General features: G+C 45.4%; 105 protein-coding genes, 10 tRNA genes and 1 other RNA gene (2 of these 116 running past the window's edge). 38 read left to right on the forward strand and 78 right to left on the reverse strand.

Annotated features, from left to right (window positions below; genetic code table 11):
• A protein-coding gene (gene hrpB / locus J8Z23_RS13015; RefSeq protein WP_434633840.1) for an ATP-dependent helicase HrpB crosses the window boundary here: on the reverse strand, positions 1-1,546 show its 5' portion. It extends 923 nt beyond the left edge of the window; only the first 1,546 of its 2,469 coding nucleotides appear in the window; it begins with the start codon at positions 1,544-1,546; its stop codon lies beyond the left edge, outside the window.
• Between the two features lie 66 nt (positions 1,547-1,612).
• Between hrpB and sfsA the strand changes: the two genes are divergently transcribed.
• The 7 genes from sfsA to panC all read left to right on the forward strand — a co-directional run bounded on the left by sfsA (position 1,613) and on the right by panC (position 7,559).
• Positions 1,613-2,329, forward strand: coding sequence for a DNA/RNA nuclease SfsA (gene sfsA, locus J8Z23_RS13020; RefSeq protein WP_006743318.1), 717 nt, complete (start codon positions 1,613-1,615; stop codon positions 2,327-2,329).
• Positions 2,330-2,465: 136 nt separating this feature from the next.
• Entirely contained in the window at positions 2,466-2,912 is a 447-nt protein-coding gene (gene dksA / locus J8Z23_RS13025) for an RNA polymerase-binding protein DksA (protein ID WP_005386584.1), read from the forward strand.
• Positions 2,913-3,008: 96 nt separating this feature from the next.
• Complete coding sequence (gluQRS, locus tag J8Z23_RS13030; protein WP_434633844.1) at positions 3,009-3,872, forward strand: tRNA glutamyl-Q(34) synthetase GluQRS; 864 nt, start codon at positions 3,009-3,011, stop codon at positions 3,870-3,872.
• 101 nt (positions 3,873-3,973) lie between these two features.
• On the forward strand, positions 3,974-5,341 hold the full coding sequence (gene pcnB, locus J8Z23_RS13035) for a polynucleotide adenylyltransferase PcnB (protein ID WP_046875073.1): 1,368 nt from the start codon (positions 3,974-3,976) through the stop codon (positions 5,339-5,341).
• Entirely contained in the window at positions 5,338-5,823 is a 486-nt protein-coding gene (gene folK / locus J8Z23_RS13040) for a 2-amino-4-hydroxy-6-hydroxymethyldihydropteridine diphosphokinase (RefSeq protein ID WP_434633847.1), read from the forward strand. Before pcnB ends, folK begins: the two co-directional genes overlap by 4 nt.
• 24 nt (positions 5,824-5,847) lie before the next feature.
• Positions 5,848-6,642: a 3-methyl-2-oxobutanoate hydroxymethyltransferase gene (gene panB / locus J8Z23_RS13045; protein WP_005396718.1), complete on the forward strand. Its 795-nt coding sequence runs from the start codon at positions 5,848-5,850 to the stop codon at positions 6,640-6,642.
• A gap of 11 nt (positions 6,643-6,653) precedes the next feature.
• On the forward strand, positions 6,654-7,559 hold the full coding sequence (gene panC, locus J8Z23_RS13050) for a pantoate--beta-alanine ligase (protein ID WP_005396717.1): 906 nt from the start codon (positions 6,654-6,656) through the stop codon (positions 7,557-7,559).
• A 55-nt stretch (positions 7,560-7,614) separates the two neighbouring features.
• Here the strand turns inward: panC and J8Z23_RS13055 are convergent, their stop codons facing one another.
• The 4 genes from J8Z23_RS13055 to J8Z23_RS13070 all read right to left on the reverse strand — a co-directional run bounded on the left by J8Z23_RS13055 (position 7,615) and on the right by J8Z23_RS13070 (position 12,282).
• Positions 7,615-8,544: a Kdo(2)-lipid IV(A) acyltransferase gene (locus J8Z23_RS13055; protein ID WP_258586490.1), complete on the reverse strand. Its 930-nt coding sequence runs from the start codon at positions 8,542-8,544 to the stop codon at positions 7,615-7,617.
• Between the two features lie 127 nt (positions 8,545-8,671).
• A complete protein-coding gene (locus J8Z23_RS13060) occupies positions 8,672-9,442 on the reverse strand; it encodes an ABC transporter permease (RefSeq protein ID WP_005396714.1) in 771 nt (256 codons plus the stop codon).
• On the reverse strand, positions 9,443-10,360 hold the full coding sequence (locus J8Z23_RS13065) for an ABC transporter ATP-binding protein (protein ID WP_005396713.1): 918 nt from the start codon (positions 10,358-10,360) through the stop codon (positions 9,443-9,445).
• Positions 10,361-10,611: 251 nt separating this feature from the next.
• Complete coding sequence (locus J8Z23_RS13070) at positions 10,612-12,282, reverse strand: SulP family inorganic anion transporter (RefSeq protein ID WP_145532543.1); 1,671 nt, start codon at positions 12,280-12,282, stop codon at positions 10,612-10,614.
• A 277-nt stretch (positions 12,283-12,559) separates the two neighbouring features.
• Here J8Z23_RS13070 and can point away from each other — a divergent pair, with 277 nt between their 5' ends.
• Positions 12,560-13,228: a carbonate dehydratase gene (can, locus tag J8Z23_RS13075; protein ID WP_005379996.1), complete on the forward strand. Its 669-nt coding sequence runs from the start codon at positions 12,560-12,562 to the stop codon at positions 13,226-13,228.
• A 78-nt stretch (positions 13,229-13,306) separates the two neighbouring features.
• Here the strand turns inward: can and hpt are convergent, their stop codons facing one another.
• Positions 13,307-13,837 carry a hypoxanthine phosphoribosyltransferase gene (gene hpt / locus J8Z23_RS13080; RefSeq protein WP_005379995.1) on the reverse strand — a complete coding sequence of 177 codons (531 nt, stop codon included), beginning with the start codon at positions 13,835-13,837 and terminating at the stop codon, positions 13,307-13,309.
• A gap of 318 nt (positions 13,838-14,155) precedes the next feature.
• Between hpt and opaR the strand changes: the two genes are divergently transcribed.
• Positions 14,156-14,770 carry a transcriptional regulator OpaR gene (gene opaR / locus J8Z23_RS13085; RefSeq protein WP_031780576.1) on the forward strand — a complete coding sequence of 205 codons (615 nt, stop codon included), beginning with the start codon at positions 14,156-14,158 and terminating at the stop codon, positions 14,768-14,770.
• A 145-nt stretch (positions 14,771-14,915) separates the two neighbouring features.
• Here the strand turns inward: opaR and lpdA are convergent, their stop codons facing one another.
• The 5 genes from lpdA to ampD all read right to left on the reverse strand — a co-directional run bounded on the left by lpdA (position 14,916) and on the right by ampD (position 22,953).
• Positions 14,916-16,343, reverse strand: coding sequence for a dihydrolipoyl dehydrogenase (gene lpdA / locus J8Z23_RS13090; RefSeq protein WP_005379993.1), 1,428 nt, complete (start codon positions 16,341-16,343; stop codon positions 14,916-14,918).
• A gap of 267 nt (positions 16,344-16,610) precedes the next feature.
• Complete coding sequence (gene aceF, locus J8Z23_RS13095; protein WP_434633857.1) at positions 16,611-18,497, reverse strand: pyruvate dehydrogenase complex dihydrolipoyllysine-residue acetyltransferase; 1,887 nt, start codon at positions 18,495-18,497, stop codon at positions 16,611-16,613.
• Between the two features lie 19 nt (positions 18,498-18,516).
• Positions 18,517-21,180, reverse strand: coding sequence for a pyruvate dehydrogenase (acetyl-transferring), homodimeric type (gene aceE / locus J8Z23_RS13100; protein WP_005396679.1), 2,664 nt, complete (start codon positions 21,178-21,180; stop codon positions 18,517-18,519).
• Between the two features lie 48 nt (positions 21,181-21,228).
• The gene (pdhR, locus tag J8Z23_RS13105; RefSeq protein WP_005396680.1) at positions 21,229-21,996 is read right to left on the reverse strand and encodes a pyruvate dehydrogenase complex transcriptional repressor PdhR; all 768 of its coding nucleotides are present in this window, start codon (positions 21,994-21,996) and stop codon (positions 21,229-21,231) included.
• A gap of 405 nt (positions 21,997-22,401) precedes the next feature.
• A complete protein-coding gene (gene ampD / locus J8Z23_RS13110; protein WP_104970938.1) occupies positions 22,402-22,953 on the reverse strand; it encodes a 1,6-anhydro-N-acetylmuramyl-L-alanine amidase AmpD in 552 nt (183 codons plus the stop codon).
• Between the two features lie 92 nt (positions 22,954-23,045).
• On the opposite strand from ampD, the gene nadC reads away from it, so the two are divergent.
• The 8 genes from nadC (at position 23,046) to yacG (ending at position 30,192) form a co-directional block, all read left to right on the forward strand.
• Positions 23,046-23,933: a carboxylating nicotinate-nucleotide diphosphorylase gene (gene nadC, locus J8Z23_RS13115; protein WP_053809204.1), complete on the forward strand. Its 888-nt coding sequence runs from the start codon at positions 23,046-23,048 to the stop codon at positions 23,931-23,933.
• 262 nt (positions 23,934-24,195) lie between these two features.
• Positions 24,196-24,588 carry a pilin gene (locus J8Z23_RS13120; RefSeq protein WP_301659778.1) on the forward strand — a complete coding sequence of 131 codons (393 nt, stop codon included), beginning with the start codon at positions 24,196-24,198 and terminating at the stop codon, positions 24,586-24,588.
• Positions 24,589-24,591: 3 nt separating this feature from the next.
• Complete coding sequence (pilB, locus tag J8Z23_RS13125) at positions 24,592-26,277, forward strand: type IV-A pilus assembly ATPase PilB (protein ID WP_301659779.1); 1,686 nt, start codon at positions 24,592-24,594, stop codon at positions 26,275-26,277.
• 23 nt (positions 26,278-26,300) lie between these two features.
• Positions 26,301-27,524: a type II secretion system F family protein gene (locus J8Z23_RS13130; RefSeq protein ID WP_074191781.1), complete on the forward strand. Its 1,224-nt coding sequence runs from the start codon at positions 26,301-26,303 to the stop codon at positions 27,522-27,524.
• Between the two features lie 64 nt (positions 27,525-27,588).
• Positions 27,589-28,458, forward strand: a complete 870-nt coding sequence (locus J8Z23_RS13135; protein ID WP_434633862.1) for a prepilin peptidase — start codon at positions 27,589-27,591, stop codon at positions 28,456-28,458.
• Positions 28,459-29,073, forward strand: a complete 615-nt coding sequence (gene coaE, locus J8Z23_RS13140; protein ID WP_047008979.1) for a dephospho-CoA kinase — start codon at positions 28,459-28,461, stop codon at positions 29,071-29,073. It abuts the gene before it with no gap.
• A gap of 27 nt (positions 29,074-29,100) precedes the next feature.
• Entirely contained in the window at positions 29,101-29,841 is a 741-nt protein-coding gene (zapD, locus tag J8Z23_RS13145; RefSeq protein WP_005396691.1) for a cell division protein ZapD, read from the forward strand.
• A 156-nt stretch (positions 29,842-29,997) separates the two neighbouring features.
• The gene (yacG, locus tag J8Z23_RS13150) at positions 29,998-30,192 is read left to right on the forward strand and encodes a DNA gyrase inhibitor YacG (protein WP_264904458.1); all 195 of its coding nucleotides are present in this window, start codon (positions 29,998-30,000) and stop codon (positions 30,190-30,192) included.
• A 494-nt stretch (positions 30,193-30,686) separates the two neighbouring features.
• Here the strand turns inward: yacG and rplS are convergent, their stop codons facing one another.
• The 5 genes from rplS to ffh all read right to left on the reverse strand — a co-directional run bounded on the left by rplS (position 30,687) and on the right by ffh (position 34,271).
• Complete coding sequence (gene rplS / locus J8Z23_RS13155) at positions 30,687-31,040, reverse strand: 50S ribosomal protein L19 (protein ID WP_005379971.1); 354 nt, start codon at positions 31,038-31,040, stop codon at positions 30,687-30,689.
• A gap of 41 nt (positions 31,041-31,081) precedes the next feature.
• A complete protein-coding gene (gene trmD / locus J8Z23_RS13160) occupies positions 31,082-31,825 on the reverse strand; it encodes a tRNA (guanosine(37)-N1)-methyltransferase TrmD (protein ID WP_005425529.1) in 744 nt (247 codons plus the stop codon).
• Between the two features lie 27 nt (positions 31,826-31,852).
• Complete coding sequence (gene rimM / locus J8Z23_RS13165; RefSeq protein WP_005379964.1) at positions 31,853-32,401, reverse strand: ribosome maturation factor RimM; 549 nt, start codon at positions 32,399-32,401, stop codon at positions 31,853-31,855.
• Positions 32,402-32,430: 29 nt separating this feature from the next.
• The gene (gene rpsP, locus J8Z23_RS13170; RefSeq protein ID WP_005379962.1) at positions 32,431-32,679 is read right to left on the reverse strand and encodes a 30S ribosomal protein S16; all 249 of its coding nucleotides are present in this window, start codon (positions 32,677-32,679) and stop codon (positions 32,431-32,433) included.
• A gap of 209 nt (positions 32,680-32,888) precedes the next feature.
• Complete coding sequence (ffh, locus tag J8Z23_RS13175) at positions 32,889-34,271, reverse strand: signal recognition particle protein (protein WP_005385423.1); 1,383 nt, start codon at positions 34,269-34,271, stop codon at positions 32,889-32,891.
• Between the two features lie 224 nt (positions 34,272-34,495).
• Here ffh and J8Z23_RS13180 point away from each other — a divergent pair, with 224 nt between their 5' ends.
• Positions 34,496-35,290, forward strand: a complete 795-nt coding sequence (locus J8Z23_RS13180) for a cytochrome C assembly family protein (RefSeq protein ID WP_005396694.1) — start codon at positions 34,496-34,498, stop codon at positions 35,288-35,290.
• Between the two features lie 124 nt (positions 35,291-35,414).
• A complete protein-coding gene (locus tag J8Z23_RS13185) occupies positions 35,415-36,683 on the forward strand; it encodes an HlyC/CorC family transporter (protein ID WP_005396696.1) in 1,269 nt (422 codons plus the stop codon).
• 103 nt (positions 36,684-36,786) lie between these two features.
• Here the strand turns inward: J8Z23_RS13185 and luxS are convergent, their stop codons facing one another.
• From luxS to pncC, 25 genes are all read right to left on the reverse strand, one after another.
• On the reverse strand, positions 36,787-37,305 hold the full coding sequence (luxS, locus tag J8Z23_RS13190) for an S-ribosylhomocysteine lyase (RefSeq protein WP_005396698.1): 519 nt from the start codon (positions 37,303-37,305) through the stop codon (positions 36,787-36,789).
• A gap of 84 nt (positions 37,306-37,389) precedes the next feature.
• The gene (locus J8Z23_RS13195) at positions 37,390-37,956 is read right to left on the reverse strand and encodes a hypothetical protein (RefSeq protein ID WP_434635297.1); all 567 of its coding nucleotides are present in this window, start codon (positions 37,954-37,956) and stop codon (positions 37,390-37,392) included.
• Positions 37,957-38,019: 63 nt separating this feature from the next.
• Positions 38,020-39,588, reverse strand: coding sequence for a glutamate--cysteine ligase (gene gshA / locus J8Z23_RS13200; protein ID WP_046875082.1), 1,569 nt, complete (start codon positions 39,586-39,588; stop codon positions 38,020-38,022).
• A 156-nt stretch (positions 39,589-39,744) separates the two neighbouring features.
• A complete protein-coding gene (locus J8Z23_RS13205) occupies positions 39,745-42,588 on the reverse strand; it encodes a M16 family metallopeptidase (RefSeq protein ID WP_256894564.1) in 2,844 nt (947 codons plus the stop codon).
• Positions 42,589-42,597: 9 nt separating this feature from the next.
• Positions 42,598-43,059, reverse strand: a complete 462-nt coding sequence (locus J8Z23_RS13210) for a YqaA family protein (RefSeq protein ID WP_005396704.1) — start codon at positions 43,057-43,059, stop codon at positions 42,598-42,600.
• Positions 43,053-44,003: an NADP-dependent oxidoreductase gene (locus J8Z23_RS13215; protein ID WP_237312421.1), complete on the reverse strand. Its 951-nt coding sequence runs from the start codon at positions 44,001-44,003 to the stop codon at positions 43,053-43,055. The genes J8Z23_RS13210 and J8Z23_RS13215 overlap by 7 nt, the downstream gene beginning before the upstream one ends.
• A gap of 123 nt (positions 44,004-44,126) precedes the next feature.
• On the reverse strand, positions 44,127-45,257 hold the full coding sequence (locus J8Z23_RS13220) for a sodium ion-translocating decarboxylase subunit beta (protein ID WP_005396706.1): 1,131 nt from the start codon (positions 45,255-45,257) through the stop codon (positions 44,127-44,129).
• 9 nt (positions 45,258-45,266) lie between these two features.
• On the reverse strand, positions 45,267-47,051 hold the full coding sequence (gene oadA / locus J8Z23_RS13225; protein WP_395197850.1) for a sodium-extruding oxaloacetate decarboxylase subunit alpha: 1,785 nt from the start codon (positions 47,049-47,051) through the stop codon (positions 45,267-45,269).
• Between the two features lie 31 nt (positions 47,052-47,082).
• Positions 47,083-47,340: an oxaloacetate decarboxylase subunit gamma gene (locus J8Z23_RS13230; RefSeq protein ID WP_005379932.1), complete on the reverse strand. Its 258-nt coding sequence runs from the start codon at positions 47,338-47,340 to the stop codon at positions 47,083-47,085.
• Positions 47,341-47,896: 556 nt separating this feature from the next.
• Positions 47,897-47,973 (reverse strand) — tRNA-Arg (locus tag J8Z23_RS13235).
• Between the two features lie 52 nt (positions 47,974-48,025).
• A tRNA-Arg gene (locus tag J8Z23_RS13240) sits at positions 48,026-48,102 on the reverse strand.
• A 52-nt stretch (positions 48,103-48,154) separates the two neighbouring features.
• Positions 48,155-48,231, reverse strand: a tRNA-Arg gene (locus J8Z23_RS13245).
• A 52-nt stretch (positions 48,232-48,283) separates the two neighbouring features.
• Positions 48,284-48,360 (reverse strand) — tRNA-Arg (locus J8Z23_RS13250).
• 52 nt (positions 48,361-48,412) lie between these two features.
• A tRNA-Arg gene (locus J8Z23_RS13255) sits at positions 48,413-48,489 on the reverse strand.
• A 52-nt stretch (positions 48,490-48,541) separates the two neighbouring features.
• Positions 48,542-48,618, reverse strand: a tRNA-Arg gene (locus J8Z23_RS13260).
• A 55-nt stretch (positions 48,619-48,673) separates the two neighbouring features.
• Positions 48,674-48,750 (reverse strand) — tRNA-Arg (locus tag J8Z23_RS13265).
• 85 nt (positions 48,751-48,835) lie between these two features.
• Positions 48,836-48,927, reverse strand: a tRNA-Ser gene (locus J8Z23_RS13270).
• A 29-nt stretch (positions 48,928-48,956) separates the two neighbouring features.
• Positions 48,957-49,033: transfer RNA gene (locus J8Z23_RS13275), tRNA-Arg, on the reverse strand.
• Between the two features lie 32 nt (positions 49,034-49,065).
• A tRNA-Ser gene (locus J8Z23_RS13280) sits at positions 49,066-49,157 on the reverse strand.
• A 334-nt stretch (positions 49,158-49,491) separates the two neighbouring features.
• The gene (csrA, locus tag J8Z23_RS13285) at positions 49,492-49,689 is read right to left on the reverse strand and encodes a carbon storage regulator CsrA (RefSeq protein WP_004415691.1); all 198 of its coding nucleotides are present in this window, start codon (positions 49,687-49,689) and stop codon (positions 49,492-49,494) included.
• A gap of 92 nt (positions 49,690-49,781) precedes the next feature.
• Positions 49,782-50,969, reverse strand: a complete 1,188-nt coding sequence (locus J8Z23_RS13290; protein ID WP_005393869.1) for an aspartate kinase — start codon at positions 50,967-50,969, stop codon at positions 49,782-49,784.
• Positions 50,970-51,181: 212 nt separating this feature from the next.
• Positions 51,182-53,764: an alanine--tRNA ligase gene (gene alaS / locus J8Z23_RS13295; RefSeq protein WP_005393870.1), complete on the reverse strand. Its 2,583-nt coding sequence runs from the start codon at positions 53,762-53,764 to the stop codon at positions 51,182-51,184.
• Positions 53,765-53,906: 142 nt separating this feature from the next.
• Entirely contained in the window at positions 53,907-54,374 is a 468-nt protein-coding gene (gene recX, locus J8Z23_RS13300; RefSeq protein ID WP_005393871.1) for a recombination regulator RecX, read from the reverse strand.
• Between the two features lie 128 nt (positions 54,375-54,502).
• Positions 54,503-55,546, reverse strand: coding sequence for a recombinase RecA (recA, locus tag J8Z23_RS13305; protein ID WP_005393872.1), 1,044 nt, complete (start codon positions 55,544-55,546; stop codon positions 54,503-54,505).
• 200 nt (positions 55,547-55,746) lie between these two features.
• Positions 55,747-56,229, reverse strand: a complete 483-nt coding sequence (gene pncC, locus J8Z23_RS13310; protein ID WP_053809176.1) for a nicotinamide-nucleotide amidase — start codon at positions 56,227-56,229, stop codon at positions 55,747-55,749.
• Positions 56,230-56,313: 84 nt separating this feature from the next.
• Here pncC and mutS point away from each other — a divergent pair, with 84 nt between their 5' ends.
• Positions 56,314-58,875 carry a DNA mismatch repair protein MutS gene (gene mutS / locus J8Z23_RS13315; RefSeq protein WP_006743294.1) on the forward strand — a complete coding sequence of 854 codons (2,562 nt, stop codon included), beginning with the start codon at positions 56,314-56,316 and terminating at the stop codon, positions 58,873-58,875.
• 81 nt (positions 58,876-58,956) lie between these two features.
• Here mutS and rpoS read toward each other — a convergent pair whose 3' ends face one another.
• From rpoS to rlmD, 13 genes are all read right to left on the reverse strand, one after another.
• Positions 58,957-59,943 (reverse strand): RNA polymerase sigma factor RpoS, encoded by a 987-nt coding sequence (rpoS, locus tag J8Z23_RS13320; protein ID WP_005393877.1) that lies wholly within the window; start codon positions 59,941-59,943, stop codon positions 58,957-58,959.
• A gap of 80 nt (positions 59,944-60,023) precedes the next feature.
• Complete coding sequence (locus J8Z23_RS13325; RefSeq protein ID WP_114323632.1) at positions 60,024-60,947, reverse strand: peptidoglycan DD-metalloendopeptidase family protein; 924 nt, start codon at positions 60,945-60,947, stop codon at positions 60,024-60,026.
• A gap of 13 nt (positions 60,948-60,960) precedes the next feature.
• Complete coding sequence (locus tag J8Z23_RS13330; protein ID WP_046875091.1) at positions 60,961-61,587, reverse strand: protein-L-isoaspartate(D-aspartate) O-methyltransferase; 627 nt, start codon at positions 61,585-61,587, stop codon at positions 60,961-60,963.
• Entirely contained in the window at positions 61,587-62,363 is a 777-nt protein-coding gene (gene surE, locus J8Z23_RS13335; protein WP_046875092.1) for a 5'/3'-nucleotidase SurE, read from the reverse strand. Before surE ends, J8Z23_RS13330 begins: the two co-directional genes overlap by 1 nt.
• A complete protein-coding gene (gene truD, locus J8Z23_RS13340; protein WP_301659967.1) occupies positions 62,363-63,406 on the reverse strand; it encodes a tRNA pseudouridine(13) synthase TruD in 1,044 nt (347 codons plus the stop codon). Before truD ends, surE begins: the two co-directional genes overlap by 1 nt.
• Positions 63,407-63,452: 46 nt before the next feature.
• Positions 63,453-63,929 (reverse strand): 2-C-methyl-D-erythritol 2,4-cyclodiphosphate synthase, encoded by a 477-nt coding sequence (gene ispF / locus J8Z23_RS13345; RefSeq protein WP_005393886.1) that lies wholly within the window; start codon positions 63,927-63,929, stop codon positions 63,453-63,455.
• A gap of 17 nt (positions 63,930-63,946) precedes the next feature.
• The gene (gene ispD, locus J8Z23_RS13350) at positions 63,947-64,651 is read right to left on the reverse strand and encodes a 2-C-methyl-D-erythritol 4-phosphate cytidylyltransferase (RefSeq protein ID WP_104974803.1); all 705 of its coding nucleotides are present in this window, start codon (positions 64,649-64,651) and stop codon (positions 63,947-63,949) included.
• 1 nt (position 64,652) lies between these two features.
• On the reverse strand, positions 64,653-64,934 hold the full coding sequence (gene ftsB, locus J8Z23_RS13355) for a cell division protein FtsB (RefSeq protein ID WP_005380907.1): 282 nt from the start codon (positions 64,932-64,934) through the stop codon (positions 64,653-64,655).
• Positions 64,935-65,401: 467 nt separating this feature from the next.
• Positions 65,402-66,703 carry a phosphopyruvate hydratase gene (gene eno, locus J8Z23_RS13360; protein ID WP_005383785.1) on the reverse strand — a complete coding sequence of 434 codons (1,302 nt, stop codon included), beginning with the start codon at positions 66,701-66,703 and terminating at the stop codon, positions 65,402-65,404.
• Positions 66,704-66,781: 78 nt separating this feature from the next.
• Positions 66,782-68,422: a CTP synthase gene (locus tag J8Z23_RS13365; RefSeq protein WP_301659966.1), complete on the reverse strand. Its 1,641-nt coding sequence runs from the start codon at positions 68,420-68,422 to the stop codon at positions 66,782-66,784.
• Positions 68,423-68,633: 211 nt separating this feature from the next.
• On the reverse strand, positions 68,634-69,431 hold the full coding sequence (mazG, locus tag J8Z23_RS13370; RefSeq protein ID WP_237308326.1) for a nucleoside triphosphate pyrophosphohydrolase: 798 nt from the start codon (positions 69,429-69,431) through the stop codon (positions 68,634-68,636).
• A gap of 209 nt (positions 69,432-69,640) precedes the next feature.
• Positions 69,641-71,860: a GTP diphosphokinase gene (relA, locus tag J8Z23_RS13375; RefSeq protein ID WP_005393896.1), complete on the reverse strand. Its 2,220-nt coding sequence runs from the start codon at positions 71,858-71,860 to the stop codon at positions 69,641-69,643.
• 123 nt (positions 71,861-71,983) lie between these two features.
• On the reverse strand, positions 71,984-73,303 hold the full coding sequence (gene rlmD / locus J8Z23_RS13380; RefSeq protein ID WP_434633894.1) for a 23S rRNA (uracil(1939)-C(5))-methyltransferase RlmD: 1,320 nt from the start codon (positions 73,301-73,303) through the stop codon (positions 71,984-71,986).
• A 192-nt stretch (positions 73,304-73,495) separates the two neighbouring features.
• Here rlmD and barA point away from each other — a divergent pair, with 192 nt between their 5' ends.
• Positions 73,496-76,294 (forward strand): two-component sensor histidine kinase BarA, encoded by a 2,799-nt coding sequence (barA, locus tag J8Z23_RS13385; protein WP_434633897.1) that lies wholly within the window; start codon positions 73,496-73,498, stop codon positions 76,292-76,294.
• Positions 76,295-76,363: 69 nt separating this feature from the next.
• On the opposite strand, the gene acpS is transcribed toward barA, so the two are convergent.
• The 11 genes from acpS to rpoE form a co-directional block, all read right to left on the reverse strand.
• The gene (gene acpS, locus J8Z23_RS13390) at positions 76,364-76,744 is read right to left on the reverse strand and encodes a holo-ACP synthase (protein WP_012841407.1); all 381 of its coding nucleotides are present in this window, start codon (positions 76,742-76,744) and stop codon (positions 76,364-76,366) included.
• A 10-nt stretch (positions 76,745-76,754) separates the two neighbouring features.
• A complete protein-coding gene (pdxJ, locus tag J8Z23_RS13395) occupies positions 76,755-77,489 on the reverse strand; it encodes a pyridoxine 5'-phosphate synthase (protein WP_005384579.1) in 735 nt (244 codons plus the stop codon).
• Positions 77,486-78,217 carry a DNA repair protein RecO gene (recO, locus tag J8Z23_RS13400; RefSeq protein WP_005384578.1) on the reverse strand — a complete coding sequence of 244 codons (732 nt, stop codon included), beginning with the start codon at positions 78,215-78,217 and terminating at the stop codon, positions 77,486-77,488. The genes pdxJ and recO overlap by 4 nt, the downstream gene beginning before the upstream one ends.
• Before the next feature lie 115 nt (positions 78,218-78,332).
• A complete protein-coding gene (gene era, locus J8Z23_RS13405) occupies positions 78,333-79,295 on the reverse strand; it encodes a GTPase Era (RefSeq protein WP_006743309.1) in 963 nt (320 codons plus the stop codon).
• Positions 79,288-79,965 carry a ribonuclease III gene (rnc, locus tag J8Z23_RS13410; protein WP_005393907.1) on the reverse strand — a complete coding sequence of 226 codons (678 nt, stop codon included), beginning with the start codon at positions 79,963-79,965 and terminating at the stop codon, positions 79,288-79,290. Before rnc ends, era begins: the two co-directional genes overlap by 8 nt.
• Before the next feature lie 20 nt (positions 79,966-79,985).
• The gene (gene lepB, locus J8Z23_RS13415; protein WP_005380933.1) at positions 79,986-80,885 is read right to left on the reverse strand and encodes a signal peptidase I; all 900 of its coding nucleotides are present in this window, start codon (positions 80,883-80,885) and stop codon (positions 79,986-79,988) included.
• Positions 80,886-80,989: 104 nt separating this feature from the next.
• Entirely contained in the window at positions 80,990-82,783 is a 1,794-nt protein-coding gene (gene lepA / locus J8Z23_RS13420; RefSeq protein WP_005393909.1) for a translation elongation factor 4, read from the reverse strand.
• Between the two features lie 159 nt (positions 82,784-82,942).
• Entirely contained in the window at positions 82,943-83,413 is a 471-nt protein-coding gene (locus J8Z23_RS13425; protein ID WP_005384575.1) for a SoxR reducing system RseC family protein, read from the reverse strand.
• Complete coding sequence (gene rseB, locus J8Z23_RS13430; RefSeq protein WP_005393918.1) at positions 83,410-84,375, reverse strand: sigma-E factor regulatory protein RseB; 966 nt, start codon at positions 84,373-84,375, stop codon at positions 83,410-83,412. The genes J8Z23_RS13425 and rseB overlap by 4 nt, the downstream gene beginning before the upstream one ends.
• Positions 84,372-84,998 (reverse strand): sigma-E factor negative regulatory protein, encoded by a 627-nt coding sequence (locus J8Z23_RS13435; RefSeq protein WP_046875100.1) that lies wholly within the window; start codon positions 84,996-84,998, stop codon positions 84,372-84,374. The genes rseB and J8Z23_RS13435 overlap by 4 nt, the downstream gene beginning before the upstream one ends.
• Positions 84,999-85,024: 26 nt before the next feature.
• Positions 85,025-85,603: an RNA polymerase sigma factor RpoE gene (gene rpoE / locus J8Z23_RS13440; RefSeq protein WP_005380946.1), complete on the reverse strand. Its 579-nt coding sequence runs from the start codon at positions 85,601-85,603 to the stop codon at positions 85,025-85,027.
• A gap of 554 nt (positions 85,604-86,157) precedes the next feature.
• On the opposite strand from rpoE, the gene nadB reads away from it, so the two are divergent.
• Positions 86,158-87,771, forward strand: coding sequence for an L-aspartate oxidase (gene nadB, locus J8Z23_RS13445; RefSeq protein WP_434633905.1), 1,614 nt, complete (start codon positions 86,158-86,160; stop codon positions 87,769-87,771).
• A gap of 22 nt (positions 87,772-87,793) precedes the next feature.
• On the opposite strand, the gene J8Z23_RS13450 is transcribed toward nadB, so the two are convergent.
• Both J8Z23_RS13450 and J8Z23_RS13455 read right to left on the reverse strand, forming a co-directional pair.
• Complete coding sequence (locus J8Z23_RS13450) at positions 87,794-88,276, reverse strand: protein YgfX (protein ID WP_308322822.1); 483 nt, start codon at positions 88,274-88,276, stop codon at positions 87,794-87,796.
• On the reverse strand, positions 88,224-88,484 hold the full coding sequence (locus J8Z23_RS13455; RefSeq protein ID WP_005393925.1) for a succinate dehydrogenase assembly factor 2: 261 nt from the start codon (positions 88,482-88,484) through the stop codon (positions 88,224-88,226). Before J8Z23_RS13455 ends, J8Z23_RS13450 begins: the two co-directional genes overlap by 53 nt.
• Positions 88,485-88,673: 189 nt before the next feature.
• Between J8Z23_RS13455 and ygfZ the strand changes: the two genes are divergently transcribed.
• The 3 genes from ygfZ to J8Z23_RS13470 all read left to right on the forward strand — a co-directional run bounded on the left by ygfZ (position 88,674) and on the right by J8Z23_RS13470 (position 90,954).
• On the forward strand, positions 88,674-89,642 hold the full coding sequence (ygfZ, locus tag J8Z23_RS13460) for a tRNA-modifying protein YgfZ (RefSeq protein ID WP_434633909.1): 969 nt from the start codon (positions 88,674-88,676) through the stop codon (positions 89,640-89,642).
• Entirely contained in the window at positions 89,635-90,108 is a 474-nt protein-coding gene (locus tag J8Z23_RS13465; RefSeq protein ID WP_031780369.1) for an aminoacyl-tRNA deacylase, read from the forward strand. The genes ygfZ and J8Z23_RS13465 overlap by 8 nt, the downstream gene beginning before the upstream one ends.
• A gap of 639 nt (positions 90,109-90,747) precedes the next feature.
• A complete protein-coding gene (locus J8Z23_RS13470; RefSeq protein ID WP_005380970.1) occupies positions 90,748-90,954 on the forward strand; it encodes a DUF1107 domain-containing protein in 207 nt (68 codons plus the stop codon).
• Between the two features lie 65 nt (positions 90,955-91,019).
• Here the strand turns inward: J8Z23_RS13470 and J8Z23_RS13475 are convergent, their stop codons facing one another.
• Genes J8Z23_RS13475 through J8Z23_RS13485 form a run of 3 tightly spaced genes read right to left on the reverse strand, consistent with a single transcriptional unit; the run spans position 91,020 to position 94,040 of the window.
• On the reverse strand, positions 91,020-92,228 hold the full coding sequence (locus J8Z23_RS13475) for an FAD-dependent 2-octaprenylphenol hydroxylase (RefSeq protein WP_005393929.1): 1,209 nt from the start codon (positions 92,226-92,228) through the stop codon (positions 91,020-91,022).
• 31 nt (positions 92,229-92,259) lie between these two features.
• Positions 92,260-93,438: a 2-octaprenyl-6-methoxyphenyl hydroxylase gene (ubiH, locus tag J8Z23_RS13480; protein WP_109169432.1), complete on the reverse strand. Its 1,179-nt coding sequence runs from the start codon at positions 93,436-93,438 to the stop codon at positions 92,260-92,262.
• Positions 93,439-93,461: 23 nt separating this feature from the next.
• On the reverse strand, positions 93,462-94,040 hold the full coding sequence (locus J8Z23_RS13485; RefSeq protein WP_033907447.1) for a YecA family protein: 579 nt from the start codon (positions 94,038-94,040) through the stop codon (positions 93,462-93,464).
• A gap of 249 nt (positions 94,041-94,289) precedes the next feature.
• On the opposite strand from J8Z23_RS13485, the gene J8Z23_RS13490 reads away from it, so the two are divergent.
• From J8Z23_RS13490 to serA, 5 genes are all read left to right on the forward strand, one after another.
• Positions 94,290-94,598 (forward strand): cell division protein ZapA, encoded by a 309-nt coding sequence (locus J8Z23_RS13490; protein ID WP_005393932.1) that lies wholly within the window; start codon positions 94,290-94,292, stop codon positions 94,596-94,598.
• Between the two features lie 8 nt (positions 94,599-94,606).
• Positions 94,607-94,791: non-coding RNA, 6S RNA (gene ssrS, locus J8Z23_RS13495), on the forward strand.
• Positions 94,792-94,796: 5 nt separating this feature from the next.
• The gene (locus J8Z23_RS13500; RefSeq protein WP_074191801.1) at positions 94,797-95,396 is read left to right on the forward strand and encodes a 5-formyltetrahydrofolate cyclo-ligase; all 600 of its coding nucleotides are present in this window, start codon (positions 94,797-94,799) and stop codon (positions 95,394-95,396) included.
• Between the two features lie 53 nt (positions 95,397-95,449).
• Positions 95,450-96,106, forward strand: coding sequence for a ribose-5-phosphate isomerase RpiA (gene rpiA, locus J8Z23_RS13505; protein WP_005380982.1), 657 nt, complete (start codon positions 95,450-95,452; stop codon positions 96,104-96,106).
• A gap of 272 nt (positions 96,107-96,378) precedes the next feature.
• Entirely contained in the window at positions 96,379-97,611 is a 1,233-nt protein-coding gene (gene serA, locus J8Z23_RS13510) for a phosphoglycerate dehydrogenase (RefSeq protein ID WP_005393937.1), read from the forward strand.
• Between the two features lie 60 nt (positions 97,612-97,671).
• Here the strand turns inward: serA and J8Z23_RS13515 are convergent, their stop codons facing one another.
• Positions 97,672-98,364: an oxidative stress defense protein gene (locus tag J8Z23_RS13515; RefSeq protein ID WP_005393939.1), complete on the reverse strand. Its 693-nt coding sequence runs from the start codon at positions 98,362-98,364 to the stop codon at positions 97,672-97,674.
• Between the two features lie 227 nt (positions 98,365-98,591).
• Positions 98,592-99,488 (reverse strand): LysR family transcriptional regulator ArgP, encoded by an 897-nt coding sequence (locus J8Z23_RS13520; RefSeq protein WP_330944254.1) that lies wholly within the window; start codon positions 99,486-99,488, stop codon positions 98,592-98,594.
• A 146-nt stretch (positions 99,489-99,634) separates the two neighbouring features.
• Between J8Z23_RS13520 and J8Z23_RS13525 the strand changes: the two genes are divergently transcribed.
• A complete protein-coding gene (locus J8Z23_RS13525) occupies positions 99,635-100,264 on the forward strand; it encodes a LysE/ArgO family amino acid transporter (RefSeq protein WP_074191802.1) in 630 nt (209 codons plus the stop codon).
• A gap of 19 nt (positions 100,265-100,283) precedes the next feature.
• On the forward strand, positions 100,284-100,766 hold the full coding sequence (locus J8Z23_RS13530; RefSeq protein WP_161444047.1) for a YbaK/EbsC family protein: 483 nt from the start codon (positions 100,284-100,286) through the stop codon (positions 100,764-100,766).
• A 46-nt stretch (positions 100,767-100,812) separates the two neighbouring features.
• Here the strand turns inward: J8Z23_RS13530 and mscS are convergent, their stop codons facing one another.
• The 5 genes from mscS to J8Z23_RS13555 form a co-directional block, all read right to left on the reverse strand.
• Positions 100,813-101,679: a small-conductance mechanosensitive channel MscS gene (mscS, locus tag J8Z23_RS13535; protein ID WP_005393946.1), complete on the reverse strand. Its 867-nt coding sequence runs from the start codon at positions 101,677-101,679 to the stop codon at positions 100,813-100,815.
• A 434-nt stretch (positions 101,680-102,113) separates the two neighbouring features.
• Positions 102,114-103,190, reverse strand: coding sequence for a class II fructose-bisphosphate aldolase (gene fbaA, locus J8Z23_RS13540; protein WP_005393947.1), 1,077 nt, complete (start codon positions 103,188-103,190; stop codon positions 102,114-102,116).
• A gap of 154 nt (positions 103,191-103,344) precedes the next feature.
• Complete coding sequence (locus tag J8Z23_RS13545; RefSeq protein ID WP_005393948.1) at positions 103,345-104,505, reverse strand: phosphoglycerate kinase; 1,161 nt, start codon at positions 104,503-104,505, stop codon at positions 103,345-103,347.
• Positions 104,506-104,658: 153 nt separating this feature from the next.
• Positions 104,659-105,696 carry an erythrose-4-phosphate dehydrogenase gene (gene epd, locus J8Z23_RS13550; protein WP_006743084.1) on the reverse strand — a complete coding sequence of 346 codons (1,038 nt, stop codon included), beginning with the start codon at positions 105,694-105,696 and terminating at the stop codon, positions 104,659-104,661.
• A 131-nt stretch (positions 105,697-105,827) separates the two neighbouring features.
• Positions 105,828-107,786, reverse strand: coding sequence for a ligand-gated channel protein (locus J8Z23_RS13555; protein ID WP_005393952.1), 1,959 nt, complete (start codon positions 107,784-107,786; stop codon positions 105,828-105,830).
• Between the two features lie 140 nt (positions 107,787-107,926).
• On the opposite strand from J8Z23_RS13555, the gene J8Z23_RS13560 reads away from it, so the two are divergent.
• Positions 107,927-108,820 (forward strand): LysR family transcriptional regulator, encoded by an 894-nt coding sequence (locus J8Z23_RS13560; RefSeq protein WP_006743086.1) that lies wholly within the window; start codon positions 107,927-107,929, stop codon positions 108,818-108,820.
• Positions 108,821-108,914: 94 nt separating this feature from the next.
• Here J8Z23_RS13560 and tkt read toward each other — a convergent pair whose 3' ends face one another.
• Positions 108,915-110,909, reverse strand: coding sequence for a transketolase (gene tkt, locus J8Z23_RS13565; protein WP_005393956.1), 1,995 nt, complete (start codon positions 110,907-110,909; stop codon positions 108,915-108,917).
• 315 nt (positions 110,910-111,224) lie between these two features.
• On the opposite strand from tkt, the gene metK reads away from it, so the two are divergent.
• The 5 genes from metK to rsmE form a co-directional block, all read left to right on the forward strand.
• Positions 111,225-112,379 (forward strand): methionine adenosyltransferase, encoded by a 1,155-nt coding sequence (gene metK / locus J8Z23_RS13570; RefSeq protein ID WP_005381027.1) that lies wholly within the window; start codon positions 111,225-111,227, stop codon positions 112,377-112,379.
• Positions 112,380-112,780: 401 nt separating this feature from the next.
• Complete coding sequence (locus tag J8Z23_RS13575; RefSeq protein ID WP_005393959.1) at positions 112,781-113,578, forward strand: DUF2189 domain-containing protein; 798 nt, start codon at positions 112,781-112,783, stop codon at positions 113,576-113,578.
• A 68-nt stretch (positions 113,579-113,646) separates the two neighbouring features.
• The gene (locus tag J8Z23_RS13580) at positions 113,647-114,144 is read left to right on the forward strand and encodes a SprT family zinc-dependent metalloprotease (RefSeq protein ID WP_434633927.1); all 498 of its coding nucleotides are present in this window, start codon (positions 113,647-113,649) and stop codon (positions 114,142-114,144) included.
• A 150-nt stretch (positions 114,145-114,294) separates the two neighbouring features.
• A complete protein-coding gene (endA, locus tag J8Z23_RS13585; protein ID WP_047008832.1) occupies positions 114,295-114,990 on the forward strand; it encodes a deoxyribonuclease I in 696 nt (231 codons plus the stop codon).
• Positions 114,991-115,106: 116 nt separating this feature from the next.
• A protein-coding gene (rsmE, locus tag J8Z23_RS13590) for a 16S rRNA (uracil(1498)-N(3))-methyltransferase (RefSeq protein WP_005393970.1) crosses the window boundary here: on the forward strand, positions 115,107-115,343 show its 5' end (the start). Its footprint extends 495 nt past the window's final position; only the first 237 of its 732 coding nucleotides appear in the window; it begins with the start codon at positions 115,107-115,109; its stop codon lies off the right edge, out of view.

Here is a 115,343-nt window from a genome sequence, read left to right on the forward strand (position 1 = left end):
TTGTGCGCTGCTGCGCAATGCGATCTGGAAATGCCAAACTTAACACCAGCGGTAATGCATCTTCATCCACGCCTTTCAGGTCAAATACCGTATCCAATTTGTACGCTAGAGATTGAGCACGCTTGAACAACAGCGACTTTTTTGGATGAGTACCAACAAGCCAACGATGCAAGCTATGAGCGATATTGGTAACGTTTCTCTCTGGCTCTTCAATCAGTGCGACCGCCGCCAAAGCAGCATTTAACATCTTATCACTGTAAGATTGCGCTTTAATTAGCATCGCAGCCGCACGAGGCTCGACGCCTAGTTCATGCGCCTGTTTTCCTTCGGACGTTAATTGCCCTTTTTCCGTCAGTAGTCCCAATGACACCAATAGCTGCTTCGCTTGTTCCAATGACGGATTAGCGGGAACATCAAGCCACTTTAGATCGTGGATATCACTCGCTCCCCAAAATGCGAGCTCCATAACTAAACTCGCCAAATCGGAATGCAAAATTTCGGGTTGAGAAACCTGCGGCTGTTGCTTGAACTGGCTTTCAGAATAGAGGCGAACGCAAATGCCCTCTTCTATTCGTCCCGCTCGTCCTGCACGCTGAATCGCTGAAGACTGTGCAATGCGTGTTTGCTCTAAGCGTGTTAAACCGTTTTTCAAATCAAACCGGGCAATACGCTCTAGCCCAGAATCAACCACAAGGCGAATGCCTTCAATCGTCAGTGAAGTTTCTGCGATGTTGGTCGCGAGTACGACTTTACGCTTGCCGTGTTCTGCCGGCGTGATGGCTTTTTGTTGCTCAGTAAAGCTCAGTTGCCCATAAAGCGGACACACTTCAATATCATCCGCCAAATGAGATAAACGTTCTTCGACTTGTTTAATTGCCCCAACGCCCGGTAGGAAAGCCAACAAAGAGCCGGACTCTTTGTTCATAAGACTTTCTATTGTTTTTGCCATACTCGTAGGTAAATGATCATTCACACCTAACGGTTGGTAACGCATTTCTACGTCGAAACTGCGTCCTTCTGATTCAATGTAACAGGCTTCCGGCAACAACGACTGTAAGGCTTGTTGATCAAGCGTTGCCGACATTACCACCAGCTTGAGATCGTCTCGCAATGCCTCTTGAACTTCTAAACTGAATGCCAAAGCGGTATCGGCATGAATGCAGCGTTCATGAAACTCATCAAAGATCAGCAGTTCAACACCATCCAGTTCAGGGTCAGTTTGGATCATCCGAGTCATGATCCCTTCGGTTACGATCTCCAACTGCGTTGCAGAACTTACCTTTGCCTCGCCACGAACTCGATAACCCACGCGTTGCCCTACTTGCTCTCCCAATTGCTCAGCAAGATAACGGGCAATGTTACGCGCCGCGAGTCGTCTTGGCTCAAGCATGATGATTTTTCCAGCAACCGAATGATTTAAGAGTAACTGCAAAGGGAAGTAAGTCGACTTACCGGCACCAGGCGCCGCTTTTAAGATCACTTGATGTTGATTTTTGACCGCCGTCAGCAACTCAGGCATCACGGCTTCAATCGGCAATTGTGACAAAGGAAATACCTTGTGGTGTAATGGTGGCAACATTGTACATAAAAAAATTTTTGTCTAAATAAGCAAATGCATTTCACACCCGCTTTAGAGTCCGCCACTCTACTCAAACGCTATAAACGCTTTCTTGCCGATATCGAACTCGATACCGGTGAAGTTCGTACTATCCACTGCGCAAACACTGGCGCTATGACAGGTTGTGCGACACCGGGAAACAAAGTTTGGTTTTCCACTTCCGACAACCCGAAACGAAAATACCCCAATAGTTGGGAGTTGAGTGAAACCGAACAAGGCCACCGTATTTGTATCAATACCGCGCGCGCCAACCAATTAGCCGTTGAGGCTATTGAAAATAATGTCATTTCAGAGCTTTGTGGTTATGACACACTTCAAACTGAGGTGAAATACGGTAATGAAAATAGCCGAATTGATATCTTGCTCAGCGCAGACAACAAGCCAAAGTGCTATATAGAAGTGAAAAGCGTCACTCTTCTTGATGAGACCGACTCTACTGGACAAGGATACTTCCCAGATGCGGTCACGACTCGGGGACAAAAGCACCTGAGAGAGCTCACAGAAATGGCACAAAATGGAAGTAGAGCCATACTTTTATTCACTGTTTTACATTCAGGTATTGAAAAAGTATCCGCGGCGCACCATATAGACGCGAAATATTCACTATTACTCAAACAAGCACAAGACGCTGGAGTGGAAGTTCTCTGCTACAAAGCTGAACTGAGCGATACTGGAATGAAGCTGATTTCCGCTATTGATTTTATCAATTAAGAGAAAAAATGATGTCGTCTTCACATTGACGATAACTTTGCGATTCAGTATTTGCTTGCACCGCCTCTTTTTGCTATAGATACCCGCCTTAAATTGACTGCGTAGCAGTTGACTAGGTGTAAGTAGGAGATGCTGTATGCCAGAATCAAAGAAGAAAACGATAGGCATCCTAGCCATTGCCGGCGTGGAGCCATATCAGGAAAAACCTGGTGAAGAGTACATGTCACCAGAGCAGGTTGAACACTTTACGAAAATCTTAACAGCTTGGCGCGACCAGCTGAGAGCTGAAGTGGATCGTACCGTTCACCACATGCAGGACGAAGCAGCAAACTTCCCAGATCCAGTTGACCGCGCCTCTCAAGAGGAAGAGTTCAGCCTAGAACTGCGTAACCGCGACCGCGAACGCCGTTTGATCAAGAAGATTGAAAAGACTTTGGATAAAATCAAAGAAGACGATTTTGGCTTCTGTGAGTCTTGTGGCGTAGAGATTGGCGTTCGCCGTCTTGAAGCACGTCCAACCGCTGACCTATGTATTGACTGTAAAACACTTGCAGAAATCAAAGAGAAGCAAATGCAAGGTTAATCAACCAAGCATTATGATTATTGAAGGGAGCTCAGGCTCCCTTTTTGTTTTGACTACCTTTGCATCCCATTTGTTTACTAAATTCGAGATACACGCATGACACGCTATGTAGGTCGATTCGCCCCATCTCCTTCTGGTCCTTTACATTTTGGTTCACTGATTGCCGCTCTTGGCAGCTATTTTCAAGCGAAAGCACACAACGGAACTTGGTTAGTACGTATTGAGGACTTGGACCCACCAAGAGAAATGCCAGGTGCGGCGCAACTTATCCTAGATGCGCTCAAAGCCTATCAGCTGCATTGGGATGGAGAGGTGGTATACCAGAGTGAACGTCATGACCTTTACCAAACCCAAATAAACACATGGCTCAAAAATGGTGAGGCCTATTATTGCCAATGTACTCGAAAGCAAATTAAAGAGCATGGCGGGTTTTATCCTGGCACTTGCCGCGATAAAAACTTGAAAGACGGCGCGATTCGCCTAAAAATGACCAAGCCTGTCGCTCATTTCTTCGATCAGAAGCGTGGAACCATTACGATTCCAGAGCAACTCGTTAATGAAGATTTCATTATTAAACGTCGAGATGGATTATTTGCTTATAATCTTGCGGTAGTATTGGACGACATCGACCAAGGCATCACCGAAGTCGTGCGTGGTGCAGACTTAATCGAGCCAACAGGGCGTCAAATCAGTCTGTACCAGATACTTGGGCAACCTGAAGTCAGCTACTTGCATTTACCATTGGCGATGGACAACAACGGCAATAAACTGTCGAAACAAAATCACGCGACGGCTATTGATATAGAGACACCAAAGCCTACTCTATTACGCGCCATGACATTTTTGGGCTTCGAGATACCTGAAGCCATAAAAGCGGCCAACATAGAAGAGATTCTTCGTTGGGGCTGCGAAAACTGGCGCTTGGAACAGCTTCCAACAGAGATCGAGATCACACCGTGATTCTCAAATGGCATTGTGTAGGCTATCATTAGCCGCAAATTAGGCCCTAGAGGCGCAAAAACTAACCAAAGCAAGATTGGACTAAACCCAGTTATTGCCAGATGCACATGAATACAAACGACTATACACCAAGCGAACCTGCCACTATTCCAGAGCTCGCTCTCAATGTAATAACTCGTGAAGAGCACAACATTTCGCGTAAGCAGATCAGTGATAATGCACTGAAGGTACTGTACCGCCTAAATGGTGCTGGTTTCGATGCTTTTCTTGTGGGTGGCGGGGTTCGAGACTTACTGCTTGGACAGAAACCAAAAGATTTTGACATTGCGACCAACGCAACGCCGGAACAGATCAAACAGCTATTTCGTAACTGCCGTTTGATTGGTCGCCGCTTCCGCTTGGCTCATATTATGTTTGGCCGAGATATCATTGAAGTAGCGACATTCCGCGGTCACCACCAAGAGCAAAAGAATAAGAGCATCTCTCAGCAATCGAAAGAAGGAATGCTGCTGCGGGACAATGTCTACGGCACCATCGATGAAGATGCTGAGCGCCGTGATTTCACGATTAACTCGATGTACTACAATATCGCGGATTACTCGATTCACGACTACGCACGTGGTATTGAGGATTTAGAAGATCGCCTCATTCGACTGATTGGCGATCCAGAAACACGCTACCGTGAAGATCCAGTACGTATGTTGCGTGCGGTTCGCTTCGCGGTAAAGCTGGACTTTGATATTGAAGAAGACACCGCGGCACCAATCGAACACATGGCACCGTTGCTCGGTGACATTCCGTCAGCGCGTCTTTTTGAAGAGTCACTCAAGTTATTGCAATCCGGTCATGGCTTAGAAACCTACCACCTACTGCGTGAGTACAACTTATTCCAACAGCTCTTCCCGACGATTGCAGCGCACTTCACGGAAGATTACTCCTCTCACACTGAGCAAATGTTGGATCTTGTCCTAGATTCTACCGACATGCGCATCGAAGATGGGAAACGCATCAATCCAGCATTTATGTTTGCTGCAATGCTGTGGTACCCACTGTGTGCGAAAGCCGATGAACTGATGGAAGAGCGCAACCTAGGCCATTACGACGCTATTATGGAAGCGAGTAACATCATTCTTGATGAACAAGTTCGTACAATTGCCATTCCAAGACGCCACACCGCAACCATTCGCGAGATTTGGCAGCTGCAGCTGCGCCTTCCTCGACGTAACGGTAAACGTGCATTCCGTCTTATGGAGCTCAATAAATTTAGAGCTGGCTTTGATTTTCTTGAAATGCGCGGTGAAATTGAAGGTGGTGACACTCAGAAGCTTGCCAAGTGGTGGGAAACTTTCCAAAATGCAGGCCGAGAAATGCGTCAAGCAATGGCTGCCGACCTAGACGGTCAATCACCGAAGAGTGGTCAGCGCCGCCGTAAAACCTATCGCAAGAAAAAGAGTAAGCCTAAGTCATGATCACAGCGTACATTGCGGTAGGCAGTAACTTGGCTGATCCTGTCAGCCAAGCGAAGCAAGCGATTGAAGCGTTAAAAACGCTGCCTAAATCAGAATTTGTTCAGGTTTCTTCGCTATACAGCAGCACGCCAATGGGACCACAAAACCAACCGGATTACATCAATGCGGTTGTGTCGATTAACACCAGTTTGACGCCTCTTGAGTTGCTCGATTGCACACAAGCCATTGAGCAAGAACAAGGGCGTGTCCGTAAAGACGAACGTTGGGGACCAAGAACCTTGGACCTCGACATTGTTCTTTATGGCAATGAGGTGATTAATTCCGAGAGGCTGATCATTCCTCATTATGGAATGAAAGAGCGTGAATTCGTACTCTACCCTCTTGCGGAAATTGCACCAAGTTTACAACTCCCCGATGGGACCGAGGTCTCTAAACTACTGGAACAAGTAGATAGAAACGGCCTCAGTATCTGGCAGTCATAGCCAACTCCTAGTAAGGATAAAACCATGAAAAAAATGACCATCAACGACCTAATCAAGTGGAAGCAAGAAGGTCGTAAATTTGCTACTTCAACCGCTTATGATGCGAGCTTTGCCCAACTGTTTGAAAGCCAAGAAATGCCAGTACTTCTTGTTGGTGATTCTCTAGGTATGGTTTTGCAAGGTCACAACGATACTCTGCCAGTAACGGTCGATGATATCGCTTACCATACTCGTTGCGTACGCGCAGGTAGCCCAAATTGTTTGTTGATGGCTGACATGCCATTCATGAGCTACACCACGCCAGAGCAAGCTTGCGAAAATGCGGCTACACTGATGCGTGCGGGTGCCAATATGGTGAAAATTGAAGGTGGTGACTGGCTAGTAGACACTGTAAAAATGCTCACTGAACGCTCGGTTCCAGTTTGTGCTCACCTTGGTTTAACTCCTCAAGCCGTGAATATTTTTGGTGGTTACAAAGTCCAAGGTCGCGATCAAGAAAAAGCGGACCGCATGGTGAAAGATGCGTTAGCACTGCAAGAAGCAGGCGCTCAAATCGTCTTACTAGAGTGCGTGCCTGCTGAGCTTGCTGAGCGTATTACGCAAGTGCTCGACGTCCCTGTTATCGGTATTGGGGCTGGTAACGTGACAGATGGTCAAATTCTCGTGATGCATGATATGTTCGGTATCTCTGCCAACTACATGCCGAAATTCTCCAAAAACTTTCTTGCTGAAACAGGTGATATGCGCAAAGCCGTTGCTAAATACATTGAAGATGTAGCCAACGGTGTATTCCCAGACGACGCTCATACCATTGCCTAGAGGATAAATGCATGCAAACTTTTGCGGAAATCTCAGCAGTTCGTGAACACCTTAAAACCTTTAAACGTGAAGGTCGTAAAATTGCGTTTGTCCCAACCATGGGCAACCTTCACGAAGGTCACTTAACTTTAGTGCGTAAAGCACGCGAATACGCTGATATCGTTGTCGTAAGCATCTTTGTTAACCCGATGCAGTTTGATCGTGCAGACGATTTAAATAATTACCCACGTACGCTAGAGGAAGACTTAAGCAAGTTAACCTCTGAAGGGGTCGATGTCGTATTTACGCCGACACCAGAAGTTATCTATCCTGAAGGGCTTGATAAACAAACGTTTGTTGATGTTCCGGGTCTATCGACTATTTTAGAAGGGGCTTCACGCCCTGGTCATTTCCGTGGCGTCACAACCATCGTAAACAAGCTATTTAACATCGTTCAGCCAGATGTGGCCTGTTTTGGTGAGAAAGATTTTCAACAACTTGCTGTTATCCGCAAGATGGTTGTCGATCTTGCGATGGACATTGAAATCATCGGTGTACCAACCGTACGTGAAATGGACGGTTTAGCAATGAGCTCACGTAATGGTCTGCTTACACTTGACGAACGCCAGCGTGCGCCAGTACTTGCTCGTACAATGCGTTGGATCAGCAGTGCCATTCGTGGCGGCCGTGATGACTACGCATCGATCATCGAAGATGCGAGCGACCAACTTCGAGCTGCAGGTTTGCACCCTGATGAGATCTTCATTCGTGATGCTCGTACTTTACAAGTGATCACGCCAGAAACGACACAAGCCGTCATTCTGATGTCTGCGTTCTTAGGCAAAGCTCGTCTTATCGATAACCAAACGGTAGATATGGTTGTCGAAGCGAAGGAAGAAGCAGAGTCTAGTAATACAAACTCAGAGAGCGCAGAGTAAGCTCTGAGCCATCAAGACGTAAAAAGGTCGACTCTTAGTCGACCTTTTTTATGTTCTACGTATAGACGCAATCTAACCCTTCAGGGCGTGTTTTAAACCGCTTGTGCAGCCACATCCACGCTGGAATATCACGTTTTATCATTTTCTCGAGTTCTTGATTCAAGATACTTGCCGCTTTAATCGCATTACGCCTCTCGAAACGCTCACTGATATCTTTTCCAATATACAACGTGTAATGGTGATTCTTGCTCACTGTGACGCCAGATATGACCGCACACTTTGTTGCGTCTATAAGCACACTAGAGCCCACGGTACTCGCGGCTTGTTCAACAGCAAAGAACGGCGCAAAAACAGAATGGCTGACGCCATAATCATGGTCGGGCAAATACCACAGTCGATGACCATTTTTCAGAATTTTGAGCATTGATTTAACGTCTTTTCGATCAATCATTTGATGCCCAAAACGAGTTCGACCTCGATGTTGAATAAACTCATAAGCAGGGTTCGTGTTTGGGCGATACACACCGTAACCTTTGGCAAACTGGCTAAAAATACGAGCGGTTATCTCCAAGTTTAAATGGTGACTGCACACCACCAACACACCACGGCCATTCTTTTCCTCAGCGAGTAAACGATCTTTTCCAACAGTAGAGGTTATCCGACGAATCCGCCAATCTGGCCAAAACCACGCTATGCCCGTTTCGATGATCGCCATTCCCGTATATTGAAAGTTTTTTCGTACTACGTCCTTACATTGCCAATCCGTAAAATCAGGGAAACACAGCTGGAGATTACGCAGAGCGATCTTGTGTCGGCGCTTCATTACATGCATCGCAACACAACCGATGCCTCTACCTAAGATTTGCAACACCACGTAAGGGAGTAGATTTACAATAACCGCTAGAGAGCCAAATGCTAGCCATACAGACCAATATTTGGGCTTAAGTAACTGATAGGAGAAAGGCGGCGGCGGGACAATATTCATAGGATCACTCATTTATTACAAATGATTGAAACCTATCATGATAAAAACTGAAAGATTGTATGGGTATGTATTGTTATGCATGCCAAAGAGCAGCATGATTCGCTGCTCTTTGTTGTGTGGGAGAGTCTTAGCTTCTTAGCCCAATACCTTTCGTTACTAAGTAATGAGCAACGGCATACAGCGCTATCACAAACACCGCAAGCACACTGAATGAAGTGACAATACCTACATCCGATACGCCTAAAAAACCATAACGGAACGCATTCACCATGTAGACGATTGGGTTAATCTTAGAGACACCTTGCCAAAATTCAGGCAGTAAGCTGATGGAATAAAAAACACCACCCAAGTAGGTTAACGGGGTCAACACAAATGTAGGAATGATCGAAATATCATCAAACGTTTTTGCATAGACCGCATTGATCAGCCCGCCTAGAGCAAATACAACGGATGTCATGAAGACGGTCGCAACAATAATACCCCAGTGTTCAACTTGCAGATCCACAAACAATAGAGACACACAGGTAACAATAGCGCCTACTAACAAACCTCGAGTCACACCGCCCATTACGTATCCAGCAATAATCACGTAATTTGGCACCGGTGCCACCAGCAGCTCTTCAATGTTCTTCTGTAGCTTTGCACTAAAGAACGAAGACGCCACATTCGAGTATGAATTGGTGATAACCGACATCATGATCAAACCTGGAACTATGTACTCCATGTAGCTAAAGCCGCTCATCTCACCGATTCGAGAGCCAATAAGATTACCGAAAATGATGAAATACAGTGTCATTGTGATTGCAGGCGGAACTAAAGTTTGCACCCAAATACGCGTAAAACGGGTGATCTCTTTGCTCAGCAAGCTACGAAATGCCGTCCAATATAAACCGTACATTTACTTACTCCCTTCTCTTACAATGCTAACAAACAACTCTTCCAGTCGGTTGGCTTTGTTACGCATTGAAAGAACTTTAATACCATGCTCTGTTAACTGACTGAACACTGAATTCAATCCTTGGCTTTTATCTAGCTCTATCTCTAAAGAGCCATCAACAATACTTTGTCGATTGACGCCTTCAAGCTCAGGCACCTCGCCTTCAGATTCAATGTCTAGGATAAATGTCTCGACGCTTAACTTACCTAGCAACGCCTTCATGGTGGTGTTTTCGATCAACTCACCTCGGTTAATAATGCCGATATTTCGACACAGCATCTCCGCTTCTTCTAGGTAGTGCGTCGTCAAAATAATCGTAATCCCTTGCTCTTGGTTGATCTCTTTCAGAAATTCCCACATTGAGCGGCGTAGTTCAATGTCCACCCCAGCCGTTGGCTCATCCAAAATGAGCAACTGCGGCTCGTGCATCAAAGCTCGGGCGATCATCAAACGGCGCTTCATCCCGCCAGATAAATTACGGGCACGCTCTTTACGTTTTTCCCATAAATCGAGTTTTTTCAGGTACTTTTCAGCTCGTTCTTTGGCTAATACTTTAGACACACCGTAATAGCCCGCTTGCTGCATCACGATTTGTTCAACAGTTTCAAACTGATTGAAGTTGAACTCTTGTGGCACCAAGCCTAAATTCTGTTTGGCCAACTCAAGGTCGGTATCAATGTCATAACCGAAAACTTTCGTCGTCCCAGAAGTTTTGTTCACTAAGGAAGAGATGATGCCGATCGTGGTCGATTTTCCTGCACCATTGGGACCCAGAAGCGCGTAGAAGTCACCCTTTTTCACTTGGAGACTAATACCTTTTAATGCCTCAAAGCCACCTGCATACGTCTTGCGCAGCTGTTCAATTTCTAATGCGTACATAAGGTCGTGATTGCCGTTTGTTTGTGATTACTAATACCGACTCGATGTTTATCAGCGGTTTACTACGAAATCGCCTTGGGTATTGTACTGGAGGTCCATCAGTTTATCGTTGAATAACGATGATTACAATTAAACCTTTCGATAATATTGGAAATATAGTCCCTATCAACGTAAAGGTTATCTGCAAGTAAGGAAAAGTTAGGGAATAAAAAACGCAACAGAGCGCTGTTGCGTTTTAACGATCAGAGTGATTACGCCGTTATACGCTGATACTGGTCCGCCTCGACATGTGCTACCGCCGCATTTAATGCTTCATAACGGAATTGGTACATATTGTCATTCGGGACAAGATCAATAACGTGGAACTTTTCTAGCTGTTCTCGCGTGCGCTCATTTGGACACAACAAATACACGGCACAATTAGCATCGAGCGCATCTTTAATCGCGTTTTCTAACGCTAAACCGACAGTAACATCAATCATAGGTACATCGGTAAGATCGAGAATCATCACATCATAATCCGAAATACTGGAGTGCTGGCGTGAAATTGCCTTAGAAACACTGAAGATCATTGGGCCCGAAAGATAAAAGAACAGTACTTTGCCATTGGCGCGATCAAGCAAGCCACGCTCGCTGTCAGTTAGCGGCACATCGTCTTCATCCGCGTCGCTGATCGCTTTCACTTGTCTCGCCTGTTCTCGGCTCAGACGCTCAATGATAATAATGTTGGAAATAAAGACGCCCAAGCCCACGGCAACGATAAGATCAACGAACACTGTGAGCAACATAACGCCATACATTACCGCCATTCCGGAAAAGCTAACCTTGTGTGCTCGTTGAATAAAACTCCAATCCAAAATGTTAAAGCCGACATATACTGCAATGCCAGCCAACACTGCCATTGGGATCGGCTCCGTTAATCCACCAGCAACCAATACGACCAATGCAAGCATAAGTGCACGAATCACACCGGACAATGGCGAACGAGCCCCAACTTGAATGTTAGTCACCGTGCCCATGGTTGCGCCCGCGCCAGGTAGTGCACCGAACAAGCCTGAGATCATGTTGGCAAGGCCTTGGCCTCGCAGTTCTTTGTCTGAGTCGTGCTCTTTACGAGTCAAGGAGTCACCGATAACCGCCGTCAACAAAGTATCGATACAACCTAAGGTGCCGAGCACCAACGCATCAATAACCATCTCAACAAACATATCTGGATCAATATGAGGTGCAACGAGAGAAGGCAATCCAGCCGGGATTTCACCGATACGACGAATGTCTTCCGTATCAAAGAGCATCACAGACAACAAAGTCACCGCAACCAACGCCACGAGTTGCGCTGGTACATATTTTCGATATTGCTTAGGGAAGAAAAAGAGAATCCCCAAAGTTAGTAGACCTAAAAACAGTTCACTGAACTTAAGGTTAGAAATAGTCTCCGGCAAAGCAGATAATGTTCCGAGCACTCCTCCAGAAGGCGCGGCATGCCCCATCAAAGGTGATAGCTGCAAAATGATAAGAATCACGCCAATCCCTGACATAAAGCCCGAAATCACGCTATAAGGCATCAAGGTAACGTATTTACCCAGTTTTAACGTCCCTAATAGGATTTGGAACGCGCCAGCCATCATAACAACCGTGAAGGTCATGGCCATGCCCGTTCCTGGATACTTCGCCATCATACTGGTTAACACAGCGGTCATGATTACCGTCATTGGCCCTGTTGGTTCTGATATTAACGTATTAGAACCACCAAACAACGAAGCAAACAGACCGACCATTATTGCGCCCCAGAGGCCTGCTTCTGCCCCTGCACCGGATGCAACACCGAACGCTAACGCCAAAGGAAGAGAGATAATCGCTGTGGTTACCCCGCCAAATACATCCCCTTTGAAATTAATATCTTCAAAACGACTACCGAACACTGCTGATTTCCCTGCATTCAATTTTAAAAAGTAAAATGTCATTACTTTAACGAGCCAGGCGAAAATTTAAACCATAAATAGATTAAGGCTAAATTCACACCACAAATAATTAGGCCTAATTTTACGTTTTTATTGATGAAAACTAGTCAGATGAGTCCTGTCTGACGAATATTTAACGAGATCGAAATTGTAACATTGTGTATAGTTACAACACTGATCGCTTGCATGTTCATATAAGCGGCAGCGCTTTTGTCTTTTAAGGGAAGTAGTTTGCAAGATGCCGGAAATTAAACAGTTATTTGAAAACAATTCAAAATGGTCTCAAGAGATCAAATCTGATCGACCTGAATACTTCGCAAAACTCGCAGAGGGTCAAAAGCCCGATTTTCTTTGGATTGGCTGTTCTGATAGCCGTGTCCCTGCCGAGCGACTAACCGGACTATACTCGGGTGAACTATTCGTTCATCGGAATGTTGCAAACCAAGTCATCCATACTGATCTCAACTGTCTGTCCGTCGTTCAATACGCCGTAGACGTTCTTAAGGTTAAGCACATCATTGTCTGTGGACACTATGGCTGTGGTGGCGTAAACGCTGCCATTGATAACCCTAAGCTAGGTCTTATTAATAATTGGCTGTTACATATAAGAGATATCTATTTCAAACACCGCACTTACCTAGATCAAATGCCGCAGCAAGATCGAGCGGATAAACTAGGCGAGCTTAATGTTGCAGAGCAAGTGTACAACTTGGGTAACTCAACCATCCTGCAAAACGCTTGGGAGCGTGGGCAAGATGTTGAAATTCATGGCGTGGTATACGGCATTGAAGATGGTCGTTTAGAGTACTTAGGCATTCGTTCTAACTCTAAGGAAACCGTAGAAGCGTCTTATCAGAAAGCCCTTTCGACGATTCTAAATACAGACAATAAGCTGCTTTGTCGCTAAGCTACATCTAAGAGTTGAACAAAAAAACGCCCATCTGAGATGGGCGTTTTTTTATATTTTTAATGCTGCTCTCAATAATTATTCTTGAGGTACAACTTTACCGATGTATGGTAAGTGGCGGTATTTCTGCGCGTAATCAATACCCACACCAACGACAAACTCATCTGGGATTTCAAAACCAATCCAATCCACAGGAACATTCACTTCACGACGAGATGGTTTATCTAAGAGCGTACAAATCGCGATAGACTTTGGCTCACGCAGCGATAAGATCTCACGGATTTTATTTAGTGTGTTACCTGTATCAATGATGTCTTCAACAAGCAAAATGTCTTTGCCTTTGATGTCATCATCCAAATCTTTCAAGATACGAACGTCACGTGAACTTTCCATTGTGTTGCCGTAGCTTGACGCAGTCATAAAATCAACTTGGTGAGTCAGTTCGATAGCACGTGCCAAGTCTGCCATAAATACAAATGAGCCACGCAATAAGCCTACCAACACAAGATCTTCACTACCTTGATAACGCTCTGTAATTTGTTTGCCTAATTCACGAACTCGTTCCTGAACTTCTTGCTCAGAAATCATGACTTCTATTGTATGTTTCATACTGTGCTCAATCTAATTTGTGGGTTGAGGTAAGTCGCACGCAAACGATCACCTAATCTTACGGCGTGTAGTGTATCACCACGTTCATTGGGTTGAAAGTCACATCCTGTTGCCAAAAAATCTTGGAAGAAGGTCTTAGTTTTATAAAGTTCATAGCTAATTTTATCAATAATAATGACATTACTGTATATAAATTGTTCTACAGATGTTGACCTTGTTGATATGCACCATTACACTCATCACTGCTTTAAGCAACTATTAAAATAATCAATTAGGGGGTTACCCCCAATATCAACTCAAATGGCAAGGAAAATGGATATGGACTCAATTGCAAAGAGACCTAGAACTAGGCTTTCCCCGATTAAGCGTAAGCAACAGTTAATGGAAATCGCATTGGAAGTGTTTGCGCGCCGCGGCATCGGTCGTGGTGGTCACGCTGATATCGCAGAAATCGCTCAAGTTTCTGTGGCGACCGTTTTTAACTACTTCCCGACTCGTGAAGACTTAGTGGATGAAGTACTCAACCACGTCGTACGTCAGTTCTCGAACTTCCTATCGGATAACATTGACTTAGACTTACACGCGCGTGAAAACATCGCCAATATTACTAATGCGATGATAGAGCTTGTCAGCCAAGATTGTCACTGGCTAAAAGTTTGGTTCGAGTGGAGTGCTTCAACACGTGATGAAGTATGGCCATTGTTTGTTTCAACTAACCGTACTAACCAGTTGCTGGTACAAAACATGTTCATTAAAGCGATTGAACGTGGCGAAGTGTGTGACCAGCACGATTCAGAACACTTGGCAAACTTGTTCCATGGTATTTGTTACTCACTGTTTGTCCAAGCGAACCGTGCAAAAAGTGAAGCGGAACTTAAGCACCTTGTTAGTTCATACTTAGACATGCTTTGCATTTACAACCGTGAACACTAAAGCTTAACTCACGATATATATCAGCCCACCGTTTGGTGGGCTTTTTATTGTCTGCTGTCAGCTGAACACACGTTTTACATTCCTAACTAACAAGCATAAAAAACCGCTGCAATGCAGCGGTTTCTATCATTCAGTCAGAAAAAGCTTACTTCTTCTTAACTGCTTTTTTGTTTGGCAGGTCAGTGATTGAACCTTCAAATACTTCAGCAGCTAGACCTACAGACTCGTGTAGAGTTGGGTGAGCGTGGATAGTCAGAGCGATATCTTCTGCATCACAGCCCATCTCAATTGCAAGGCCGATTTCACCAAGTAGTTCACCACCGTTAGTACCAACGATAGCACCACCGATTACGCGGTGAGTTTCTTTGTCGAAGATTAGCTTAGTCATACCGTCTGCACAGTCAGATGCGATTGCACGACCTGATGCTGCCCATGGGAATGTCGCCACTTCGTACTTGATGCCTTCTTCTTTCGCTTCTTTTTCAGTCTTACCAACCCAAGCTACTTCTGGCTCAGTGTACGCAATTGAAGGGATAACTTTAGGGTCGAAGTAGTGCTTCTTACCAGAGATAACTTCAGCTGCTACGTGACCTTCATGCACACCTTTGTGAGCAAGCATTGGTTGACCAACGATATCACCGATCGCGAAGATGTGAGGAACGTTAGTACGCATTTGCTTATCAACGTTGATGAAGCCACGCTCGTCAATTTCTAGACCCGCTTTTTCACCGTCGATTAGCTTACCATTTGGTACACGACCGATAGCAACTAGAACCGCATCGTAACGCTCAGCTTCAGCTGGCGCTTTCTTGCCTTCCATTGAAACGTAGATACCGTCTTCTTTTGCTTCAACTGCTGTTACTTTCGTTTCTAGCATTAGCTTGAACTTGTCTTTGATACGCTTAGTAAATACTTTCACGATATCTTTGTCTGCTGCAGGAATTACCTGGTCAAACATTTCAACAACTTCAACTTTAGAACCTAGAGAGTGGTAAACCGTACCCATTTCTAGACCGATGATACCACCACCCATGATAAGCAGTTTTTCTGGCACTTCTTTTAGTTCAAGAGCGTCAGTAGAGTCCCAAATACGTGGGTCTTCATGCGGGATAAATGGCAGTTTGATTGGACGAGAACCAGCCGCAACGATTGCATTGTCAAAGTTAACAACTGTTGGCTCACCTTCGCCTTCTACAAGGATAGAGTTAGGGCCAGTGAACTTACCGTAACCGTTAACTACTGTAACGTTACGCATCTTAGCCATGCCGCTTAGGCCGCCAGTTAGTTGATTAACAACTTTTTCTTTCCAGATGCGGATTTTGCTGATGTCTGTTTGAGGCTCACCGAACACAACGCCGTGGTCAGCCATCGCTTTCGCTTCCTCAATTACTTTAGAAACGTGAAGCAGTGCTTTAGATGGGATACAACCCACGTTCAGACATACACCGCCAAGCGTGCTGTAACGTTCAACTAGTACAGTTTCAAGACCTAAGTCCGCACAACGGAATGCAGCGGAGTAACCAGCAGGACCAGAACCAAGTACAACAACTTGGGCTTTAATTTCTTTGCTCATTTTGACCTCTTGTAGTCATTATCCCTAACAGGCTGAGTGGGTATCGATTTTTTATGTTTAAGAGAGATTTGTTTTAAACAGTTATTTTCAGACCGCTAACAGTTTACAGAGATGTTAATGGTGTGAAAAGTAAATCAATTTAGCCTGTGAGCTAGACAACAATTCGATTGTGAAAACCCTGAACGAAGCAAGGCTGATAACCAAATTGTCGGTAATTATGATTAGCAGAGGCGGCTAAGTTGCCGCCTCTCATTCATCTAATTTCTATTACAGAACTAGACGACGAATGTCAGATAGACATGAGTTTAGGTAAGTGATGAAGCGCGCACCTTCAGCACCATCGATCACACGGTGGTCGTATGATAGAGACAGTGGAAGTTGTAGACGCGGTTCGAACTCTTTACCGTTCCATACCGGTTTCATTTCTGACTTAGACACACCTAGGATACCAACTTCTGGTGCGTTTACGATTGGAGTAAACGCTGTACCGCCGATACCGCCTAGGCTAGAGATAGTGAAACAGCCACCTTGCATGTCAGCAGCAGTTAGCTTACCAGCACGTGCTTTCTTAGAAACCGCCATTAGCTCTTCAGATAGCTCGTAGATGCCTTTCTTGTTCACGTCTTTAAATACAGGAACAACTAGACCGTTTGGTGTATCTACCGCGATACCAACATTCACGTATTTCTTCAGAATTAGGCTCTCACCGTCTTCTGATAGAGAAGAGTTGAACGCTGGGAACGCTTCAAGCGCTTTAGCTACCGCTTTCATGATGAACACAAGTGGTGTGATCTTCATGCCAGTGTCTTTCTTCGCTTCAATCGCGTTTTGCTCTTTACGGAATGCTTCAAGAGCCGTGATGTCTGCGTTATCCCACTGTGTAACGTGCGGGATCATTACCCAGTTACGGTGTAGGTTTGCGCCAGAGATCTTCTTGATGCGAGATAGCGGTTGAACTTCTGTCTCACCAAACTTGCTGAAGTCCACTTTTGGCCATGGTAGTAGACCAAGAGCCGCGCCGTCGCCTTTGCCAGATGCTGCTGCACCTGCGCCAGACTCAAGACGCTTAAGTGCATCTTTCACGTAAGCTTGAACGTCTTCTTTTAGGATACGGCTCTTACGACCAGAACCTTTAACCTTAGAAAGGTTAACGCCAAATTCACGCGCTAGACGACGAACAACTGGAGACGCGTGAGCGTACTCGTCGTTCTCTTTGAAATCGCCAGTCGCTGCTGGAGCTGCTGCCGCTGGAGCTTCTGCTTTAGGAGCCGCAGGTGCTGCTGCTTGAGCTGGAGCCGCTGCAGGAGCTGGAGCTGCGCCCGCCACTTCGAATACCATGATTAGTGAGCCAGTAGACACTTTGTCGCCAGCTGCAATCTTGATTTCTTTCACTGTACCAGCAAATGGTGCAGGAACTTCCATAGAAGCTTTGTCACCTTCAACAGTGATTAGAGATTGCTCTTCTTCCACTGTGTCGCCAACGGCAACCATGATCTCAGTAACTTCAACTTCGTCGCCGCCGATATCTGGAACGTTCACTTCTTTTGCCGCAGACGCTGCTGGAGCTGCTGCCGCAGGAGCTTCAGTTGCCGCTGGTGCTGCTGGAGCGCCTGAACCTGCTGTTTCGAACACCATGATAAGTGAGCCAGTCGATACTTTATCGCCTGCTGCAACTTTGATCTCTTTTAGAGTACCTGCGAATGGCGCTGGAACTTCCATAGAAGCTTTGTCGCCTTCAACAGTTAGAAGAGATTGCTCTTCTTCGATGCTGTCGCCAACGGCAACCATGATTTCAGTAACTTCTACTTCATCACCACCGATGTCTGGTACGTGAACTTCTTTTAGTTCTGCCGCTGCTGCTGGAGCTGGAGCTGCTGCTGGAGCTGCTTCTGCCGCAGGAGCAGGTGCAGCGTCAGCTGCACCCTCGGCTTCGAAAATCATGATTAGAGAACCAGTAGAAACCTTGTCGCCTTCTGCAACTTTGATTTCTTTAACGATACCCGCTTGAGAAGCAGGAACTTCCATAGAAGCTTTATCGCCTTCAACTGTGATCAGAGACTGCTCTTCTTCAACCTTGTCGCCAACGCTTACAAGAATCTCAGTAACTTCAACCTCATCCGCACCGATGTCTGGTACATTAATTTCGATTGCCATTTCTTATCTACCTTCTTAATTAAGCGTATAGCGGGTTTGTTTTCTCTGTGTCGATGTCGAATTTCTTAATTGCTTCTGCAACTACAGATTTCTCAACTTCGCCACGTTTCGCTAGTTCAGTTAGCGCTGCTACTACTACGTAACCTGCGTTCACTTCGAAGTGACGACGTAGGTTTTCACGGCTGTCTGAACGACCGAAGCCATCAGTACCAAGAACTTTGAAAGACTCAGCAGGAATGTATGCACGAACCTGCTCTGCGTAGTTCTTCATGTAGTCAGTTGCTGCGATAGCAGGCTCAGTACCCATTACTGTTTGGATGTAAGGTACTTTCGCTTCCGCTTCTGGGTGAAGCATGTTGAAACGCTCTGCATCTTGGCCATCGCGAGTTAGTTCGTTGAATGACGTTACAGAGTAAACATCAGAAGCAACACCGTAATCTTCGCTTAGGATTTGAGCTGCTTTACGTACTTCATTCATGATAGTACCAGAGCTCATCAGCTGAACTTTCGCTTTGTCGCCCGTGTAAGTTTCTAGCTTGTAGATACCTTTACGGATGCCTTCTTCAGCGCCTTCTGGCATTGCTGGCATTGCGTAGTTTTCGTTCATTAGCGTTAGGTAGTAGAACACGTTTTCTTGTTCTGGACCGTACATGCGACGGATACCGTCTTGCATGATTACAGCTACTTCGTACGCGAATGTTGGGTCGTAAGAAATACAGTTAGGAACCGTACCCGCCAAAATGTGCGAGTGGCCGTCTTCGTGCTGTAGACCTTCACCGTTCAACGTTGTACGACCCGCAGTTGCACCTAGTAGGAAACCACGTGCTTGTTGGTCACCAGCCATCCACGCCATGTCGCCAACACGTTGGAAGCCGAACATTGAGTAGTAGATGTAGAACGGAATCATTGGTAGGTCGTTTGTCGAGTATGAAGTCGCAGCAGCAACCCATGAAGACATAGCACCTAGCTCGTTGATACCTTCTTGTAGAACCTGACCTGAAGTCGCTTCTTTGTAGTAAGAGACAACGCCACGGTCTTCTGGTGTGTAAGTTTGACCGTGCGGGTTGTAGATACCGATTTGACGGAACAGACCTTCCATACCGAATGTACGCGCTTCGTCAGCAATGATAGGAACGATGTTCTTACCAATGTTCTTGTTCTTAAGTAGAACGTTTAGTGCACGTACGAATGCCATAGTAGAAGAGATATCACGCTTCTGTTCTTCTAGTAGTGGCTTGAATTCTTCTAGCTCAGGAACGATGAATTCTTGAGTGAATTTTGGTAGACGCTGTGGTGTGTAGCCGTGTAGCGCTTTACGACGAGCGTGTAGGTATTCGTACTCTTTTGAACCTTCTTCAAGTTTCAGGTACGGAAGTTCTTTCACAGCTTCGTCAGTTAGGATGTCTTGAAGACCTAGACGATCACGTAGGTGTAGTACGTGAGTCATGTCCATCTTCTTAACTTGGTGCGCGATGTTCTTACCTTCAGCCGCTTCACCCATGCCGTAACCTTTAACAGTCTTAGCTAGGATTACTGTTGGACGACCTTTAGTTTCTGCCGCGTTTTTGTATGCCGCGTATAGCTTAGAAGACTCGTGACCACCACGCTTAAGTGCGAAGATTTCGTCATCAGTCATGTCAGCAACAAGTGCCGCTGTCTCTGGGTACTTACCAAAGAAGTGCTCACGTACGTACGCGCCATCTTTTGATTTGAATGTTTGGTAGTCGCCATCGATCGTTTCGTTCATAAGCTGTAGAAGCTTACCAGAAGTATCTTTAGCTAGTAGTGAATCCCAGTTGTTACCCCAGATTACTTTCACTACGTTCCAACCAGCACCTTTGAACAGACCTTCAAGTTCTTGAATGATCTTACCGTTACCCATTACAGGGCCATCTAGACGCTGTAGGTTACAGTTGATTAGGAAACATAGGTTGTCTAGTTTCTCACGCGCAGCGAAAGAGATAGCACCACGTGATTCTGGTTCATCCATCTCACCGTCACCTAGGAACGCGTAAACGCGCTGCTCTGAAGTATCTTTCAGACCACGGCCTTCTAGGTACTTAAGGAAACGAGCTTGGTAGATAGAAGCGATTGGACCTAGGCCCATCGATACTGTCGGGAACTGCCAGAATTCAGGCATCAGTTTAGGGTGCGGGTATGAAGGAATACCTTTGCCGTCTACTTCTTGACGGAAGTTGTCTAGCTGCTCTTCAGTTAGACGACCTTCAACGAATGCACGTGAGTAGATACCTGGTGAAATGTGACCTTGGTAGTAAACTAGGTCGCCACCGTCCTTCTCGTTCGGCGCACGGAAGAAGTGGTTGAAACATGTCTCGTAGAACGCAGCAGAAGACTGGAAAGACGCCATGTGGCCGCCTAGCTCTAGGTCTTTCTTAGATGCACGTAGAACGATCATGATAGCGTTCCAACGAATAATTGAGCGAATACGACGCTCAAGTGTTGTGTCACCTGGGTATGCTGGTTCTTGGTCTGCAGGAATCGTGTTGATGTAGTTAGTTGTGATACCTGTTGGCATATCAACACCGTCTAGACGTGCTTTATCTAGAACTTGCTCTAATAGGAATTGAGCACGCTCTAGACCTTCTTCACGTACAACTGACTCAAGCGCTTGTAGCCATTCTTGAGTTTCCAGTGCATCTACGTCATGCTTCATATCAGACATGGCGATCTATCCTTCTGTTGGTTGGATCTACTTATTTAAGTAACGCTCTTACGAGTCATTACCCTGCTGAATTCGACGTAGAGAACGCTCTCGTCGAGACTCTTCTCGAGTCAAATCCAACAATGTTTCTTCGATGTAAGCCAAGTGCGAGTGGGACATTTCTCGCGCCTTTTCAGGCTGACCAGAAACAATCGCATCCACGATATTGGCTCGGTGTTTACTGACTTTCTCGACCGCTTCTGGGCGGCGACGTAGTAATTTAAAATTTTGTAGAATATTTTGCTCAAGCAAAGGCGCTAAGCTTCGAACAATGTGCAACAAAACCACGTTGTGCGCAGCTTCTGTCAAAGCGATCAAAAATTGCATCACTTCTGCAGATTCAGCTTCGATATCGTTGTTTGCTTGCTCTTGGCTAATGCGCTCAAGGCAACCTTGAATACGCGCAAAATCTTCTTCGGTACCACGTAAAGCTGCAAAGTAAGCTGAAATTCCTTCCATTGCATGACGAGACTCAAGCACATCAAGCTGGGTTTCAGAATGACTAGACAACAAATTCAACAAGGGATCTGAAAAGCTCTTCCAGATATTCTCACTTACGAATGTTCCGCCACCTTGGCGACGAGTTAACAAACGCTTCGCTTCTAAGCGTTGAATGGCTTCTCGGACTGAAGGACGAGACACATCGAACTGTCTTGCCAGTTCACGCTCTGGAGGCAGTTGTTGCCCCGGAGACAATGTTCCTTCCACTATCAACCTTTCTAACTCTTGTTCTATAACATCAGAGAGTTTTGGCTGACGAATCCTTTGATAAGCCATAATTTATTGTTCTTCTACTCTTGCAGGTAATTGGTAATACCAATTTTAAGTTGGTGCAGAAATTAACATAATTAAAACGCCACTGTCCAGCCGAAAATTGACCTAAATCATAGAACGAGCTTACTTCCAACAGTCTGATAACAACCGACTGTTAAAACAGCAATAGAATTGGTATGACCAATTACATAAAGCATACAAATGGGAAGTCGACGTGCTAGCAATTTTGGAAAAGAAATACAGAAAATGACAAAATTATCAGTCTATTTCTTCACCAAAACGGCGTATACGAGCGTAAAAATGTAGTTAACTTTTAACAATCATTAATATTTCTGGTATCAAAAAAAGGCATACCTGATCGTATGCCTTATTTATTTCGCTTTTTTGAATTTACACTTTCGCTACAAATCAACGCTGTATAAGCTGTCTATATTTCACCCAATCAAAGCTTAGACCAGGATCGCTTTTTCTCAAGGGCGCAATATATTGATGACCGGTAATTCGTGGCAGGGTGATGTGGGGATAAGACTGCATAATTACCTCAGTGATCTCTGCAAGTGATTGATATTGCGCTTCTGTGTAGGCAGTAAATTCTGTCCCTTCAAGCTCGATACCAATGGAATAGTCATTACAACGCTCCCTGCCCGCGAAACTGGATTGACCGGCATGCCATGCTCTATCGAGAAAAGAAACAAATTGAACGACCTCGCCGTTTCTCTTAATCAAGCAATGTGCAGAAACGCCCATTTTGTGAATAACTTCAAAAAATGGATGTGCGTTTGGGTCTAGCTTGCCAGTGAAGAAGTCCTCTATATATGGTCCACCAAACTGCCCAGGAGGCAAACTGATGTTGTGTACCACCAGCAGAGAGATGTCGTTTATATCAGAGCGGACATCAAAAAATGGTGACGGAACATGCTTTGCCTGTGTCAGCCAGCCATTCTCGATAATTGGGCGCATATCAACCTCTCTACTTTGCAAATTAACTGCTGAAATTATTGACACCGGAGAGTATCATTCGTTGCCATCTCCCTTTCAAGACAAGATTTGCGATGAAGAACACACACAACATTCAAGAACGCCTAGAATACCTTAAACAACAACTCCCTTTAGAGATCACTCGCTCTGTCGCTGATACCTTAAAAGAAGATCTAGGTGGCAGTGTCGACGCAGATAACGACATTACTGCATCTTTGATCCCTGCCGATGCGGTCAATACCGCAACGATTATTACTCGTGAGCATGGTGTGTTCTGTGGTCAAGCATGGGCTGATGAAGTTTTTAAGCAGCTCGGTGGTAAGGTCAGCATTGAATGGCACGTAAAGGACGGCGATAAAGTCGAACCTAACCAAACCCTTTGCACGCTGACAGGCCCTGCTCGTGACTTGTTGACTGGTGAGCGTAACGCAATGAACTTCATCCAAACGCTGTCTGGCTGCGCAACAGTTACCGCAGAGTACGCTGAAAAAATCGCGCATACTGAGTGTCGTCTACTAGACACACGCAAAACCATTCCAGGTCTGCGTAGCGCACTAAAATACGCCGTGACGTGCGGTGGTGGCTTTAACCATCGCATCGGTGTGTTCGATGCTTACCTCATTAAAGAAAACCACATTATTGCTTGTGGTGGCATCACTCAAGCCATCCAAAAAGCGAAAGAGCTTAACCCAGGCAAACCGGTAGAAGTAGAAACGGAAAGCTTAGAAGAGTTGAAACAAGCGATAGACGCTGGTGCCGACATCATCATGCTAGATAACTTCACAAAAGAAATGATGCGTGAAGCCGTAGCGATTAACGCAGGTCGTGCCGCTTTAGAAAACTCCGGCAACATTACGCTAGAGACCATCGCAGAATACGCAGAAACCGGTGTCGATTACATTTCGGTAGGCGCGTTGACTAAGCATCTAAAAGCGATGGATCTTTCGATGCGCTTCAAATAATAAAAGCAACACAACCTAAATTACTTCAACTAACTCAGTGAGTTGTGAGTAATTCATCATTAAAAAGGGCCAATAGGCCCTTTCTTTTTATCCATTAAAAAAATAGTACTACTCGCAAAACTCTGCATGCGATATGCAACTTTTCACCAAAGAGTTTTATCTCACTCGAGAGCCCATCTCTTCCCCATTTTCAACCCACCTTAACTCTCCATAATCTTTCGCCAATGCAATAGCATTATTAATTTTTAGGAAAGGGTTAAAAATGAAAAATAGTAAACAGAAAAAACAACAGGGTTTTACTCTGATTGAATTGATGATTGTGGTGGCAATTATTGGTGTTTTGGCGGCAATAGCTATCCCTGCCTATCAAGACTACGTAAAAAAAGGGGAAGCATCCTCAGCATTAGCAACGCTGAAGGCACTTCAAACTCCAGCAGAGCTTGAATGGCAGCAGAATGGAGCTTTGTCCAATATCGGGGCTTTAGGCTCTGCAACGGATGCGAATACACTTGGGACACTAGCTGTTGCAAGCCCTGATATTACATTTACTTTTGTTGGTGGTGCTTTAGACACTACAACTTTAACACTATCTAGAGGTACCACAGGATGGACTTGTGCGAATACGACAGGTGTAACACTTGACGGTTGTAGCTAATAAATGTTGCACAACCTCTCAACCATTCTTCGTCAAAAAGGATTACTGACGTTTTCCCAAGAAGAATCGTTAATAGAGCAAGTTAAAGCTTCTGGCATCTCGATGCCGGAAGCTTTACTCAGCTCTGGATTCTTCACATCAAGCGAACTGGCCGAGCACTTAAGTTCTATTTTTGGTTTAAATCAGCCCGAGTTATCTCAGTATGAGTACGCTTCGCTTTGTCAACAACTCGGTCTACGTGAATTAATCACTCGACATAACGCACTCCCGCTCAACCGCACGCCTTCAACGTTATTATTAGCGGTTGCCGACCCCACTAATCAACAAGCTGAAGATGATTTCCGCTTTGCCACTGGTTTACAGATTGAATTGGTGTTGGCGGATTTTCGTCAACTCAGCGCGGCAATCCGACGATTATATGGTCGTTCATTGAGTCACGAGAAGTCTGGATTAAAAGAGATAAACCAAGAAGAATTAGCCAACCTGGTTGATGTGGGCGCAGATGAAATCGACAACATTGAAGACTTGAGCCAAGACGAATCTCCTGTTAGCCGTTACATAAACCAAATTCTGTTGGACGCTGTGCGCAAAGGCGCATCCGATATCCACTTTGAACCTTATGAAAAGATGTACCGCGTTCGCCTACGCTGTGATGGCATCTTAATCGAAACACAGCAGCCACCAAGCCACTTAAGTCGCCGCTTATCCGCTCGTATCAAAATCCTCTCTAAGCTTGATATTGCAGAGCGGCGTTTACCACAAGATGGGCGTATTAAGCTCAAGTTGAATCAAGACACCGCGATTGATATGCGTGTATCCACGCTACCGACTCTATTCGGAGAGAAAATTGTATTACGACTGCTCGACAGCAGCTCTGCGTCACTGGATATCGACAAGCTTGGTTATAGCGAACAACAAAAACAATTGTACTTGGATGCGCTGCGTCGCCCACAAGGCATGATTCTGATGACAGGCCCAACTGGGAGCGGGAAAACCGTTTCTCTGTACACTGGGCTGAGTATTCTCAATAAACCAGAAATCAACATTTCCACGGCAGAAGACCCCGTAGAAATTAACTTATCGGGCATTAACCAAGTTCAAGTTCAGCCTAAGATTGGTTTTGGTTTTGCCGAAGCCCTGCGCTCTTTCTTACGTCAAGACCCCGATGTAGTAATGGTCGGTGAGATTCGTGATTTAGATACCGCCGAAATCGCTATAAAAGCATCGCAAACCGGTCACTTAGTACTTTCAACCTTGCATACCAATTCTGCGGCTGAAACGGTGATTCGTTTATCAAACATGGGCGTAGAAAGCTTTAACTTGGCCTCCTCTCTTAGTTTGATTATTGCCCAGCGCTTGGCCCGAAAACTGTGCTCGCACTGCAAACAGTCGCAGGAGCTTACCGTTCAGCTACAACATCTCGGAATTCAAACAAGCGACAACATTTTTAAAGCCAATCCCGATGGATGCAATGAGTGTACCCATGGTTATTCCGGCCGAACGGGGATTTATGAAGTGATGCGCTTTGATGAATTTCTTTCCGAAGCGCTTATTAAAGGCGCGTCGGTACATGAACTAGAAAAACTCGCCATCGCAAATGGTATGAGCACGTTACAAATGTCGGGCATAGAAAAACTCAAACAAGGGATCACAAGTTTTAGTGAACTACAGCGCGTACTTTATTTTTAATCCTTTAATCAGCAGTCACCTCTATGAAAACCACTACACCACAACTTAAAAACTTCCGCTGGAAAGGCATCAACAGTTCAGGCAAAAAGACGTCTGGACAAACCCTCGCGATGACAGAAATTGAAGTACGCGAGCGTCTAGACGCACAACACATCAAGATCAAGAAGTTAAAGAAAAGCAGTATCTCGTTTCTCACTAAACTCAGCCATCGCGTGAAAGGCAGAGACATCACGGTGTTTACCCGTCAGATTTCGACGATGTTGATAACCGGTGTGCCCTTAGTTCAGGCTTTAAAATTGGTCTCAGAAAACCATAAAAAAGCAGAGATGAAATCCATTTTGATGAGCGTGACACGCGCTGTTGAGGCAGGTACACCCATGTCAAAAGCCATGCGCACTGCAAGTGAACACTTTGACCCACTCTATACCGACCTTATCGCAACAGGTGAGCAATCCGGTAACTTAGCAGAAGTATTCGAGCGCTTAGCCACCTACCGAGAAAAAAATGAACAACTCCGTGCGAAAGTGATCAAAGCCTTGATTTACCCAGCCATGGTAGTGCTAGTAGCGTTAGGCGTCTCGTTTATCATGCTCACCAAAGTCATTCCCGAGTTTGAAAAAATGTTTGTTGGTTTTGGTGCTGACTTACCTTGGTTTACCAGGCAAGTATTAGATCTTTCCGCCTGGACACAAAACTGGAGCCCATTTATAGCACTAGGCTCTATCAGTCTATTCATCTCGGCGAGAATCCTCTCTAAGCGTTCAGATTCTTTTCGCTTAATGCTCAATCGCTCTGTGCTTAAATTTCCTGTTCTTGGCCCTGTATTATCAAAAGCCGCTATCGCCAAATTTAGTCGAACACTCGCCACAAGCTTTACAGCGGGTATTCCAATTCTAACCAGTTTAAAAACCACATCAAAAACCTCAGGAAACTTACACTATCAACTCGCCATAGAAGAAGTTTACCGTGATACCGCCGCAGGTATGCCAATGTATGTTGCCATGCGTAACTGTAATGTGTTCCCTGAATTAGTGTTACAAATGGTCATGATCGGTGAAGAGTCTGGTCGACTTGACGATATGCTCAATAAAGTTGCAACGATCTACGAGTTTGAAGTCGATAACACCGTCGACAACCTTAGTAAAATTCTAGAGCCGCTAATTATCGTTTTTTTAGGCATCGTTGTTGGCGGATTAGTGACAGCAATGTACTTGCCAATCTTTAACTTAATGAGTGTATTGGGCTAGAATGAGCTGTTAACTCCTTTAAAACAGCATCTTGCTGATTTCACTCATCGCTCAAGAGACAAATATGGAAGTATTCCAGTACTACCCTTGGCTATTCGTTGTGTTTGCCACCATCTTCGGTCTGATCGTGGGTAGCTTCCTCAATGTGGTTATTTATCGACTACCTAAAATCATGGAACTAGAATGGCGACGCGAATGTGCCGAGTCATTTCCTGAATACAGAATAGAACCTCCTAAAGAAGTGCTGACCTTGAGCGTCCCACGCTCCTCCTGTCAGAAGTGCGCAACGCCGATACGTATTCGAGACAACATCCCTGTGATTAGCTGGCTGCTTTTAAAAGGCAAATGCCACAACTGTCAGACAGCCATTAGCGCACGCTATCCACTGATTGAACTGCTCACTGCGTTCTGCTCAGGCTTTGTCGCTTACCACTTTGGTTTTAGTTACTTTACCGTTGCCCTACTCTTTTTCACTTTTATCTTAATCGCCGCAACATTTATCGATCTCGATACTATGTTGTTACCTGACCAATTAACATTACCATTAACTTGGGCTGGCATTGCCTTAGCATTAGTCGAAATAAGTCCTGTTACTCTACAAGATTCTGTCATTGGTGCTATTGCTGGTTACCTATGTCTCTGGTCCGTTTACTGGGGCTTTAAGCTACTTACTGGTAAAGAAGGAATGGGATATGGTGATTTTAAACTACTAGCAGCACTAGGGGCTTGGCTGGGCTGGCAGTCACTGCCGATGATCATTCTACTTTCTTCTGTGGTTGGCATCGTATTTGGCATCATTCAACTACGCTTGCAAAAACAGGGAATTGAAAAAGCTTTCCCTTTCGGTCCTTACTTAGCAATTGCTGGTTGGATAAGCTTAATTTGGGGCGACCAGATTTTAAACTGGTACTTTACTTCAGTTCTAGGAGTGTAAATGGCTTTGGTTATTGGTTTAACAGGTGGTATCGCTAGCGGTAAAACAACCGTCGCGAATCTGTTCAAACAACAATTTAAAATCGATATCGTCGATGCAGACATTGTAGCAAGAGAAGTTGTCGAGCCAGGCACTCCCGGCCTAAACGCGATTATTGAACATTTTGGTCACGATATCGTTCGTGAAGACCAAACTTTAGATCGCGCAAAGCTGAGAGAGAAAATCTTTTCAAACTCAGATGAAAAAGCATGGCTCAACGCACTGTTGCACCCGATAATTCGTGAAAAGATGATCGAAGATTTGCAGCAAGTCACCTCAGAGTATGCGTTACTTGTGGTGCCGTTGCTCGTAGAAAACAAGCTAGACAGTTTGTGTGATCGAGTTCTTGTCGTCGATGTAGAACCGAATACACAGATATCTCGCACGATGAAACGAGACAATGTGAGTGAAGAACAAGCTCGCGCCATCCTTGCCTCTCAAGCATCAAGAGAGCAAAGACTCGCGCTTGCAGACGATGTGGTTAAGAATAATCCAAGTGACCCAGATCTTTTGCTTCAAATCACAGATTTGCACGAAAAGTACCTAGCCATGTGTAAGAAAAATCTGCGAAAATAGGAACGAAACTCACAAAGGCTTATGTCGATGACCACGCACAAATTTGAACATCCGTTAAATGAGAAAACTCGTATTTATCTAAGAGTGGAGTCTCTGCTGCGTCAGGCTCACTTGGCCTCTGGGTTTAGCGAAAATCACCAGTACCAACTGTTTTTCCGTGCGTTATTCGATATGGTTGAAATTTTCGAACAGATCCAGCTAAAAAGTGAACTGGCCAAAGATTTAGAGAAACAACGACTATCGTACCGCCATTGGCTAAATGTTGATGGTGTCGATCAAGACGCATTAAATACCCTACTACAAGAGATAGATGTCGTTCATAGCCAACTGATGGGTGCAGAGCGTTTTGGTCAAGCACTAAAAGAAGACCGCTTCTTAAGCTCTATCCGCCAACGCTTTAATCTGCCGGGTGGTTCATGTTGTTTTGATTTGCCAGCGTTACATTACTGGCTTCACCTACCCATTGAACGTAAAAAGCATGATGCGCAGCAGTGGCAAGCAAGCTTAAGGCCCTTGTCTGATGCGCTTTCATTATGGTTAAAGCTCACTAGAGAGACCGGACATTTTAAAGCTCAAATCGGTCGTGCGGGTTTCTTCCAAAGTGACGCTGATGAAGCTAATATTCTAAGACTTCACATCCCAATGGAATATGGCGTTTATCCTATGATTTCTGGCCATAAAAACCGCTTTGCGATCAAGTTTATGTCGTTTGAAAACGGTCAAGCGTGCACACAAGATATTGAGTTTGAACTTGCTGTGTGCAGCTAAGACGACACTAAGCCTCCCCCATAATCTAAAATTCAACGCTTTATTACGCTTATATTGGATAACATTTCGTAGCAGCAATAGCGCGTTGAATAAGCCATCTTGAATTCATTTAGGTATACTACCCTTTAACACCAATTAGTAATGGGACGCTCAACTATGTCTAAAATTACCATCGTTCAATGCCCACAATGTGGCGCCGACGTAGAATGGGGAGAACAAAGTCCTCATCGCCCTTTCTGCAGTAAAAAATGCCAAATGATTGATTTTGGTGAGTGGGCAGATGAAGAAAACACCATCCCAGGCGCCCCCGATATGTCCGACAGTGATGGCTGGTCTGAAGACCAGTATTAATTAAGGCACTAGGGTAAAGGAATATCCTAGGCTCCTTCTTGGGGAGTCTAAATCACGCTCTTTCGTCGCTGCCCAGAGTGACGAATTTTAACCGCAGAGCCCTGTAATCTTTGGTCATCATTTGCCATCATTCCGAGGAACCATAGCGACATCAGGAATCCACTCACAGCAAGGACTCTTCTGAAGTTGACGACTTAAACACTAGTGCTTTCGGCTAGTAGATTCTGAATCCCGCTACTTCGTCGCTATCCAGAATGATGAATTTTAACCATTGCGGTCTGTAATCGGTATTCATTCATCCCTTTTCTACTCTGACTATTTTGTGATCTAGCAAAGCTATTTTTATTCGAGCAAGGCGGAAGCGTGGAGAGTATGCCAGTGCATGAGCATCGACAGTACAGATCGGGTGAAAAGAAACGAGCAAGCTAATTACACAAATAAAAAAACGGAGCCCTAAAAGGACTCCGTTTAAGATGAGAACGCTAGTTATAGCATTACTTCTTAGCAAGTTTCTCTTTGATACGAGCAGACTTACCAGAACGCTCACGTAGGTAGTACAACTTGGCACGACGTACTGCACCACGGCGTTTAACTTCGATGCTATCAACGATTGGAGAGTGTGTTTGGAACGTACGCTCAACACCTTCACCGTTAGAGATTTTACGTACAGTGAAAGCAGAGTGTAGACCACGGTTACGGATTGCGATTACAACGCCTTCGAAAGCCTGTAGACGCTCACGGTCACCTTCTTTTACCTTAACTTGAACTACAACAGTGTCACCTGGTGCAAATTTAGGTAGGTCTGATTTCATTTGCTCTTCTTCAAGAGCTTTGATGATGTTACTCATTTTTTAAATTCCTAGAATAAACTGATACTAAATAAATTAGGTTACTTTGCGTTATGTTCACTAATGAACTCAGCAAGTAATTGTTCCTGTTCGTCAGTCAGAGCTAGGTTTTCCAGGAGCTCTGGTCTTCTAAGCCAAGTTCGGCCCAGCGACTGTTTTAGTCGCCATTGACGAATGTCCTTGTGATTGCCTGACATCAGTACCGCTGGTACCTCTTTGTCATCCAACACTTCTGGACGCGTATAGTGAGGGCAATCTAACAAGCCATTTGCAAAAGAGTCTTCTTCTGCTGACGCGAAATCCCCTAGTACACCCGGAACAAACCGAGAGACAGAGTCGATTAACGTCATGGCTGGTATCTCACCACCCGTCATCACAAAATCACCAATCGACCATTCTTCGTCGACTTCAGATTGAATGATGCGCTCATCTACCCCTTCATAACGACCACAAATCAGAAGCAAGTTCTCATTCGTTGCCAGTTCTTCCACTCCTTTCTGGTCGAGCTTGCGACCTTGAGGAGAAAGATAAATGACTTTCGTCTTGCCCGGTGAGGCTGCTTTCGCGGTATGAATGGCATCGCGCAAAGGCTGAACCATCATTAACATACCAGGGCCACCACCGTAAGGTCGGTCATCGACTGTGCGATGTTTGTCGTGAGTGAAATCTCTAGGATTCCAAGTTTCAATCGACAAAAGACCTTTTTTAACCGCTTGACCTGTTACTCCAAAATCAGTAACAGAACGGAACATTTCTGGAAAAAGGCTAATAACGCCAACCCACATGTTTATCTCGCTCTGTAATTTTGGAGATTAGAATCCAGGATCCCAGTCAACTTCGATCCGTTGAGCTTCGCGATCAACATTAATGATCACTTGCTCTTCAAGGAACGGGATTAATCGTTCCTTCTGCCCGAAAGCATCTTTAAGATTTGCTTTAACAACCAGAACATCGTTTGAGCCAGTTTCTAGCATGTCAGTAACGACACCTAGATCGTAACCTTTAGTAGTTACAACTTGCATCCCAAACAATTCGCGCCAGTAGAACTCATCTTCTGACAATTCAGGCAGTACCGCAGGGTCAATAGCAATTTCAAAGTTCGTCATTAGATGCGCGTCTTCACGAACATCCATGCCTTCCAGCTTAGCCACCATACCTTTGTTATGGCGCTTCCAGCTTTCTACTTTGTACTCAACCCACTTACCCTTTTGGTTAATGTACCAAGGGCTGTAATCGAAAATGCTTTCAGCATTGTCTGTGTAGGAAAAAACCTTAAGCCAACCTCGAATGCCGTAAGTAGCACCAAACTTGCCTACAACAATCTTTTCGTTGCTCATTGTTTCTTTACCTTTCATCGACATAAACTAGTTTCTACTTTTCAAGTAAAAAATTAAGCCGCTTTTTGAGCGTCTTTAACTAGCTTAGCAACGCGGTCAGATACAGACGCGCCTTGACCAACCCAGTGGTTAACGCGGTCTAGGTCTAGACGTAGACCTTCTTCTTGACCTTTAGCAGTTGGGTTGAAGAAACCAACTTTCTCGATGAAACGGCCAGTTGCAGCGTTGCGGCTGTCCGCTACTACGATTTGATAAAATGGACGCTTTTTAGCGCCGTGACGTGCCAAACGAATGGTTACCATGTCGTCCTCTTTGCTTTCTCAAAAATAAAATTAACCCCAAAAACCATTCAAGAAATTAAATAGTTTGGGGTCTCGTGCCAAAATAAAGCTCCGGAATTTTACTCTTCTCCCGGAGCAATGCAAGGAGTTTAGTTACTTTTTCACCAACATAAATTGAATTTAAAGTTTGTGACGTACCTAACACCCTGAATCTATGCGTGATCGATTAATTAACGACCAAATGGGTTGAAGCCACCGCCTCCACCCATGCCGCCCATCATGCCTTGCATGTTGCGCATCATGCCTTTCATGCCACCTTTTTGCATCTTTTTCATCATCTTCTGCATTTGGGTGAACTGTTTTAGTAAGCGGTTTACGTCTTGAACCTGCACACCAGAACCAGCCGCAATACGTTTCTTGCGTGAGCCTTTGATAATCTCTGGGCGTTGACGTTCTTTCATTGTCATGGAGCTGATGATCGCTTCCATCTGTTTGAACATCTTGTCATCGACTTTGTCTTTCACATTGTCTGGTAGCTGAGACATGCCAGGAAGCTTATCCATCATGCCCATCATGCCGCCCATGTTTTGCATCTGGCCTAGCTGTTCACGGAAATCTTCAAGGTCGAAACCTTTCTTCTCTTTGAACTTCTTCGCCAGCTTTTCTGCTTTTTCTTGGTCAACGTTGCGTTGTAGGTCTTCAATTAAAGACAGAACGTCACCCATACCAAGAATACGTGAAGCAACACGATCTGGATGGAACGGTTCTAGCGCGTCAGTTTTTTCACCGACACCCAAGAATTTGATTGGTTTGCCCGTTACATGGCGTACTGACAGTGCCGCACCACCACGAGCATCACCATCAACTTTAGTTAGAACCACACCGGTAAGAGGTAGCGCATCGCCAAAGGCTTTTGCTGTATTTGCTGCGTCTTGACCCGTCATAGCGTCAACAACAAATAGCGTTTCTACTGGGTTGATAGCTGCGTGAAGATCTTTGATCTCCCCCATCATCTCTTCATCAATCGCCAAGCGACCTGCGGTATCGACAATCAATACGTCGTAGAATTTTTTCTTCGCATGGTCAATCGCTGCATTGGCGATATCAATAGGCTTCTGGTCTGGTGATGATGGGAAGAAGTCAACACCGATGTCTGATGCCAGCGTTTCAAGCTGCTTGATTGCCGCAGGGCGGTAAACGTCGGCAGACACAACCAAGACTTTCTTCTTGTCACGTTCTTTTAAAAGCTTAGATAGCTTACCTACCGATGTGGTTTTACCCGCACCTTGTAGACCCGCCATAAGAAGCACAGCAGGTGGTTGAGCGGCAAGGTTTAGCGCCTCATTCGACTCACCCATTACGGCTTCAAGTTCTGTTTGAACGATCTTGATAAATTCCTGACCTGGAGTCAGAGATTTAGAAACTTCTACACCTACCGCTTTTTCTTTAACGCGGTTAACAAATTCACGAACAACCGGAAGCGCAACGTCAGCTTCAAGTAAGGCCATTCGTACTTCACGTAGGGTCTCTTTAATGTTGTCTTCGGTCAGACGACCTTTGCCACTGATATTTTTCAGCGTTTTGGATAATCGATCCGTTAAATTCTCAAACATCTTTGTCTCTTCGCTAAAATGGCGATTAATTAGTGTGAGTATACATTAGCCAAGGTCTGAGTCATACCCGTACCGCTGCTCTATTCTTGTCTCTATTTCTATATGGTGCGGTAACTTATTAATTTCAATATCTCATCTCTCATGATTGATGTCGGATATAACGTAGCCCCAAAGTGTAATGCAAGGTATAATTTCCTCATTGTGCACAATAATATTTAGGATTCATGGATAGCTTAATAGCCATCGCGGCCGCCATACTTTATGTTTTGGCGATTGCGACCATCATACCCGGACTCTCACAGCAGTCAGGAATCAAAGCAAAAACAGTGTTTGCTAGTGCTGCCTGTGCGCTTGTTTTTCATGCGTGGATTTTGAGTGATCTGATTTTTGATGGTTCAGGTCAAAACCTTAGTATTCTAAACGTAGCCTCTTTGATCAGTTTTATTATTTCTCTGGTCATGAGCCTTGCTATGTTGAAAAATCGGTTGTGGTTTTTATTGCCTGTCGTTTATAGCTTTGCTGCCATCAATTTATCTGCTGCCACATTTTTGCCAAGCACGTTTATCAAGCACCTAGAGAATGACCCTAAGCTACTCATTCACATTTCTTTTGCGCTGTTCTCATACGCAACTTTAACTATCGGTGCACTCTACGCACTTCAGCTGGCTTGGTTAGATCACAAACTGAAAACAAAAAAATCTTTGGCGATTAACCCAAACCTGCCGCCTTTATTAATGGTAGAGCGTCAGCTATTCAAAATTATTTTGATCGGTAATTTATTGTTAACTGGCACGCTCATTACTGGCTTTGTCTTTGTGCAGGATATGTTTGCTCAAGGTAAAGCGCATAAAGGCATTCTTTCTTTCATCGCTTGGATTGTGTACTCAATACTGCTTTGGGGTCATTATCAAAAAGGTTGGCGTGGTAGAAAAGTTACTTGGTTCGCTGTCGCAGGGGCAACGCTGTTAACTCTGGCGTATTTTGGCAGTCGCTTTGTGAAAGAAATCATCTTGAATTAAGGAGCTCTAGGGCTCCTATCCTTTATATTTTAGGCTAGATAAAATACAGTACGCCTTAACCCTTTGACTTAACGGACTTACTCAACCGTTATATAACCCAATACTTACAAGGAACAGCAACGTTTTGGACGACATCTCTACGGGTATCTTGTTTGCGCTACTCGCGTGTCTTATCGTCATATCAGGTTACTTTTCCGGCTCAGAAACAGGGATGATGTCTCTGAACCGTTATCGCTTAAAGCACTTAGCCAAAAATGGGCATAAAGGCGCTAAGCGAGTCGAAAGGCTATTAGACCGTCCAGATCGTTTGATTGGTCTTATTCTTATCGGCAACAACCTCGTTAATATTCTCGCGTCTGCCATCGCGACCATTATTGGTATGCGTTTGTATGGTGATTTAGGTGTCGCTATCGCAACCGGTGCACTGACTATGGTTGTATTGGTTTTTGCTGAAGTTACCCCAAAAACAATTGCGGCGCTGTACCCTGAACGCGTGTCTTACGCGAGCAGTATCCTACTGACCATATTGATGAAGTTACTATCGCCTTTGGTGATGCTCGTTAACTTTATTACGAATGGCTTTATTCGTTTACTTGGCGTAAAAGCCGATCACTCAGTAGAAGACCATCTTAGTTCCGATGAGCTGCGTACCGTAGTAAACGAAGCTGGCGGATTGATCCCTCGCCGACACCAAGACATGTTGGTATCTATTTTGGATCTTGAGCACGTCACTGTGAACGATATCATGGTGCCACGTAATGAGATTACCGGTATCGATATTAATGATGACTGGAAATCCATCGTTCGTCAGCTTACCCACTCACCACATGGACGCATTGTTTTTTATCGTGACCAAATTGATGAAGTGGTTGGCATGCTGCGCCTGCGTGAAGCTTACCGCCTGATGCTAGAAAAAAACGAGTTCAATAAAGAGACGCTATTACGTGCTGCGGATGAAGTCTATTACATCCCGGAAGGTACGCCACTGAACGTGCAAATGTTAAAGTTTCAACGCAATAAACAGCGCATTGGTCTAATTGTTGATGAATATGGCGACATTATTGGCTTGGTGACATTGGAAGATATTCTGGAAGAAATCATTGGCGAATTCACGACCTCGATTTCTCCAAGCCTTTCTGATGAAATCAGTCCTCAAGGTGACGGAAGCTTCCTCATTGAAGGCAGCACCAATATCCGAGATATCAACAAAGGCCTGAAATGGGATTTACCAACGGATGGCCCAAGAACGTTAAACGGTCTTATTTTGGAGCACCTGGAAGATATTCCAGAGAGCCATTTAAGCGTGAGAGTGGCTGGTCATCCAATGGAGCTTGTTGAGATTGAAGAAAACCGCATCAAGCTCGTTCGTGTTTATCCTAAAAAGAAAAAATAGCTCCTATCTACAACTCAAGATAAGAAATAAAAAGAAAAGAGCCTGATCATGTCAGGCTCTTTTTAGTTCTGGATAAATATGCTTCTTGATAAGTTTTTAGCAACTAGTCGATGCGCAGCTCTTTTAGCATCGATTCAGGCAAAGCAAGTTCATCATTTTTGTTCACCGATACACCAGCATCCAAAATGCTCTTTGCGATCTGTTGTGCTTCTTCTAAAGAGTGCATCGCTGCCGTGCCACATTGGTATTCGTTGAGTTCAGGGATCTTGTTCTGGCTTTCTACCTTTAGTACGTCTTCCATGGCCGCAATCCAAGCATCCGCTACTTGCTGCTCTGATGGAGTGCCAATCAGGCTCATGTAAAAGCCGGTGCGGCAACCCATAGGCGAAATATCGATGATCTCAACAGAATCGCTGTTTAGATGATTGCGCATAAAGCCTGCATAAAGGTGCTCTAGTGTATGAATACCTTTTTCAGAAAGGATGTCTTTGTTTGGCGCGGTAAAGCGTAAATCGAAGACAGTAATCGTGTCCCCTTTTGGGGTCTGCATGGTCTTCGCCACTCGCACTGCCGGTGCATTCATGCGAGTGTGGTCCACGGTAAAACTATCGAGTAAAGGCATTACATCTCTCCTGATTGTAACTCCAATACCTCTCGGTACTGGATAAATGTCATTCATCCCTACAGCACATAAACAGGCTGTAGGTTAAAAGAACCAGCTGCTGTTGTCTTCCAATTCCTGACGACATTGCTTCAGCTGCCAGCCATAAGTTTTTGCAGTTTGTTCAACACGTCGAGCGACTTTGAGCAAGCTGGGCTTTCGCTTATAAGTACCTCGCTTGTACCCACCTCGACCTTCATGATAAGCCAGATATTGACTGTATGGGTCCCATAACGAAATCCCTAGTTGGCGCCTCGTTTCGTGAGTATACCAACCGACAAACATCATTGAATCATCAAAGTTGGTACGAGAACCGCCCTGCCCCGTCGCATCTTGGAAATCTTCCCAAGCAGGATCTTGAGCTTGAGAGTAACCATACGCACTGCTGACTCGTCCCCAAGGGATAAATCCCAATAAATAGTCTTTGGGTGGTTTCGCATCGTGCCGAAAGCTGCTTTCTTGTTTAATGATAGCCATAGCGACATGAATGGGGGTTCCCCACTTTTCTTCCATATCTTTGGCATCATCATACCAGCCGGATTTCTCTCGAAATATCTCACATAAATTATTCTGCTGCTTTGGCGGTGCCGTGGCACAACCTGCAAGTAACATGCTTCCGAGTACCGATACTACTAACGGTTTAATGTTCAATCCCACCCAACCTTTACCTATTCACTACTGCTTCAGATAAGCAAAGTAATCTTCCAAAAAATCATCAAAAGATAGCGTGTCACTTTGTTCCGCTTGCTTTTGCTTTTCTACTGACGACGCCACTTCCGTTTCCATCGTATCTTGTGAGTAGTACTGATAACCGTGAGCTAGATTTTCCTCGCGGTACTTCATGCCAAGCGCACAGCCGACTTTACCTAACCCACCAAGCTCTTTCGTCAGCTCTAATAGTTGACCTGAAATCGTTAGTTCTGGGTTATCAATCCATGTCTCGAGTTTATTACACACATCTTGGTATGCACTGCCACCAGCAGCCATATCCATTTGCTGTGCTATCTGACGCAGCTCGACAAACACTCGATGCGCCCAATCTTGCAAAGATAGACGTTCACCTTGGCAACCAATTTGAAGCATTAGCCCTTTTTCACGACCAGAAACAATGACTTTGTTCCAGTTGTCGCGCCAACACTCTAATTCACAGTTGTCCATTGGATCCGAGTCTGACAAGGCCGCCCAAGTCAGGAAGAGATCAAGGAATCGTACTTGCTCTTCATCCAACCCCACTGCGCTGAATGGGTTAACGTCTAGAGAGCGAACTTCAATGTACTCAACCCCACCGCGTCGTAACGCATCTGAAGGCTTCTCACCACTTTTCGACACGCGTTTCGGGCGAATTGGAGCGTATAGCTCGTTCTCAATTTGTAAAATATTGGAATTAAGCTGGCGGTATTCACCGTCCACTTTGACGCCTATTTTCGCAAACTCTTCTGATGGGTGACGAATCGCATCGCTCAAACCATCCAGATACTGATCAATGCTGTTAAAGCCAATTTTCAGTACACTTTGCGCACTATTGGTGTAGCCCAGATCGCTCAAACGCAAAGACGTCGATTTCGGCAAATACAAAGTGCCGCCAATTTTTTCGAATGGCAGATCGGTTTCACGACCTTGAATAAAAGAGCCGCATAACGCTGGCGATGCGCCGAAGAAATACGGAATCATCCAACCAAAACGGTAATAGTTACGGATCAGCGCAAAGTAGGCATCAGACTTAGCATCTTGGCGGGCTTGTTCATCTTGCTCGCCGTAAAGCGCGTCCCAAAATGTCTCAGGGAACGAGAAGTTAAAATGCACACCTGAGATGATTTGCATCAGGCTGCCATAGCGGCGTTTTAGACCTTCTCGGTACAGGGTTTTCATTTTTGCTGCATTCGAAGAGCCGTACTGAGCAAGCTGAATATCCTCTTCCGAGCCAACATAACATGGCATAGAAAGAGGCCACATCTTTTCTTCACCCATTTTTGTCTGCGTGAAGTGATGGATATCTTTCAGTTGTGCCATCAGTTCTGGAATTTCATGTGACACAGGAGTAATGAACTCTAACAATGATTCAGAAAAATCAGTCGTGATCCATTGGTTTGTGAACGCTGAGCCTAACCCCTCAGGATGAGGTGTTGTTGCTAGATGTCCATCCTGACGATAGCGCAAAGTTTCTCGCTCAACACCGCGTCCAAACTGCTTAAATACTTCGGGGTTTGATGCAACTTTTTTTAGTCGCGCAGCAAAATCAGTCAAAATGAGGTTCGCTTATATTGGGAGCAGGACACTTATCACAAAGGACAAGTGTAAGCTAAGTTATTGATATTTAATGCATCTAGATAAATGACCCACGAAAAGTCGCTTATCTAGATGAATAGCGGAGAAACGTTTCTCCGCTATTAAATGTGTACTCTATCGAATGATTTCAAGCTCTTCTACGTCTTTCCCCAACTTTTCTAATTGAGGACGCAGTGATTTAGCATCACCAACGACGATAATTTGATAGTCATTTGGATCAAACCACTTTTGAGCCAGTGCATTTAAAGTCTGCTTATCGACTTTTTCTACGATAGCGTTTCTTTGCTGCAAGTAATCTTGATCGAGGTTGTACTTAAGAATATCACTGATGAGTTCCGCTTTTTGTGTTGGCGTTTCATATTTCAGTGCATCTTTTTGACCGACCGCTTGACGCATAAATTTCATCTCTTCATCAGTAATTCCTGACTGCGAGTATTCATTTAGCTCATTTTCCATCTCAATGATCGAAGCAACCGTTGCATCCGCTCGTACTTGCGCGGTGAAAACAACCGAGCCAGTTTCTGGATTTCCAGAGAAGTAGCCGTAAGCGCCGTATGTGTAACCCTTGTCTTCACGTAGGTTTTGGTTAATGCGGCTATTGAAGTTCCCTGCTAAGTTGAAGTTTGCCAGTTGGCTTAGGTAAAAATCGCCCGTTGCATCGTAAGGCATACCCTGACGAACCATCATGACCACACTTTGTGGTGCACCTGGTTTATCAACAAGATGGATCTTTTGCTCACCTAATGCAGCGATGCTTTGCGGTGCATACAATGGCGCAGCTTCATCCTGCCAGTTTTTCCAGAACGTCAGCTGCTGTTCAATTTCCTGTTGTTCAATGTCACCAACAACGACGATTTGCGCACTTTGTGGCGTGTAATGCTTCGAGTAGAACTCACGGACATCATCCAACGTTAGTGCACTTACCCCTGCTTGCGTGCCGTCTTTTGGTCGAGCAAAAACAGAGTCTCCATAGAGCACTTGGCGACTCGCTTGTGATGCCATCCAGCTTGGGTTTTGGTGCTCATACACAAGACCTTCTAGCGCTTGCATCTTCACACGCTCAAAGTCTGCTTGCTTGAATGCAGGAGACAGCAACATCTCTTCGACAATTTTCAACGTCGGCTCTAAGTTCTTTTCTAAAGCAGAAACGCTGATGTTTGTTGTGTAGCCCGTTGCATTCACGGAGATGACACTACCTAGTTTATCGAGCTCAGCTTGAATCTCTTCGACACTACGTTTCGTTGTGCCTTCTTGCAACATTGCTGCGGTCAACTGGGCAAGACCTTCTTTGCCCTTTTCAACAAAACGTGTTCCCGCAGGTAAACTAAACTGCATCATGACCGTTGGTGTTTCATCGCTAACCGCGCCAAGCAACTCCGAGCCATTATTAAAATGAAGCTCGTACAACTCAGGCATCGTCGCTTTCACTGGCTCCCCTACAGGCGGTTGCACAGAGCGATCGAAGTTATCGGTCGCACGACGATACGCCAATTGATCATCAGTGATCTTCTCGTATTGTGGTAGCGTACGCTTTGGCGTCACAAAGGTCGCTGGTTTTACGACAAGGTCAGTTTTTCCTTTTGGTACCACGCTTAGGGTCACTTTGTTCTTACCTTGGATAAAATCCGTATACGCTTTTTCTACCGATGCAGGCGTCACTGCGCGGATCTGCTCAAGCTGTTGCTCAAGACGGTCTGGATCGCCGAAGAATGTCTCGTTGGATGCCAACTGCGTTACTTTGCCTTTAACACTTTCTAATGCAAAGATAGCATCCGCTTCCGCCTTACCCTTCAATTGTTCAAGGCGATCTTCTGTCACGCCTTTTTCAGCAAACTGATTGAGTGACTGTAAAAGCTCGTCGTACAGTTTTGATAGATCGCCTTTGTCCCCTGAATCACCCATTGCATAAACGTAAAAGTTACACGCCAGTTCTGCACAGTCATGGAATGAGCCCGCATCGACGGCTTTTTGAGTCTTGACTAAGTCTTGGTAGAGCACGCTGTTTGTACCGCCACCTAGCACTTCAGATAGCGTATCGAGAGACGCTTGGCTTTCTTCGCCGTTGTAAGTTGTTGGCCACGCGATCATCACCATCGGTTGTTGAATGCGATCTTCTAGCGTGATGTATTTGTCTTCTTGCAGTTTTGCAGGTTGTTTCGGCGCATTTTCAACCTCTGGCCCACGAGGAATCGAACCGAAGTACTTATTTACCCACTCAAGAGTTTGTTCAACGTCTAAGTCCCCACCGATAGTGATAGTCGCATTGTTTGGGCCATACCAACGTAAGAAAAACGCTTTGAGATCGTTCACATCAACACGATCAAGATCTTCAACATAACCAATAGTTTGCCACGAATACGGATGACCTTCAGGATATAACGCTTCAGACATACGCTCCCAAATTAAGCCATAAGGACGATTATCGTAACGCTGAGCTCGCTCATTTTTTACAGTTGAACGCTGAATTTCAAATTTGCGTTGAGAAACCGCATCCAGCAAAAAGCCCATACGGTCAGACTCTAACCACAGCATTTTCTCTAGCTGGTTAGCCGGGACAGTTTCAAAGTAGTTAGTACGATCACGGTTTGTCGTACCATTTAACGTACCGCCAGCCTCTGTGATGATTCTGAAGTGCTCTTGGTCACCAACGTTCTCTGAACCTTGGAACATCATGTGCTCAAAGAAATGCGCAAAACCAGACTTACCCACCTCTTCACGAGCCGAACCAACATGGTAAGTCACATCCACATGGACCAATGGGTCGGAATCTTCAGGAGCTAAGATCACCGTTAAGCCATTATCGAGTTTATACTTTTGGTATGGAATCTTAACTTTGCCTTCTTCCGCTTTCGATGACTCGACGAAAGTTACCCCTTCCGGCAGTGATGAAACTGGCGTATTTGATACACAGCCCGTGATCACTAACAGTGAGCACGCGCCAACCCAAAACATCTTCATGTACTTTCCTTAAAATAATCCGAGATAGATGGCCGCAAGCAAGCTATACCTAGCAGCCTTTCCTAAAAATATTAAAATCACGCAAGGCAGAAACTTCATTCTCAGCCACCCTGCGGCTAAACACAGCGGGTCTCCAATCACGGGTAACCAGCTAAAAAATAATCCCCAATAGCCATACTTTGACAGCCACTTTAATGCGGTATGACCGTGCTTTTCTTCTTGCGCTTTGTTGGGAATCCACAAGCCAAGCCAATAATTTGTTAAGCCACCAAGCGTATTGCCTATAGTGGCGACCATAATAATTGACGAAACGGAATATTGATTTAATGAGAGAGTGGCAACTAAGCCCGCCTCAGAGCCACCAGGTAACAAAGTGGCACTGAGAAAACCGGTCATGAAAAGCACCCATAATGCTGAATCTGAAAACCAAAGCGCTAAACTTTCAAAGCTCGTATTAAATGCTTCTAGCATGTCATATCAAGCAACACCTTGCCTCTGGTTCTTCCTGATTCAACTTGCTGGTGAGCAGCAATCACATCACTCATCGGATAAACCTGTTGAATTTCAGTCTTCAGTAAACCAACGCCAACCATGTACAACAAGGTATCTAATTGCGCTGGATCTGGCTCAACCAACATGCCGTTAGCCTCAAAGCCTAGGAGTTTGGCTTTTTCACAAATCAGCTCAGCCGTGATGGTTGGGACGGTTATGACTCTCGCACCGTCTTTCAGGCATTTAAGCGCATCTAACGCGGCATCTCCACCTACTAAATCAATCAAAACATCAACGTCTTCAACACGTTCTGACACTGGTGCAAATTGATAGTTCACTGCGTGAGCGCCAAGGGTAGCCAGGTAGTCTAAATTTCGTTCACTACAGGTTGTAAAGACTTCCGCTTTAGTCGCGACCGCGATTTGTACCGCTAGGTGTCCAACGCCACCGGCTCCTGCGAGGATAAGTACGCGATCGTTTTCTGTCACATTGGCTTTGCTGAGTGCTTGTGCCGCAGTTTGGCCAGCCAACGGTAATGCTGCGGCAGCCTCTAAAGTAACTGAACTGGGAACATGACTTAACTCAGCTTCTGGAACACATACGTACTGACTGTACCCACCGCCTCGGACTGGGAAACCGATAAATCCAGCCACCTCATCACCATCATTAAAACGCGACGCCCCCTCTCCACTGGACACGACTTTTCCTGAGATGTCGTAACCTGGTACCCAAGGTAAATTATCCTTGTTCTGCGCAGCTGCCCAACCGAGTCCGGCTCGTGTTTTAACATCAATAGGATTTACGCCTGAAAAAGCGACTTTTACTAAGACTTCACCAGGCTGTGGTGATGGTGTAGAAGCATGTTGAATCGCGAGTACGTTGGCATCACCAAATTCAGTGATAACGATCTGTTTGTGTTCCATAAACCATTCCCTGCAAGAAAACAAAAAGGGATGCGAAAGCATCCCTTTGACTATAAACCATTTTGTTAACCGAAGTTAATCGTGATTTTGTAAATTGGTTGATCATTCCATTTTCGGTAATGACTAGCCGACAAGTGCTAGCAAGATACCAGCGGCCACTGCTGAGCCCAATACACCTGCAACGTTTGGTCCCATCGCATGCATCAACAAGAAGTTTTGCGGGTTAGCTTGTAAGCCGACCTTGTTCACCACACGCGCGGCCATTGGTACCGCAGAAACGCCAGCCGCACCAATAAGTGGGTTGATGTCTTCTTTTGAGAACTTGTTCAGCAACTTAGCCATTAGCACACCAGCCCCCGTACCAATACTAAACGCAACCGCACCAAGCCCTAGAATGCCTAATGTTTCTAAGTTCAGGAATTGATCCGCTTGCAGCTTCGAGCCAACCCCTAAGCCCAAGAAGATCGTCACGATGTTGATCAGCTCATTTTGTGCGGTTTTCGATAGACGATCGACCACACCCGCTTCACGCATTAAGTTACCAAGACAGAACATACCGACAAGAGGCGTTGCTGAAGGTAGGAAAAGAATCGTCATGAGTAATACTGCCATCGGGAACAATACCTTTTCCCATTTACCCACGTGACGCAGTTGCGCCATTTGAATCTCACGTTCTTCCTTAGTGGTTAGCGCCTTCATGATTGGCGGCTGAATGATTGGCACTAAAGCCATGTAGCTGTACGCGGCTACAGCAATCGCACCAAGCAGGTCTGGTGATAACTTACTTGCTAAGAAAATCGCCGTTGGGCCATCCGCACCACCGATGATAGCGATAGACGATGCATCCGCCATGGAGAACTCCATGCCAGGTACATAGTTGAGCAAAATAGCGCCAAACAGCGTCGCAAAAATACCAAACTGAGCTGCCGCACCTAGCCACAACGTTTTTGGGTTTGCGATCAAAGCACCAAAGTCGGTCATCGCACCCACACCCATGAAGATCAACAACGGGAACACACCCGATTCAATCCCAATGTAGTAAACGTAGTAGAGCAAGCCGCCAGGCTCAGTAAAGCCAGCATTTGGAATATTCGCCAAGATAGCACCAAAACCAATCGGCAATAACAGTAAAGGTTCAAAGCCTTTTTTGATTGCCAAAAACAGCAAGGTACAACCAACCAGCATCATACAGATTTGGCCGAACTCGAAGTTAGCGATCCCTGTTTCTGCCCAAAGGGTTAACAATCCGTCCATGATACTCCCTTACGCCAGGCTCAACAGAGGCGCACCTACTGTGACAGCATCGCCTTCTTTAACGTTCAACTCTTGAACCACACCACCACGCGCCGCACGCACTTCTGTTTCCATCTTCATTGCTTCAAGAATCAGTAGTACATCGCCTTCAGCCACTTCAGCACCAGGCTGAACATTCACTTTAAAGATGTTACCGGCAAGAGGAGCAGGCACCGCTTCAGCAGAAGCGTTAGAAGGTGCGCTAGGTGCCGTCGATTTTGCAGGCGCCGCAGAAGGAGCGACAGAGGTTAGCTCGCCTTGAGGACCAACTTCCACCTCATACACCTGTCCGTCAACACGTACGCTATAAGTTTCTACTCCACCAGTTGCTGGTTGCGCCGCAGGTACGGCAGGCTTCGCGGCTTCTAGCGTTGGTGCAGGTTCAAATGCTTCTGGGTTTTCACGATTCTTAAGGAACTTAAGACCAACTTGAGGGAAAAGCGCATAAGTAAGTACATCATCAACACGTTCACTTGCTAGCTTAATACCTTCTGATTTCGCTTTCTCCATTAGATCAACAGTAAGCGTCTCCATTTCAGGCTCAAGCAAATCGGCAGGACGACACGTAATAGGCTCTTTGCCATCAAGTACTTTAGCTTGCAGCTCTGCATTTAACTCGGCTGGCGCTTGACCGTATTCGCCTTTCAATAGACCAGCGGTTTCCTTAGTAATGCTCTTATAGCGTTCGCCAGTAAGAACGTTAATCACCGCTTGCGTTCCGACGATCTGCGAAGTTGGAGTCACCAATGGAATGAAACCAAGATCTTCGCGAACACGAGGGATCTCTTCTAAGACTTCATCAATGCGATCCGCCGCGCCCTGTTCTTTCAACTGGCCTTCCATGTTAGTCAGCATGCCGCCAGGCACTTGAGCAATCAGGATGCGAGAGTCTACACCTTTCAACTGACCTTCCCACTTTGCGTACTTCTTACGTACTTCACGGAAATACGCGGCGATAGGTTCTAGTTGCTCGAGCTTCAAATTCGTATCTCGCTCGGTTCCTTCTAGCATCGCGACTACCGTTTCCGTCGGTGTGTGACCATAGGTACAACTCATTGAAGAAATCGCTGTATCGAGAATATCAATACCAGCTTCAACTGCTTTTACCGCTGTCGCAGTAGACAAGCCTGTCGTCGCGTGACAATGAAGTGCTAATGGCACATCACAAGACGCTTTGATACGCGTGATAAGCTCTTCCGCTTCATAAGGCTTGAGTAAGCCAGACATATCTTTAATACACAGTGAATGACAACCTAAATCCTCTAGGCGTTTTGCCAAGTCAACCCAAGTGTCTGCGTTATGCACAGGGCTTGTTGTGTAAGACAGCGTACCTTGAGCATGTGCGCCAACATCGACCGTTGCTTTAACAGCCTTCTGGAAGTTTCGCACGTCATTCATTGCATCAAAGATACGGAATACGTCCATACCGTTAGCATGTGCGCGTTCAACGAACTTCTCTACTACGTCGTCGGCATAATGGCGGTATCCTAAAAGGTTTTGACCACGCAGTAGCATTTGCATTGGCGTATTAGGCATCGCTTTTTTCAACTCACGTAAACGCTCCCAAGGATCTTCCCCTAAGAATCGAATACAAGAATCAAACGTTGCGCCACCCCAAGTCTCTAGAGACCAGTAACCAACCTTATCCAACTCAGCTGCGATAGGCAGCATATCCTCAATACGCATACGCGTAGCAAATAGTGATTGATGGGCATCACGAAGGACCACATCTGTAATAGCTAGTGGTTTAGACATGCTCTTAAACTCCTTTTTAATCCTGGTTCGGCTACTTCGCGAATGAGGCGCGATGTTTATGAATCGCAGCCGAGATCGCCGCCACTACTTGTGGACTAACAGCTGAAGAGGTTGATTGAATATTAGTATTTGTTTTTGGTGCTGCGATCGGCTCTGGTACTTCTTCTGGTACCAATTTCGACATTAGCCGAACGAGATAAACAAGAATAGTGAGGAAAATAAATACGACCGCCATCCCCGTTAGCATCAGGGTGGCCGCATCTACTAGCAGGCTTCCTATATTAGTCATGTTGCTTCCTTTCTTTGTCATCCTGACAACGTGCAGGACTTTAATAGCGTCAAATCCCGACCAATGGATTATCTCGATTGGTTAAATTTTGTCAATTTTGTTTAAGGAAGGTTTGTAATAATCCTGATAAATGATTATTTATTCACTACCCAGATCACAGTTCATGACAAAATAATTACTGCGAATCTGCTATCTCCTTACGAACAGAGTAAAGGAGGACATAAATAAAAACTGCGATTTGGATTTCAAAACCAAATCGAGATTTACACATAAAAACTAATAAAAACAAAAGGATGTCATTTTATAACAATTAACAAACAAATAAAAAACAAAGAAGTTACATGTAAACAATTGAAGTGAAAGAAACGGAAATTAATATACAGGAGAGATAGTAAGGATGGATTCACAAACTACAGCTGAAACTTTATTCCAAATTGCTTAGATAAGCACATATTCGCTTTTGGAAAAGAAGGACCTCGCCTCTAACAACTCTAGGCTATAGTTCCTGATGTCCAGATACAAAAAAGCCTCGCAATTGCGAGGCTTTTTCAGTAAATGGCGCGTCCTGGAGGATTCGAACCTCCGACCGCCTGGTTCGTAGCCAGGTACTCTATCCAGCTGAGCTAAGGACGCGCAGTTTTCGATATCAACTTTCGTCAACATCAGGGCATTACCCTTCAATAAGTGGCGCGTCCTGGAGGATTCGAACCTCCGACCGCCTGGTTCGTAGCCAGGTACTCTATCCAGCTGAGCTAAGGACGCGCAGTTTTCGATATCAACTTTCGTCAACATCAGGGCATTACCCTTCAATAAGTGGCGCGTCCTGGAGGATTCGAACCTCCGACCGCCTGGTTCGTAGCCAGGTACTCTATCCAGCTGAGCTAAGGACGCGCAGTTTTCGATATCAACTTTCGTCAACATCAGGGCATTACCCTTCAATAAGTGGCGCGTCCTGGAGGATTCGAACCTCCGACCGCCTGGTTCGTAGCCAGGTACTCTATCCAGCTGAGCTAAGGACGCGCAGTTTTCGATATCGACTTTCGTCAACATCAGGGCAATACCCTTTAATAAGTGGCGCGTCCTGGAGGATTCGAACCTCCGACCGCCTGGTTCGTAGCCAGGTACTCTATCCAGCTGAGCTAAGGACGCGCGATTTTCGATATCAACTTTCGTCAAAATCAGGGCAATACCCTTGAATAAGTGGCGCGTCCTGGAGGATTCGAACCTCCGACCGCCTGGTTCGTAGCCAGGTACTCTATCCAGCTGAGCTAAGGACGCGCAATAATCTTATTTTACTTTGTATAACCCGTTTATCAAACGAATTATTAAATAGTGGCGCGTCCTGGAGGATTCGAACCTCCGACCGCCTGGTTCGTAGCCAGGTACTCTATCCAGCTGAGCTAAGGACGCGCAGATCTTCTTGCTAGGAAGTTGTGAAGCAAATCACATTCATTTCTTACGAAACAAAAAAAAGGCCATCGGGCCAGTCAATGAATGGCGGTGAAGGAGGGATTCGAACCCTCGATACGGGATAAACCGTATACTCCCTTAGCAGGGGAGCGCCTTCAGCCTCTCGGCCACCTCACCGTTTTCATTGTTATATCTCAGAAGAGATATGGCGCGTCCTGGAGGATTCGAACCTCCGACCGCCTGGTTCGTAGCCAGGTACTCTATCCAGCTGAGCTAAGGACGCACTTTTTTGTTGATTTCTCAACATTGCAAGAATGGCGGTGAGGGAGGGATTCGAACCCTCGATACGGGATAAACCGTATACTCCCTTAGCAGGGGAGCGCCTTCAGCCTCTCGGCCACCTCACCGTCTTGCGGAGGCACATATTACGTTTTACCGAAAATATGTCAAACACTTTCTTTGAAAAAATCCACGAAACTGACTTAACCGTTGCTGATTTAATCAAAGTGACTATTAAACGAACTTTACCACTCTATTATGATGAAAAAAAGAGAGTCTTCTCTGAAAAAAAGACATTTATTTTCAAACAACTTCCTGGTGTTCGATTCAACAATATTGACGGATTCACGGCCACACTCAACACAATGGTTTCCGCAAATCTTCAAAAACATTAAAGACTAAAAAGGCCAACCCTTCGGTTAGCCTTTTTCATTCAAACTAAGCTCTGTAAACAGGAGCGACTTAGTAGTTACCTGAAGCAACGTTGCCATTGCCTTTTTCAGCTTGAATGCGCATGTAGATTTCTTCACGGTGAACTGAAACCTCTTTCGGAGCGTTAACGCCGATACGTACTTGGTTACCTTTCACACCTAGTACAGTTACAGTCACTTCATCACCAATCATCAGTGTTTCGCCTACGCGGCGAGTCAAAATTAGCATTCTTTGCTCCTTGAGTAATCTCTAAATTTTCTTGCTACAAAGCTATTATCCAACAAAAGTTATATTTTCGTAAACTACCTTGTTAGCGAAAATCAGCCTAAAAAGGCATGTTTTTGTTGAATGTTTAATGCTTCACTAGACGTAATGTAAGCATCATGCAGAATGTTTGCTGCTGTATCCACACATTCGGGTGCTAAAACTAGCATCATAGTGAGTGCATTCGTTGCGCTGAAATTGATCTCAATATCTCGCTTTGCCAACAAATCGCATGCGTGCTCTACCATTCCATTGGCCTCAAGCCCCACTGCGGTCAACAGGCTTACCACTTCACTATTACGGATTTTGTCGCTGAACACCAGATCGAACTTGGCACATGCATCTTGTTTTATCATGATACCTGCCCGTTCTGCTTCCTCGATCACATTCCAAATGTCTATACCCAGCATCTGACATTGTTTTGTAGCACTAGATAAATGTTCTTTATCGACTTCGATAATGGCAAGGTCACGTTGAATGGCTATACCAGAGACGGCTTGATTGCCTGACTCCCCCTTTACCAAACTGCCTTCATTAACATCAAATGTCGAAAGCACGCGTAGTGGCACATTATTCTTCCATGCAAATTGCACTGAAGGTAAATGTAATACTTTTGCGCCTCGGCTTGCCATCGCTTCCATTGAAGGAAAATCGATAACCGCCAATTTGCGCGCATTTTTCACTACACGTGGGTCACAAGTATAAATACCATCAACGTCGGTAAAGATTTGACACTCGTCAGCGCGCAATGCGCCCGCCAGTGCCACAGCGCTCGTATCTGAGCCACCTCGACCTAATGTGGTGATATCCCCATTCTCATTCACACCTTGAAAGCCCGCAACAATCACGATTTGGTCTTGCTCAAGCAATCCCATAATTGTCGTGGTATCAATGTGTTTAATCGTTGCGTCATTGTGTTGATTATCCGTCACAATATTCGCCTGTGCTCCGGTAAGCGAGCGCGCAGCATGACCCATTTTATTCAAAGTCATGGCTAACAGTGCCATTGACACTTGCTCACCAGCAGAGAGCAAAACATCAAGTTCTCGAGCTGTAGGTACGCTATCTATCTGTTTAGCGAGATCCATCAGTCTGTTTGTTTCGCCTGACATTGCAGACACGACAACAACAACTTGATTGCCATCATTTTTCGCCTTAATGATGTGTTCAGCGACTTGGTGGATTCTTTCAATTGAACCCACAGAGGTTCCGCCAAACTTTTGCACGATAAGGGGCTTTTTCACCAGTCTTCACCTTCCCAAGACCGAAGTCTCTTTAGAACTGCTTACATCTTAAATATTTCCTTTGAGAAAAATTATATAAGCAGTAGTTACAACAAAAACCAAGCAGCTTAAATGACTCGGTTAACTTTTGGTCAATTAAACCACTTGGTTGCTAAAAAAAATTACGCTCAATCAAAGAAACTTGATTGAGCGTAATTTTATTAGTTAAGAGCTTATAAACGCTCTTCTAGCCAAGGCTGAACTGTTTTGATTGCCTCTGGTAGTGCTGAAACATCAGTACCACCGGCTTGAGCCATGTCTGGACGACCACCGCCCTTACCACCGACTTGCTCTGCAACCATTTTAACCAGATCACCTGCTTTTACTTTACCAGTGAGATCTTTAGTCACACCAGCAATCAAGCCAACCTTGTCACCCGTTACGTTTGCAAGCAGTACAACACCAGAACCCATTTGATTCTTGATGTCATCAACCATGGTACGTAGGTTCTTGCTATCAGCACCTTCAAGAGCCGCAACTAGAACTTTTGTGCCATTTACTTCAACCGCTTTGCCCATGATGTTAGCGCTTTCTGCGGCCGCCATCTTATCTTTTAGCTTCTGCACTTCTTTTTCTAGTGCTTTTGCTTTTTGAGCCGATTCCGCAAGTTTTTCTTCGTACTTCGCGTTTTGAGCTTCAATAGCGTCTAATGCCGCCTCGCCTGTTACCGCTTCAATACGACGAATACCAGCTGCAATACCGCTTTCTGATGTGATTTTGAATAGACCAATATCACCCGTGCTTGATGCGTGAATACCACCACAAAGTTCAGTGGAGAAGTCGCCCATAGACAGCACGCGAACTTCGTCATCGTACTTCTCACCAAACAATGCCATTGCGCCTTTCTTCTTAGCAGACTCAATGTCCATCACATTGGTTTCAATCGTGTGGTTACGACGAATTTGTGCGTTTACTAGACGCTCAACTTCTTTCAGTTCTGCTGCAGTTACTGCCTCTAGGTGTGAGAAGTCGAAACGTAGGCTGTCAGCTTTCACTAGTGAGCCTTTCTGCGTTACGTGCTCACCAAGAACTTGGCGTAGTGCTGCGTGTAGCAAGTGCGTCGCTGAGTGGTTAAGAGAGATAGCTGCGCGACGCTCTGCGTCAACGATGGTTGCCACTTCGTCACCTTTCGCTAGCACGCCTTCTGCCATTACACCGTGGTGTGCGATTGCGTTACCGAGTTTTTGAGTGTCTTCAACGCGGAATACACCAGACTCAGTACGGATTTCACCCGCGTCACCACACTGACCGCCTGACTCTGCGTAGAATGGCGTTTCACCAAGCACGATGATGGCTTTATCGCCCGCAGATAGTGAATCTACTTCGTTGCCTTCAACAAACATCGCAGCGACTGAACTAGAACCTTTAGTACCTGTGTAACCACAGAATTCTGTTTGCGTATCAACTTTGATTGCTGCGTTATAATCTGTACCGAATTGACCAGCTTCACGCGCACGTTGACGCTGCTCTTCCATCGCTTTTTCGAAACCCTCTTCGTCGATCGCGAACTCACGCTCACGTGCAACGTCGTTAGTGAGGTCTGCTGGGAAGCCGTAAGTATCGTAAAGCTTGAATACCGTTTCGCCGTCTAGCACTTTGCCATCTAGGTTATCTAATGCTTCGTTAAGAATTACCATACCGCGCTCAAGTGTACGACCGAAGTTTTCTTCTTCGATACGCAGTACTTTTTCAACCACTGCTTGTTGACGCTTCAGCTCTTCGCCTGCTGTACCCATTACTTCTGCTAATACGCCAACAAGCTTATAGAAGAATGCACCTTGTGCACCTAGCTTGTTACCATGACGTACGGCACGACGAATGATACGACGTAGTACGTAACCACGACCTTCGTTTGAAGGCATCACACCATCAACAATCAAGAATGAACATGAACGGATGTGGTCAGCAATAACGCGTAGCGATTGGTTCGATAGATCTTCATAACCAATGACTTCAGCCGCTGCTTTGATAAGAGTTTGGAATACATCGATTTCGTAGTTTGAGTGAACGCCTTGCATGATTGCAGAGATACGCTCGATACCCATACCTGTATCTACCGATGGTTTTGGTAGCGGTTCCATAGTGCCGTCTGCGTGACGGTTGAACTGCATGAATACGTTGTTCCAGATCTCGATGAAACGGTCACCATCTTCTTCAGGCGTGCCAGGACGACCACCCCAGATGTGTTCACCGTGATCGTAGAAGATTTCAGTACATGGACCACAAGGACCAGTGTCGCCCATTTGCCAGAAGTTATCAGACTCGTACGGCTTGCCACCTTCTTTGTCACCAATGCGCACGATACGATCAGCAGGCACGCCAACTTTTTTGTTCCAGATGTCGAATGCTTCGTCATCGGTTTCGTAAACGGTTACCAATAGACGATCCGCAGGCAGTTTAAGAACTTCGGTTAGGAATTCCCAAGCAAATGAAATCGCATCTTCTTTGAAATAGTCGCCAAAGCTGAAGTTGCCTAGCATTTCAAAGAATGTGTGGTGACGAGCGGTAAAGCCAACATTTTCCAGGTCGTTGTGTTTACCACCAGCACGTACACAACGCTGAGCCGTAGTCGCTCGAGTATAGGCTCGTTTTTCTAAGCCTAAGAAACAATCTTTAAATTGGTTCATACCTGCGTTTGTGAACAGCAGGGTTGGGTCGTTATGTGGAACTAACGATGAACTTTCTACGATTTGGTGTCCTTTGCTTTCAAAGAACTTGAGGAACGCGTTACGAACCTCGTCAGTGCTCATGTACATGCAGCTCTTCCTGAAAATAGTCGAGTTAGAATTTTGCCGTATTGTAGATCATGCAAACAGCTGAGACTAGTTTTCTTGAGGAAAAGAGGGAGCAGAAGAAAAAATTTGAAGCAAAACAAAAATCAGCGCAATTGGATCAACGCTAATCTTGGTCTTCAAAGGCAAGCGCATAGCTAATTTGGTCGAAACTGTAGCCTCGGTATTGTAGAAAACGGACTTGTTTTGCGTATTCTTTTTGGTCCTTGGCTTTGACGCCTTTGAATTTCTTTTCTGCCGCCTGCTTAGCAAGTTCAAACCAGTCTTGCGGTTCTTCAGCCATGGCTTGCTCAATCACCGATTCCGCAACACGTTTCTGGTTTAACTCTTGGCGAATTCGACGCTCTCCATGTCCTTTGTATACATGCTGCCGAATTTGGCTCTTCGCATAACGTAAATCATCTAAATAGTTATGGTCTAAGCAAAAATTAATCGCGATTTCGATGTCTGATGCTTCATAGCCTTTCATCGACAGTTTTTGGTACAGCTCATACTGACCATGATCGCGACGGCTAAGCAGTTGGATAGCCGCCTCTTTGCTCGATAATGTTGGTGTCTGGCGCTTTTGGTACATGGTGATCCTAAAGGTATTTTTGCTGTACAGACTCTCAATGGCCTTTGTGATGATTCGATTTTTGATGTCAATAGATACAACAAAGCCCCGCATTGCAGGGCTTTATCACTTTTTAATCTGTGAAGGGATTAAAACTCTTCAGCTTGCTCAGGCGCCTCGCCTGCTTCAGGAGCTTCCGCAAGGGCTGGCGCTAACAACATTTCACGCAATTTAGTATCGATGGTTTTAGCCACTTCAGGATGCTCACGTAGGTAGTTGCACGCGTTCGCTTTACCTTGACCAATCTTATCGCCTTGGTAGCTGTACCAAGCACCAGCCTTTTCAACCAGCTTGTGCTTCACACCTAGATCTACCAGCTCACCTTCGCGGTTAAAGCCTTGACCGTACATGATTTGCGTATTGGCTTCTTTAAACGGTGCAGCAATCTTGTTCTTAACCACTTTGATGCGCGTTTCGTTACCAACGACTTCGTCACCTTCTTTGATTGCGCCAGTACGACGAATATCAAGACGAACAGAAGCGTAGAATTTAAGTGCGTTACCACCCGTGGTCGTTTCTGGGTTACCGAACATCACGCCAATCTTCATACGGATTTGGTTGATGAAGATACACATACAGTTAGACTGTTTTAGGTTACCTGTTAGCTTACGCATCGCTTGAGAAAGCATACGTGCTTGCAGACCCATGTGGCTGTCGCCCATTTCGCCTTCAATTTCTGCTTTTGGTGTTAGCGCCGCAACTGAGTCAACAACCATAACGTCGATAGCGCCAGAGCGAGCTAGTGCATCACAAATCTCTAGTGCTTGCTCACCAGTGTCTGGCTGAGAAACCAAGAGCGCATCGATATCAACACCAAGTTTCTTCGCGTAGACAGGGTCCAAAGCGTGCTCTGCATCGATAAACGCACAAGTTTTACCTTCACGTTGCGCAGCAGCGATAAGCTCAAGCGTTAGTGTTGTTTTACCTGAAGATTCTGGACCGTAGACTTCTACGATACGACCCATTGGCAGACCACCTGCACCCAAAGCGATATCAAGAGAAAGAGAGCCTGTTGAAATCGTTTCTACGTCCATTGCGCGGTTATCACCAAGGCGCATGATAGAGCCTTTACCGAATTGCTTTTCAATTTGACCTAGCGCAGCGGCGAGCGCTTTCTGTTTGTTCTCGTCCATTACTTTCTCCGATTTATTCATCTTCTTTGGGCGACGAATAGTAATTCATTTTTCTTAAGCAGCTAACCTGCTCAGCAATGAAAGTTATTATACTGTTGATTCATACAGTGTCTATACCTGTATAGAAAAAATTTAGTTCACGGCTTCTAAGGATTTGCTCCAGCCCTTATCAATTCTGGGCTAAGACAGTGTAAGAAATTCTAAATTAAATGTTGATGCAATCGAGTCAATGCATGCATCACCGCTTGTTGACGAACTTCCGCCCTGTCACCAGAAAAATGCATGGTCTCAACAAAGAGCCAGTCGTGCTTATCCGCAAAAGCAAAGCAGACGGTTCCAACCGGCTTTTCATCAGTGCCTCCCCCCGGTCCAGCAACACCACTGATGGAAACCCCAATAGTGGCATTCGAGTGTTGAAGCGCACCTTGCACCATTTCAATCACAACGGGCTCACTCACGGCACCATGTTCCTCTAAGGTTTCCACTCTCACACCCAGCATTTCCATTTTGGCTTCGTTGCTGTAAGTGACAAAAGCTCTATCTAACCAACCTGAGCTGCCTGCAATATCTGTAATAGCGGTCGCAACACCGCCACCCGTGCACGATTCTGCCGTCGTTAAAACATGACCATACTTTGCCAATAATGCGCCTAAATCTGCGCTCAATTTTGTTGTTTTTTCCATAGCCAAAATGCCCTTTGTCTCTTTTTACTTGATAGGGATTCACGTATCCTAAGCCGCTACGGAAATAAACAAAAGAACTTACCTGTGAAAGCTGAACAAAAACACACTCCGATGATGCAGCAATACCTCAAGCTAAAAGCTGAGAACCCTGAGATTTTGCTGTTCTACCGCATGGGCGATTTCTACGAACTCTTTTACGATGATGCAAAGCGAGCGTCCCAACTGCTTGATATTTCGCTAACTAAGCGCGGTTCGTCAGCTGGAGAGCCTATTCCTATGGCGGGAGTGCCATTTCACGCAGTAGAAGGCTATCTAGCAAAACTTGTTCAGCTTGGTGAATCAGTCGCAATCTGCGAACAAATTGGCGATCCAGCCACCAGCAAAGGTCCGGTAGAACGTAAAGTTGTGCGTATCGTGACACCAGGTACTGTGACGGATGAAGCACTGCTTTCTGAGCGTGTCGATAACTTAATCGCAGCAATTTACCATCACAACGGTAAGTTCGGTTATGCGACGCTGGATGTCACTTCTGGTCGCTTCCAACTGACAGAACCAGAAACCGAAGAAGCGATGACAGCCGAGCTTCAGCGTACCGCACCACGTGAGCTACTATTCCCAGAAGATTTTGAACCTGTACATTTAATGGCGAGCCGCAACGGTAACCGTCGTCGCCCAGTATGGGAGTTTGAGCTTGATACGGCTAAGCAACAACTCAATCAACAGTTTGGCACCAAAGATCTGGTTGGTTTTGGCGTAGAACATGCGTCCTTAGGGTTATGTGCTGCTGGTTGTTTGATCCAGTATGTGAAAGATACTCAACGTACGGCTTTGCCTCATATTCGCTCTTTAACGTTTGATCATCAGGACCAATCCGTCATCCTTGATGCCGCTACCCGACGCAACCTGGAAATTACTCAAAATCTAGCAGGTGGAACCGATAACACACTCGCTGCGGTACTCGACCATTGTGCGACGCCGATGGGCAGCCGAATGCTGAAGCGTTGGTTGCATCAACCTATGCGTTGCATTGAAACGTTAAACAATCGTCTTGATGCGATTGGTGAGATTAAAGAACAAGCGCTGTTTGCCGATCTTCAACCAACGTTAAAACAAATTGGTGATATTGAACGTATCTTAGCACGCCTTGCACTGCGCTCTGCTCGCCCTCGCGATATGGCTAGACTTCGCAATGCCATGCAGCAGCTACCAGAGCTAGAATCTGTAACCGCTTCTTTGACCCATCCATATCTAGCAAAACTGGCGCAATACGCAGCTCCGATTGACGAAGTATGTGATCTGTTAGAGCGTGCGATTAAAGAAAATCCGCCGGTTGTTATTCGTGATGGTGGTGTGATCGCTGAAGGCTATAATGCAGAGCTCGATGAATGGCGCAAATTAGCAGACGGTGCAACAGAATACCTTGAGCAGCTTGAGCGAGATGAGCGTGAACGACACGGCATCGATACGCTTAAAGTCGGCTACAACAACGTACATGGCTTCTTTATTCAAGTGAGCCGTGGCCAGAGCCATTTGGTTCCACCGCACTATGTGCGTCGCCAAACACTCAAAAATGCCGAACGCTATATCATCCCAGAGCTCAAAGAGCACGAAGACAAAGTACTTAACTCGAAATCGAAAGCGCTGGCACTTGAAAAGCAGCTGTGGGAAGAACTGTTTGATCTATTGATGCCAAATCTGGAGAAGCTGCAGAATTTAGCTTCTGCTCTGTCTCAACTCGATGTACTACAAAACCTAGCAGAGCGTGCAGATTCGTTGGATTACTGCCGACCAACGCTTGTGAAAGACGCTGGCATTCACATTCAAGCGGGTCGTCACCCAGTCGTAGAGCAAGTAACAACAGAACCGTTCATCGCGAACCCAATAGAGCTTAACCCTGCACGTAAAATGTTAATCATCACCGGTCCAAACATGGGTGGTAAATCCACTTACATGCGTCAAACTGCGCTGATTGCATTGATGGCACATATCGGCTCTTATGTACCTGCAGAATCTGCACAAATTGGTTCTTTAGATCGTATATTTACTCGTATTGGAGCGTCAGATGATCTTGCATCTGGTCGTTCGACCTTCATGGTAGAAATGACGGAAACCGCTAATATTCTGCACAATGCAACTAAAAACAGTTTAGTGCTAATGGATGAAATCGGTCGCGGTACCAGTACTTACGATGGCCTATCTTTAGCTTGGGCAAGTGCGGAATGGCTCGCAACACAAATTGGTGCGATGACACTATTTGCAACTCACTACTTCGAATTGACAGAGTTGCCAAACCAACTGCCAAACTTAGCGAACGTTCACTTGGATGCGGTAGAGCATGGAGACAGCATTGCCTTTATGCACGCAGTTCAAGAAGGTGCGGCAAGTAAGTCTTACGGCCTAGCTGTTGCGGGCTTAGCCGGCGTACCCAAAACGGTCATCAAAAATGCGCGTAACAAGCTATCTCAGCTAGAGCAACTAGGGCAAAACAGTGACGCACCACGTCCAAGTGCAGTAGATGTGGCTAACCAATTGAGTCTAATTCCAGAACCTAGCGAGATCGAACAAGCCTTATCTGGTATTGATCCTGATGATTTGACTCCACGCCAAGCACTTGAAGAGTTGTATCGTTTGAAGAAGATGCTTTAAATCGATTCACGTAAGTGAGCGCAAAGAAAAAAGGCTATGGTTCCCCATAGCCTTTTGCGTATCTACTGAAATACGGATTATTTAATCATCTTCGACGTTAAATAAGTTTTCCATATTCAAACCTTGCTTGATTAAAACCTCACGAAGACGACGTAAACCTTCTACTTGGATTTGACGTACGCGCTCACGTGTCAAACCAATCTCTCGACCAACTTCTTCAAGCGTCGAAGGCTCATAACCTAAAAGACCAAAACGTCGTGCAAGTACTTCTTTCTGTTTTGGATTCAACTCTTCTAACCAATGAATCAGCGATGATTTGATATCGTCATCTTGAGTCGAGACTTCTGGATCGGAGTTGTTTGCGTCGGGAATAATATCCAACAGCGCTTTTTCACCGTCACCACCGATTGGTGTGTCGACAGAACTGATACGCTCATTGAGACGTAGCATTTTGCTTACATCTTCGACTGGAATATCTAACTGAGCAGCAATTTCTTCTGCGGTAGGTTCGTGATCGAGCTTCTGAGAAAGTTCACGCGCAGTACGCAGATAAATGTTCAGCTCTTTCACGACATGAATAGGTAGACGGATCGTACGAGTTTGGTTCATCAACGCACGTTCGATCGTTTGTCGGATCCACCAGGTCGCATAAGTAGAGAAGCGGAAACCACGCTCTGGATCGAACTTCTCGACCGCACGGATCAAACCAAGGTTACCTTCTTCAATCAGATCGAGTAGTGCTAGGCCGCGATTACTATATCGACGAGAGATCTTGACCACCAAACGTAGGTTACTTTCGATCATACGTTTACGTGCCGCTTCGTCGCCACGCAGGGCTCGTCGAGCATAAAGCACTTCTTCTTCGGCAGTAAGTAGAGGTGAGAAGCCAATTTCACCTAGATACAACTGAGTTGCGTCTAAGCTTTTACTGCTCGCGTCAAATTCTTCACGCGCAGCCGTTTTGCTTTCTGTGGATGATGATTTTTCGAGTTCGTTATCAATGGTCTTCACTGACGCATTGTCAAATGCAAACTCTTCAACTTTGGTTACTGTGTTGCTGATACTCATAACGCCTCCCCCTGGCGAGTTAGCAAGACATGACAACTCAATATGTCGCTAAATGATGTCGCAAGTTGTTTTTCAAAGTTTTAAGGCAAATAGCGTTTTGGATTCACCGATTTACCTTGATAGCGAATTTCAAAGTGTAGCTTGACTGATTTTGCACCTGAACTACCCATGGTGGCGATTTTCTGTCCGCTTTTTACACTTTGTCCTTCTGATACCAGCAGTTTGTCATTATGTGCATAGGCGCTTAAATAATTGTCGTTATGCTTTACTATAATTAAGTTGCCATAACCTCGTAGCGCATTGCCTGAATAAACAACGGTGCCGGCTGCGGTTGAAACGATAGGTTGACCACGCTGTCCTGCGATGTCGATACCTTTATTTCCCTGTTCTCCCGCCGAAAAGTTCTTGATTACTCTCCCTTTTGTTGGCCACAACCACTTAGAAACTTTATCACTCTTCGCCGTGGTAACTGGCGCTTTTTGCTTCACTTTTTGGTTATCTTTTGAACCAACATACTCCTTTGTTTTCGATTGTTCAACCTTCTTTGGAGGCTGTTTTTGTACGACTTTAGGCTTAGTCTCTGTAGGTTTTTGACTAGAGTTTTTACTTGAATTTTTCGGTTTAGAGGCTGTTGATGTTTTCGTCACTGGGGCTGGTGGCGTCGTAACAACAGGAACCACAACGGGTTCAACTTTTTGGCCATATTTAGGGGCGACATATTTCGGAGCCCAAAGTTTTAGCCTCTGTCCAGGGTAGATGGTGTAAGGCTGAGTTAACTCATTGTAACGGACAAGATCATTTACATCTTTATCTGTGACATAAGCTATGAAGTAAAGTGTATCGCCTTTTTTTACCTCATAATAACTCCCTCTGTAACTTCCTCTTTCAAGGCTTGAATAGTCTTTCTTTAAGCTAGAGACAGGTGCAGGAGAATGCGCTGCACAACCAACTAGTCCTGCAGCAAACACAAAGCTAATACCAATATGACGTAATAACTTACTCACCTATCCCTAACCCTTAAGCTAAATCACCCGCAACCAGAGGTACAAATCGAACCATTTCCACAACAGTAGAGAGATATTCATCTCCCTTACGTTCAATTTTTAGCAACTGTTGCTCCTTATCTCCAACAGGAATCACCATCTTACCGCCATCTTTTAATTGTGCGAGAAGTGCTTGGGGGATCACTTCTGCGGCTGCGGTAACAATGATGGCATCGAAAGGACCACGAGCTTCCCAACCTTGCCATCCATCAGCATGCTTGGTTGAAACATTGTAGATATCCAATTGCTTCAGACGGCGTTTTGCTTCCCATTGCAACGATTTAATTCGCTCAACGGAGTATACATGGTCAACAATTTGCGCCAGTACTGCGGTTTGATAACCGGAACCCGTTCCGATTTCCAGTACGTGACTCGTTGGCTCTAGTTCGAGTAACTCGGTCATACGAGCAACAATATAAGGTTGAGAAATAGTTTGTCCCTGACCAATCGGTAACGCATTGTTATCGTAGGCTTGGTGCATCATCGCTTGAGAGACAAAGCTTTCTCGTGGTAAGCGTTGGATAGCATCCAGAACTCTTTGGTCTTTGATGCCACTGGAGATAAGAAACGCTATCAACCTGTCAGCATGTGGGTTACTCATTACTTCTCTTCCTTTAACCAACTATCCATTGCACGCAGCGATTCATGAGCAGTGAGATCAACTTGCAGAGGCGTCATTGAAACTCGACCATGTTCAATCGCATAAAAGTCGGTGCCCTCACCCGCATCTTGCTCTTTTCCTGGAGGCCCTAACCAATAAATATCATGACCTCTCGGATCTTTCTGCTTAATCATATTCTCTGCGTGATGACGCGCACCTAAACGCGTGACTTCAATTTCATCCAGGTTTTCTGCTGGTAAGTCAGGCACGTTTACGTTCAATAACCGATTCGTTGGAATCGGAGACGCTAAATGCTGTTGCACAATTTGACGTGCAATTTTTGCGGCAGATTCGAAATGACGCTTACCCACCAGCGAAAAAGCAACCGACTGAACACCAAGGAAATGCCCTTCCATTGCTGCAGCTACCGTTCCTGAGTAAAGAACATCATCACCCAAATTTGCACCGTGGTTGATGCCTGATAAAACAAGATCGGGCAAATCATCTTTCATCAGCTCATTCAGCGCGAAATGTACACAATCTGTAGGCGTTCCTTGCACTGAATAGATATTTGGGGCAATTTCAGTTACGCGTAATGGTTGCTCTAGTGTCAGTGAGTTCGAAGCACCTGAACGGTTTCGATCGGGTGCAACAATGGTCACTTCAGCGATATCTCGCAACTCATCAGCAAGTGCATGAATCCCTTGCGCATGTACGCCATCGTCATTGCTGATTAAGACTCTTAGGGGCTTCGCGTTTAGTGAATCCTGTTCCATTAGTATTCTCTTTGTACTTCAACCTCATTAACTAACTCACGAACGATAGATGTTGCAAAAGATCCCGCATCCAGTGAGAAAGTCAGCGTAATGTTGTTACCTTCAACCGTCCAAGATAAATCTTTTGGCTTCAGCGCAATATCGCGGCGGTCGTGGCGCATGCGATTACCACGAATCAGCGCCATGAGATCAGGCTCTTCATCTAAGAACGGTTGTTCTAAAGTAAGCGCATCCGCTTGAGTTGGAAGCGCATTATCACCTGCTAGGGCCGCGGTAATTGCCACTTCACCAGCAGCAAATTGTGCTTGTAGATCTGCGATATTGCTTGCATCAACCAACTGAGTGCCAGAACTTGTCTGTGCAATATCACCATCGATGAATTTATCAAACACACCACTTTCTAGACGAGCAGAAACGATACGGTTGAAGATCCACGAACGCGCCGCTGATAAATACATGCTGCGCTTATTTTGATTACGGGTACGAACGTTTTCGCGTCCCCATCGACGTGCTTCTTCAAGGTTGTTGCCATCATTGCCAAAACGCTGACTACCAAAGTAGTTTGGCACACCAACTTGTTTCACTTTTTCAAGGCGTTGCTCTACATCTTCAACGTCAGTCACTTCAGACAAAGTGACAACAAACTCGTTCCCTATTAAGTCTCCAGGACGCAGTTTTTTGTTGTGTCGATCAGTCGCTAAGATTTCAATACTCGGATATTGAGCTAGGAATGCCGAGAAGTCCGGCGTTTCCCCTTTCGGTAAATGGACACTCAGCCACTGTTCCGTCACGGCATGGCGGTCTTTAAGGCCTGCCCAGCTAACGTCTTTCGACTTTACGCCACAAGCTTTCGCCAACTCATTCGCAACAAAACTGGTATTTTCTCCAGTTTTTCGAATACGCACCATTAGGTGCTCGCCTTCGCCCGTAAAGGCAAAACCTAAATCCTCACGAACCTGAAAATGTTCTGGTTGCGCTTTGATTTTTGCCGATGCAACAGGCTTACCCGTTAGATAAGCCAATGAAGATAAAATATCTGACATGATGTTTTTCCGCTGTTTACACAGCATTAAGGAGCAAGTTGGTTAATTATTGCTTGAACAGAAGCACCACGGCTTCCGTTGCAATGCCTTCTTTGCGTCCAGTAAAACCGAGACGCTCTGTCGTCGTCGCTTTTACGTTAATGTTACTAATATCGGTTTCTAGGTCTTCCGCAATCGCCGCACACATCGCGTCAATATGAGGTGCCATCTTAGGTGCTTGTGCCATGATGGTGACATCGGCATTACCAAGGCGGTAGCCTTGCTCTTTGACACGACGATAAACGTCTTTCAACAATTCGCGGCTATTAGCCCCTTTCCATTTATCGTCGGTATCCGGGAAGTGACGACCAATATCACCCGCAGCAATCGCCCCGAGTAGCGCATCAGTCAAAGCATGAAGAGCAACATCACCATCTGAGTGGGCTACTAAGCCCTGCTCGTAAGGGATAGCAACACCACCGATAATGACCGGGCCTTCACCACCAAATTTATGCACGTCAAAACCGTGACCAATTCGAATCATTTTTTATCCTTTCTTTTTTAGCCGCGCTCACGGCTCAGATAAAACTCGGCTAACGCGAGATCTTCTGGCTGAGTAATTTTTATGTTGTTCGCATTACCCTGGACTAAAGCAGGCGTTTCGCCCAACCACTCTAAAGCCGATGCTTCATCCGTGATGGCTACGCCTTGTTCTAATGCGTCAGCCAGTGCTCGAGTCAGTTGTTGAGTTTTAAACATTTGTGGAGTCAGTGCATGCCACAATGCTTCTCTCTCTACCGTATGACCGATATCTTGTGCTGCATTCGCTCGCTTCATTGTGTCTCTCACTGGAGATGCAAGGATGCCACCCGTTGGGTGAGCGCAGCAAATATCAATCAAACGGTCAATGTCGGATGTTAATACACATGGCCTTGCAGCGTCGTGGACCAATACCCACTCGCTTTCCAGATGTTCATTGACATAGTTTAGCCCTGAAAGTACGGAATCAGCGCGCTCTTTACCACCCGCGACTTGAATTACATCGGGATGGTTCGCGATGGTTAACTCAGGGAAATAAGGGTCACCTTCGGTAATGGCGACAACCACTTTCGAAATTCGTGGGTGCGACAGCAACTTTTCTACAGTGTGTTCCAGCACCGCTTTTCCGTCGATCAATAAATATTGTTTAGGGCGGTCAGCCTTCATTCGACTACCGACACCGGCAGCGGGAACAATTGCGACATGCGATGAGTTCACATCCAACATTTTAATGATTTTCCTCACCTATAATGCGGTAGAAAGTCTCGCCATCTTTAACTAAACCAAGCTCATGACGCGCACGTTCTTCAATCGCATCAAGACCTTGCCTTAAGTCATCAATCTCAGCAAACATTTCATTATTGCGAGCTTGTAGCTTGCTGTTCACTTGTTGCTGAACTTCAATTTCATCTTTTACTGTGTAGTAGTCAGACACTCCGTTTTTACCAAACCATAGAGTGTATTGAAGCAAGCCAAACAGTAGCGTAAGGGCTATAACAAAGATTCGCATATCGCTGCTAACATTCTGTACCGGAAGGAATTAGATAAGGTGACATATATAGCATAAATGCGAGGTCGCCTCTAGGGGAGAAAGGGAGACTCACACGCTCCTTACAAGAAATAGGCAGCAAAATGAAACAAAGACATATGAAGCGATTCTTAGCACTCACCAAAGTAAGACCAAGAAATACAAGCCTATAGATACAAAAAACACCCCGCAAAATCAGGGGATTTTCAAAGCTTCAATCTAAGCGGTTAATCCAATGAAGAACTAAGCTTGAACTTCTTTAAGACCGCTTCTTTGAAACATGGAGGAGCGTGCTCATCTAGAGCTTCCTCGATGCAGATAAATGGGTTGCTTTCTTTAGGTATGACAAGCAACACGGCCAGAACGGCTCATCGCTCTTAAATAAAAAACGCCCCACCGAAGTGGAGCGTTTCTAGAAAGCTATTTAGCTAAACTTATTCAATTAAGAATTAAGCTTGACCTTTAACTTCTTTAAGACCGTTGAAAGGAGCGCGCTCACCTAGAGCTTCCTCGATACGGATTAGTTGGTTGTACTTAGCAACACGGTCAGAACGGCTCATAGAACCAGTTTTGATTTGACCTGCAGCAGTACCTACCGCTAGGTCAGCGATAGTTGCATCTTCAGTTTCGCCAGAACGGTGAGAGATTACTGCTGTGTAACCTGCGTCTTTAGCCATCTTGATTGCAGCTAGAGTCTCAGTTAGAGAACCGATTTGGTTGAACTTGATAAGGATAGAGTTAGCTACGCCTTTCTCGATACCTTCAGCAAGGATCTTAGTGTTAGTAACGAATAGGTCGTCACCTACTAGTTGAAGTTTGTCACCTAGTAGTTCAGTTTGGTGCTTGAAGCCATCCCAGTCAGACTCGTCTAGACCGTCTTCGATAGAAACGATTGGGAATTGGTTAGCTAGCTCAGCTAGGTAGTGGTTGAACTCTTCAGAAGTGAAAGTTTTACCTTCGCCTTTCATGTTGTAGATGCCAGCTTCTTTGTCGAAGAACTCAGATGCTGCACAGTCCATAGCTAGAGTAACGTCTTTACCTAGTTCGTAACCAGCAGCTGCAACAGCTTCTGCGATAACTTCTAGAGCTTCAGCGTTAGATTTAAGGTTAGGAGCGAAACCACCTTCGTCACCAACTGCAGTGCTGTAGCCTTTAGACTTAAGAACTTTAGCTAGGTTGTGGAATACTTCTGCACCGATACGTAGACCTTCTTTAAGAGTCTTAGCACCAACTGGTTGGATCATGAACTCTTGGATGTCAACGTTGTTGTCTGCGTGCTCACCACCGTTGATGATGTTCATCATTGGTAGAGGCATAGAGAACTGACCAGCTGTGCCGTTTAGTTCAGCGATGTGCTCGTATAGAGGCATGCCTTTAGCTGCTGCAGCAGCTTTAGCGTTTGCTAGAGAAACAGCTAGGATAGCGTTAGCACCGAATTTAGATTTGTTTTCAGTGCCGTCTAGTTCGATCATTACTGCGTCGATTGCAGCTTGGTCTTTAGCGTCTTTGCCAACTAGAGCTTCAGCGATTGGGCCGTTTACAGCTTCAACTGCTTTAAGAACACCTTTACCTAGGAAACGTGCTTTGTCACCGTCACGTAGCTCAAGAGCTTCGCGAGAACCAGTAGATGCGCCAGATGGAGCTGCCGCCATACCTACGAAACCGCCTTCTAGGTGTACTTCAGCTTCTACAGTTGGGTTACCACGTGAGTCGATGATTTCACGACCTAGAACTTTAACGATCTTAGACATTAATGTTTCCTCTCGTTTCAAATATAAATGTCAATTTTAAAGGGCAGCAGCACAACCTTCGCCGCCGCCCGTATCCTTTTACTTCTCGAATTCGCCGCGTGCGTTTTGGCCCGCAGCCTTAACGAAACCTGCAAACAATGGGTGGCCATCGCGAGGAGTCGATGTGAATTCTGGGTGGAACTGAGCCGCTACAAACCATGGGTGAGCTGGGTTCTCAATCATTTCCACTAACTTCTTGTCCGCTGATAGGCCAGAAACTTTCAGACCTGCTTTTTCGATTTGCGGACGAAGCACATTATTCACTTCGTAACGGTGACGGTGACGTTCATGGATCGTCGCGCTACCGTAAAGTTCACGAGCTTTCGTACCTTTCTCTAGGTGACATAGCTGTGAACCAAGACGCATCGTACCACCTAGGTCAGACTTTTCAGTACGCTCTTCTACGTTACCTGACTCGTCTACCCACTCTGTGATCAAACCTACCACAGGGTACTTAGTCTCTTTGTTAAATTCTGTTGAATGTGCACCTTCCATACCCGCAACGTTACGCGCGTATTCAATTAGTGCAACTTGCATACCCAAACAAATACCTAGGTAAGGCACATTGTTTTCACGTGCGTATTGAGCTGCACGGATCTTGCCTTCAATACCACGATCGCCGAAGCCACCTGGTACTAGGATCGCGTCTAAGCCTTCTAGCAGCTCAACACCTTTTGTTTCGATATCTTGTGAGTCTACATACTTAATTGTGACACTTAGACGGTTTTTCAAGCCAGCGTGTTTAAGCGCTTCGTTCACAGACTTGTATGCATCTGGCAGTTCGATGTATTTACCAACCATACCGATGGTTACTTCACCAGTAGGATTTGCTTCTTCGTAAATAACCTGTTCCCACTCAGAAAGGTCAGCTTCAGGAGCTGTGATGCCAAAGCGAGCACACACAAGATCATCTAGACCTTGAGACTTGATCAATTGAGGAATCTTGTAGATAGAATCTACGTCCTTCATTGAAATTACTGCTTTTTCTGGAACATTACAGAATAGTGCGATTTTCTTACGTTCATTCGCTGGAATAACGCGGTCGCTACGGCAAACTAGGATATCTGGCTGAATACCGATAGATAGAAGTTCTTTTACAGAGTGTTGAGTTGGCTTAGTTTTCACTTCGCCCGCTGCCGCTAGGTAAGGAACAAGTGTTAGGTGCATGAACATTGCGCGCTCACGGCCTAGTTCAACGGCTAGCTGACGAATCGCTTCCATAAATGGTAGTGATTCGATATCACCAACGGTACCGCCAACTTCAACGATAGCCACATCATGGCCTTCAGAGCCAGCAATTACACGGTCTTTGATCGCGTTAGTGATGTGAGGGATAACTTGAATAGTTGCGCCTAGGTAGTCACCACGACGTTCTTTACGAAGTACGTCGGCATAAACACGACCTGCAGTAAAGTTGTTACGCTTGGTCATCTTGGTACGGATGAAACGCTCGTAGTGACCAAGGTCAAGGTCAGTCTCTGCGCCATCTTCTGTAACGAACACTTCACCGTGCTGAGTAGGGCTCATTGTGCCCGGGTCAACGTTGATGTAAGGGTCAAGCTTCATCATAGTCACTTTAAGACCACGAGCTTCTAGAATAGCCGCAAGAGATGCTGCTGCAATACCTTTACCTAGAGAGGATACAACCCCGCCAGTAACAAAAATGTAATTTGTCGTCATGTTTAACCTGAAATTGGTTGAATGAGGGAAATGGAGTGCTTCTGGACGGGAGATAAATATACCAGAAGCTCCTTACCGCCACAACGTGAAATCTATCACACCGTAATTTTTTATTTTTTGCTTCAAATCAAAGTGAGCAAAGACAAACCAAAGTCCGTTTTCGTGTTAAGAGGCAAACTGGCCTCATATTGTATATTCCGCTTATTTCCCCCTATCTAGACTCTTCTCGCTTTACTTCATCCCAGAAATCGTCGAGCTCTGATAAAGAGCAATCTGTAAGCGCTTTGCCTGACTGCTGGACCTTTCCTTCAACTTGCTTAAAACGTCTCGCAAACTTTAAGTTTGCTTTACCTAGTGCGACTTCTGGGTTTTTATCAAGATGGCGTGCCAAATTGACGGTCGCAAATAGCAAATCGCCGAGTTCCAACTCCACTTTTTCTTCATCAGGCTGAACTTGTAATGCTTCTTCCATGACTTCATCAATTTCTTCTCGCACCTTATCGACGACCGGGCCAAGAGAGTCCCAGTCAAATCCATATTTCGCACATTTTTTCTGTATCTTTGTAGCACGAGAAAGTGCTGGCAAAGAGTTTGGTATTGAGTCTAGGATACTTTCTTCCGCTTTGCCCACTTGCGCTTTTTCTTTTGCTTTTTCGGCTTCCCAGTTGGCGTTGATTTCCTCGTCCGATTCAAACTCAACATCTGAAAAAACATGCGGATGACGGCGAGTCAGTTTTTCATTCACAGTTTCGACAACATCCGAAAATTCGAACAGCTCTTGCTCTTTCGCTAGCTGACTGTAAAAAATCACCTGAAACAACAAATCCCCTAGCTCTTCTTTTAGATTCGGCCAATCTCGATTTTGAATCGCGTCCACCACTTCGTAAGTTTCTTCGATGGTGTGCGGAACGATGGTGTCAAAGGTTTGTTTTAAGTCCCAAGGGCAACCGCTTTCTGGGTCACGCAACTTCGCCATAATTTGTTCTAATTGTTCAATTGGATGACTCATTTTTTGTTCCTTTAAACCTTTCTACTAAAGAAAAAGGTGAGCAGCCAAAACCACTCACCTTCTACATTATATTTTCTCAGCAGCTTTCACTAAGTAATTGTTACTTTGACAAGGCAACAAGTTTTCGCGACTCCTGAGCATAGCTCGCCTATGTGATGGAGCAAGAAAACGCAGTTAACGCAGTAAAAGTGACAAGTACGACGTGAAAGTTAGCCGAGGCGTTTCACCGTCATGACATCCTTTATTTGTTCTACCCGTTTCGAAACACGAGAAAGCACCTCAATATTGGTGACTTCTAGATCAAAGTCCATGATGGCGAGTTGACGTCTGTAATCGACTCGGTTCTTCATACTGGTCACTTTGATCTTTTCGTTGGCGAACAGTGTCGTAATGTCTTTGAGTAGACCGCCTCGCTCCATCGCTTCAACACGGACGGTGAGGATGTATGATCCGACGAAGCCGCTGCCCCAGACAGTATCAATGATACGCTCTGGCGCATGATGGCGCAGTTCTTCTAACTGCTCACAGTCACTGCGGTGTACTGAAATCCCGCGACCTTGCGTGATGTAACCACAGATATCATCACCTGGAATCGGCTGACAGCAACGCGCTAGGTGCGTCATTAGATTATCAACGCCTTCTACAACGACGGCGTCTTTTTTCGGTCGGCTTTGCGCTGGTGATTTGTGCTCTGCTTCTTGCAGTTTTTCCAGTGCTTGCTGGTCTTCTTCTTCTGCCGTTGGCTTGTTAACGAGCGCATTAATATGGTTAATGATTTGGTTGATACGCAAATCACCGCTACCAACACCAACGTAAAGCTCATCTGGTGTTTTGACGTTAAACCGTTTCAGAGCGTAATGCTCAGCATCTTTTAACGTTGCGCCAATTTTTGCTAACTCATGTTCAAGAATTTCACGACCCGCTTCGAGGTTCTTCTCACGGCTTTGCTTTCGGAACCAGGCGTTAATTTTGGCACGCGCGCGGCCAGAATGAACGAAGCCTAATGATGGGTTTAACCAGTCACGTGATGGGTTAGGCTCTTTCTGAGTGATAATCTCAACCTGATCACCCATATGTAGTTTATGAGTAAACGGTACTATGCGGCCTCCGACTTTGGCGCCAATACAACGGTGTCCCACTTCGGAGTGAATATGGTAGGCAAAATCTAGCGGCGTTGCCCCCATAGGTAAATCGACAACATCGCCACGAGGCGTAAACGCATAGACGCGGTCATCAAAGACTTGGCTACGTAGCTCATCAAGCATTTCGCCAGAATCTGACATTTCTTCTTGCCAATCCAGTAGCTTACGCAGCCACGTGATCTTCTCATCATAACCGCTTCGGCTGCTTGCCCCTTCTTTATATTTCCAGTGCGCGGCAACACCCAGCTCCGACTCTTCATGCATTTGCTTGGTACGAATCTGGATCTCGATGGTTTTGCCTTCTGGCCCTAGAATTACGGTGTGGATCGATTGATAACCGTTTGGTTTAGGGTTAGCTACGTAGTCATCAAACTCGCTCGGTAGGTGCTTGTATTTGGTGTGAACTACACCCAAAGCCGCGTAACAGTCTTGCAGTTTGTCTGCGATGATACGTACTGCTCGAACATCAAACAGCTCATCGAATGCCAAACTCTTCTTCTGCATTTTTCGCCAAATGCTGTAGATGTGCTTAGGTCGACCACTCACTTCGGCGTTAATACCTGACACTTCCATTTCGTGCGTGAGGTCTTCAACAAAGTCTTTGATGTACTGCTCACGAACGATGCGTCGCTCAGAAAGCTGCTTGGCAATTTGTTTGTAAGTTTCCGGCTGTTGGTAGCGGAAAGCGTAATCTTCAATTTCCCATTTCAGCTGACCGATACCTAATCGGTTTGCTAGCGGCGCATAGATGTTGGCACACTCTTTTGCCGCCGCACGTCGAACTTCATCAGGCGCTTTTTTAACTTCAATAAGGTTACAAATTCGTTCCGCGAGCTTGATAACCACGCAGCGGAAGTCATCCACCATGGCAAGCAGCATGCGGCGTACGTTATCTACCTGAGATGACGCTGCACTGCCCTCCATGTTGACGTTGAGTTGGCCAATAGCCGCCATTTCTTCAACGCCGTCGATTAATTTTATGATTTCTTTGCTGTATTTCTCTTCCAGAATTTCTCTGTTAAAAGCACCACTTGAAACCAAAGGAAACAGTTGTGCAGCCACTAAGGTGGCCTGATCCATAGACAAGGTGATCAAAATTTCGATCATTTCTCGTCCACGCCACAACAACAGTTCCGCTTGCTCGTTATCGGCTAATACCGTCTGGCAATCTCGATATACTTCGATTAAGCGTGAGGCTGTGTTTTTCTCTTGTCCTAGGCTAGCCACCCAGTTTTCGAGTTCAAACTGTTCATCTTGGTTTAAATGCGCGCTTCTTACCGCAACCATCTCATCATCCTAATTATTATATTCGTGTGGTTTGACTAACACCGTCCAGGTTAGTTCTTTTACCTGCGCGTAAACGCTGGCTTTATGACCACCCACCACAAATAAGGGGCCAAAGTCCTAAAGTTAGGACTTTTCAAACAATGCCATCGATTCTAGATGACTGGTATGAGGGAACATGTCCAGCATACCTAATTTAGTTAATTTATAGCCTTGCTCCATCAAGCTTTGGCTGTCCCTAGCAAGGGTAGCAGGATTACAAGAAACATAAACTACACGCTGTGCGCCAAGCTCAGAAACTTGATCGATGATCCCACTTGCCCCCGCGCGTGCTGGGTCTAACAGCACTTTATCAAACCGTTCTGCCGCCCAGACCTGCCCTTCAAAATCTTGCTCAAGGTTAGCGTGATAAAATTGCGCATTATTGATTTGGTTCAAGGATGCATTATTTGTGGCTTTTTCGACCATCTCTGCAACACCTTCAACCCCAACTACGTGCTTAGCTAACTTCGCAATCGGTAAACTGAAGTTGCCTACGCCGCAGAACAAATCTAACACTCGGTCACTCTTTTGCGGGTCTAACCACTCAACCGCTTGCTTGACCATTTTTTTGTTTACGGCTTGGTTCACTTGAATAAAATTATTTGGCGCAAAAGGAATTTTCACGCCAACTTCTTGATAGAAAGGCATATCGCCTTCAACAAGGTTTAGCTGATCTGTTGCTGGCATTAGGTACAGCGAAGCACCATGACGCTTTGCCAACTCCGTTAGAGATTGAGTTTCACTCGCTGTCAGAGCACTCAAGTGACGCAACGTAATACACGGCCCATTATCACCAAGTACCAGCTCTACATGACCCAATTGTTCAGGCTTTTTGAACGCTTTTAGGGCTGAGTAAATCTCTGGCAGCAAAACATTCAGTTCCGGTGCCAGCACTGGGCAATCGGTCACTTGCGCAATTTGCTTACTCTGCTTTTTACGGAAACCAAAATGTAGCTGACGTGTTTTCTTATCAACAAACAAGCTCACTCTCGCACGACGACGGTAGGCCTGCGAATCTCCCAATAACGGGGCATCTAGTTCAATGTCACTGCCTGAAAATTTTCTCATTAGCTGACGCAACGTTTGCTGTTTGTACGTCAATTGTTGGTCATAATCTAGGTGTTGCAAGTCACAGCCACCACACTCGTGGTAATGCGGACAAAATGGCTCCACGCGAGTTTCACTCGGCTTAAGAATCTTAATCAGTTTACCGCGAGCAAATTTACTTTTTTCTTCCACTAACTGCGTGACGACTTCTTCTCCCGGCAATGCGCCATCAATAAACAGCGGTTTTTTCTTTAGGTAAGCAATACCTGCGCCGTGGTGATCTAAACGCTCCACTTGCACCGCTTGATGACGAGTATTGAGTTGGGTTTTCTTTTTCGGTTGAAAGATGCGTGCCATGCTCTATGCCTGATTTATGTCTAATTGCTCTTCGGCTTCACTATTCTTGATTGCAGCCGTTGTGTGATTCGAGTGACTTGATTATGCTTACCGTTTATTAGGTGACGTCACTTCTTTGCTCAACGCCTTATCGTGCGCTTGAGAAATAATGCGTTATTTTCCCATATCCAGACTCCGATGTAATTAGATAACATGACCAGATATGGCTTACGAGCACGTGTAATTACACTGACTCTCGCTCCCACTCTCATCATTGGTTTATTACTGAGCGGCTTTTTCTCATTTAATCGCTACCAAGACCTTGAGAAACAAGTTATCACCACTGGTAACAGCATCATTGAGCCGTTAGCAATTGCCAGTGAAACTCATCTACTATCAGAAAGCCGAGAGGCGGTACGTCGCTTGATAAGCTACGCCCATCGCAAAAACTCTAAACTGGTTCGTAGTATCGCGGTGTTTGATGAACATCATGAGCTCTTCGTGACATCTAACTTTCACCCTAATTTCGAAGCCTTGATGTTCCCTAAAGATAAACCGATCCCGCAACTGGGCAATTCGGAAATCTACGAAAACTCACTGATATTGCGCGTACCTATTTTATCCGAGGGTCACTATTTAGCGGAGTTGTCGAACGAAAGCCAAGGAACTAAAGCAATTGGTTATATTGCCGTTGAGTTAGATCTCTCCTCTTTAAGGCTGCAACAGTATCAAGAAGTTTTCTCTGCTTTTTTAGTTCTTATACTCGGTCTTGGCTTGGCAAGTGTGTTTGCTTCACGTCTAATGCACGATGTGACCCAACCTATCACCCACATGAAGAATGTCGTTGACCGCATTCGCCGCGGTCATCTTGATGTGCGTATCGAAGGCAAAATGCACGGTGAGTTAGACCAGCTAAAAAATGGCATCAACGCCATGGCGGTATCGTTATCAGAATATCACGTGGAGATGCAGCACAGTATAGACCAAGCCACATCAGACTTGCGTGAAACGCTTGAGCAGCTAGAGATTCAGAACGTTGAGTTAGATATCGCGAAGAAACGTGCGCAAGAAGCGGCCAGGGTTAAATCTGAGTTCTTGGCGAACATGTCGCACGAACTGCGTACTCCGCTCAATGGGGTTATTGGCTTTACTCGTCAAATGCTTAAAACGCAGCTTTCTAACAGCCAAACTGATTACCTACAGACGATTGAGAAATCGGCGAACAATCTACTGAACATCATCAATGACATTCTCGACTTCTCGAAACTTGAGGCGGGTAAGCTGGCGCTGGAAAACATTCCGTTTGATTTCCGAGAAAGTTTAGAAGAAGTGATTAACCTACAAGCCACAAGTGCACATGAGAAAGGGTTAGAAATCACCCTAAAAGTGGACCCTAAAATTCCACCGGGTTTAGTTGGGGACCCACTACGTATCCAGCAAATTTTGACGAACTTAGTCGGTAACTCAATCAAGTTTACCGAGCGAGGCAACATTGATGTTAGTGTTGAAATGCGCTCTCAATCTGGGGACTCCGTCGAGTTGCAGTTCATGGTGCGCGATACCGGCATTGGTATTTCTGAACGTCAGCAAGCGCAATTATTCCAAGCATTTAGCCAAGCGGATGCCAGCATTTCACGTCGCTACGGCGGCACTGGGTTAGGTTTGGTTATCACGCAGAAATTGGTAAGCCAGATGGGTGGCGAGATCAGCTTAACCAGCCGCCTACACCAAGGTTCGACGTTCTGGTTTACGGTGCGCTTGCACTCAACAGAGATGCCAATGAGCGAACTGATTGAAGTGGAGCTTCTAACGGGCAAACAGTTGCTGTTGATTGAACCAAACATGCAAGCCGCATCCGTAACCCAACAGATTCTATGTCAAGAAGGTATCTTAGTGACCTACCGCTCTTCGCTACCGAAAAACGAAGAACAATATGACTATGTATTACTGAATTTAGCGGCGAATCAAACGCATGATGCAGACGTCATTACACCTTGGATAGAACAAGCGAAACGCATGGCTCCGAGTGTGATCCTAGGGACGCCGAGTACCGAACTGGCACTTGCCGACCAAATTATGACAGAGCATCACGTCCAATGCCTGACGAAGCCGTTGTCTCGCCGTAAACTGCTACAAAGCCTGATTAGCGAACATGTCGAATCACCACCAACATTGAGTGCTCCAATTACGCCAAGCGAAGGGGAGCGTTTACCTCTGACGGTGTTAGCGGTGGATGATAACCCAGCGAACTTGAAGCTGATTTCCGCTCTGCTTCGCGAACGAGTAGAAACCGTCACCGCCTGTAGCAATGGCCAGCAAGCGGTGAACCTTGCGACGGAGAAAAAGTACGACTTAATCTTCATGGATATCCAAATGCCACAAATGGATGGTGTGACCGCTTGTCAGCACATTAAAGAGTTGGAGTTAAATAAAGACACGCCAGTGATTGCAGTAACTGCGCATGCCATGGCGGGTGAAAGAGATCGCTTGCTCTCGGCAGGAATGGATGACTACTTGACCAAACCTATTGAAGAGCATGTGCTACAACAGGTTTTGGTTCACTGGAACCCAAATGCTTGTACAGAGAGCATTGGCAAAGTCGCCCCTTCATACGTTGATGAGCCTGAAGGGAGCGCGCCACAATCCGTTTCTTCGCCTCAACAGGATGTGATTATTGATTGGCAAGCTGCCTTAAAACAGAGCGCGAATAAAGAGGATCTCGCCAAAGACATGCTGCGCATGTTGATTGAGTTCATCCCTGAAGTAGAAGCAGTCGTTGACCAAGCTCTGGAGCAAGAAGATATCTCCCGTGATGACCTAATTCATGTCATCCATAAGCTGCACGGCAGTAGCTCATATTGCGGAGTGCCTAGGCTGAAATCACTCTGTGCGACGCTTGAGCAAGCACTGCGCTCAGGGATCAGTCTTGAGGAGGTTGAGCCTGAAATGTTCGAGCTGCAAGATGAAATGATTAAAGTCACAACGACTGCAAAATTATACCTTGAACAGTAATCTGCTCGAGAGACAAGAAAGCCAGAGCATCTGCTCTGGCTTTTTAGTATTTTGTTTAAGACTTACAAGCTAGGATTCAAAAATGACCGTCGCCACAGCGTAATGACGCTCATCGGAAATGGACAGGTGAATGTGGTTAACGCCCATCGCATCCGCTATTTGCTTTGCTGTGCCCGTCAATGCGAGCACTGGTTTTCCAAGCGCATCGTTCGAGATGGAAAAATCGTGAAACGTGACCCCTTTTGCAATCCCTGTTCCCAATGCTTTTGAGGCCGCTTCTTTGACCGCAAAGCGCTTAGCAAGATAGCGGCCTTGCAGCTTAAGCTGTGAAAATTTAGCCATTTCTTCTTCTGAAAGAATACGCTGAGCAAAAGGCTCACCACTACGAGCTAACGCTTTTTCAATACGCTCAATTTCTGCAATGTCGGTGCCTAACCCTATAATCGCCATCTAGATAGCCCTATGACTGGCGTGCCTCAATCATCAGTGCTTTCATGTCCGCAACCGCTTTATTCAAACCATCAAATACCGCGCGACCAATGATTGAGTGACCAATGTTGAGTTCGTAAATTTCTGGTAATGCAGCAATTGGCGCAACATTGTGATAAGTCAGGCCATGCCCGGCATTAACAATAATACCTAGGTCATGAGCATAACTCGCACCAGCCGCAATCTTCTTCAGTTCTGCTTGCTGTTCGTCTTCTGTCGTCGCATCAGCATAATGACCCGTGTGCAGCTCAATAAACGGAGCACCACACTTTTTCGCCGCTTCAATCTGTTGACGATCAGCATCAATAAAGAGTGAAACTTTAATGCCAGCATCTGTCAGCTTTTTCGTCGCAGCTTTAATTTTTTCAAGCTGCCCCACAACGTCCAAGCCACCTTCCGTCGTCAGTTCTTCACGTTTTTCAGGCACTAAGCACACAAACTCTGGTTTAGTTTGCAGCGCAATCTCAACCATTTCGTCCGTCACAGCCATCTCTAGATTCATGCGCGTTTGAATGGTTTCACGCAGAATACGTACATCACGGTCCAAAATATGGCGACGGTCTTCACGTAAGTGAATTGTGATACCGTCCGCGCCTGCACGCTCAGCAATTTCTGCAGCGTGAACAGGATCAGGGTATTTTGTACCACGTGCATTACGTAGAGTGGCAATATGGTCGATATTTACGCCTAAATAAATTGAGCTCATTTTCCGTTACTCCGTGCTCTGGGGGTCTGAATGAAAAATTCACGACTTTTTAAAGGTTTGCCGCCAAGATACGGCTTTAAGGCTATACGTGTAAAGCGTTTTGCCGCTTTTAGCTGCTCTTTAGTGACGAACCGCCGCTCACTGATAGCAATCAGCTCATTCCCTAAAAACGTAAGGTTATCGCGCCTAACCGAAGCTATGAAGCCTTTTTGTTCCCGGTAACGATACGTCATCTCTGGGTCGACGGGCTCGCCAGTACCTGCACAGTGCAAAAAGTCCACGCCATACCCCATCGCAGATAGCAATGCTAACTCAAAACGACGCAGTGCTGGCTCAGGGTTCTCGTTGTGTGCCAACTCTGTTAACGCATGCAAATAATCATGAAATAGCGCTGGCATCGGCACTTCAGCCATCAAGATACGGCCAATCAGTTCATTGACGTACATGGCTGAGTAGAGATTAATGCCCGTTAACGGTAAACCTAGGCTTATCGGCTCAGCTTGACGCAAAGTCTTCATTGAACCTTTTCCCGACCATTTAAGTAACAGCGGAGTAAAAGGTTGCAATGCGCCTTTTAAGTTCGAACGCTTACTGCGCGCGCCTTTGGCCATTAAAGTCATTCGCCCATATTCCTCACTAAATACATCAAGGATTAAGCTCGATTCACTGTAAGGGCGGCGATGTAATACAAAGCAGCGCTGTAAACCTTCAGAAGACAGATTACTCATCTAAGTCATTGTGCCTAAAAAGTGTGAAATAAAAAATAAGGAGCCAAGCGGCTCCTTATTTTAATCGATACTGAGTTTTCATCGATGTTGGAGCGAAGCATCTTCGCAGCCAAGATTATAAATCGTCGATATAGCCCAACGAGCGCAGTGCTCGTTCATCGTCAGCCCAGCCAGATTTCACTTTTACCCATGTTTCTAGGTAAACCTTACGACCGAACAACTCTTCCATATCTAAACGCGCTTCACGACCAATAGTCTTGATCTTCTCGCCACCTTTACCAATCACCATTTTCTTCTGGCCATTACGCTCAACAAGAATCAAGGCATTGATGTGGAAACCGTCGGTTTCTGGGTTGTAATCAAAACGTTCAATCTCGACCGTTACCGAGTATGGCAATTCTTCACCCGTGAAACGCATTAACTTTTCACGCACAATTTCAGATGCCATAAAGCGCTGGGAGCGATCAGTCACGTATTCTTCTGGGAAGTGGTGCGTTGCTTTAGGTAAGTGATTACGCACGTGCTTACGCAGTACATCAATGTTCTTCCCTTGCTTCGCAGAGATTGGCACAACGTCCACGAAGTCCATCTTCTTAGACATCTCAGCCATGTGTAGCATCACTTCGTTACGATCTTGCACGTTGTCGACTTTATTGACACAAAGCACAACTGGGAAGTTCGATTTTTGAAGCTTAGTTAGCACCATCTCATCGTCTTTGGTCCAATGCGTACCATCGACTAAGAAGAACACTAGGTTTACATCACTTAGAGATGAGTTAGCCGCACGGTTCATCAGGCGGTTAATCGCACGCTTTTCTTCAATGTGAAGTCCTGGCGTGTCGACGTAAATCGCTTGGTAATCGCCATCCGTGTCCACACCCATAATGCGGTGGCGTGTTGTTTGCGGCTTACGTGAGGTGATCGAAATCTTCTGACCCAAGATTTTGTTCAGAAGTGTCGACTTACCTACATTTGGGCGACCAACAATGGCAATAAAGCCACAGTGCTGGTTTTCTGGCGAGCTTGGCTCACCTTGTGATGCGAAAAACGCATCGATATCGAATTCGTTATCAGCCATTTGTTAATTGCTCAAGTGCTGTTTCAGCGGCCGCTTGTTCTGCCTTGCGGCGGCTGGTGCCTTTCCCGATTACAGGCTTGTCCACACCTGCTACTTCACACTCAACCGTAAACTCTTGGTTGTGCGCTTCACCTTTAATATTAGTCACTGTGTACACAGGCAGCGGTTTTCTTCTGCCTTGTAGGAACTCTTGTAGGCGAGTTTTCGGATCTTTTTGTGAGACGCCTGGTTTAATGGCTTCAAGGCGTGAGTTGTACCAACTCAGTACAATGCCTCGCACGACTTCAAGATCGCTGTCTAGGTAAATTGCGCCAATAATGGCTTCAACCGCATCGGCTAAAATAGAGTCTCGGCGGAAACCGCCACTCTTCAATTCACCTGGACCTAATTTTAAATAATCTCCTAGATCGAATTCACGACCCAGTTCCGCCAATGTATGTCCACGAACCAAAGTAGCACGCATACGGCTCATGTCACCCTCGTTCACTTTCGGGAAACGATGGTACAGATCATCAGCGATGACAAAACTTAAAATTGAATCGCCCAGAAACTCAAGACGTTCATTATGCTTACTGTTGGCGCTGCGGTGAGTCAGCGCCAAGTTGATAAGCCCGGCATCTTGAAACTGGTAGCCGAGCTTTCTCTCTAGTTTATCAATTGGAGAATTCATACTCTCTCGATATAAAATGGTTAGTGAATACCACCGATGCGGTTAAAACGCACACCAGTTGGAATCCATGAAGGTAGAACGCTATCTGCGCCACGATCAAACTCGAAGCTGATCCAAATGGCGACAGCTTTGCCGACTAAGTTTGCTTCAGGAACGAAGCCCCAGTAACGGCTGTCAGCACTGTTGTCACGGTTATCACCCATCACAAAGTACTGACCTTGTGGTACAACCCACTCTGTCGTGCCGCTACGTGGGAAGTATTGCTCCACACGGTTACGAACAAGAGGGTTAACCAAAATATTGTGCTCCACGTTACCCAATTTTTCATCCAGTTGGATCATTGGAATACCGTTCGAGCTAAACTGACTTTCTTCAACATTGCTCAGTTTAACTGGTTTACACGCCGATTCACCTTGGCTTTGCACGCAAAGCTGCTTATCACTTGAATAACGCACGATATCACCAGGCAAACCAACAACACGCTTAATGTAATCCACACTTGGTTGTGGCGGGTATTTGAATACCACGATATCACCACGCTCAGGTTTACCTGTTTCAACTAACTGCGTGCGCCATACCGGATCTTTCAAGCCATAGGCGTATTTTTCTACCAAGATAAAGTCACCCACCAACAAAGTCGGCATCATTGAGCCTGATGGGATTTGAAATGGTTCGTAGATAAAAGAACGTAATACTAAAACGAACGCAATCACAGGAAAAATTGAGACGCTATTTTCAACCCACCAAGGCTGACGCTCAACTTTTTGCAAGGTCACTGCATCCAAACCATTAGACGTCTGAGCTTGAATCTCCGCCAGTTTTTCCTGACGCTTTTTCGCGAAAACCAGCTTTTCCAATAGCCAAACCACGCCAGTTACCAAAGTCGCAATAACCAGCATCAGTGAGAATGTATTCGCCATTAAATTCCCTTATCTAAAAATACGAAAGTGAAAGAGCCGAAACCCTTTCACTTATTTTAATATCTAACGTCTTAAGACCGACAAGTGTGAGACAAAGTTCAACTTTAGTCTTTACCTACGTGAAGGATGGCTAGGAACGCTTCTTGAGGCAGCTCAACGTTACCGATCTGCTTCATGCGCTTCTTACCTTCTTTCTGTTTCTTCAGAAGTTTCTTCTTACGACTTACGTCACCGCCGTAACATTTCGCGATTACGTTCTTACGCAGTTGTTTTACAGTTGAGCGTGCGATAATGTGGTTACCAATCGCTGCTTGGATTGCGATATCAAACATTTGGCGAGGGATAAATTCTTTCATCTTCTCTACCAGCTGACGACCGCGAGTCTGAGACTGGTCTTTGTGTGTGATCATCGCCAATGCATCAACGGTGTCACCGTTCAGAAGAACGTCTACACGTACCATATTCGAAGCTTCAAAACGCTGGAAGTTGTAATCCAAAGACGCATAACCACGAGATGTCGATTTCAGACGGTCGAAGAAATCCAGTACCACTTCTGCCATTGGAATATCGTAAGTCACGGCAACCTGGTTACCGTGGTAAACCATATCGACCTGAGTACCACGCTTTTCAACACACAGCGTGATCACGTTACCTAGATACTCTGAAGGTACCAGGATATTACAACGAGCGATCGGTTCACGAATTTCTTCAATATCATTGATCGCTGGTAGTTTAGCAGGGCTATCAACGTACAGCAGTTCACCATCCGTTTTTTCAACTTCGTAAACTACGGTTGGTGCCGTGGTGATGAGATCTAAGTCGTATTCACGCTCTAGACGCTCTTGGATGATTTCCATGTGCAGCATGCCAAGGAAACCACAACGGAAACCAAAGCCAAGTGCCGCGGAGTTTTCTGGCTCGTAGAATAGCGATGCGTCGTTTAGGCTTAATTTGCCCAGCGCATCACGGAAGTTCTCGTAATCGTCAGAAGATACCGGGAACAGACCTGCGTAAACCTGAGGTTTTACTTTCTTAAAACCTGGTAGCGGTTTTTCACAGCCATTCTTAGCCATAGTCAGCGTATCACCAACTGGTGCACCAAGGATGTCTTTAATACCACAAACCACCCAACCTACTTCACCAGTACGAAGGATGTCGGTATCTACTTGTTTTGGCGTAAAAATACCAAGACGGTCTACACCCCAAACTTGACCCGTGCTCATCACTTTGATCTTGTCGTTCTTCTTCAGTTCGCCGTTTTTAATACGTACTAGAGAAACAACGCCAAGGTAGTTATCAAACCATGAGTCAATGATCAGCGCTTGTAGTGGCGCATCTGGATCACCTTCCGGTGCTGGAATCGCTGACACAATGTTCTCTAGAACGTCATCAACACCGATGCCTGTCTTCGCAGAACAGCGGGTTGCTTCCATTGCATCGATACCAACGATTTCTTCAATTTCTTCTGCCACGCGCTCAGGATCGGCTGCTGGTAGGTCAATCTTGTTCAAGATTGGCACAACCTCTAGATCCATTTCGATCGCGGTGTAACAGTTAGCCAGTGTTTGAGCCTCAACACCTTGACCCGCATCTACAACCAATAACGCACCTTCACAAGCCGCTAGAGAACGTGATACTTCATATGCAAAGTCAACGTGCCCCGGAGTATCGATGAAGTTCAGCTGATACGTTTCACCGTCTTTAGCGGTGTAGTTTAGCGTCACACTCTGAGATTTAATGGTGATACCACGCTCACGTTCAAGATCCATAGAATCCAGAACCTGTGCGGCCATTTCACGATCGGTTAACCCGCCACAAACTTGGATTAGACGGTCTGATAGGGTCGACTTACCATGGTCGATGTGGGCGATAATCGAAAAGTTACGAATGTGCTTCATAGATTTAGGGTGACTAACTCTTTACAAATAGGGACAGTAAGAAACGCCATCTACTGACGGCATTTCAATCAAGTTGGCAGATTCTACCGAATTTCGTTAACGGGCGCACGTAATTTAAAGTACATACCCAAATAACCTTTAGTGGAGGGGGGACGGCTCTTACTGGATTGGCTCTCCAAGTACCCGAACGAGGGTAACTTGGCGCTTGGATTCATCCTCTAACGGACGAGAAACACGTTTTGCGATCCACATTCCACCAGCTGCAAATAGTACTGATGCCAATATGATGATACCTTCCCCGCCCGCGGTCAGCGGCGCTAATAGGAAGTGACCAAACATCGCACCGATAATCAAACCAAACAACGGCAGTAAATAAACCGCCATTGCTGATTTTATCAGGCTCGACTCAGGAAAGCCTATCTCGACGACTTGACCTATCTTCACTGATTTATCCGTGCGCAGGTGCCAAGATAAACTCTTGTTACCAATGGCTTTAGTCACAACGCCCGTTCCACAGCTTTTCTGTGAAGAGCAACTACTGCAACTGGTCTGCTGTTCGCAGCTTAAATCAATTTCGTATTGTTTACCGCGACGATGTACGTCTGTCACAGTAGCCAACGCGGTCATCATTGTTGTTTACTCTTTGTTACATTAAATGTGACAGATTGGGCGATACGTTGTGCTGTGGTCGGCGGAATGTCTCCTACAACGGAGATTTCATGTTGACCGCTCACAAAACTGTGTAGCGTTCTTCTGCCTTGGCGAACCAACTGCCCTTTTAACGAATGCTCATCTTTGTTTGCTACGTAAACAGAGAAGCTAAACAGACCATCAGAATACAGCTGGCTCTCCACCATTTGATTAGTAACGGCCATACGATAGCGGTTGAGCTCGTTCGGCTCGAAACCTTCAGGGATCCAACCTACCTGCCAATTACTGGTCCCAATATCGCCTTTTGGCATGGTGAGAACAGCTGGTAATTGAACATCTTGTAGGCCACTCATTAACTCTGCGATTTTTGGATTCACTGTGTAAGAAATAGTGCGATATTGTTCAAGCATCTCACCATCACGGTCCACAAGGTCGGCACGTAAAGGCAATTTACTCTTTTCATCGATCCATAGTACGTATGAATAGCGCAGACCGTCTTTAGGGACGACACGCAGCACTTGTGTTGCTACACCTGCTTCACGAGCTCTACCCACTTTTACATAGTCGTAATACAAGTTTAGCTCATCGATATTGGTATTGAGCATAGGCATGGTCGGAGCGACCATTTTACCTGACTCGATGGTGAATGGTTCTAAACCCGTTTCGATATAGCTTACTTCTGTGCCGCGACGAATCACTTCGCGTACAGGGCCACTTAAATAGACAAGATGAGCATATTGATCGTCACCATGCGTCGCATGACGATACAGCAACGGCTCAATGCTGTTCTTTTTGATAAGGATATAAGAGAGTTCGTAACTTAAATTCTTACTCGCCTCGCTCATTTGATGCAATAAAGCCTCCGCTGGCTTATCACCAGCAAAGGCTTGAGAAGACATCATACTGAACAGAGCGCAAGCGCTGATCAGAAATTTTTTCATTCAATATCCGGATTCAGATTTGCATCTTGTTGAGATGCATCACTGTTAATTCGTAACTGCAATTCGTAGTCTCGCAGCATAGCATGAACACGCTTACGTTGCTCTTGCATATTTGCTTCACCTACAGAACGCTCAACAGACTCACGAGTTAAACTCACAGGCTCTGCGCTGCCAGCAAACGGAACTGTCTGCAACACAGGCAATTGGTCTGTTTGCGGCGACATTGAATCGCTACCACCGTACTGCTGTACACCTAAAATAACGACAAGCGATACACATGCAGCAACAGCAACTTGACCAAACTGTGTCAACCAACCTGGCAACTGACGTTTTGCTTTTTGCGGTTCTGGTTGCGACTCTTTTGGCGTATCAGCAATTGAGATAACATTTGCACCGTGCGAATCAAACGCACGATGTGCAGGTTCATCTTCTAACGCTAACGCCACGCTTTCAGCAATATTCCACTCAGGTTTTGCTGGCGCTTCGCCTCGCATCACATCACCAATCAGGTGGTAGTTCTGCCAAGCATCACGGCTCTCTTGGTCTTGCTCTAACTCTTGAATTAAAGCCTTATCGACCAATTCTCCATCCATGAGAGCTGAAAGTTTTTCTTTGTCAGCCATTATTTTCACCATAGTTATTACTTGTACTAGCGTTGCAAAAGAGGTCTGATTTTCTTTTCCACCGCCTCACGAGCACGGAAGATACGCGATCGTACCGTTCCTACCGGGCAATCCATCACTTCTGCAATTTCTTCATAACTCAAGCCATCGAGCTCTCGTAATGTCATTGCGGTTTTTAAATCTTCAGGTAAAGCTTCGATTGCACTGAACACCACCCGTTGCAATTCTTTGGACAACGTTAAGTTCTCAGGGTTCGATATTTCTTTAAGTGCACTACCTGTTTCGTAAAATTCAGCATCTTCAGCATCGACATCTGTCGCTGGAGGTCTACGCCCTTGAGCAACAATGTGATTTTTCGCAGTATTCACTGCAATGCGATACAGCCACGTATAAAACGCACTCTCCCCACGAAAGCTGGGAATAGCTCGGTAAGCTTTAATAAACGCTTCTTGTGCTACATCTGGTACATCGCCAGGATTACTAACGTATCTGGAAATAAGATTACACACCTTATTCTGGTACTTTGTTACCAACAGGTTGAATGCTTGCTTATCGCCATTCTGAACTCGCTCAATCAATACTTGATCGGTCAGCTGCTCGTTCATTCGAGCGGATACTCCTATTTGTTATGCCCCTACTCTTCTCAGATATGGGTACTAATTATGCAAAACGTAGTATTGACACCACTGCTTACTTGAGCACTATTGTGACCCTAACGTGAATGAGAAAGTTCCATGGTTTCTCAAGTTTTTTGTCATTGTTTTTTCACAGTGTGATGTCTGTACCCAAATGACCACCGCTGCCTGACTTTAGTCTAAGTTTGACAAGCGAGCATCTTGGAGGGAAATGGGTATAATGAATGATCTCTGTCCCAGATTGTGCTGGGTCGAGCATGGAAAAGCAATGGCATTGACAAACTATTACTTTTCATTTGCATGGCTAATGGCTATCTGAACACCGCGTTACAAATTATAACTTAGGAAGCATGCTCATGCTCTGCATGAAAAAGAAGAGTGGCTCAGTCACCGCAGTAACACGGATGTCGATAGGTCTCCCAACTTAGCCCTTAGCGACAGGTGTCGCGATAATGGAATGCACATGGTGTGCAAATAATACACAAGGTAACTTTGTTACCTTAGCTTGGGATTATAAAAGTTATATGAACACAAATCGTGAACATGAGTGTGATGTGTTAGTGGTAGGGAGTGGCGCGGCTGGTTTGTCGTTGGCTTTGCGCGTTGCTAACCACTGTAAAGTGATGGTGCTGAGTAAAGGGCCACGCAGCGAAGGGGCGACCTATTATGCCCAGGGTGGTATTGCTGCTGTATTTGATGAGTCAGACACCATTGATTCACACGTTGAAGACACGCAAATCGCCGGCGATGGTATTTGCGATGAGGACACCGTGAGGTTCATTGCTGAACATTCAAAAGAGTGCGTACAGTGGTTGATCGACGGTGGTGTCCCATTTGATCGTGAAGAGGATGACTCTGACGATAAGCCTCGTTACCACTTAACTCGTGAAGGTGGCCATAGCCGTCGTCGTATTCTTCACGCGGCAGATGCGACAGGTATGGCGATGCAAACCTCTCTGCAAGATAACGCTCACAACCATCCAAACATTCATGTTCTCGAACGTCACAATGCGCTGGACTTAATCACCGAAGATAAAATTGGCGGTGATAAAAACAAAGTTATCGGTGCTTATATTTGGAACCGCAACGAAGAGCATGTCGAAACCGTGCGGGCCAAATTTGTGGTTCTCGCTACAGGTGGCGCTTCAAAAGTTTATCAATACACCTCTAACCCAGATGTTTCGTCTGGTGATGGCATTGCCATTGCTTGGCGTGCAGGGTGTCGTGTGGCAAATATGGAGTTTAACCAGTTCCACCCGACGTGTTTATATCACCCAGAAGCACGTAACTTCTTGTTGACCGAAGCGTTACGTGGCGAAGGTGCTTACCTGCGTCGTCCAGATGGTTCTCGCTTTATGCCAGATTTCGATGAGCGCAAAGAGCTTGCTCCGCGTGACGTCGTGGCTCGCGCTATCGACTTCGAAATGAAGCGTTTGGGTGCCGACTGTATGTACCTCGACATCAGTCACAAACCTGCGGACTTTATTACGAAACACTTCCCAACCATTTACTCACGCTTGATGGACTTGGGCATTGATATGACCAAAGAGCCAATCCCAATCGTACCTGCTGCGCACTACACTTGTGGCGGTGTCATGGTGGATAGAAATGGCTGCACCGATCTTAAAAACTTGTATGCGATTGGCGAAGTCAGCTATACAGGGCTGCATGGTGCTAACCGCATGGCATCAAATTCACTTCTCGAATGCGTGGTTTATGCTTGGTCTGCGGCAAAAGATATTCTAAAACATCACACTAACGTTGAGCTACCCTCACTGGTGCCATGTTGGGATGAAAGCAAAGTAACCAATAGTGATGAAGAAGTGATCATTCAGCACAACTGGCACGAACTTCGACTGTTTATGTGGGACTACATGGGCATTGTACGGACTGACAAGCGTTTAGAGCGCGCCTTACGCCGTATCCAGCTGTTGCAACAAGAAACACACGAGTACTACAGCAATTTCCGCGTGTCGAACAATTTATTAGAACTGCGTAACCTTTTACAAGTAGCAGAGCTGATGGTTCGTTGTGCGATGCAGCGTAAAGAGAGTCGAGGTTTGCACTACACGCTTGATTATCCGAACCAACTGGAAAACAGCGGACCAACGATTTTGGTTCCAGCTAAACAGCTTTAATTCGACAAAATAAACTATTACATCAACAGGGAGCATTGGCTCCCTGTTTCATTTCCCACTGGCGTAATACCAAAGATAATTGACGGTAATGCTGATCGTCACAGCTATCACGCCAAATCGTGACGCTACGGCCAGACTGCAATCGAAATGTTATCTTGAATGGCAATGTCGATGTATCGATTCGTTGTAACTGATCCTTTTCAGACTCAAGAGCCGCCGAACATTCACTATACTCAAGGGCCTCAAACCTAACCGAGCCATCGCAATGCACATACCAATAACCCTGACTTGTCGGTTTAACAAAGCCTTGGCTCAATAGTGCCTTAACAATCATTAATAACAAATAAATCGATAATACGAGAGGGATGCTAGAGAGGGTAACGGCCCAAGTCATCAGTAAGAAAAGTATTACATTGAGAACTCGGGCAGTCAGAGAGGGAGAAGCGGTAAAATTAACGAACTTTGCTGAGGTTATGGGCGACAATTTTATCAACCATTGCAGCATGACCTAAGTTTTCGCTGCGGCCATGCCCCATTATCCAAGTAAACAGATCAGGATCATCGCATTCAAGTAAAGAAACAAAGTCACGCTGCTCTTGTTCACTCAGAGTATCAAAGCACTCTTCAAAAAACGGCATAATTACTACGTCAAGCTCAAGCATGCCTCGACGACAAGCCCATTTAATACGCGCTTTTTCTTCCGGAGTGTACATTCACTATTCCTTCATAGATGTCTTGTTGTTAGTGCGGAGTGTAACAAGGGATGTGCTACGTCACTAGTGTGCGGGTCACAATACGATAGTGAAAGCAGACAAATGTTGATTCGTAAATCGCTCCCCTAGTATCTCAAGGTTATTTGGGTATAACATAGCGGAAAAATATCTTCAAAAGGCATTGTAATTATGGAATGGCAAACTCGTTTTTCAGCACTACCTCTCTCAACTCAAGACGCACTTCCAGAGTTATCTATCTCGCTGCTGGACAATTTCGGCATGATCACCATGGTCGGTGACGATAAAAAATCATACTTACAAGGTCAGGTTACCTGCGATGTCGTTTCTTTAGAACAAGACCAATCAACGTTAGGCGCACATTGTGATGCGAAAGGTAAAGTGTGGAGTGTGTTCCGCCTTTTCCATCACCACGATGGCTACGGCATGGTCCAACCAAAATCAGCGATTGACGTAGAACTTAGCGAAATAAAAAAATACGCCATTTTCTCTAAAGTAACGATTGAAGCTTCTGATGAAGTTATCTTAGGTGTTGCCGGCGTCAAAGCCGATGAGCTTATTTCTTCAATGAGCAAAACGACTGGCAGCGTTCGCCCTGTTGAAGGCGGCACCGCGGTACAAGTTTCACAAAACCGCTGGTTACTGATATTAAGTGCGCCAGCTGCGCAACAAGTCGTTGAAAATACAGATGCTGCCCTTACGACAAATGAGCTTTGGAATCGTTTCGACATTGAAGCTGGTTTACCATTTGTCTCTGCATCCGCGCAGAATGCTCACATTCCACAAGCACTCAACGTGCAAGCTTTAGGAGGCATTAGCTTCACAAAGGGCTGCTACACAGGACAAGAAACGGTAGCACGAGCTAAGTATCGCGGTACAAATAAACGTGCGATGTACATCGTAAAAGGGGCAACTTCTGCTCCATTTAGTGACGAGCCAATTGAGCTCGAACGCAGCGTGGGTGAAAACTGGCGTTCAGTGGGTGCTTTATTAAACCACTACCAGTTCAGCGACAATCAAGCGATTGGCCTGATCGTACTGCCCAATAATCTCGATGAAGACACTCGTCTTCGTTTGGTTGCTCAACCAGAATGTGAATGGACAATCGAATCACTGCCTTACAGCCTTGATGATGAGTAATACAATCAATACTCCTTTGATGCAATTTCTCACAGACCAACACATTCCGTTTCGTCTGTTACCGCATCAAAGACCAGCAACCACTATTGAGGATGCCGCGCAACAACGCGGCATTCGCCCTTCTCAAATGGTAAAAGCGATCTTGCTACGAGACATGGGTAATCAATATGCTCTCGCCTGTGCGCCTGGTGATCGTAGTGTCGATCCCAAAAAAGTGCGCTCGTTACTGCAATGCCGCCGGATGACTTGCGTTGATCAAGCCGACGTTGAGGCCATCACAGGTTACAAAATTGGTACTGTCACTCCACTATTACTCAAACGACACATGCCGATCGTGTTCGATCCTAGCTTACTAGAAGAACAGGAAGTCACGATCAGCAGTGGCGATCGCATGGCTGGACTGGCGCTTTCTATCCAAGATCTGATCCAATTGTGTCAGCCGACCGTAGCTGAGATATGTCGTTAGTCGTCTAAAAATAATGTAATAGCACGTAGTGTTTCTATCATCACGTGATCTCGCTCATATCTATAAAAATAGACGAGAGAATTTTTAATCACATATAAAACATAAATAGTCACAAAGATAAAACTCGTATATGCTGAATTTGTTGGTTAAGTTTCAAACAAGCACTTAACCAACATAAAGTGAATCAGCTGACTGAATGACAGTATTCATGCCGTCAGCTGTCCACTTTTGTGTAATGCATCTGTGACTATTCGCCCGCTGAAGCGGGCTTTTTTTTGTGCGGAACTTTTTTCTCTTCCTCTTTCTCTAACCGTTAGGACGTAAAGTTTGTTCTGTTGGATACCACCTCAATAGAAACAATTAGCAAACAATCATTTTCGTTCTATTCTTAATTCTGTAACAAAACTATTGCTTAATGCGTCACGTAAAAAGGAGTGTATTGTTGTAAGGGTTCCTTGAACGGTGATTTTTTGGGGTAATCCTCACGCTATTTAAGAGATGACACTGTCAAATTGTCTAAGACAACACAAATCTCTGACGCAACACCCTACATCTGTATTTAATACTATGGCTGTCACAATAATTTTCGCGTCCAAAACGTAGAATACCTAGGCTAGGTTAGATAAAAGGAAAGTAAATATGAGACTGTTTAAGCGCTATACACCAAGTATGATTGCTAAACATATAAGTCGTCTTTTTAAAGGAAGAATTTATATTTACGGGGTCGGTAGATTCGAGTTTGATAACGGCAAGTTAATACTGCCGGAGAAAGCAGAGCAACGCCATTTCCGAGCGGTCAAAGAGATCAACCAAGAAATAATGAAACTCCGATGCGCATATGCTTAGCAAAACGTTGATAAAACAAAGGCTGGATTAACCAGCCTTTTGTGTATTTGAAGTTCGCTTTACACCTACTGACGTGCCAGATCAGGCAGATGACCTTTTAGACCAAGCGCACGCTTCATGATCTCATCTTTCGCTCCCGGCAATTGACCCGCTAAACTCAAACCAATGCCACGAACCAGCTTCTTAGCAGGATTCTCTCCAGAGAACAGGTCTCGGAACCCTTGCATTGCAGCGATCATCTTTGCTGCTTCCGCTTTGCGCCAACGCTCATAACCTCTTAGGTTGCGTTTGCTGCCAATATCTTGGCCTTGCTTCCATAGCGCTAACACCTCTTGAGCGAGGCTGGCTGCATCTAATAGACCTAAATTTACCCCCTGGCCCGCTAGAGGATGAATGGTATGGGCCGCATCACCAACCAATGCGACTCGCTCCACAACAAAATCTCGCGCATAACGCATTTTCAGAGGAAACGCGGCACGCTCTCCCACGACTTCACATAGACCAAGTCGTGTATCAAATTCGCTCGTCAATGCTTTGTTGAAATCATGCTCACTCATTGCCAATAGCTGCTCTGCACGATTTGGCTCAGTGGACCAAACAATAGAGCACATATCTGGTTGCGACATTGGCAAAAACGCCAATGGCCCTTGAGGAGTAAAAATCTGTCGTGCAATGCTATTATGCGGAGCAGCGGTTTTAACATTCGCGACCAGAGCATGATGCCCATAATCCCAATGCGTTAACGGAATATCCATTTGATGACGAAGCCACGAGTTTGCCCCATCGGCTCCGACCACTAACTTAGCCGTCATGGCTTGACCATTGTCGAGCGTCAACCAACTTTCTTGTTCGCCCACCGCTAAGGTCGCGCAACGTGCAGGCATAAACATAGTGACGTTATCGAGCTTTTGGACTTGTTCGAGCAGTGCGAGTTGAATCACTCGATTCTCAACAATATGCCCTAAATCAGGTTGTGCCATGCTTTGTGCATTGAACTCAATACTAGCAAAGCTATCTTGCTCCCACACTTCCATACCGTAGTATGGTGAAGCTCGGCGTTGCTCTATCCCCTGCCAAGCGCCAAGCTTACGCAAGATAGTCTCACTAGAACGGCTCAACGCAGACACACGCACATCAGGTAACTCTTTCAACGACTCATCTGGCACCTTGCCTTCTATTACGGCGACACGCAGATCGCTGTCCTTGAACGCGGCAGCAAGTGCCAACCCAACCATCCCTCCGCCGATGATGGCGATATCTACACTTTGCATCATTGCTTTTTATTACCTAATTCAGTGCGGCCGTTCATCGTTTTACCAAACCAAGCGTATGGCGCAGTAGCGGCTGCTTAAAAATAGAAAGGTTATCCATCGCTGCTAAGGCTGTATTTCGCCCAATTCGCATCGCGGGTAAATCATTTGAAAAAATATGCACTAAGGCACTGGTTAGCCAGATCGTTTCGCTTCGGTCTGCCTCTCTACGCTGACTAAAGCGCATCAAGCCTTGATAAAGACCAACATCATCGCTTTGCTGCACGATTTCTTCTGCTAGCGAGACAACGTCGCGAATACCAAGATTAAAACCTTGTCCAGCTATCGGATGCAGCGTTTGCGCCGCATTCCCAACAATCGCAAAACGATGAGAGATATTTTGCTTTCGATGGCGAAGAAGCAATGGGTAACTCGCACGTCGTCCCACTTTTTTCATCGCGCCCAAACGCCAGCCAAAATCTTGTTGTAAACGTTGGAGAAATGCTTGGTCAGATAACTCAAGAACTGCTTGGGCTTCCTCAGGGTGCAGACACCAAACTAAGGACATTCTATTGTCACTCATTGGCAATAAAGCAACAGGGCCATTTTCAGTAAAACGTTCAAAGGCTCTACCCTGATGAGGTTCTTGAGTCACAATATTGGCAATGACAGCCACTTGTTCAAAATCTTGCTCAGAAAGCTCTAAACCAATTTTCTGACAGCAGGTTGAAACAGCACCATCGGCTGCCACCAACAGTTTTGCGTCAAGCTGCTCACCGCTTTTCAACGTAATATGGGTACAGTCTTGCTCGCGCTCGATATCGGTAACAGAGTCAGGGCAAAACAGCGTTATGGATGCGCTGCTATCTAATAATTCTTGATATACGCGACCAACATCGGCTAATTCGACAACATACCCTAGTGCTTCAACGCCAATCTCTTGCTTGGTAATTTCCGTCATCCCAGCATGAGAGCGGTCAGAAACGTGGATATGTTCAATAGGTGTGACAAACGGTTCTAATGAAGTCCAGAGCTGTAGTTGACGCAACAGATTGACAGTACCGTAAGACAATGCGATTGAGCGAGAGTCAAAACCAGGGTGCATATCTGACTGCGCTTTAAAAGGCTCAACGACGGCAATGCGGAGCTTTCCCTGGGACAAATGGTCAATCGCCAATGCTAACGTTGCACCAGCCATGGCACCACCAGCAATGACTACATCATATTGCTTCATGCTAACCTCTGGACCATCTACGATTAATGAATAGTAGGCTTTTTATCGCTACTTTCAGGGCGAACACCAAACTCAGCATGAATCGTTAGTACGCAAGCTTTGATGTGTTCAATCACTTGTTCTAGCAATTGCGCTTGTTCACCGAGGTCGTCATCTTCATCAATGCCTAATTTGGCAATCTCTTCTAGGTCAGCCAATGCTTCTTTAGCGTCATCTGACGCTTTATTTAGCGCAACACCTGCTAGACCTAACCCAGAAATAAAGTGGTTTACGAAATCGGACACGCTGTCAGCCAACGCGAATAAGCCTTCTTCTCCCGGCTCATCTGGTAATAATAAAGACAGCTCCATCGACGTGCCCGTGAGTTCATTGACAGTAACGGTGAATACGCTTTGAGCAAACGCTAGCGCGGTAGAAGGCCAACCCATACCATCATTGGTGTAGTCAAACAGAATAGGCTGCCAAGTTTGATCATTAATCGCCAATCCACCACTTAACATGCCGACAAATAAGCCATGTAATTCCGCAGGTGTTACTGCTAGGCTTGCAGATTGCAGTTCAGCAGCAATAGATTGGTATTCAGGAAGGGTGATTTCACTCATAACTTGGCTCATTCTTGCATAATAATGTATTGGTATATCCTACCATCAAGGTTAGTGGTCTGAAACGGCTATCAAATTCAATTTTGAACAGCATTTGCTCAATTTGCCCAATTCCTGTGTGATCTCGTCATCATTTCTCTTTCTGTGATGGGAAATGCTTGAATCTTAATAGCGGTTTTCCTATAGTTTGCTCCTCGGTAGTTGTATGAAGCAACACCTTAGATAGCGCGAATATAGAGTTTATTCATCATGAGCAATCAAGCGATCGACGTTGAAATATTAGGCAAAGTTACACGAGTGAATTGTCCGACAGGACAAGAAGAGTCTCTTGTTGCAGCGGCAAAAGATCTGGATCGCCGATTGAAAGAAATGAGCGAACGTACTAAGGTAACCAATGAAATCCAACTGCTGACCTTCGCTGCATTGAATATTTGTTATGAGTTGCACACCAAGTCATACGAATCAAACGGTCAACAGCAAGAAATTACTGAGCGAATGGAAAAGCTCACTGCGTCTCTTGAGAACGCACTAAGCAAAGTTACGCAAGGACAGCAGTAAATACAAAATTTACCCTGGGGTGTGCGTCAGCAGGATTTAAGTCCCTGAGCCGATAAGCAATACCTAAGGGTTAGTATTTGGTAACTATTGAGCAAGCTCGGCATGCACCGAGAAGCCTACGGTTGTCATTGCTGATCCGCCTTGAACCAGCTGGTTCAAGGGCCACAATCCTCAACGGCACCCTGGGGTATTCTCTCTATGTCAGACCTCTCTCGACAAGACTTCCGCAAACTGATTCGTGAAAAGCGCAACGCATTGTGTAGCGACACGCAATTCCAAGCGGGGATCGACCTTGTCACCCAGTTCTCTCAACTTCCTGAAATCCAGCAAGCGCAGCATATTGCTATTTATCTTTCTGCTGACGGTGAACTTGATACCAAGCCGCTCATTGAGTGGTTGTGGCAACAGGGAAAATCGGTTTATCTACCTGTCATCCATCCGTTTTCCAAAGGTCAGTTACTGTTTCTTCTGTACGTAAGTGATGATCAATTGGTCTACAACAAATACGGCATCTTAGAGCCCAAATTGGACATCCGCCACCTCAAGCCCGTTCGTCAACTTGATATCATTTGTACACCTTTGGTTGGATTCGACAGCATCGGTCACCGCTTAGGCATGGGCGGAGGGTATTATGACCGTACCCTGTCTCATTGGTTTATAACCGGAGAAGGTGCCAAGCCTGTTGGTATCGCTCACGACTGCCAACATGTAGAACGCTTACCAATTGAAAGCTGGGACATTCCATTACCTAAGATCGTGACCCCAAGCCGAATATGGCAATGGGAAAGTGGCAAGTAAGCCGCTATAATCACGCCCGCAAACGTTAACGAACATCTATTCAGGAGATTGGCATGACTCAAGATGAAATGAAAAAAGCGGCTGGTTGGGCAGCACTAAAATATGTTGAGAAAGGCAGCATTGTCGGTGTTGGTACTGGCTCTACCGTGAATCACTTCATCGATGCACTAGGCACTATCAAAGACGATATTAAAGGTGCAGTGTCTAGCTCTGTCGCTTCAACTGAGCGCCTTAAAGAGCTTGGTATTGAAGTATACGAGTGTAACGACGTAATGAAGCTGGATGTGTATGTTGATGGCGCAGACGAAATTAACCCAGCACGTGAAATGATCAAAGGCGGCGGCGCGGCTCTGACTCGTGAGAAAATTGTCGCAGCAATCTCTGATAAGTTTGTATGTATTGTTGACGGCACCAAAGCAGTTGACGTACTAGGTCAGTTCCCACTACCTGTAGAAGTGATCCCAATGGCACGCTCTTACGTTGCGCGCGAATTAGTCAAACTGGGCGGTGACCCGGCTTACCGTGAAGGCGTTGTGACTGACAACGGCAACGTAATTTTGGATGTACACAACATGCAGATTACTAACCCGAAAGAAATGGAAGACAAGATCAACGGTATCGCGGGTGTGGTGACTGTGGGTCTTTTTGCTCACCGTGGTGCTGACGTCGTAATCACAGGTACACCAGAAGGTGCAAAAATTGAAGAATAAATAACAGCTCAAATCGACCTATCTGGTTCACTTTTCTGTTATTTCATTACATACGGTGCTGCAAGGCACCGTTTTTTATTCCTTTCTCTAAGAAAATTATCTCTTATTCCGTAATTTTCTTACCCAAAGCAATTTTTTTTTGTTACTTTATTGAACAGAAGACGCACAAGGAAACGTTTGTCCTCCTACAAAACTATCAATTATCCCCTTTTTAATAGTTTTGCCCAACGTGCGCCACATTAGCCCACCTTTCCATTTTAAGGACGAGAAAAATGGCCAAAGTTTCACTGGAAAAAGAAAAGATTAAGATCCTCTTGTTAGAGGGACTCCACCCTTCTTCAGTTGAAGTTCTTCAAGCAGCTGGTTATACCAACATTGAGTACCATAAAGGTTCCCTTCCGGAAGAAGAATTGATTGAAGCGGTTAAAGACGTGCACTTCATCGGTATTCGCTCCCGTACGAACCTATCCGAAGAGGTAATCAATGCGGCGAATAAACTGGTTGCAATTGGCTGTTTTTGTATCGGTACTAACCAAGTAAACCTAGACGCAGCAGCAAAACGCGGCATTCCTGTGTTTAATGCACCGTTCTCTAACACACGCAGTGTGGCTGAGCTGGTACTTGGTCAAATCCTACTACTTCTGCGTGGCATTCCTGAAAAGAATGCGCTTGCACATCGCGGTATTTGGAAGAAAAGTGCTGACAACTCTTACGAAGCACGTGGCAAACGTCTTGGCATTATCGGATACGGCCACATTGGTACGCAGCTAGGTATTATTGCCGAAAACTTAGGTATGCGCGTTTACTACTACGATATCGAAAACAAGCTGTCCCTTGGTAATGCGACGCAAGTACATACCATGAGTGAACTACTAAACAAGTGTGACGTAATTTCTCTGCACGTTCCTGAAACGCCAGAAACAAAAAATATGATGGGTGAAGCTGAGTTTGCTCGCATGAAGCCAGGCTCAATCTTTATTAATGCAGCACGCGGCACTGTCGTGGATATTCCAGCGCTTTGCCATAGTTTAGAAGCAGGTCATATTGCGGGCGCTGCGATTGATGTATTCCCAACAGAACCGAAAACGAATGCCGACCCGTTCGAATCTCCTTTGCAGAAGTTCGATAATGTCATTCTCACTCCACACGTTGGTGGTTCAACGCAAGAAGCACAAGAGAACATCGGTGTTGAGGTCGCAGGAAAACTGGCGAAGTACTCTGACAACGGCTCTACGCTTTCAAGCGTAAACTTCCCAGAGGTGTCACTGCCAGAGCACGGTGGTGAATGCTCTCGCTTGCTTCACATCCATAAAAACCGTCCTGGTATTCTTACTCAGATCAACACCATCTTCGCGGAAGACGGCATTAACATTGCCGCACAGTACCTACAAACAGCCGCTGAAATCGGCTACGTAGTGATCGATGTTGAAACCGAGCGCTCAGAAGAAGCGCTAGCGAAACTGAAAAGTATTGAAGGCACTATCCGTGCTCGTATCCTTCACTAATTTGTGAAGCAGAAATAACAAAGGCAGGGAGTACCCTGCCTTTTCTTTTTGCACCCAGTATTACTTCAGCTTGTAAATCACGTCAACTTGATCGCGAATAATCATGGTAGAATCCTGGTAGCTGTTTGCCCCTTCTTTACTGTCCATCGCCATCGAGCGCATTAGAACTGGCTGAACGTGCATCTGTCTGTAATTGATCTGCCAGACATCACCCAATTTTTTCTCAAAGCCAGTAGCCAGTGACGCTGCTTTTTCTCGCGCATCTTGGATAGCCGCCATGCGTGCCTTTTGCTGATACTCAGCCTGGTTGCTTACCTTAAGTTGAATATTATCAACCTGATTAATCCCTGCTTCTAACGCCATATCTAGGTACTGGTTTAGGTTTTTTAGATCCGTAACCGTCACATCAATGCTACGAGAAGCGCGATAACCAACGAGCTCTGCTTTACCAGATTTAGGGTAGTGGTATTGAGGCGCAAGGTATAAATTCGAGCTGGTAACATTGTCTTTTGATAAGCCAGCATCGGACAGATTTTTCAGAAATTGCTCAACGGTTTTGTCAACTGACTGCTTGGCCTGTTCAGCAGTCATTGTCGTGTCTACCACTTTCACAGAAAACGTCGCCATATCTGGTGTAGCAATAACTTCACCATAACCTGTCGTCGTTACGTGAGCAAATTCAGGCGAGTTCGCCAACACTGAAGCACTAGTAAGGCTGAGTGCAGAAGCCAGCAAAAATGAATACAGTCTCATTCAATAAATCCATCCATACAAAAATAAAGTACTTACTCTCAGCAGAAAGGCTCAAGATTCAGACAAAACTATCACTACTGAGAAAGTGTATGGTTTCATAATAGAAACTTCTGTCGATTATCCAAGCACTCAGAATGACTTCTAACACAACTTTGACTATGTAACATTGGTGTGATTTTTCAACGAAACACTCTGTCGGCAATGAACCCATCGATGCGACAATGAACTTATTGAGGTAAGTGTCGCTGAGCATACCCGACTATCGCGTGTGAGATTTCTTGTAGAACCCCCGTTTCCAGTTGCCAATGATGCCAATAAATCCGATGGGACATTAAAAAACCGGGAGTAACATCAACCAACGCGCCACGCTCTAGCTCGTCGGTAATTTGCAAACGAGGGATTAAGCAATAGGCTACACCAGCTAACGCCACTTTTAGAAACGCTTCAGAGCTGCTGATGTTATGGTGAATGACGCTATCAGGGTTGACATTGAAATGCTCGGTAAGAAAGGTTCTATGTAGGTCATCATATTGATCATACGAAACGGCCGGCGCCTTGGCCAAAGTCTGGTTATTAACGCCTTGAGCAAAGTAACGCTGATAAAACTCCGGGCTCGCGACACAAACGTAATCAACACGTCCCAAGTAATCCGCTCTACAGCCAGGTATCGGCTGGGATTCTAAGCTGATCGCCCCCGTCACTTCGCCACTTTTTAGCTTTTCGATGGAACGAGATTCACCATAGATAGTGAGTTTGAGTTCAACTTGACGCTGCTTCATGACATCTTGCAGTGCAGGCAGTAGCCAAGTAGCAAGGCTATCAGCATTGGTCGCCAAAGAGAGTTGTACAGGTCGAGTACTGGTATCATTCTTGATTTCGGGCAGAATTTCATGCTCGAGTAAGCGCACTCGACGATAAAGGCCTAATAACTTTTTACCAATCGGCGTTGGCTTGGGTGGTTGACTACGAACCAAAACGGGTTGTGCGAGAAACTTCTCTAATTGTTTAATACGTTGAGAAATCGCTGATTGCGAGACAAATAAATGTTCGGCTGCACGCTCAAAGCTCCCCTGATAAACCACTGCATCTAATGCCTCAATCCATTTATAGTCCAACCCTCTCATCCTGCTCTTCCTCTCCTGATAAAACATCAACCCTTAAATTAGCTTAGCTAATATAATATTAAAATCATTAATTATACTTATTTAGATAAACTCTTTATCTTTCACCCTTCTGAGCATTTATTGGTTATCTTGAAGTGAGGTGAAGTGTGAGCTTGTGGGTTCTATTGCAAGGGTTTGGTTTAGGGGCATCAATGATCATTCCGATCGGCGCACAAAATGCGTATGTCTTAAATCAAGGCATAAAGCGCAATCATCACCTGACGACTGCCACTATTTGTAGCATCCTAGATATGATCTTCATTTCTCTAGGTATCTTTGGTGGTGGTGCGATTTTGTCTCAAAATGAAATCTTACTAACATCGGTGACGCTTGGTGGTATTGCCTTCCTGAGCTTTTATGGATTACTGTCACTTAAGAGTGCGTTTAAGTCAGACAGTGAGTCAGAATCAAAAGGTGAAGTCGTCGCTCGTGGTCGTCGAACGGTCATTTTAGGCGCGTTAGCCGTCACAGTACTTAACCCACACTTGTATTTAGATACAGTCGTTATTCTGGGTTCTATTGGTGGGCAGTTTGAAGGCCATGACCGAATTGCTTTTGCACTAGGTACGATGATGGCTTCCTTTGTTTGGTTCTATACCTTGTCAATAGGAGCCGCAAAACTAGGCCCTACCCTATCAAAGCCAAGAGTGAAAAAAGGCATCGACATCGCGGTCGCAGTAATGATGTTCACGATTGCGTATGTTTTAGCTAGCGAACTTATTGAAAAGTACTGGTAATCAACAGGACAACATAGACATGGAGTCACTAAAGCGTATCTATGATATCAATAGAGAGCGACTCAACGCGCTCTCTATTCCTTTTCGGGAATGGCAGCATGAAGCCATCTTAGACTTTGACACGGATATAAGAATTGCGTCCGAGCTTGGATGGACAGGCACGCACACCAAAAGCCTCTTCTTAAAACTTAAAGGACAAGGCTACGCAATTTATCTAACAGAAAAAGACTCTCGCCTCGATGCCAAACAAATAAAAGCCGTCACAGGTAAACGCCCATCAATTTGTGACGACGGTGAAATGGTCGAAGTGTTAGGTTGTTTGCCTGGAGCGGTATGTCCGATTGGCTTACCTGAATATGTCACGCTCATTGTTGATACAACCCTCTATCTACACGAAGAGTTGCTCTATACGCCAGGGTTGCCTGAATTCACCTTTGGCTTTGCCGGTAAACATCTAAAACGTCTATTGCTTGCCGGTAATCACATTCTTTATGAGATATAAAAAAGCGAGGCCAATTGGCCTCGCTTTCGAATATCTACCGCTTGTATTAAGCGTCGATTTTGTTCAGATGAACATCCATTTGTGGGAATGGAATTTCGATACCATTTTCATCCAGTGCTTCTTTAATACCTTGCATTGCATCAAAGTATACGCCCCAGTAATCTGCAGTTTTCACCCATGGGCGAACCACAAAGTTTACTGAAGAGTCTGCCAGTGTAAGTACACCGATTGTGATATCAGGATCTTTCAAGATACGCGGATCTTTTTCTAGCGTCTCGCGAATTACTTTCTTCGTTAGTTTAAGATCCGCTTTGTATGACACACCAATCACTAAGTCGACACGTCGCGTTGCATGACGAGAGTAGTTAGTAATTGCACCACCGATTACTGACGAGTTAGGCACAACAACCATCTTGTTGTCTGGTGTTTTTAGAACAGTTTGGAAGATTTGAATTGCTTCAACACTACCCGCTACACCGCCAATTTCTACGTAGTCGCCAGATTTGAATGGGCGGAACGCAACAATGAGTACACCAGCTGCAAAGTTTGATAGTGAACCTTGTAGCGCAAGACCAACAGCAAGACCTGCCGCACCGATTACAGCCACGACTGAAGCGGTTTGAACGCCTAATCGACCAAGAGCTGCGATAAGTACGATTACAAATAGCAAGTAACGAACAAGACCGTGAATAAATTCAACGACAGCCTTATCCATGTTTTTCTTTTCTAGTACTTTAGAGACACTACCAGCGACTGCTTTAACGATAATATTACCGATAAACAGAATAAGCAGCGCAGAGATAATGTTCACACCGTACTGAACCAGTAGATCTGAGTTGTTTGTCAGCCAAGTTTCAGCCTGAGTTAGACCATCCGTTAAAGTGGTATCGATACCCACCGATTCACCTGCCATAATTCTTATCCTCAAAAATAAAGATATATAAATCCAATTGCCGTTAATTTATGAACCTTGTTTTTTAAAGGCTCTTTTCTAAAACAACATCCCTATTGCCCCACTGAACAGTGTCAGATTTTTGGCACAATATCCCAACTTTGACTTTTTTCAAAGTCAGAGTTTCGCAAAGATATGCAAAACAAGACTTTATCAGAGTTTTCTGATATTGGCTTGTTACAGGTTACGCAATGCACTCTTATTTCGCCACTCCTATGACTGATATTCCTATGTTTTTATTTAAAAACGTTAAAGGGGGAACATCCCACCAGAAAATACAACCTGACGCATAAAGATATCAATAGGAAAACAGGGAAAGAAACATAGGGGCAAAATGATAGACATAAAAAAACCCGCTCAAAAAGCGGGTTTTTAAGTAACTTAATCAGTAACGATTATAGTACGTCAACTGCGTTTAGGTCAGCAAATGCTTGCTCTAGACGAGCTACCATTGAAGCTTGACCAGCACGTAGCCATACGCGTGGATCGTAGTACTTCTTGTTTGGTGCATCTTCACCAGTTGGGTTACCGATTTGACCTTGTAGGTAATCGTGGTTTTCAGCTTCGAACTTACGGATACCATCCCAAGTTGCCCACTGTGTATCAGTATCGATGTTCATTTTGATAACACCGTAACCGATAGACTCACGGATTTCTTCTAGAGAAGAACCTGAACCACCGTGGAATACGAAGTTTAGAGAGTTCGCTGGAAGACCGAATTTCTCAGAAACGTGCGCTTGAGAATCACGTAGGATAGTTGGAGTTAGAACAACGTTACCTGGCTTGTACACGCCGTGTACGTTACCGAAAGATGCTGCGATAGTGAAACGGTGGCTGATTGCGCTTAGTTTCTCGTATGCGTATGCAACGTCTTCTGGAGAAGTGTATAGCTCAGACGCATCCATATCAGAGTTGTCAACGCCGTCTTCTTCACCACCAGTACAACCTAGTTCGATTTCTAGAGTCATGTTCATTTTAGCCATGCGCTCTAGGTACTTAGCAGAAATCTCGATGTTCTCTTCTAGAGACTCTTCAGAAAGGTCGATCATGTGAGAAGAGAATAGTGGCTTACCAGTTTGCGCGAAGTACTCTTCACCAGCGTCTAGTAGACCGTCGATCCAAGGAAGTAGTTTCTTAGCAGCGTGGTCAGTGTGTAGGATTACTGGTACACCGTAAGCTTCAGCTACAGCGTGAACGTATTTCGCACCAGCAACAGCACCTAGGATTTGAGCTTCTTGACCTTCAAGTTTTAGACCTTTACCAGCAAAGAAAGCAGCACCACCGTTAGAGAATTGAACGATAACTGGAGCTTTAACTTTTGCAGCTGCTTCAAGTACTGCGTTTACAGAGTCAGTACCCACACAGTTTACTGCTGGAAGTGCAAAGCTGTTTTCTTTTGCAACTTCAAATACTTTCTGAACGTCATCGCCAGAGATAACACCTGGTTTTACGAAGTCGAAGATCTTAGACATGGATGTAATCCTATTTATCTGTCGTTTTTAAACAAAACTTGTTAAGTTGAAAATCTTGCAAACGTTTGCTCACAACTGAGGCTATTCTAGCAGAGTTCCTCACACGTTGCAGCAAACAAGAAAGCGGGAGAATCACTCCCCCGCTTTGCTTTAATTACTTAGCGCGTGCTTCTAGCATTTCTACTGCTGGAAGAACTTTACCTTCTACGAACTCAAGGAAAGCGCCGCCACCTGTAGAGATGTAAGAAACGTCAGCTTTGATACCGAACTTGTCGATAGCTGCTAGCGTGTCACCACCACCTGCAACAGAGAAGCCTTCAGATGCTGCGATAGCTTCTGAGATACCTTTAGTACCTGCTTCGAAGTTCTTGAATTCGAATACGCCAACTGGACCGTTCCATAGGATAGTCTTCGCGTTCTTAAGGATTTCTGCTAATTCAGCTGTTGAATCTGGGCCAAGGTCGAAGATCATGTCGTCGTCTTGTACTTCAGAAACGTGTTTAATTTCTGCTTCTGCGTTTTCGTCGAATGCTTTCGCACATGCAACGTCAGTTGCTACTGGAATTGCACACTCATCCATTAGCTTCTTAGCAGTGTCTACTAGATCCGCTTCGTATAGAGACTTACCAACGTTGTGGCCAGCAGCTGCGATAAATGTGTTAGCAATACCACCACCAACAACTAGTTGGTCAGCGATTTTAGATAGAGACTCAAGTACAGTTAGCTTAGTAGAAACTTTTGAACCACCTACGATAGCAACCATTGGGCGAGCTGGGTTGTCCATTGCTTTACCTAGCGCTTCAAGCTCGTTTGCTAGAAGAGGGCCAGCACAAGCGATAGGTGCGTGCATACCAACACCATGAGTTGACGCTTGAGCTCGGTGAGCCGTACCGAATGCATCCATTACGAATACGTCACATAGTGCTGCGTATTTCTTAGATAGCTCTTCGTCGTTTTTCTTTTCGCCTTTGTTAAAGCGAACGTTTTCTAGAACAACAAGTTCACCAGCGTTTAGCTCTAGGCCATCTAGGTAGTCTTTTGCTAGCTTAACTTCACAATCTAGTGCGTCGTTTAGGTAGTTAACAACTGGTTGTAGAGAGAACTCTTCAGCGTATTCACCTTCAGTTGGGCGACCTAGGTGAGACGTAACCATTACTTTAGCGCCTGCTTCTAGGCAGTGCTTAATAGTTGGAAGAGATGCGATGATACGTGCATCTGAAGTTACTTTACCGTCTTTTACTGGCACGTTTAGGTCAGCACGGATAAATACACGTTTACCTGCAAGATCCAGGTCAGTCATCTTGATTACAGACATGATGTGTCCTCTCAAATATTGATAATTAAAGTTTTTGAAAACTCGGCAACCCTGCCAAGCCTGTTAATTCTTCAAACTGGTTATAGATGATATGGAGATATCATGGATTTATTTCAAGGCTTGAAATAAAAATTCTCCATCACTTCTTCGTCATTACTGCTCCACTTGAGAAGAAGCTTGCATTGCTAAGGCAGTATCCAGCATCCGGTTAGCAAAGCCCCATTCGTTGTCGCACCAAACGAGCATTTTTACGAGTTGCCCGTTACTCACTCTAGTCTGGCTTCCATCAACAATCGCACTATGGGGGTCGTGGTTAAAGTCGATGGAAACGAGTGGCGATTCAGTATAGTCAACAATGTTACGTAATGTACACTGAGATGCGTTAACAATGGTTTGATTTACGTCATTAACTTTCACATTTGTATTAATTGTGACACTTAAATCCATTGCGGTGACGTTAACGGTTGGGACACGAACAGAAATTGCTTCGAATTTGTTGGAAAATTTCGGGAAGATTCTTTCAATCCCCTTATGCAACTTGGTGTCAACCGGAATAATAGATTGGCTAGCAGCGCGGGTACGGCGTAGATCGTTATGGTACGCATCGATTACTTGCTGATCGTTCATGGAAGAGTGAATCGTGGTTATGGTACCGGACTCAATACCGAAGGCTTCGTCTAACACTTTAATGATGGGAACGATACAGTTGGTAGTACAAGAGCCATTGGAGACAACACGATGCTCGTCTTTCAGAGTTTCGTGGTTCACACCATAGATAATCGTATTATCTATGTCGTTTGCGCCCGGGTGTGAAAACAGCACTTTCTTCGCGCCAGCTTCTATATGCGCTTGCCCATCGGCTTGTGAACCAAACACGCCAGTGCAATCCAAGACAATATCGACTTCTAAATCACGCCAAGGAAGTAGTTCGAGTTCAGAGAGGTGAAGAATGCGAATAGAGTCATATTCGCCGCTGTCATGATGAACATGCAAGTGTTCTTGGTCGTGGGAGATTTTTTTACCGAAGCGACCATGACTAGTGTCATATTGCAGTAGGTGCGCCATCGCTTCTGGCTGCGCTAATTCGTTAACCGCCACAACCTTGATCTGCTGATGTTTTCCGCTTTCATATACGGCTCGCAGAACATTACGACCTATACGTCCAAATCCATTGATCGCAACCTTTAGCATTTATCCTTCGCCCTACCAAAAATTTCGTGTCACAGATACTACCTGATCAGGCTGAAAAACGCACCTGTTGAATCATAGTAAAGCAGGATTAAAAAAGGCCGAGACAATGCTCGGCCTTATTACAACAATAATTAAAATGCGACGTCTAAACCTAACCAGTAGCGACGACCATCTTCGACATATCCGTATTCTTCGTAACTGATTTCCTCATCCAGCAAGTTATAGATCGCACCTTTAATACGAGTATTATCGGTTAACTGGTATGTCACACCAGCGTCAACAAAAGTATAAGCAGGCTCTACGATACTGTTTCTTGATGGGCCAGTAACCGGATCCATTTCTTTACCTCGGTAAGTGACTTTAGCCCAGCTTTCTAGATCTGTTGTTGTTTGCCAAGTTACATCCACATTAAACAAATGCTTTGGTAACTGCTGCAGCGGCATGCCTTTGTATTCACCTGTTTTTTGCTCTGAGTCGGTAAATGTGTAGCTCGAGCTGAGGTAAATGGTTTCCGTTAATGGCGATGCTAAGGTCGCTTCAATACCTTGTGTGACCGCTTCGTCCACGTTAATGCGGTACGTTGGATCTGCACCCCATTGGTTTGGTCCATCTGTACAGATGGTATCTGGGCAAACAACACGTGTGATCTTGTCTTTGAACTCATTATGGAACGCAGTCAAAGAGACATCTAAACCAGAGTCACCTTGATACAAGACACTGATTTCTTTGTTTAGCGACGTTTCAGGGTCAAGGTCTGGGTTACCGTAGATATTACCGCCGCCACTGACTTGCGCCCAACCAGGAGTAATTTCACGTAATTGCGGAGAACGGAAACCTGTTGCCACGCCACCTTTCACAGTCCAAGACGGGTCAACTCGCCATACACCATAGACACGCGGACTAAAGTGCGCGCCATAGTTTTCGTCATGATCTAGACGACCACCAAGCGTAACGCTAAACGGATCGGCGATTCTCCATTCATCTTCAATGAAAACAGCCCACTGCGTATTCGATGTTTCGGTCTTCGATGACGCTTTGTTGGAGGTGAAATCCTCAAGCTCGGCATGAGTGGCGTCCACACCAGTCGTCAACGTATGGTTTCCAATACCAGTCACCAAGCTCGATTTGAACGTGGTGTTGGTGATCGTCATCTCGCGAGATTTGTTCTCGCTCTCTTCACGTTGTAAGTAAGTATCTGAGATGCCAACCGAGTCCCAGTCGCCATTGTGACTTAGCGTTACATAATTACGACGATATTCGTTGAGTGAATCCTCACAACCTCTTCGGCAACCCGTCGTTGGTACGGAAAGGCCAACGTTACCGCGACGACTTTGTGCCGATGTGCCACCCTCTAGTTGCACAGAATGGCGGTCATTAATCTGGTAGGTCAGTTTTGAAGAGATACTTTGCATATCTTTATCTTCATAACCGTATTCAATATCGTCTTCTTCTCTTGCGGTATACTGACCGTATACTTGGAGAGATAGATTTTCGGCTAGCGGCCCATTGACGAAGAAATTCGCGCTCTGCTCTCCGCCCGAGCGACTGTTTTCTTGCAGAACCGTGCCTAGCTGAACATTACCTGTCCACTCCATCGCGTCTTTTCGCGTGATCACGTTAATTACACCACCAATCGCATCAGAGCCATAAAGCGTCGACATTGGACCACGGATAACTTCAATTCGCTCAATCGCTTGAAGAGGAGGCAACCAACCTTGTTCGATACCAGGGCCGTCACTATTTGGGCGAGTTTCACGTGTGCTTTGACGTTTACCATCGACCAGTATCAAAGTGTATTTAGAACCCATACCACGGATACTGATATCGGTAGTGTCACCACCACCTGTTACGACGACACCAGGCACACTTTTTAGTGCATCAGTCACATCGCGGTAATAACGAGAGTCCAACTCCTCACGTGAAATCACACTAATACTTGCAGGCGCGTCCGCTTGAGATTGCTCATAACTTGATGCAGTTACAACCACTGTTTCCATTTTAGAAACCGCATCATTGGCAAATACATGAGGGACACTGACGAAGGCTAAAATACCAGTTGCAGTAATAACTGGCAGTCTAAGAGTAGACATCTACATCTCCATAATTGATAATGATTATTATTTTCGAAAGTGAATTATTCACAAATAGAATGAGATGCATAGTGAGAGTTATGGAACGGTTCTTCCCATTTATGGAACCCGTGCATAACGCAGTAAGGAGTAAATGAAATATGCACGACTTAGCATCAATTCGAGCCTTTGATGCGCTCAATCAGCATAAGAGTTTGACCGCCGCTGCCAAGGCCCTTAACCAGCCTAAATCAACGCTAAGTCGTCGCTTAGCACAATTAGAAGAAGATTTCGGTCAGGCTCTAACCGCAAGACAAGGTAACCGATTAGTTCTGACAAGGGCAGGAGAAATTTTTGCCCACTACAGTCGCCAGATTCTTGAGCTAAGTGAAGAGAGTTATGACGCGCTTCAAGGTTTAACAAACCAAGTTTCAGGGCCGCTACATATTGTTTGTCACACAGCATTAGTTAGAAGTTGGCTAGGTGGTGTGCTCAACGGTTTTCTTGCCGATAATCCTGACGTTAGGGTCCAACTTACCAGTGACTTTTCTGAAGCGCACCATGACCCAGATTTGTTCATCTGGCTCGGTGAGCGTAAAGATCTCGATTGGCGCAAAGAGGTATTAGGCTCATTTCGTTACACGCCCTTTGCCTCTCCAGCTTATCTTGAACAACACGGTTCGATCCTGCACCCCAAAGAGCTTGAAGCACATCCGTGGATCGATTTTGGCTCGGTACAAGAAAATGGATTGATGCTCACACACCCTCAACACGGTGAGTTCTTTTTAGAGCCATTTGTGAGTCGCTTATACAGCGACAACATCGCAATGCAGATCGACAGCATCGCGAATGGTCATGGTATTGGACTGTTGCCAACTTGGACAGCAAGCGGCTACGAGAAACATCATCCGGGTCGAATCACACCTTGCTTAGAAGGTTGGCTTTCAGAGCCCATCTCCATTAACTGCTATACGCCTGCAGGAAGACCACCACTGCGCTTATCCGTACTTTTAGACTGTATTCACCAAAGCATTCCACAAGGTTGGAAAACCTGACAAAAAACAAAAAAGGCCATCGCAATGATGGCCTTTCCAACTTTAGTATCTAACAGTCGTCCTTTACGTTCGGACTATTGAGACAATCTAGCAGTTACGCTAGCAATTCTTTTGCTGTGTTCACTACGTTTTCAGTCGTAAAGCCAAACATCTCGAATAGCTGACCAGCAGGTGCAGATTCACCAAATGTCGTCATGCCGATGATGCGACCGTCGAAACCAACGTACTTGTACCAGAAGTCTGCGATGCCCGCTTCGATAGCGATGCGTGCCGTTACGTCTGATGGCAATACTGCTTCACGGTAAGCGGCGTCTTGTTTGTCGAATGCATCTGTTGATGGCATTGAAACCACGCGCACTTTCTTACCTTCTGCTGTTAGTTGAGTCGCAGCTTCTACTGCTAGCTCAACTTCAGAGCCTGTTGCGATAAGGATAAGCTCTGGCTTGCCTTCACAATCTTTCAGGATGTAAGCACCTTTCGCGATGTTCGCTACTTGCTCAGCTGTACGATCTTGTTGCGCTAAGTTTTGACGAGAGAAGATAAGTGCTGTTGGTGCATCTTTACGTTCAATCGCTAGTTTCCATGCTACGGCAGACTCAACCTGGTCACACGGACGCCATGTGCTCATGTTTGGCGTTACGCGTAGAGATGCCATTTGCTCAACAGGTTGGTGAGTTGGGCCATCTTCGCCAAGACCAATCGAATCGTGCGTGTACACTTGGATGTTCTGAATTTTCATCAGCGCAGCCATACGCATTGCGTTACGAGCGTATTCCATGAACATTAGGAATGTTGCGCCGTAAGGAACGAAACCACCGTGCAATGCGATACCGTTGATGATAGCGGTCATACCGAATTCACGTACACCGTAGTGGATGTAGTTGCCAGAGAAGTCATCCGTTTCTAGAGACTTAGAACCAGACCACATGGTCAGGTTAGAAGGCGCTAGGTCAGCAGAACCACCCATAAACTCAGGAAGCATTTGACCAAACGCTTCTAGTGCATTTTGCGATGCTTTACGTGATGCAATGTTCGCTGGGTTTGCTTGAAGATCAGCAATGATTTGGTTCGCTTTTTCTTCCCATTCCGCTGGAAGTTCGCCGTTTAGACGACGTTTAAGCTCTGCTGCTTCTGCAGGGTAAGCTGCTGCGTATGCTTCGAACTTTTCATTCCAAGCCGCTTCTTTCGCTGCACCTGCTTCTTTTGCATCCCACTCAGCGTAAACATCTGCAGGGATTTCAAATGGACCGTACTCCCAACCTAGGTATTCGCGAGCCGCTTGAATCTCATCGTGACCTAATGGCGCACCGTGACAGTCGTGCGAACCAGACTTGTTAGGAGAACCGAAACCGATAATTGTTTTAGTACAGATTAGAGTCGGACGAGGATCCGCTTTAGCCGCTTCAATCGCTGCGTTGATTGCTTCAGGATCGTGACCGTCTACCGCTGGGATTACGTGCCAGCCGTAAGCTTCGAAACGCTTAGGTGTATCGTCAGAGAACCAACCTTCAACGTGACCGTCGATAGAGATACCGTTGTCATCCCAAAACGCGATCAGTTTGCCTAGACCTAGCGTACCTGCTAGAGAGCATGCTTCATGCGAGATGCCTTCCATCAGACAGCCGTCACCCATGAACACATACGTAAAGTGGTCAACGATGTCGTGACCTTCTTTGTTGAACTGTGCCGCTAGTGCTTTCTCTGCGATAGCCATACCAACAGCATTAGTGATGCCTTGACCAAGAGGACCCGTTGTTGTCTCGATACCAGGCGCGTAGCCGTACTCTGGGTGACCTGGGGTTTTTGAGTGCAATTGACGGAAGTTTTTCAGATCGTCAATAGATAGCTCATAACCGCTTAAGTGCAGTAGAGAGTAAATAAGCATTGAGCCGTGACCGTTTGATAGCACGAAGCGGTCGCGGTCGGCCCACTCTGGGTTTGATGGGTTGTGGTTTAGGTGAGAGCGCCAAAGAACTTCAGCGATATCAGCCATACCCATTGGTGCGCCTGGGTGGCCTGAGTTAGCTTGTTGAACACCATCCATGCTTAGAGCACGAATTGCATTGGCAAGATGTTTACGAGACGACATGTCTGCTCCTGAGTACATTAAGCGAAACGAAAAGTAGGTCATAATTCTCTCAAAGCCCTCTTGGGTGTGCAAACGTTTTCCAGTCCAAAACCTCACAAATATTGCACCTTTCGCGCCAAATCGTTCGAAGTTCTTAAAATTATCAATAAATCAGGCAAACGTTTGGTTATAACAAAAACCAAAAAAGAGCTTGTAATTCGAGCAATCAAATTTAGAATAGACGTCTAGATGTAGATACACCTACAAAAATTAGTATTAATTTGCGCTGGAGAGTTTATCATTCCCCAGTTTTAAACCAGATATAGTGGAGCTAACATGGCTAAGCACCTGTTTACTTCTGAGTCAGTATCAGAAGGTCATCCAGATAAAATTGCAGACCAGATTTCTGATGCGGTTCTTGACGCGATTCTAGAGCAAGATCCAAAGGCTCGTGTTGCATGTGAGACTTACGTTAAAACCGGTATGGTAATGGTGGGTGGTGAAATCACGACTTCAGCATGGGTAGACATCGAAGAGTTAACTCGTGAAACCGTTCGTGAAATCGGCTACGTACATTCAGATATGGGCTTTGACGCAGATTCTTGTGCGGTACTAAACACAATAGGTAAACAGTCGCCAGATATCAACCAAGGTGTTGATAAAGCTGACCCTAAAGAACAAGGTGCAGGCGACCAAGGCATCATGTTTGGTTACGCTTGTAACGAAACTGAAGTACTAATGCCAGCGCCAATTACTTACTCTCACCGTCTTGTTCAAAAGCAAGCAGAAGTTCGTAAAAACGGCACACTACCTTGGTTGCGCCCTGATGCAAAATCTCAGGTAACATTCCAATACGATCAAGGTAACATCGTTGGTATCGACGCGGTTGTTCTTTCAACTCAACACTGTGATTCAATCTCAACTTCAGACCTGCGTGAAGCGGTAATGGAAGAGATCATTAAGCCAGTGCTACCTTCTGAGTGGATCAACAAAGAAACAAACTTCTTCATCAACCCAACTGGTCGCTTTGTAATCGGTGGTCCTATGGGTGACTGTGGTCTAACAGGTCGTAAGATCATCGTAGATACCTACGGCGGCGCAGCTCGTCACGGTGGCGGTGCGTTCTCTGGTAAAGATCCATCAAAAGTTGACCGTAGTGCAGCATACGCAGCACGTTACGTAGCGAAAAACATCGTAGCGGCTGGCATGGCTGACCGTTGTGAGATCCAACTTTCTTACGCAATCGGTGTTGCGGATCCAACGTCTATCATGGTGGAAACGTTCGGTACTGAGAAAGTATCTCACGACATCATCATTGAAGCGGTTCGTCAATTCTTCGACCTACGTCCATACGGTCTACAAGAAATGCTTAACCTTCTTCAACCTATCTACAAGAAGACAGCGGCTTACGGTCACTTCGGTCGTGAAGAATTCCCGTGGGAAGCGACAGACAAAGCTGCACTTCTACGCGATTTCGCTGGCATCAAATAATCAAGCCAAGCAAGAATTAATCAAGCCCTCGCCTCTGGCGGGGGCTTTTTATTTTCAGCAACTTTTATCCAGCCATTTAAGCTCATACCGCCCAGCCCCATGAAGCAGTCCTGTTTCTCCCTCATTTTTATACCGAATAAATTTTAAGCAATTATTTGTAAATTATCCCATCTCCGCCAATAGTTAAAATATTGTTAATTCCAATTTAAATAGAGACGTCGGATGCTGGTGACTGTGGCAGCAACACTTACGAAAGACACGAGTCAGGCATCTTTATGGCCGATACCAAACTAAGCCAATGCTCAGATGTAAACTTGAAAAAGTCGCTTCAAGTTTGACTGAACAAAAACCGCTGTCAGTTGGTATAAGCGGATAATGTGGGAATAAATCAAGGAGGAGTTATGCCTCGAACTGTTAATCCATCGGACTTCCACAACAAGCGAAAGGAAGTGCCAGACAACGAATACGCCAGAACCATACCGTGCAATACGGTCAATCTTTCTGCACCTTTTCATTGGCTCGCATTAGGTCTGCATGATTTCGTGCGAATGCCGCTTATTAGTGCTTTCTATGGCATCTGTTTTATGGCAGCTGCCATAGGCATTGTTTTGCTCGTTCAGTGGCAAGGCACACACTTGGTCGTCATGCCCAGTTTGATTGTTTACATGTTAATCGGTCCGTTTCTCGCGCTCGGCTTGTATGATGCCAGTTGGGAGAGAGAGCGCGGACACAAAGCAAGCTTGTTCCATTCAATGAAAGCGATCGGTCGTAATTCAACATCTCAATGGGCATTCGCCGTGTTACTCGCAGTGTGTATGATATTTTGGATGCGTATTGCCGCTCTACTTCATGCGCTTTACCCTTCTGTTCAAGGGGCATCTTTAAGTGAGTTCCTCCCCTTCCTTGTCATCGGCTCTCTAGTTGGCTTTGTTTTGGCTTGTGTGGTGTTTAGCATTTCAGCCTTTTCTATTCCGCTCATGATGGAGCGTCGCGTAGACATGATGACCGCTGTATTTACTAGCTTTAATGCGGTGAAATCCAACATTCCAGCGATGATTGTTTGGGCGGCGATCATCTGCGGCGGTATTCTTATCGGCTTTGCAACGTACGGGATCGGAATGTTGTTTACCATGCCAATTCTAGGCTACGGTACATGGCACGCTTACCATGCCACCATCAAGAAAAAACACACTCCGTAATTAACTGATGCTATGATCTGGCCCTCGCGAATGCGGGGGCTTTTTTATTTGATTTATCGAGGTGAGTTGTGGATATAGAACTAAGCTATAAAGCCAAACAAGTGATGGCGGACTGCATCGCGATGGCAGAGCAAGCTTTCAAACGTTCTTTCCCTATTCCAACGATCACCTTCAACGTCCGCGGGAAAGCGGCAGGAAAAGCCTACCTTCAATTGAATCAAGTGCGCCTAAATCCCATTTTATTTCGTGAAAACACCCAAGCATTCTTAGATGAAGTTATTCCTCATGAGGTAGCGCACCTGATTACTTATCAGGTTTACGGGCGAGTTAGGCCTCATGGCAAAGAATGGAAAGGCGTCATGGAAGCCGTATTTAACGTACCAGCCAAAACCACTCACAGCTTTGAAGTAAAATCCGTTCAAGGTAAAACCTTTGAGTATCGTTGTGGTTGTATGGCCTACCCTCTATCGATTCGCCGTCATAATAAAGTGCTGCGCAAAGAGGCGACGTACTCTTGTCAAAAATGCCGCCAACCACTTAACTTCACGGGCATTCAGTTATCGTAATCTATATCTCATAGTGTTACTTGCGTTCCCAAAATAAAGATCGAGTTTATCAAAACCTTCCCTTCGCCATTTATTGTTAACTTACTCATCACTAAAGCTATTTTATGCGTGTTATCATGAATAAAGTCATACTTTATAAAGACTTTAATCATGAAATACCTATTCTCTCTGTTACTTATCGCGCTTTCTAGCACTGCGGTTGCCGCGCCACCAAGCTCATTCTCTGCCGCCAAACGTGAGGCGGTAAAAATTTATCAAGACCATCCAACGAGCTTTTACTGTGGCTGCAACATTCAATGGCAAGGCAAAAAAGGCTCCCCAGATTTAGCCTCTTGCGGTTACCAAGTCCGTAAACAGGAAAAGCGGGCCGCACGAATCGAATGGGAGCATGTGGTACCTGCGTGGCAATTTGGCCACCAGCGTCAATGCTGGCAAGATGGCGGACGTAAAAACTGCAAGAAAAAAGACAAAACCTTTCGCTTGATGGAAGCAGACCTGCACAACCTAACCCCTGCCATTGGTGAAGTAAACGGTGACCGTTCGAACTACAACTTTAGCCAATGGAACGGTATCGATGGCGTGAGTTATGGTCGCTGTGAGATGCAAGTGAACTTTAAGCAGCGTAAAGTCATGCCACCAGACCGTGCTCGAGGTTCGATTGCTCGTACCTACCTATACATGAGCAAAGAGTACGGCTTTAAATTATCAAAACAGCAAACGCAGTTGATGAGTGCTTGGAACAAAACCTACCCAGTCGATAAATGGGAATGTGAGCGTGACGAGCGCATTGCCAAAGTACAAGGCAATCATAACCCATTTGTTCAAAAAGCCTGTCGCGCACTCTAGTGCTCCTCTACCTTGAAGCGTTTCAATAACTGATATTGAAACGCTTCTTGCCCCTTGTTTTTTCGGTTTAAAGCATCCATGTTAGGGTTTAAGTTTATTCTCTTGCTGGAAATCTCATGCGTATCCCTCGAATTTATCATCCAGAAACCATTCATCAACTTGGCTCACTTGCTTTAAGTGACGACGCAGCAGGCCATATCGGCCGTGTTCTGCGCATGAAAGAAGGCCAAGACGTTCTCCTATTTGACGGCAGCGGCGCAGAATTCCCAGCGGTTATCAGTGAAGTCAGCAAAAAGACGGTTTTGGTTAACATTACTGAGCGTGTAGAAAACAGTATTGAATCCCCTTTAGAC

Source organism: Vibrio sp. SCSIO 43086 (assembly GCF_051132235.1).
Lineage (GTDB): Bacteria > Pseudomonadota > Gammaproteobacteria > Enterobacterales > Vibrionaceae > Vibrio > Vibrio diabolicus.

Bases quoted from the DNA above. Each gene is read 5' to 3' on its own strand.
- serA (WP_005393937.1), top strand. From the start codon at position 96,379: ATGGCCAAAGTTTCACTGGAAAAAGAAAAGATTAAGATCCTCTTGTTA.
- J8Z23_RS13210 (WP_005396704.1), bottom strand. From the start codon at position 43,059: ATGCTAGAAGCATTTAATACGAGCTTTGAAAGTTTAGCGCTTTGGTTT.
- rpoS (WP_005393877.1), bottom strand. From the start codon at position 59,943: ATGAGTATCAGCAACACAGTAACCAAAGTTGAAGAGTTTGCATTTGAC.
- lpdA (WP_005379993.1), bottom strand. From the start codon at position 16,343: ATGAGCAAAGAAATTAAAGCCCAAGTTGTTGTACTTGGTTCTGGTCCT.
- J8Z23_RS13455 (WP_005393925.1), bottom strand. From the start codon at position 88,484: ATGTACACTCCGGAAGAAAAAGCGCGTATTAAATGGGCTTGTCGTCGA.
- J8Z23_RS13205 (WP_256894564.1), bottom strand. From the start codon at position 42,588: ATGAAGATGTTTTGGGTTGGCGCGTGCTCACTGTTAGTGATCACGGGC.
- pncC (WP_053809176.1), bottom strand. From the start codon at position 56,229: ATGGAAAAAACAACAAAATTGAGCGCAGATTTAGGCGCATTATTGGCA.
- rnc (WP_005393907.1), bottom strand. From the start codon at position 79,965: ATGAATTCTCCAATTGATAAACTAGAGAGAAAGCTCGGCTACCAGTTT.
- opaR (WP_031780576.1), top strand. From the start codon at position 14,156: ATGGACTCAATTGCAAAGAGACCTAGAACTAGGCTTTCCCCGATTAAG.
- J8Z23_RS13330 (WP_046875091.1), bottom strand. From the start codon at position 61,587: ATGAGTAACCCACATGCTGACAGGTTGATAGCGTTTCTTATCTCCAGT.
- zapD (WP_005396691.1), top strand. From the start codon at position 29,101: ATGACCACGCACAAATTTGAACATCCGTTAAATGAGAAAACTCGTATT.
- J8Z23_RS13425 (WP_005384575.1), bottom strand. From the start codon at position 83,413: ATGATGACCGCGTTGGCTACTGTGACAGACGTACATCGTCGCGGTAAA.
- pdxJ (WP_005384579.1), bottom strand. From the start codon at position 77,489: ATGAGCTCAATTTATTTAGGCGTAAATATCGACCATATTGCCACTCTA.
- J8Z23_RS13120 (WP_301659778.1), top strand. From the start codon at position 24,196: ATGAAAAATAGTAAACAGAAAAAACAACAGGGTTTTACTCTGATTGAA.
- can (WP_005379996.1), top strand. From the start codon at position 12,560: ATGCCGGAAATTAAACAGTTATTTGAAAACAATTCAAAATGGTCTCAA.
- alaS (WP_005393870.1), bottom strand. From the start codon at position 53,764: ATGTACATGAGCACTGACGAGGTTCGTAACGCGTTCCTCAAGTTCTTT.
- J8Z23_RS13470 (WP_005380970.1), top strand. From the start codon at position 90,748: ATGAGACTGTTTAAGCGCTATACACCAAGTATGATTGCTAAACATATA.
- rseB (WP_005393918.1), bottom strand. From the start codon at position 84,375: ATGAAAAAATTTCTGATCAGCGCTTGCGCTCTGTTCAGTATGATGTCT.
- recA (WP_005393872.1), bottom strand. From the start codon at position 55,546: ATGGACGAGAACAAACAGAAAGCGCTCGCCGCTGCGCTAGGTCAAATT.
- tkt (WP_005393956.1), bottom strand. From the start codon at position 110,909: ATGTCGTCTCGTAAACATCTTGCCAATGCAATTCGTGCTCTAAGCATG.
- panC (WP_005396717.1), top strand. From the start codon at position 6,654: ATGCAAACTTTTGCGGAAATCTCAGCAGTTCGTGAACACCTTAAAACC.
- ispD (WP_104974803.1), bottom strand. From the start codon at position 64,651: ATGTTGGATGTGAACTCATCGCATGTCGCAATTGTTCCCGCTGCCGGT.
- rplS (WP_005379971.1), bottom strand. From the start codon at position 31,040: ATGAGTAACATCATCAAAGCTCTTGAAGAAGAGCAAATGAAATCAGAC.
- relA (WP_005393896.1), bottom strand. From the start codon at position 71,860: ATGGTTGCGGTAAGAAGCGCGCATTTAAACCAAGATGAACAGTTTGAA.
- oadA (WP_395197850.1), bottom strand. From the start codon at position 47,051: ATGTCTAAACCACTAGCTATTACAGATGTGGTCCTTCGTGATGCCCAT.
- J8Z23_RS13130 (WP_074191781.1), top strand. From the start codon at position 26,301: ATGAAAACCACTACACCACAACTTAAAAACTTCCGCTGGAAAGGCATC.
- J8Z23_RS13365 (WP_301659966.1), bottom strand. From the start codon at position 68,422: ATGACGACAAATTACATTTTTGTTACTGGCGGGGTTGTATCCTCTCTA.
- J8Z23_RS13220 (WP_005396706.1), bottom strand. From the start codon at position 45,257: ATGGACGGATTGTTAACCCTTTGGGCAGAAACAGGGATCGCTAACTTC.
- aceF (WP_434633857.1), bottom strand. From the start codon at position 18,497: ATGGCAATCGAAATTAATGTACCAGACATCGGTGCGGATGAGGTTGAA.
- J8Z23_RS13485 (WP_033907447.1), bottom strand. From the start codon at position 94,040: ATGAGTGAAATCACCCTTCCTGAATACCAATCTATTGCTGCTGAACTG.
- J8Z23_RS13055 (WP_258586490.1), bottom strand. From the start codon at position 8,544: ATGAATATTGTCCCGCCGCCGCCTTTCTCCTATCAGTTACTTAAGCCC.
- J8Z23_RS13555 (WP_005393952.1), bottom strand. From the start codon at position 107,786: ATGTCTACTCTTAGACTGCCAGTTATTACTGCAACTGGTATTTTAGCC.
- lepA (WP_005393909.1), bottom strand. From the start codon at position 82,783: ATGAAGCACATTCGTAACTTTTCGATTATCGCCCACATCGACCATGGT.
- epd (WP_006743084.1), bottom strand. From the start codon at position 105,696: ATGCTAAAGGTTGCGATCAATGGATTTGGACGTATAGGTCGTAATGTT.
- lepB (WP_005380933.1), bottom strand. From the start codon at position 80,885: ATGGCGAATACATTCTCACTGATGCTGGTTATTGCGACTTTGGTAACT.
- ffh (WP_005385423.1), bottom strand. From the start codon at position 34,271: ATGTTTGAGAATTTAACGGATCGATTATCCAAAACGCTGAAAAATATC.
- rlmD (WP_434633894.1), bottom strand. From the start codon at position 73,303: ATGGCACGCATCTTTCAACCGAAAAAGAAAACCCAACTCAATACTCGT.
- coaE (WP_047008979.1), top strand. From the start codon at position 28,459: ATGGCTTTGGTTATTGGTTTAACAGGTGGTATCGCTAGCGGTAAAACA.
- ftsB (WP_005380907.1), bottom strand. From the start codon at position 64,934: ATGCGAATCTTTGTTATAGCCCTTACGCTACTGTTTGGCTTGCTTCAA.
- pdhR (WP_005396680.1), bottom strand. From the start codon at position 21,996: ATGGCTTATCAAAGGATTCGTCAGCCAAAACTCTCTGATGTTATAGAA.
- J8Z23_RS13500 (WP_074191801.1), top strand. From the start codon at position 94,797: ATGTCAGACCTCTCTCGACAAGACTTCCGCAAACTGATTCGTGAAAAG.
- barA (WP_434633897.1), top strand. From the start codon at position 73,496: ATGACCAGATATGGCTTACGAGCACGTGTAATTACACTGACTCTCGCT.
- J8Z23_RS13180 (WP_005396694.1), top strand. From the start codon at position 34,496: ATGGATAGCTTAATAGCCATCGCGGCCGCCATACTTTATGTTTTGGCG.
- J8Z23_RS13135 (WP_434633862.1), top strand. From the start codon at position 27,589: ATGGAAGTATTCCAGTACTACCCTTGGCTATTCGTTGTGTTTGCCACC.
- ispF (WP_005393886.1), bottom strand. From the start codon at position 63,929: ATGATTCGAATTGGTCACGGTTTTGACGTGCATAAATTTGGTGGTGAA.
- eno (WP_005383785.1), bottom strand. From the start codon at position 66,703: ATGTCTAAGATCGTTAAAGTTCTAGGTCGTGAAATCATCGACTCACGT.
- ubiH (WP_109169432.1), bottom strand. From the start codon at position 93,438: ATGAAGCAATATGATGTAGTCATTGCTGGTGGTGCCATGGCTGGTGCA.
- luxS (WP_005396698.1), bottom strand. From the start codon at position 37,305: ATGCCTTTACTCGATAGTTTTACCGTGGACCACACTCGCATGAATGCA.
- J8Z23_RS13215 (WP_237312421.1), bottom strand. From the start codon at position 44,003: ATGGAACACAAACAGATCGTTATCACTGAATTTGGTGATGCCAACGTA.
- acpS (WP_012841407.1), bottom strand. From the start codon at position 76,744: ATGGCGATTATAGGGTTAGGCACCGACATTGCAGAAATTGAGCGTATT.
- J8Z23_RS13575 (WP_005393959.1), top strand. From the start codon at position 112,781: ATGCCTCGAACTGTTAATCCATCGGACTTCCACAACAAGCGAAAGGAA.
- era (WP_006743309.1), bottom strand. From the start codon at position 79,295: ATGGCTGATAACGAATTCGATATCGATGCGTTTTTCGCATCACAAGGT.
- J8Z23_RS13560 (WP_006743086.1), top strand. From the start codon at position 107,927: ATGCACGACTTAGCATCAATTCGAGCCTTTGATGCGCTCAATCAGCAT.
- pcnB (WP_046875073.1), top strand. From the start codon at position 3,974: ATGCACATGAATACAAACGACTATACACCAAGCGAACCTGCCACTATT.
- J8Z23_RS13530 (WP_161444047.1), top strand. From the start codon at position 100,284: ATGGAGTCACTAAAGCGTATCTATGATATCAATAGAGAGCGACTCAAC.
- rpoE (WP_005380946.1), bottom strand. From the start codon at position 85,603: ATGAACGAGCAGCTGACCGATCAAGTATTGATTGAGCGAGTTCAGAAT.
- truD (WP_301659967.1), bottom strand. From the start codon at position 63,406: ATGTCAGATATTTTATCTTCATTGGCTTATCTAACGGGTAAGCCTGTT.
- panB (WP_005396718.1), top strand. From the start codon at position 5,848: ATGAAAAAAATGACCATCAACGACCTAATCAAGTGGAAGCAAGAAGGT.
- yacG (WP_264904458.1), top strand. From the start codon at position 29,998: ATGTCTAAAATTACCATCGTTCAATGCCCACAATGTGGCGCCGACGTA.
- trmD (WP_005425529.1), bottom strand. From the start codon at position 31,825: ATGTGGGTTGGCGTTATTAGCCTTTTTCCAGAAATGTTCCGTTCTGTT.
- folK (WP_434633847.1), top strand. From the start codon at position 5,338: ATGATCACAGCGTACATTGCGGTAGGCAGTAACTTGGCTGATCCTGTC.
- recO (WP_005384578.1), bottom strand. From the start codon at position 78,217: ATGAGTAATCTGTCTTCTGAAGGTTTACAGCGCTGCTTTGTATTACAT.
- dksA (WP_005386584.1), top strand. From the start codon at position 2,466: ATGCCAGAATCAAAGAAGAAAACGATAGGCATCCTAGCCATTGCCGGC.
- J8Z23_RS13490 (WP_005393932.1), top strand. From the start codon at position 94,290: ATGAGCAATCAAGCGATCGACGTTGAAATATTAGGCAAAGTTACACGA.
- J8Z23_RS13065 (WP_005396713.1), bottom strand. From the start codon at position 10,360: ATGTACGCATTAGAAATTGAACAGCTGCGCAAGACGTATGCAGGTGGC.
- ygfZ (WP_434633909.1), top strand. From the start codon at position 88,674: ATGGAATGGCAAACTCGTTTTTCAGCACTACCTCTCTCAACTCAAGAC.
- J8Z23_RS13475 (WP_005393929.1), bottom strand. From the start codon at position 92,228: ATGATGCAAAGTGTAGATATCGCCATCATCGGCGGAGGGATGGTTGGG.
- rpiA (WP_005380982.1), top strand. From the start codon at position 95,450: ATGACTCAAGATGAAATGAAAAAAGCGGCTGGTTGGGCAGCACTAAAA.
- pilB (WP_301659779.1), top strand. From the start codon at position 24,592: ATGTTGCACAACCTCTCAACCATTCTTCGTCAAAAAGGATTACTGACG.
- J8Z23_RS13435 (WP_046875100.1), bottom strand. From the start codon at position 84,998: ATGGCTGACAAAGAAAAACTTTCAGCTCTCATGGATGGAGAATTGGTC.
- J8Z23_RS13545 (WP_005393948.1), bottom strand. From the start codon at position 104,505: ATGTCTGTAATCAAGATGACTGACCTGGATCTTGCAGGTAAACGTGTA.
- ampD (WP_104970938.1), bottom strand. From the start codon at position 22,953: ATGCGCCCAATTATCGAGAATGGCTGGCTGACACAGGCAAAGCATGTT.
- J8Z23_RS13230 (WP_005379932.1), bottom strand. From the start codon at position 47,340: ATGACTAATATAGGAAGCCTGCTAGTAGATGCGGCCACCCTGATGCTA.
- recX (WP_005393871.1), bottom strand. From the start codon at position 54,374: ATGTACCAAAAGCGCCAGACACCAACATTATCGAGCAAAGAGGCGGCT.
- csrA (WP_004415691.1), bottom strand. From the start codon at position 49,689: ATGCTAATTTTGACTCGCCGCGTAGGCGAAACACTGATGATTGGTGAT.
- nadB (WP_434633905.1), top strand. From the start codon at position 86,158: ATGAACACAAATCGTGAACATGAGTGTGATGTGTTAGTGGTAGGGAGT.
- sfsA (WP_006743318.1), top strand. From the start codon at position 1,613: ATGCATTTCACACCCGCTTTAGAGTCCGCCACTCTACTCAAACGCTAT.
- mazG (WP_237308326.1), bottom strand. From the start codon at position 69,431: ATGAGTCATCCAATTGAACAATTAGAACAAATTATGGCGAAGTTGCGT.
- surE (WP_046875092.1), bottom strand. From the start codon at position 62,363: ATGGAACAGGATTCACTAAACGCGAAGCCCCTAAGAGTCTTAATCAGC.
- endA (WP_047008832.1), top strand. From the start codon at position 114,295: ATGAAATACCTATTCTCTCTGTTACTTATCGCGCTTTCTAGCACTGCG.
- J8Z23_RS13465 (WP_031780369.1), top strand. From the start codon at position 89,635: ATGAGTAATACAATCAATACTCCTTTGATGCAATTTCTCACAGACCAA.
- fbaA (WP_005393947.1), bottom strand. From the start codon at position 103,190: ATGTCTAAGATCTTCGACTTCGTAAAACCAGGTGTTATCTCTGGCGAT.
- rimM (WP_005379964.1), bottom strand. From the start codon at position 32,401: ATGTCGATGAAAGGTAAAGAAACAATGAGCAACGAAAAGATTGTTGTA.
- rpsP (WP_005379962.1), bottom strand. From the start codon at position 32,679: ATGGTAACCATTCGTTTGGCACGTCACGGCGCTAAAAAGCGTCCATTT.
- metK (WP_005381027.1), top strand. From the start codon at position 111,225: ATGGCTAAGCACCTGTTTACTTCTGAGTCAGTATCAGAAGGTCATCCA.
- J8Z23_RS13520 (WP_330944254.1), bottom strand. From the start codon at position 99,488: ATGAGAGGGTTGGACTATAAATGGATTGAGGCATTAGATGCAGTGGTT.
- nadC (WP_053809204.1), top strand. From the start codon at position 23,046: ATGAAGAACACACACAACATTCAAGAACGCCTAGAATACCTTAAACAA.
- gluQRS (WP_434633844.1), top strand. From the start codon at position 3,009: ATGACACGCTATGTAGGTCGATTCGCCCCATCTCCTTCTGGTCCTTTA.
- J8Z23_RS13450 (WP_308322822.1), bottom strand. From the start codon at position 88,276: ATGCTGCAATGGTTGATAAAATTGTCGCCCATAACCTCAGCAAAGTTC.
- aceE (WP_005396679.1), bottom strand. From the start codon at position 21,180: ATGTCTGATATGAAGCATGACGTAGATGCACTGGAAACTCAAGAATGG.
- J8Z23_RS13515 (WP_005393939.1), bottom strand. From the start codon at position 98,364: ATGAGACTGTATTCATTTTTGCTGGCTTCTGCACTCAGCCTTACTAGT.
- mscS (WP_005393946.1), bottom strand. From the start codon at position 101,679: ATGGCAGGTGAATCGGTGGGTATCGATACCACTTTAACGGATGGTCTA.
- J8Z23_RS13195 (WP_434635297.1), bottom strand. From the start codon at position 37,956: ATGTTACTTGCAGGTTGTGCCACGGCACCGCCAAAGCAGCAGAATAAT.
- hpt (WP_005379995.1), bottom strand. From the start codon at position 13,837: ATGAAACATACAATAGAAGTCATGATTTCTGAGCAAGAAGTTCAGGAA.
- J8Z23_RS13060 (WP_005396714.1), bottom strand. From the start codon at position 9,442: ATGTACGGTTTATATTGGACGGCATTTCGTAGCTTGCTGAGCAAAGAG.